The sequence below is a fragment of the Prochlorococcus sp. G5PB11 genome (assembly GCF_059772425.1).
In genome coordinates, this window is sequence record NZ_CM186287.1 from 1,283,976 (window position 1) to 1,399,318 (window position 115,343).

General features: G+C 35.1%; 109 protein-coding genes (2 of these 109 cut by a window edge). 60 read left to right on the forward strand and 49 right to left on the reverse strand.

What is annotated here, in order from left to right:
* Positions 1–1,626, forward strand: the 3' portion of a protein-coding gene (gene acnB, locus AC6EI0_RS07520; protein ID WP_498521964.1) for a bifunctional aconitate hydratase 2/2-methylisocitrate dehydratase. It extends 975 nt beyond the left edge of the window; only the last 1,626 of its 2,601 coding nucleotides appear in the window; its start codon lies off the left edge, out of view; the stop codon is at positions 1,624–1,626.
* 10 nt (positions 1,627–1,636) lie between these two features.
* Positions 1,637–2,995 (forward strand): ClC family H(+)/Cl(-) exchange transporter, encoded by a 1,359-nt coding sequence (locus tag AC6EI0_RS07525; RefSeq protein ID WP_498521965.1) that lies wholly within the window; start codon positions 1,637–1,639, stop codon positions 2,993–2,995.
* 6 nt (positions 2,996–3,001) lie between these two features.
* On the opposite strand, the gene AC6EI0_RS07530 is transcribed toward AC6EI0_RS07525, so the two are convergent.
* Positions 3,002–4,219 carry an O-antigen ligase family protein gene (locus AC6EI0_RS07530; RefSeq protein WP_498521966.1) on the reverse strand — a complete coding sequence of 406 codons (1,218 nt, stop codon included), beginning with the start codon at positions 4,217–4,219 and terminating at the stop codon, positions 3,002–3,004.
* 84 nt (positions 4,220–4,303) lie between these two features.
* A complete protein-coding gene (gene purU, locus AC6EI0_RS07535) occupies positions 4,304–5,158 on the reverse strand; it encodes a formyltetrahydrofolate deformylase (RefSeq protein WP_498521967.1) in 855 nt (284 codons plus the stop codon).
* Between the two features lie 74 nt (positions 5,159–5,232).
* Here purU and AC6EI0_RS07540 point away from each other — a divergent pair, with 74 nt between their 5' ends.
* The gene (locus tag AC6EI0_RS07540) at positions 5,233–6,345 is read left to right on the forward strand and encodes an NAD(P)/FAD-dependent oxidoreductase (protein ID WP_498521968.1); all 1,113 of its coding nucleotides are present in this window, start codon (positions 5,233–5,235) and stop codon (positions 6,343–6,345) included.
* 8 nt (positions 6,346–6,353) lie between these two features.
* Here AC6EI0_RS07540 and dnaK read toward each other — a convergent pair whose 3' ends face one another.
* On the reverse strand, positions 6,354–8,243 hold the full coding sequence (dnaK, locus tag AC6EI0_RS07545; RefSeq protein ID WP_498521969.1) for a molecular chaperone DnaK: 1,890 nt from the start codon (positions 8,241–8,243) through the stop codon (positions 6,354–6,356).
* A gap of 119 nt (positions 8,244–8,362) precedes the next feature.
* On the opposite strand from dnaK, the gene AC6EI0_RS07550 reads away from it, so the two are divergent.
* From AC6EI0_RS07550 to rpsF, 3 genes are all read left to right on the forward strand, one after another.
* Entirely contained in the window at positions 8,363–9,250 is an 888-nt protein-coding gene (locus tag AC6EI0_RS07550; protein WP_498521970.1) for a shikimate dehydrogenase, read from the forward strand.
* 22 nt (positions 9,251–9,272) lie between these two features.
* A complete protein-coding gene (locus AC6EI0_RS07555) occupies positions 9,273–9,731 on the forward strand; it encodes a Tic20 family protein (RefSeq protein WP_498521971.1) in 459 nt (152 codons plus the stop codon).
* 77 nt (positions 9,732–9,808) lie between these two features.
* On the forward strand, positions 9,809–10,243 hold the full coding sequence (rpsF, locus tag AC6EI0_RS07560; RefSeq protein WP_498521972.1) for a 30S ribosomal protein S6: 435 nt from the start codon (positions 9,809–9,811) through the stop codon (positions 10,241–10,243).
* Between the two features lie 35 nt (positions 10,244–10,278).
* On the opposite strand, the gene AC6EI0_RS07565 is transcribed toward rpsF, so the two are convergent.
* On the reverse strand, positions 10,279–11,481 hold the full coding sequence (locus AC6EI0_RS07565; protein ID WP_498521973.1) for an argininosuccinate synthase: 1,203 nt from the start codon (positions 11,479–11,481) through the stop codon (positions 10,279–10,281).
* 135 nt (positions 11,482–11,616) lie between these two features.
* On the reverse strand, positions 11,617–11,817 hold the full coding sequence (locus AC6EI0_RS07570) for a cytochrome B6 (RefSeq protein WP_498521974.1): 201 nt from the start codon (positions 11,815–11,817) through the stop codon (positions 11,617–11,619).
* 287 nt (positions 11,818–12,104) lie between these two features.
* On the opposite strand from AC6EI0_RS07570, the gene AC6EI0_RS07575 reads away from it, so the two are divergent.
* The 3 genes from AC6EI0_RS07575 to AC6EI0_RS07585 are packed head-to-tail and all read left to right on the forward strand — an operon-like array spanning position 12,105 to position 13,781.
* Entirely contained in the window at positions 12,105–12,380 is a 276-nt protein-coding gene (locus AC6EI0_RS07575) for a DUF3134 domain-containing protein (protein ID WP_498521975.1), read from the forward strand.
* Entirely contained in the window at positions 12,361–13,512 is a 1,152-nt protein-coding gene (gene mraY, locus AC6EI0_RS07580; RefSeq protein ID WP_498521976.1) for a phospho-N-acetylmuramoyl-pentapeptide-transferase, read from the forward strand. Before AC6EI0_RS07575 ends, mraY begins: the two co-directional genes overlap by 20 nt.
* A 17-nt stretch (positions 13,513–13,529) precedes the next feature.
* Positions 13,530–13,781 carry a hypothetical protein gene (locus AC6EI0_RS07585; RefSeq protein ID WP_498520081.1) on the forward strand — a complete coding sequence of 84 codons (252 nt, stop codon included), beginning with the start codon at positions 13,530–13,532 and terminating at the stop codon, positions 13,779–13,781.
* 47 nt (positions 13,782–13,828) lie between these two features.
* Here AC6EI0_RS07585 and AC6EI0_RS07590 read toward each other — a convergent pair whose 3' ends face one another.
* The 3 genes from AC6EI0_RS07590 to AC6EI0_RS07600 all read right to left on the reverse strand — a co-directional run bounded on the left by AC6EI0_RS07590 (position 13,829) and on the right by AC6EI0_RS07600 (position 20,830).
* Positions 13,829–15,955, reverse strand: a complete 2,127-nt coding sequence (locus AC6EI0_RS07590; protein ID WP_498521977.1) for an HAD family hydrolase — start codon at positions 15,953–15,955, stop codon at positions 13,829–13,831.
* 196 nt (positions 15,956–16,151) lie between these two features.
* Positions 16,152–19,100, reverse strand: coding sequence for an excinuclease ABC subunit UvrA (gene uvrA / locus AC6EI0_RS07595; RefSeq protein ID WP_498521978.1), 2,949 nt, complete (start codon positions 19,098–19,100; stop codon positions 16,152–16,154).
* Between the two features lie 44 nt (positions 19,101–19,144).
* A complete protein-coding gene (locus tag AC6EI0_RS07600; protein ID WP_498521979.1) occupies positions 19,145–20,830 on the reverse strand; it encodes a DNA repair protein RecN in 1,686 nt (561 codons plus the stop codon).
* Positions 20,831–20,905: 75 nt separating this feature from the next.
* On the opposite strand from AC6EI0_RS07600, the gene AC6EI0_RS07605 reads away from it, so the two are divergent.
* The 7 genes from AC6EI0_RS07605 to purF all read left to right on the forward strand — a co-directional run bounded on the left by AC6EI0_RS07605 (position 20,906) and on the right by purF (position 30,703).
* Positions 20,906–22,765 carry an ABC1 kinase family protein gene (locus tag AC6EI0_RS07605; protein WP_498521980.1) on the forward strand — a complete coding sequence of 620 codons (1,860 nt, stop codon included), beginning with the start codon at positions 20,906–20,908 and terminating at the stop codon, positions 22,763–22,765.
* Positions 22,766–23,329 (forward strand): alpha/beta hydrolase, encoded by a 564-nt coding sequence (locus AC6EI0_RS07610; protein WP_498521981.1) that lies wholly within the window; start codon positions 22,766–22,768, stop codon positions 23,327–23,329.
* Positions 23,330–23,355: 26 nt separating this feature from the next.
* Positions 23,356–24,462 carry a threonine synthase gene (thrC, locus tag AC6EI0_RS07615; RefSeq protein WP_498521982.1) on the forward strand — a complete coding sequence of 369 codons (1,107 nt, stop codon included), beginning with the start codon at positions 23,356–23,358 and terminating at the stop codon, positions 24,460–24,462.
* Positions 24,463–24,835: 373 nt separating this feature from the next.
* Entirely contained in the window at positions 24,836–25,996 is a 1,161-nt protein-coding gene (dnaN, locus tag AC6EI0_RS07620; protein WP_498521983.1) for a DNA polymerase III subunit beta, read from the forward strand.
* A gap of 2 nt (positions 25,997–25,998) precedes the next feature.
* Complete coding sequence (locus AC6EI0_RS07625) at positions 25,999–26,781, forward strand: PRC-barrel domain-containing protein (RefSeq protein WP_498521984.1); 783 nt, start codon at positions 25,999–26,001, stop codon at positions 26,779–26,781.
* Between the two features lie 3 nt (positions 26,782–26,784).
* A complete protein-coding gene (gene purL / locus AC6EI0_RS07630) occupies positions 26,785–29,202 on the forward strand; it encodes a phosphoribosylformylglycinamidine synthase subunit PurL (protein WP_498521985.1) in 2,418 nt (805 codons plus the stop codon).
* A 43-nt stretch (positions 29,203–29,245) separates the two neighbouring features.
* A complete protein-coding gene (purF, locus tag AC6EI0_RS07635) occupies positions 29,246–30,703 on the forward strand; it encodes an amidophosphoribosyltransferase (protein WP_498521986.1) in 1,458 nt (485 codons plus the stop codon).
* Here the strand turns inward: purF and AC6EI0_RS07640 are convergent.
* From AC6EI0_RS07640 to queG, 3 genes are all read right to left on the reverse strand, one after another.
* Entirely contained in the window at positions 30,700–33,183 is a 2,484-nt protein-coding gene (locus AC6EI0_RS07640; RefSeq protein ID WP_498521987.1) for a DNA gyrase/topoisomerase IV subunit A, read from the reverse strand. The two genes, purF and AC6EI0_RS07640, sit on opposite strands and share 4 nt — an antisense overlap.
* An 83-nt stretch (positions 33,184–33,266) precedes the next feature.
* Positions 33,267–34,136 carry a tetratricopeptide repeat protein gene (locus AC6EI0_RS07645; RefSeq protein ID WP_498521988.1) on the reverse strand — a complete coding sequence of 290 codons (870 nt, stop codon included), beginning with the start codon at positions 34,134–34,136 and terminating at the stop codon, positions 33,267–33,269.
* Between the two features lie 2 nt (positions 34,137–34,138).
* Complete coding sequence (queG, locus tag AC6EI0_RS07650; RefSeq protein WP_498521989.1) at positions 34,139–35,083, reverse strand: tRNA epoxyqueuosine(34) reductase QueG; 945 nt, start codon at positions 35,081–35,083, stop codon at positions 34,139–34,141.
* 187 nt (positions 35,084–35,270) lie between these two features.
* Here queG and AC6EI0_RS07655 point away from each other — a divergent pair, with 187 nt between their 5' ends.
* The 6 genes from AC6EI0_RS07655 (at position 35,271) to AC6EI0_RS07680 (ending at position 41,689) form a co-directional block, all read left to right on the forward strand.
* Positions 35,271–35,996, forward strand: coding sequence for a DUF502 domain-containing protein (locus AC6EI0_RS07655; protein WP_498521990.1), 726 nt, complete (start codon positions 35,271–35,273; stop codon positions 35,994–35,996).
* 19 nt (positions 35,997–36,015) lie between these two features.
* Positions 36,016–36,642 carry a transcription antitermination factor NusB gene (gene nusB / locus AC6EI0_RS07660; protein WP_498521991.1) on the forward strand — a complete coding sequence of 209 codons (627 nt, stop codon included), beginning with the start codon at positions 36,016–36,018 and terminating at the stop codon, positions 36,640–36,642.
* Complete coding sequence (ftsY, locus tag AC6EI0_RS07665) at positions 36,639–37,904, forward strand: signal recognition particle-docking protein FtsY (protein ID WP_498521992.1); 1,266 nt, start codon at positions 36,639–36,641, stop codon at positions 37,902–37,904. Before nusB ends, ftsY begins: the two co-directional genes overlap by 4 nt.
* A gap of 103 nt (positions 37,905–38,007) precedes the next feature.
* Positions 38,008–39,357, forward strand: coding sequence for a PP2C family protein-serine/threonine phosphatase (locus AC6EI0_RS07670; protein ID WP_498523521.1), 1,350 nt, complete (start codon positions 38,008–38,010; stop codon positions 39,355–39,357).
* A 54-nt stretch (positions 39,358–39,411) separates the two neighbouring features.
* Positions 39,412–40,803 (forward strand): argininosuccinate lyase, encoded by a 1,392-nt coding sequence (gene argH, locus AC6EI0_RS07675; protein ID WP_498521993.1) that lies wholly within the window; start codon positions 39,412–39,414, stop codon positions 40,801–40,803.
* Between the two features lie 127 nt (positions 40,804–40,930).
* A complete protein-coding gene (locus AC6EI0_RS07680) occupies positions 40,931–41,689 on the forward strand; it encodes an RNA recognition motif domain-containing protein (RefSeq protein ID WP_498523522.1) in 759 nt (252 codons plus the stop codon).
* A gap of 16 nt (positions 41,690–41,705) precedes the next feature.
* Here the strand turns inward: AC6EI0_RS07680 and dusA are convergent, their stop codons facing one another.
* On the reverse strand, positions 41,706–42,713 hold the full coding sequence (dusA, locus tag AC6EI0_RS07685) for a tRNA dihydrouridine(20/20a) synthase DusA (RefSeq protein WP_498521994.1): 1,008 nt from the start codon (positions 42,711–42,713) through the stop codon (positions 41,706–41,708).
* Between the two features lie 89 nt (positions 42,714–42,802).
* On the opposite strand from dusA, the gene msrB reads away from it, so the two are divergent.
* From msrB to rsgA, 5 genes are all read left to right on the forward strand, one after another.
* Positions 42,803–43,270, forward strand: coding sequence for a peptide-methionine (R)-S-oxide reductase MsrB (gene msrB, locus AC6EI0_RS07690; protein WP_498521995.1), 468 nt, complete (start codon positions 42,803–42,805; stop codon positions 43,268–43,270).
* Positions 43,271–43,363: 93 nt separating this feature from the next.
* Positions 43,364–44,143, forward strand: a complete 780-nt coding sequence (grpE, locus tag AC6EI0_RS07695) for a nucleotide exchange factor GrpE (RefSeq protein WP_498521996.1) — start codon at positions 43,364–43,366, stop codon at positions 44,141–44,143.
* A gap of 44 nt (positions 44,144–44,187) precedes the next feature.
* Positions 44,188–45,318, forward strand: a complete 1,131-nt coding sequence (dnaJ, locus tag AC6EI0_RS07700; RefSeq protein ID WP_498521997.1) for a molecular chaperone DnaJ — start codon at positions 44,188–44,190, stop codon at positions 45,316–45,318.
* A 2-nt stretch (positions 45,319–45,320) separates the two neighbouring features.
* The gene (locus AC6EI0_RS07705; RefSeq protein ID WP_498521998.1) at positions 45,321–45,566 is read left to right on the forward strand and encodes a sulfurtransferase TusA family protein; all 246 of its coding nucleotides are present in this window, start codon (positions 45,321–45,323) and stop codon (positions 45,564–45,566) included.
* Entirely contained in the window at positions 45,553–46,491 is a 939-nt protein-coding gene (gene rsgA / locus AC6EI0_RS07710) for a ribosome small subunit-dependent GTPase A (protein ID WP_498521999.1), read from the forward strand. The genes AC6EI0_RS07705 and rsgA overlap by 14 nt, the downstream gene beginning before the upstream one ends.
* Here the strand turns inward: rsgA and AC6EI0_RS07715 are convergent.
* From AC6EI0_RS07715 to murC, 3 genes are read right to left on the reverse strand one after another with little or no spacing between them, the layout of a single operon-like run.
* Positions 46,460–46,807, reverse strand: a complete 348-nt coding sequence (locus tag AC6EI0_RS07715; protein ID WP_498461772.1) for a YbaB/EbfC family nucleoid-associated protein — start codon at positions 46,805–46,807, stop codon at positions 46,460–46,462. The genes rsgA and AC6EI0_RS07715 overlap by 32 nt on opposite strands.
* A gap of 37 nt (positions 46,808–46,844) precedes the next feature.
* The gene (gene murB, locus AC6EI0_RS07720; protein ID WP_498522000.1) at positions 46,845–47,720 is read right to left on the reverse strand and encodes a UDP-N-acetylmuramate dehydrogenase; all 876 of its coding nucleotides are present in this window, start codon (positions 47,718–47,720) and stop codon (positions 46,845–46,847) included.
* 3 nt (positions 47,721–47,723) lie between these two features.
* Entirely contained in the window at positions 47,724–49,208 is a 1,485-nt protein-coding gene (gene murC, locus AC6EI0_RS07725) for a UDP-N-acetylmuramate--L-alanine ligase (RefSeq protein ID WP_498522001.1), read from the reverse strand.
* Positions 49,209–49,347: 139 nt separating this feature from the next.
* Here murC and gap point away from each other — a divergent pair, with 139 nt between their 5' ends.
* Positions 49,348–50,370, forward strand: a complete 1,023-nt coding sequence (gap, locus tag AC6EI0_RS07730) for a type I glyceraldehyde-3-phosphate dehydrogenase (protein ID WP_498522002.1) — start codon at positions 49,348–49,350, stop codon at positions 50,368–50,370.
* Positions 50,371–50,386: 16 nt separating this feature from the next.
* On the opposite strand, the gene thiL is transcribed toward gap, so the two are convergent.
* Together thiL and AC6EI0_RS07740 are read right to left on the reverse strand one after the other, a co-directional pair.
* Positions 50,387–51,370, reverse strand: a complete 984-nt coding sequence (gene thiL, locus AC6EI0_RS07735; RefSeq protein WP_498522003.1) for a thiamine-phosphate kinase — start codon at positions 51,368–51,370, stop codon at positions 50,387–50,389.
* Between the two features lie 12 nt (positions 51,371–51,382).
* Positions 51,383–52,459, reverse strand: a complete 1,077-nt coding sequence (locus tag AC6EI0_RS07740; RefSeq protein WP_498522004.1) for a peptidylprolyl isomerase — start codon at positions 52,457–52,459, stop codon at positions 51,383–51,385.
* Between the two features lie 63 nt (positions 52,460–52,522).
* Between AC6EI0_RS07740 and efp the strand changes: the two genes are divergently transcribed.
* Positions 52,523–53,086, forward strand: a complete 564-nt coding sequence (efp, locus tag AC6EI0_RS07745) for an elongation factor P (protein WP_036906095.1) — start codon at positions 52,523–52,525, stop codon at positions 53,084–53,086.
* The gene (accB, locus tag AC6EI0_RS07750; protein ID WP_498522005.1) at positions 53,083–53,580 is read left to right on the forward strand and encodes an acetyl-CoA carboxylase biotin carboxyl carrier protein; all 498 of its coding nucleotides are present in this window, start codon (positions 53,083–53,085) and stop codon (positions 53,578–53,580) included. The genes efp and accB overlap by 4 nt, the downstream gene beginning before the upstream one ends.
* A gap of 9 nt (positions 53,581–53,589) precedes the next feature.
* Here the strand turns inward: accB and pdxA are convergent, their stop codons facing one another.
* From pdxA to AC6EI0_RS07775, 5 genes are all read right to left on the reverse strand, one after another.
* A complete protein-coding gene (gene pdxA / locus AC6EI0_RS07755; RefSeq protein ID WP_498522006.1) occupies positions 53,590–54,615 on the reverse strand; it encodes a 4-hydroxythreonine-4-phosphate dehydrogenase PdxA in 1,026 nt (341 codons plus the stop codon).
* Positions 54,616–54,788: 173 nt separating this feature from the next.
* Positions 54,789–55,688 carry an SDR family oxidoreductase gene (locus AC6EI0_RS07760; protein ID WP_498522007.1) on the reverse strand — a complete coding sequence of 300 codons (900 nt, stop codon included), beginning with the start codon at positions 55,686–55,688 and terminating at the stop codon, positions 54,789–54,791.
* 260 nt (positions 55,689–55,948) lie between these two features.
* Positions 55,949–56,359 carry an HNH endonuclease gene (locus AC6EI0_RS07765; protein WP_498522008.1) on the reverse strand — a complete coding sequence of 137 codons (411 nt, stop codon included), beginning with the start codon at positions 56,357–56,359 and terminating at the stop codon, positions 55,949–55,951.
* Between the two features lie 146 nt (positions 56,360–56,505).
* Positions 56,506–56,928, reverse strand: coding sequence for a DUF6554 family protein (locus AC6EI0_RS07770; RefSeq protein ID WP_498522009.1), 423 nt, complete (start codon positions 56,926–56,928; stop codon positions 56,506–56,508).
* A gap of 218 nt (positions 56,929–57,146) precedes the next feature.
* Entirely contained in the window at positions 57,147–58,301 is a 1,155-nt protein-coding gene (locus tag AC6EI0_RS07775) for a pyridoxal-phosphate-dependent aminotransferase family protein (protein ID WP_498522010.1), read from the reverse strand.
* A 79-nt stretch (positions 58,302–58,380) separates the two neighbouring features.
* Between AC6EI0_RS07775 and cbiD the strand changes: the two genes are divergently transcribed.
* The 6 genes from cbiD (at position 58,381) to AC6EI0_RS07805 (ending at position 63,433) form a co-directional block, all read left to right on the forward strand.
* Positions 58,381–59,526, forward strand: coding sequence for a cobalt-precorrin-5B (C(1))-methyltransferase CbiD (cbiD, locus tag AC6EI0_RS07780; protein WP_498522011.1), 1,146 nt, complete (start codon positions 58,381–58,383; stop codon positions 59,524–59,526).
* Between the two features lie 76 nt (positions 59,527–59,602).
* Positions 59,603–61,189: a glutamine-hydrolyzing GMP synthase gene (gene guaA / locus AC6EI0_RS07785; RefSeq protein WP_498522012.1), complete on the forward strand. Its 1,587-nt coding sequence runs from the start codon at positions 59,603–59,605 to the stop codon at positions 61,187–61,189.
* A 278-nt stretch (positions 61,190–61,467) separates the two neighbouring features.
* Positions 61,468–61,653 carry a hypothetical protein gene (locus AC6EI0_RS07790; protein ID WP_498522013.1) on the forward strand — a complete coding sequence of 62 codons (186 nt, stop codon included), beginning with the start codon at positions 61,468–61,470 and terminating at the stop codon, positions 61,651–61,653.
* A gap of 21 nt (positions 61,654–61,674) precedes the next feature.
* Positions 61,675–62,379 (forward strand): endonuclease/exonuclease/phosphatase family protein, encoded by a 705-nt coding sequence (locus tag AC6EI0_RS07795; RefSeq protein WP_498522014.1) that lies wholly within the window; start codon positions 61,675–61,677, stop codon positions 62,377–62,379.
* A gap of 203 nt (positions 62,380–62,582) precedes the next feature.
* Positions 62,583–62,897 (forward strand): SRA domain-containing endonuclease, encoded by a 315-nt coding sequence (locus tag AC6EI0_RS07800; protein ID WP_498522015.1) that lies wholly within the window; start codon positions 62,583–62,585, stop codon positions 62,895–62,897.
* Positions 62,898–63,013: 116 nt separating this feature from the next.
* The gene (locus tag AC6EI0_RS07805) at positions 63,014–63,433 is read left to right on the forward strand and encodes an HNH endonuclease (protein WP_498522016.1); all 420 of its coding nucleotides are present in this window, start codon (positions 63,014–63,016) and stop codon (positions 63,431–63,433) included.
* Positions 63,434–63,776: 343 nt separating this feature from the next.
* Here AC6EI0_RS07805 and AC6EI0_RS07810 read toward each other — a convergent pair whose 3' ends face one another.
* Positions 63,777–64,094 (reverse strand): pyrimidine/purine nucleoside phosphorylase, encoded by a 318-nt coding sequence (locus tag AC6EI0_RS07810; RefSeq protein WP_498522017.1) that lies wholly within the window; start codon positions 64,092–64,094, stop codon positions 63,777–63,779.
* A 48-nt stretch (positions 64,095–64,142) separates the two neighbouring features.
* On the opposite strand from AC6EI0_RS07810, the gene AC6EI0_RS07815 reads away from it, so the two are divergent.
* Complete coding sequence (locus AC6EI0_RS07815; RefSeq protein ID WP_269609227.1) at positions 64,143–64,328, forward strand: hypothetical protein; 186 nt, start codon at positions 64,143–64,145, stop codon at positions 64,326–64,328.
* On the opposite strand, the gene AC6EI0_RS07820 is transcribed toward AC6EI0_RS07815, so the two are convergent.
* Positions 64,329–64,640 (reverse strand): DUF1651 domain-containing protein, encoded by a 312-nt coding sequence (locus tag AC6EI0_RS07820; RefSeq protein WP_498522018.1) that lies wholly within the window; start codon positions 64,638–64,640, stop codon positions 64,329–64,331.
* Positions 64,641–64,924: 284 nt separating this feature from the next.
* A complete protein-coding gene (locus tag AC6EI0_RS07825) occupies positions 64,925–65,245 on the reverse strand; it encodes a hypothetical protein (RefSeq protein ID WP_498522019.1) in 321 nt (106 codons plus the stop codon).
* A gap of 1,423 nt (positions 65,246–66,668) precedes the next feature.
* On the opposite strand from AC6EI0_RS07825, the gene AC6EI0_RS07830 reads away from it, so the two are divergent.
* Positions 66,669–66,860, forward strand: coding sequence for a hypothetical protein (locus AC6EI0_RS07830; RefSeq protein WP_498522020.1), 192 nt, complete (start codon positions 66,669–66,671; stop codon positions 66,858–66,860).
* 1,033 nt (positions 66,861–67,893) lie between these two features.
* Here the strand turns inward: AC6EI0_RS07830 and AC6EI0_RS07835 are convergent.
* Both AC6EI0_RS07835 and AC6EI0_RS07840 read right to left on the reverse strand, forming a co-directional pair.
* The gene (locus AC6EI0_RS07835; RefSeq protein ID WP_498522021.1) at positions 67,894–68,079 is read right to left on the reverse strand and encodes a hypothetical protein; all 186 of its coding nucleotides are present in this window, start codon (positions 68,077–68,079) and stop codon (positions 67,894–67,896) included.
* A gap of 1,180 nt (positions 68,080–69,259) precedes the next feature.
* A complete protein-coding gene (locus tag AC6EI0_RS07840) occupies positions 69,260–69,544 on the reverse strand; it encodes a tetratricopeptide repeat protein (RefSeq protein WP_498522022.1) in 285 nt (94 codons plus the stop codon).
* A gap of 469 nt (positions 69,545–70,013) precedes the next feature.
* On the opposite strand from AC6EI0_RS07840, the gene AC6EI0_RS07845 reads away from it, so the two are divergent.
* From AC6EI0_RS07845 to AC6EI0_RS07860, 4 genes are read left to right on the forward strand one after another with little or no spacing between them, the layout of a single operon-like run.
* On the forward strand, positions 70,014–70,742 hold the full coding sequence (locus AC6EI0_RS07845) for a hypothetical protein (RefSeq protein WP_498522023.1): 729 nt from the start codon (positions 70,014–70,016) through the stop codon (positions 70,740–70,742).
* 58 nt (positions 70,743–70,800) lie between these two features.
* Positions 70,801–71,592, forward strand: coding sequence for a potassium channel family protein (locus AC6EI0_RS07850; RefSeq protein ID WP_498522024.1), 792 nt, complete (start codon positions 70,801–70,803; stop codon positions 71,590–71,592).
* Positions 71,593–71,597: 5 nt separating this feature from the next.
* Positions 71,598–71,753, forward strand: coding sequence for a hypothetical protein (locus AC6EI0_RS07855; protein ID WP_498522025.1), 156 nt, complete (start codon positions 71,598–71,600; stop codon positions 71,751–71,753).
* A gap of 52 nt (positions 71,754–71,805) precedes the next feature.
* A complete protein-coding gene (locus tag AC6EI0_RS07860; RefSeq protein ID WP_498522026.1) occupies positions 71,806–72,177 on the forward strand; it encodes a hypothetical protein in 372 nt (123 codons plus the stop codon).
* A 309-nt stretch (positions 72,178–72,486) separates the two neighbouring features.
* Here the strand turns inward: AC6EI0_RS07860 and AC6EI0_RS07865 are convergent, their stop codons facing one another.
* Positions 72,487–72,726 carry a hypothetical protein gene (locus AC6EI0_RS07865; RefSeq protein WP_498522027.1) on the reverse strand — a complete coding sequence of 80 codons (240 nt, stop codon included), beginning with the start codon at positions 72,724–72,726 and terminating at the stop codon, positions 72,487–72,489.
* Positions 72,727–73,194: 468 nt separating this feature from the next.
* Positions 73,195–73,512, reverse strand: a complete 318-nt coding sequence (locus AC6EI0_RS07870; protein WP_498522028.1) for a hypothetical protein — start codon at positions 73,510–73,512, stop codon at positions 73,195–73,197.
* A 308-nt stretch (positions 73,513–73,820) separates the two neighbouring features.
* Between AC6EI0_RS07870 and AC6EI0_RS07875 the strand changes: the two genes are divergently transcribed.
* From AC6EI0_RS07875 to mrdA, 3 genes are read left to right on the forward strand one after another with little or no spacing between them, the layout of a single operon-like run.
* Positions 73,821–74,432, forward strand: coding sequence for a DUF8672 family protein (locus AC6EI0_RS07875; protein ID WP_498522029.1), 612 nt, complete (start codon positions 73,821–73,823; stop codon positions 74,430–74,432).
* Positions 74,433–74,448: 16 nt separating this feature from the next.
* The gene (locus AC6EI0_RS07880) at positions 74,449–74,826 is read left to right on the forward strand and encodes a hypothetical protein (RefSeq protein WP_498522030.1); all 378 of its coding nucleotides are present in this window, start codon (positions 74,449–74,451) and stop codon (positions 74,824–74,826) included.
* A 16-nt stretch (positions 74,827–74,842) separates the two neighbouring features.
* On the forward strand, positions 74,843–76,684 hold the full coding sequence (gene mrdA / locus AC6EI0_RS07885) for a penicillin-binding protein 2 (protein WP_498522031.1): 1,842 nt from the start codon (positions 74,843–74,845) through the stop codon (positions 76,682–76,684).
* On the opposite strand, the gene AC6EI0_RS07890 is transcribed toward mrdA, so the two are convergent.
* The 3 genes from AC6EI0_RS07890 to AC6EI0_RS07900 are packed head-to-tail and all read right to left on the reverse strand — an operon-like array spanning position 76,681 to position 80,888.
* Positions 76,681–77,205: an NAD(P)H-dependent oxidoreductase gene (locus AC6EI0_RS07890; RefSeq protein WP_498522032.1), complete on the reverse strand. Its 525-nt coding sequence runs from the start codon at positions 77,203–77,205 to the stop codon at positions 76,681–76,683. The two genes, mrdA and AC6EI0_RS07890, sit on opposite strands and share 4 nt — an antisense overlap.
* Before the next feature lie 54 nt (positions 77,206–77,259).
* Positions 77,260–79,110 (reverse strand): flavin reductase, encoded by a 1,851-nt coding sequence (locus AC6EI0_RS07895; RefSeq protein WP_498522033.1) that lies wholly within the window; start codon positions 79,108–79,110, stop codon positions 77,260–77,262.
* Positions 79,111–79,112: 2 nt separating this feature from the next.
* Positions 79,113–80,888 (reverse strand): flavin reductase, encoded by a 1,776-nt coding sequence (locus AC6EI0_RS07900; protein WP_498522034.1) that lies wholly within the window; start codon positions 80,886–80,888, stop codon positions 79,113–79,115.
* Between the two features lie 294 nt (positions 80,889–81,182).
* On the opposite strand from AC6EI0_RS07900, the gene alaS reads away from it, so the two are divergent.
* Positions 81,183–83,843, forward strand: coding sequence for an alanine--tRNA ligase (gene alaS, locus AC6EI0_RS07905; protein ID WP_498522035.1), 2,661 nt, complete (start codon positions 81,183–81,185; stop codon positions 83,841–83,843).
* Position 83,844: 1 nt separating this feature from the next.
* On the opposite strand, the gene speA is transcribed toward alaS, so the two are convergent.
* On the reverse strand, positions 83,845–85,788 hold the full coding sequence (gene speA, locus AC6EI0_RS07910) for a biosynthetic arginine decarboxylase (protein ID WP_498522036.1): 1,944 nt from the start codon (positions 85,786–85,788) through the stop codon (positions 83,845–83,847).
* Positions 85,789–85,930: 142 nt separating this feature from the next.
* On the opposite strand from speA, the gene ndk reads away from it, so the two are divergent.
* On the forward strand, positions 85,931–86,386 hold the full coding sequence (ndk, locus tag AC6EI0_RS07915; protein ID WP_498522037.1) for a nucleoside-diphosphate kinase: 456 nt from the start codon (positions 85,931–85,933) through the stop codon (positions 86,384–86,386).
* A gap of 38 nt (positions 86,387–86,424) precedes the next feature.
* On the opposite strand, the gene thiO is transcribed toward ndk, so the two are convergent.
* Complete coding sequence (gene thiO, locus AC6EI0_RS07920; RefSeq protein WP_498522038.1) at positions 86,425–87,528, reverse strand: glycine oxidase ThiO; 1,104 nt, start codon at positions 87,526–87,528, stop codon at positions 86,425–86,427.
* Between the two features lie 99 nt (positions 87,529–87,627).
* On the opposite strand from thiO, the gene gatB reads away from it, so the two are divergent.
* Positions 87,628–89,103 (forward strand): Asp-tRNA(Asn)/Glu-tRNA(Gln) amidotransferase subunit GatB, encoded by a 1,476-nt coding sequence (gene gatB, locus AC6EI0_RS07925; RefSeq protein ID WP_498522039.1) that lies wholly within the window; start codon positions 87,628–87,630, stop codon positions 89,101–89,103.
* On the opposite strand, the gene coaE is transcribed toward gatB, so the two are convergent.
* Entirely contained in the window at positions 89,100–89,744 is a 645-nt protein-coding gene (gene coaE / locus AC6EI0_RS07930) for a dephospho-CoA kinase (RefSeq protein WP_498522040.1), read from the reverse strand. The two genes, gatB and coaE, sit on opposite strands and share 4 nt — an antisense overlap.
* A gap of 15 nt (positions 89,745–89,759) precedes the next feature.
* Between coaE and argJ the strand changes: the two genes are divergently transcribed.
* Positions 89,760–91,022: a bifunctional glutamate N-acetyltransferase/amino-acid acetyltransferase ArgJ gene (gene argJ / locus AC6EI0_RS07935; RefSeq protein WP_498522041.1), complete on the forward strand. Its 1,263-nt coding sequence runs from the start codon at positions 89,760–89,762 to the stop codon at positions 91,020–91,022.
* A gap of 210 nt (positions 91,023–91,232) precedes the next feature.
* Here the strand turns inward: argJ and AC6EI0_RS07940 are convergent, their stop codons facing one another.
* The 3 genes from AC6EI0_RS07940 to AC6EI0_RS07950 form a co-directional block, all read right to left on the reverse strand.
* Positions 91,233–93,413, reverse strand: coding sequence for a DUF4214 domain-containing protein (locus tag AC6EI0_RS07940; RefSeq protein ID WP_498522042.1), 2,181 nt, complete (start codon positions 93,411–93,413; stop codon positions 91,233–91,235).
* Positions 93,414–93,468: 55 nt separating this feature from the next.
* Complete coding sequence (locus AC6EI0_RS07945; RefSeq protein WP_498522043.1) at positions 93,469–93,624, reverse strand: hypothetical protein; 156 nt, start codon at positions 93,622–93,624, stop codon at positions 93,469–93,471.
* A gap of 361 nt (positions 93,625–93,985) precedes the next feature.
* Positions 93,986–95,431, reverse strand: a complete 1,446-nt coding sequence (locus AC6EI0_RS07950) for a site-specific integrase (RefSeq protein ID WP_498522044.1) — start codon at positions 95,429–95,431, stop codon at positions 93,986–93,988.
* Positions 95,432–95,748: 317 nt separating this feature from the next.
* Here AC6EI0_RS07950 and AC6EI0_RS07955 point away from each other — a divergent pair, with 317 nt between their 5' ends.
* The 3 genes from AC6EI0_RS07955 to AC6EI0_RS07965 are packed head-to-tail and all read left to right on the forward strand — an operon-like array spanning position 95,749 to position 101,689.
* The gene (locus AC6EI0_RS07955) at positions 95,749–97,371 is read left to right on the forward strand and encodes a class I SAM-dependent DNA methyltransferase (protein ID WP_498522045.1); all 1,623 of its coding nucleotides are present in this window, start codon (positions 95,749–95,751) and stop codon (positions 97,369–97,371) included.
* An 11-nt stretch (positions 97,372–97,382) separates the two neighbouring features.
* Entirely contained in the window at positions 97,383–98,588 is a 1,206-nt protein-coding gene (locus tag AC6EI0_RS07960; protein WP_498522046.1) for a restriction endonuclease subunit S, read from the forward strand.
* Positions 98,588–101,689 carry a type I restriction endonuclease subunit R gene (locus AC6EI0_RS07965; protein ID WP_498522047.1) on the forward strand — a complete coding sequence of 1,034 codons (3,102 nt, stop codon included), beginning with the start codon at positions 98,588–98,590 and terminating at the stop codon, positions 101,687–101,689. Before AC6EI0_RS07960 ends, AC6EI0_RS07965 begins: the two co-directional genes overlap by 1 nt.
* Positions 101,690–102,101: 412 nt before the next feature.
* On the opposite strand, the gene AC6EI0_RS07970 is transcribed toward AC6EI0_RS07965, so the two are convergent.
* Positions 102,102–102,308, reverse strand: coding sequence for a hypothetical protein (locus AC6EI0_RS07970; protein ID WP_498461904.1), 207 nt, complete (start codon positions 102,306–102,308; stop codon positions 102,102–102,104).
* Positions 102,309–102,482: 174 nt separating this feature from the next.
* Between AC6EI0_RS07970 and AC6EI0_RS07975 the strand changes: the two genes are divergently transcribed.
* On the forward strand, positions 102,483–102,758 hold the full coding sequence (locus AC6EI0_RS07975) for a cupin domain-containing protein (RefSeq protein WP_498522048.1): 276 nt from the start codon (positions 102,483–102,485) through the stop codon (positions 102,756–102,758).
* Positions 102,759–102,875: 117 nt separating this feature from the next.
* Complete coding sequence (locus AC6EI0_RS07980) at positions 102,876–104,222, forward strand: ammonium transporter (protein ID WP_498522049.1); 1,347 nt, start codon at positions 102,876–102,878, stop codon at positions 104,220–104,222.
* A gap of 593 nt (positions 104,223–104,815) precedes the next feature.
* Here the strand turns inward: AC6EI0_RS07980 and ggt are convergent.
* From ggt to AC6EI0_RS08005, 5 genes are all read right to left on the reverse strand, one after another.
* On the reverse strand, positions 104,816–106,597 hold the full coding sequence (ggt, locus tag AC6EI0_RS07985; protein ID WP_498522050.1) for a gamma-glutamyltransferase: 1,782 nt from the start codon (positions 106,595–106,597) through the stop codon (positions 104,816–104,818).
* A gap of 363 nt (positions 106,598–106,960) precedes the next feature.
* Positions 106,961–107,485, reverse strand: a complete 525-nt coding sequence (locus AC6EI0_RS07990) for a hypothetical protein (protein ID WP_498522051.1) — start codon at positions 107,483–107,485, stop codon at positions 106,961–106,963.
* Between the two features lie 57 nt (positions 107,486–107,542).
* A complete protein-coding gene (locus tag AC6EI0_RS07995) occupies positions 107,543–107,752 on the reverse strand; it encodes a hypothetical protein (protein ID WP_498522052.1) in 210 nt (69 codons plus the stop codon).
* 3 nt (positions 107,753–107,755) lie between these two features.
* Complete coding sequence (locus tag AC6EI0_RS08000; protein WP_498522053.1) at positions 107,756–109,495, reverse strand: DUF4214 domain-containing protein; 1,740 nt, start codon at positions 109,493–109,495, stop codon at positions 107,756–107,758.
* A 215-nt stretch (positions 109,496–109,710) separates the two neighbouring features.
* Complete coding sequence (locus AC6EI0_RS08005) at positions 109,711–109,866, reverse strand: hypothetical protein (RefSeq protein ID WP_498522054.1); 156 nt, start codon at positions 109,864–109,866, stop codon at positions 109,711–109,713.
* 517 nt (positions 109,867–110,383) lie between these two features.
* Here AC6EI0_RS08005 and AC6EI0_RS08010 point away from each other — a divergent pair.
* A complete protein-coding gene (locus tag AC6EI0_RS08010; RefSeq protein WP_498522055.1) occupies positions 110,384–110,668 on the forward strand; it encodes a galactose oxidase in 285 nt (94 codons plus the stop codon).
* A gap of 29 nt (positions 110,669–110,697) precedes the next feature.
* Positions 110,698–110,934: a hypothetical protein gene (locus AC6EI0_RS08015; protein WP_498522056.1), complete on the forward strand. Its 237-nt coding sequence runs from the start codon at positions 110,698–110,700 to the stop codon at positions 110,932–110,934.
* 4 nt (positions 110,935–110,938) lie between these two features.
* On the opposite strand, the gene AC6EI0_RS08020 is transcribed toward AC6EI0_RS08015, so the two are convergent.
* Entirely contained in the window at positions 110,939–111,166 is a 228-nt protein-coding gene (locus AC6EI0_RS08020; RefSeq protein ID WP_498522057.1) for a hypothetical protein, read from the reverse strand.
* Positions 111,167–111,571: 405 nt separating this feature from the next.
* Between AC6EI0_RS08020 and AC6EI0_RS08025 the strand changes: the two genes are divergently transcribed.
* Positions 111,572–111,757, forward strand: coding sequence for a hypothetical protein (locus tag AC6EI0_RS08025; protein ID WP_498522058.1), 186 nt, complete (start codon positions 111,572–111,574; stop codon positions 111,755–111,757).
* Between the two features lie 509 nt (positions 111,758–112,266).
* A complete protein-coding gene (locus AC6EI0_RS08030) occupies positions 112,267–112,395 on the forward strand; it encodes a hypothetical protein (RefSeq protein WP_498461870.1) in 129 nt (42 codons plus the stop codon).
* A 244-nt stretch (positions 112,396–112,639) separates the two neighbouring features.
* Here AC6EI0_RS08030 and AC6EI0_RS08035 read toward each other — a convergent pair whose 3' ends face one another.
* The 4 genes from AC6EI0_RS08035 to AC6EI0_RS08050 all read right to left on the reverse strand — a co-directional run bounded on the left by AC6EI0_RS08035 (position 112,640) and on the right by AC6EI0_RS08050 (position 114,421).
* Positions 112,640–112,945, reverse strand: a complete 306-nt coding sequence (locus AC6EI0_RS08035; RefSeq protein ID WP_498522059.1) for a hypothetical protein — start codon at positions 112,943–112,945, stop codon at positions 112,640–112,642.
* A gap of 167 nt (positions 112,946–113,112) precedes the next feature.
* Positions 113,113–113,310 carry a hypothetical protein gene (locus AC6EI0_RS08040; protein WP_498522060.1) on the reverse strand — a complete coding sequence of 66 codons (198 nt, stop codon included), beginning with the start codon at positions 113,308–113,310 and terminating at the stop codon, positions 113,113–113,115.
* A 92-nt stretch (positions 113,311–113,402) separates the two neighbouring features.
* The gene (locus AC6EI0_RS08045; protein WP_498522061.1) at positions 113,403–113,726 is read right to left on the reverse strand and encodes a hypothetical protein; all 324 of its coding nucleotides are present in this window, start codon (positions 113,724–113,726) and stop codon (positions 113,403–113,405) included.
* A 419-nt stretch (positions 113,727–114,145) separates the two neighbouring features.
* Complete coding sequence (locus AC6EI0_RS08050) at positions 114,146–114,421, reverse strand: cupin domain-containing protein (RefSeq protein WP_498522062.1); 276 nt, start codon at positions 114,419–114,421, stop codon at positions 114,146–114,148.
* A gap of 322 nt (positions 114,422–114,743) precedes the next feature.
* On the opposite strand from AC6EI0_RS08050, the gene AC6EI0_RS08055 reads away from it, so the two are divergent.
* Positions 114,744–115,238 (forward strand): thermonuclease family protein, encoded by a 495-nt coding sequence (locus AC6EI0_RS08055; RefSeq protein WP_498522063.1) that lies wholly within the window; start codon positions 114,744–114,746, stop codon positions 115,236–115,238.
* Positions 115,239–115,241: 3 nt separating this feature from the next.
* A protein-coding gene (locus AC6EI0_RS08060) for a hypothetical protein (RefSeq protein WP_498522064.1) crosses the window boundary here: on the forward strand, positions 115,242–115,343 show its 5' portion. 84 nt of this gene lie beyond the right edge of the window; 102 of the gene's 186 nt are visible here — the first part of the coding sequence; its start codon is at positions 115,242–115,244; its stop codon lies beyond the right edge, outside the window.

Here is a 115,343-nt window from a genome sequence, read left to right on the forward strand (position 1 = left end):
TTAAAACCACAAACCATTACTGATGAAGTGAGAGCAGGTGGGCGTATTCCTTTAATGATTGGAAGAGCTCTAACAGACAAAGTTAGAGCAAAATTAAAACTTTCTCCCTCCAGTCTTTTTATTCGTCCTGGCCAGCCAGCTGCATCAAAGCATGGGTTTACACAAGCTCAAAAAATGGTTGGAAAAGCTTGCGGTTTAGATGGAGTACTCCCTGGTGCAAGTTGTGAACCAATAATGACAACAGTTGGTAGTCAAGACACCACTGGTCCAATGACTAGAGATGAAATGAAAGAATTAGCATGTTTAGGATTTTCTGCTGATTTAGTTATGCAGAGTTTCTGTCATACGGCTGCATATCCTAAACCCGTTGATATCAAAACTCAAAAAGAACTCCCTGATTTTTTTGCTGAGAGAGGAGGAATAGCATTAAAACCCGGTGATGGAATCATCCATAGTTGGCTAAATAGGATGCTTTTACCCGACACAGTTGGAACAGGCGGCGATAGTCATACTCGATTCCCATTGGGAATTTCATTTCCGGGAGGTTCTGGAGTCGTCGCATTTGCTGCAGCAATTGGTTCTATGCCCTTAGATATGCCGGAGTCAGTTCTTGTTCGTTTTAAAGGGTCTTTACAAACTGGCGTGACTTTAAGAGATGTAGTTAATGCCATTCCGTGGATGGCGATACAAGAAGGTCTTCTGACCGTGGAAAAAGCGAACAAAGTTAATGTGTTTAATGGAAAAATATTAGAAATTGAAGGTCTACCGAATCTAAAATTAGAACAAGCCTTTGAGTTAACGGATGCAAGTGCAGAAAGATCTTGTGCTGGATGTACTATTCAACTCTCTGAATCAACAATCAGTGAATATTTAAAAAGCAATATTGTTTTACTTAAAAATATGATTGCCAGAGGATATAAAGACGCAAGAACGATAAATAGAAGAATTAAAGACATGGAAGATTGGTTGAAAAAACCATATTTACTATCAGCCGACTCAAATGCTCAATACTCAGAAATCATCGATATAAACTTGAATGAACTCAAAGAACCTGTTTTAGCATGTCCTAATGATCCCGATAACGTCAAACTTTTAAGCGAAGTCGCAGGCACTCCCATTCAAGAAGTTTTTATTGGTTCGTGCATGACAAATATTGGGCATTATCGAGCTGCTGCAAAAATTCTTGAAGGTGAAGGAAAGATATCAGCTCGATTATGGGTATGTCCGCCAACAAGAATGGACGAAGAAATTCTAAAAAAAGAAGGATACTACGAGATATTTGAAAAAGCTGGAAGCAGAATGGAAATGCCTGGTTGTTCTCTATGTATGGGCAATCAAGCTCGTGTAGAAGATAATTCAACTGTTTTCTCAACAAGCACAAGGAATTTCAACAACAGATTAGGAAAAGGAGCTCAGGTGTTCCTAGGAAGTGCCGAACTGGCTGCAGTTTGCGCATTATTAGGCCATATCCCTAGCACAGATGAATATCTTGAGATAGCTTCCAAAAAAGTTTCTCCTTTAACTGACGAAATATATAGATACTTAAACTTTAATGAAATACCAAACTTTATCGAAGACGGTCGTGTAATAACAAAAGAAGAAGAAGCCTCCATTTTACAAACATAAATTGAGTTAAATGATCAAAAGTAAAAGTCAAAATCCAATACAAAAAAAATCAACTCAAAGTATCAAAAGACTTCTTCAGAAGAAATGGCTAAATGTAATTCTTGCTCTAATTCTTACAGGGTTGGGAGCGGCGTTAACTGGAATATTATTTAAAACTGGAATCCATGCGTTAGAAAATTATCGATCAAATCTTCTTGTATATTTACCTAGATGGATAGTTTTACCAATTTTAGGGGGATTAGGAGGATTAATCGCTGGATCAATCATTCAAAATTCTGCCCCTGCAGCTAAAGGAGCAGGAGTAAGTCACATCATTGCGTTTCTTCGCCATAAGCCAGTCCCTATGGGATTAAGAGTTGGTGTTGTAAAACTATTTACTGGAATAATTGCTATCGGCAGTGGATTCCCACTAGGACCAGAAGGCCCAGCAGTACAAATGGGAGGATCTGTCGCCTGGAAAATGGCCAAATGGCTAAAAGCCCCTATTTCATTTCGAAGAGTCATAGTTGCAGCGGGAGGAGGAGCTGGAATTGCTGCTATTTTTAGTGCACCTATTGGAGGCTTTATCTATGCAATTGAGGAACTTCTAAATTCAGCCAGACCAGTAGTTCTCTTACTAGTAGTAGTAACAACATTCTGGGCTGATAGTTGCGCTGATATTTTGCAAGCGATTGGACTAGATCAAAAAGCTGGTGGATTCATTAATAATTTAGGTTTTCAATTAGAAAGAGCTTATACACCAGTAATCAAATTTTTTCCGATAGATTTTTTATACCTAATATTTTTAGGAGTATTACTTGGATTCCTTGCAGAAATGTATTGCCAATACGTTTTAAAAATGCAACTACTAGGAAACAAATGGTTTAAAAATAAAGCTGTTCAAAGAATGAGCTTATCTGGATTTTTACTTGGCTCAATGTATTCAATACTTCCAGAAAGTTTTCATAATATCGAAGGATTACAAAAAATTATTGTTAATGAAAATAATAGTTTGATGCTTGCAATAAGCATATTTTTAGTTTTATTTTTTGCGTCTGGTTTAGCAGCTGCCTCTGGGGCGCCAGGTGGTTTGTTTTATCCAATGCTCACCCTAGGAGGATCTATAGGATTAGCAAGCGGAATAGGAGTAGAAACATTAACGGGTCATGTGCCAACAACTTTTATTTTTGCAGGAATGGGCGGATTCGTAGCTGGATGCTCAAGAACCCCGTTAACGGCAATGTTTTTAGCTTTCGCATTAACTAAAAATCTTTTAATACTCAAGCCATTGTTAATTACATGTATAGCTAGCTTTTTAACTGCCAGAATATTTAATGAACATTCAATTTATGAAAGACAGATTACAATTGAACAAGGAGAGTTGATATAGTACTTTTCAACTTCTCTTTAATAAAATATTAAAGTTTCTAGAATTATAGAACATACATCTAAGGCCTATCAATAAGATCCAACCTAAGATATTTATTCGGCTATCAAATAATGGGATATCTGTCGCATGAAAACAAATAAGAATTAAAGTAGAAGTCCACCAAGCTCGATCAACTATTATATTCTCTTTTGAATTTAATCTATTAAATATTCTATAAAAACCCGAAATTATTAATAAGCTAAAAACAAATATATTAATCAAAAAAGAGACTAAAATACCATGACTAATTGCTAATTCTAAAGGCAAGTTATGGGAATGGCCATGAAATAAACCTGTTCTCAGAGGATAAATAATTGAAAAAGCTGCTGCTCCCCAACCTAACCATGGCTTTTCAAAAATTAAATTAACGGCAACTTTCCATTGGCCAATACGTGTTGCTTCAAAAGTTCTAGTGTCTACAAACTGCATATCATTTAATCTCATCCAAATAGAATCAGGCACAATACTTCTTGCAAATTGTTGAATTCCAAAATCAAAAACAGGTAAAACCGCAATTATCACTGGAATAACACAAATGAGCATTAAAGGGATTAACCAACTCCATGATGCAGAACCAAAAACCAATGGCAGACCTAAAACGATTGCACCCCATGCATTTCGAGAATCAGTTAAAATCATTGATGAAACAAAAGCAACTAAAAGTAGACAGGGAATAACTCGATTTTTTCCACAAATGAAAGGATGCAAAACGGAAGCCAAGCACAATGGCCATACACCCGCTAACCATGCAGCATTGATATTTGCATAGTCAAACAATCCAGACAATCTTCCTAATGGCTCTCCTCCAGGAGATATATACCAAATTATTAAACCATCAAAAATCTGCCAAGGACCCTCCCATCCAAACCATAACTGACCAAAGCCAGTGATCAAAACAGGTAAACTTCCCCATACAAGACAAGAAGCGCATTTTATTCTTCTTTCAGGGGTCAACAAATATGGTTGCAAACCCCAAAAAAACCAAAAAAATGGCAACCAATTAAAAAGACCAAGCCAAGCTAGCCAACCGGTAGGAGAACGAAAACAACCAATTATCATCAAAAAAGTTACAAACACTAGCGGATAATTCCAATACTCCCTCCAATAGAAATCTCTTCTTTTTCTAGATTCATCAAAAAGAGCTACAAGCAAAAACACATAAGAAAGTAATGCACTAGAAGGCAAGCAAAAAACACCTAACTGAAAACAAATCCAGCCAATATTGTCTGAAAAATTATTTTTTTTAATTAAAGAAAACACCATTATTAATCATGTAAAAACAGCCGTTCTCCCTTTATAAACAATCACTTGTCGTCTTAAATGTAATCTTAAAGCTCTTGCTAATGCGACTCGCTCTAAATCTCGACCCTTTCTTATTAAATCTGTTACCTCATCGCGGTGACTCACATTAGATATAGTCTGTTCAATTATGGGACCAGCATCTAGATCCTCAGTAACATAATGAGCTGTTGCGCCAATTAATTTTACTCCTCTTTCCCAAGCCTGATGATATGGTTGAGCACCTTTAAAAGCAGGAAGAAAAGAATGGTGAATATTGATGAAATGTGGAAACTTCTCTAAGAATGAACTACTTAAAATCTGCATATATTTAGCCAAAACTCCTAAATCAATTTTATATTCATTTAGCAAATCTAAAATCTTACTTTCTGAATCTGCTTTATTATTTTTATCTACTTTTATAAGCTTAAAAGGAATTGAAAAACTTGCGCAAAGTTCTTCCAAATCCGAATGATTTGAGATAACCAAAGGAATATTCATACATAATTCACCTGCCTTAACTCTCCATAAAAGGTCAACCAAGCAGTGACTCTGCTTACTAACAAATATTGCAACATTGGGAAAATCTTCAGAGAAACTCAATACGGCTTTTCCATTCAACCTCTGCTCAAGCAAAATTACTTCAGAATTTATTTCATTTTTATCAAGCATAAATCCTTCTAAATCCCACTCTATACGACTTAGAAACAATTTTGCATCTGAATCTGTATGGTGATCAGCATGTCTAATATTCCCATTTTTACTTGCTATCCAAGTTGACAAATCACTTACAAGTCCAGGCTTATCAGGACAAATGAACTGCAAGATAACTGTTTTAATGCTCACTAAAGCGATATCCTTAAACTATTCTCTTTTTTAGACCACTCATTGAAAATTAACAAGCCAATTTCATAACATCTATGCAAACGAACCGCCAAAAAACAGACATAAAGCAAACCGAAATTTCAATTATTGGTTGTGGGATAGCAGGAATTACAACTGCGTTTTATCTAGGAAAAAAAGGTTATAAAGTAAATTTAATCGACCCGATTGTAAATTCAAAGATAAATAATTTAAATCCTAAAAATGGAACACAAGCTAGTTTAGGTGTTCTAATGGGAAATATCTACAAAAAATCAAAAGGAAGAGCTTTCTCACTACGCAATAAGAGTATGAAATTATGGAAAGAATGGCTTGCTGAAATAAACTATTCTGAATTGAATTTAATATTAGAAAAACCATTAATTAAATTAGCAAGTTCTGAAAAAGAATATCAATCAATGATTCAAGTAATGAAGATTAAAAAAGAATTTGAATTTGAACTTTTAGATAAAAATTCTTTAGATTTTTGGAATTCTACATTTGAGACAAAGTTAATAGGAGGAGTAATATCTAATGAAGATGGTCGATTAAATCCCATAGAATTAATAAAAGTATTAATGCATAGTCTTGATCAAATCAAAATAAATAAAATAGAAAATACTGTTGTTCAAATAAGTAAAAATAATAAATTAAATGAAAAAAGATGGAAGATTAATTTTGGAAATAATAAATATATTAATCAAGATTTTGTAGTACTTTGCTCAGCATTAAATACTCAAAAACTACTAGCACCATTAGGTTATAAAATATTTTTAGAGCCGATATTAGGACAAGTTGTTGAATTAGAATTAGAAGACAACGCTATTAATTGGAAAAATTGGCCTGGAATATTAAATTATCAATCTATAAACTTTATACACAATAAACCCAATCATCTAATCATGGGAGCAACTGTGGAGCGTGGCATCAGTCCAAGCCAACTTGAAAAACAAGTAATGTTAAAAATAAACAATACTGCTCCCAAATGGATCAGAAATGCAAAAGTCAGCAATGAATGGAGTGGAATAAGAGCTAGACCAACAAACGAACCGAGTCCATTAATAAAAGAATTAGAAGCTGGATTATTAATTAATACAGGACATTACAGAAACGGTATTTTGTTGGCTCCTGCATGCGCTGAATGGATTGGCCTTAAAATAGAGAACCAATAAATATTAATTTATTTTGTTTCGGTAAAGTCAGCATCAATAACATCATCTCCATCAGGCTTATTATCAGTGGTTGAATCAGCCGCTTGTGAAGCAGAGTTTGCTTGTTGATAGACAGAAGCTCCTAATGAATACAATTCCTGTTGAAGCTCCTCTACTAAAGACTTCATGAGTTCATAATCATCTTTTTCAACCGCTTCTTTTAGCTTGACTCGTTTCTCTTCAACTTTAGTTTTTGCTTCTTCATCAACTTTATCGCCAAGCTCACCTATTTGTTTTTCAGCTTGATAAACAAGTGTTTCAGCCTGATTTTTAATATCAATTTTTTCACGCTTTTCTTTATCCGCAGAAGCATTCATTTCAGCATCTTTAACCATTTTATCAACTTCACTATCCGATAAAGTTGAGGCACCAGTAATTGAGATACTTTGCTCTTTACCGCTACCTTTATCTTTAGCGGTGACGCTTAGGATTCCATTAGCGTCAATATCAAAAGTCACTTCGATTTGAGGAACACCTCTTGGAGCAGGAGGAATTCCGTCTAAACGAAAAGTTCCAAGACTTTTGTTATCGGAAGCCATCTCACGTTCTCCTTGTAATACGTGAATTTCTACATTCGTTTGACCATCAACTGCAGTTGAATATGTTTCGGCTTTTTTAGTGGGAACAGTGGTATTTCTTGAAATCATTTTTGTCATCACCCCACCTAAAGTTTCAACCCCAAGAGACAAAGGAGTCACATCAAGGAGCAAAATGTCTTTGACTTCACCAGCAAGAACTCCACCCTGAATAGCTGCTCCAACAGCTACGACTTCATCTGGATTAACTGTTTGGTTTGGGTCTTTAGTAGTGACTCTTTTTACCAACTCTTTCACTGCTGGCATTCGTGTAGAACCTCCAACCATGACAATCTCGTCTATTTCTCCGGTAGATAATTTTGCATCTTTCAGAGCTTGTTCGACTGGAACCCTACAGCGATCAATAAGATTTGCTGCTAACTCTTCAAACTTTCCTCTGGTAAGTGTCAAATCTAGATGTTTAGGACCTTCAGGTGTGGCTGTTATAAAAGGAAGATTAATTTCGCTTTGAGTAGCATTTGATAATTCTATTTTCGCTTTTTCAGCTGCCTCAGTTAGACGTTGAAGGGCTTGTTTATCTTGGCGTAGATCTATACCTTCATTACTTTTGAATGTTGAGGCTAAATGGTCAACAATTGCACGATCGAAATCATCTCCACCCAAATGAGTATCTCCAGAAGTAGAGAGAACTTCGAATACTCCATCACCAACTTCTAAAACAGATACATCGAAAGTTCCACCACCCAAATCAAAAACCAATATTCTTTCATTACTTTTTTTATCTAAACCATAAGCTAAAGCAGCGGCAGTTGGCTCATTGATAATTCTAAGAACCTCTAAGCCCGCAATTTTCCCTGCGTCTTTAGTTGCTTGTCTTTGTGAGTCATTAAAGTAGGCTGGAACAGTAATTACAGCTTGTGTTACTGTTTCACCCAAATATTTTCCTGCATCCTCAGAAAGTTTCCTCAAAACTTGAGCACTAACTTCTTCAGGAGAAAACTGTTTATCTAGTATCGGACACTTTAATTTGACGTTAGAACCTGATTTTTCAACTCCATAGCTTACTTCTTTGGATTCGTCGTTTACTTCATCGACCCTTCGTCCAACAAATCTCTTAGAAGAATAAAAAGTATTTTCTGGATTCATCACTGCTTGGCGCTTCGCAATTTGTCCAACCAATTGATCTTGATTTTTTGTATAGGCAACGACTGATGGAGTAGTTCTAAAACCCTCAGCATTTGCGATTACAGTGGGCTTACCACCCTCCATGACAGCAACACAACTATTTGTAGTACCAAGATCGATGCCGACAACCTTCCCCATTGGTGATTAACTCCTTTAATTTCTTTCTTTAAGTAACATCCTCGTCAGTTGGACCTGTTTGAGGCGAGGCGTGGTTCCCGAACAGTCTCTTATAAATTTCAAATCAACTTCTTAACGAAATGATTGCTATCACTGGAAAAACTAAACTAGTAGGACTTCTTGGACAGCCCGTAAATCACTCTCTTTCTCCGATTATGCACAATGCGGCATATGAAGAAATGGGACTTGATTGGTGTTATTTAGCAATTCCTTGCGATAAAAAAAATATTAACGATTTAACTACAGCTCTAAGATTTGTAGATTGCAAAGGATTAAATGTAACTATTCCTCACAAGCAAGAAGTTCTTAAATCTTGCAATAAATTAACTAAAATTGCAAATGATATACAAGCAGTTAATACACTAATACCGGAAAAAAATAATCAATGGATAGGTGCAAACACTGATGTAGAGGGATTCTTGATGCCATTAAAAAATCATAATTTAGTGGATAAAAATGTAGTTGTCATTGGTTGTGGAGGCAGCGCAAGAGCTGTAGTTATGGGGTTAAGTAGTTTAAATATTAAAAACGTAAAAATAATTGGTAGGAATGAAATTTCATTAGATATTTTTGTAAAAAACATGAAAAACTTATTATCAAAAAACCATATATCAATTGAAGCTATTAATAATAAAGACATAAACATTAGATCACATATTAAAGAAGCCGATTTAATTGTTAATACAACTCCAATTGGAATGAATAGCCTAAACACTGAACAAAACAATATTCCTCTTGGTAATAAAATATGGGAAAGCCTCTCTAACAAAACTATTCTGTACGATTTGATTTATACTCCAAGACCAACCAATTGGTTAGAACTTGGGCAGAAAAAAAATTGTTTTACAATTGATGGTCTCGATATGCTTGTCGAGCAAGGTGCCTTGTCAATAAAACTTTGGAGTGGTTTTAATAACGTGCCTACTCAAATAATGAAATCATCTGCAGAGAAACATTTAATCGTTTAATCTTGAAAAAATAAAATTTCTTATGCCTTCACCAGGAGCAAAAATATTAGGAGTTATTCTTTATATGATTCCTTGGGCTGATTCACTTACGTTTGGTAATCATTTATATATAAAGTATCCTTTTACTCAAATTACTCAAATACCTGCAATACCAATTATTCTAATAGAAAGGTCAATACCTTTTGGAAATTTATTATTATTTTTAGCTATCTATATTGGACTAATAAGAAATAGTAAAATATCCTATTTTTTACGTTTTAACGCACTGCAATCATTGTTAATTAATATTGGCATAATCATAGTTAGTTTTGTTTTCGAAATTCTTTTTAGTCCTTTTCTAGACTCATTAATTATAAGAACCTTCTCTAGTACTTTATTCATTAGTCTTTTTTCAATGATTTGTTATTGTGTTTGGTCTTGCACACAAGGGAAGGAACCTGATCTGCCCATAATCAGCGAAGCAACAAAAATGCAATTGTGAAAAGTTACCACCTGGGTATAAGATCATAACTCCGTCGCTCTTTATGAGCCTTAAAGTCCTAGTCGGAAATTTCTTCCATGTCTGAAAAACCCTATTACGAAACTATGTACATTCTTCGTCCGGACATCCCGGAAGAAGAAGTAGACAGTCACATAAAAAAATATAGTGAAATTCTTGAGAAATCAGGAACTGAAGTATTGGATAGTCAAATGAGAGGGAAAAGAAGACTTGCTTATCCAATTGCTAAACATAAAGAGGGAGTATATGTGCAATTAAGTCATCAAGGCAATGGTCAACAAGTTGCAACCCTAGAGAAAGCAATGAGGTTAAGTGAAGATGTTATTCGATACCTTACAGTTAAACAATTTGGTCCTTTGCCAACTCCAAAATCAACATCTAAAGAAGAAGATCAACCTGAAAAATCTGAAACAGAAAAAGAAGAAGTAAAGTCTAGTGAAGTGAAAGCTGAATCACCTGTAGAGGAGGATAAGAAAGAAGAATCGAAAGAATAAAGATAAGAGATAAATAAAATAAAGAATCTTACATTTTACTTGTTTATCCAAGACCAAATTCGACTAGGTAATCCCCATACATAAATAAATCCTTCAGCGGATTTGTGGTTGAATTTATCCTCACCTCCATAAGTAGACATATCTGAAACGTAAAGACTATTTTCTTGTGACTTTCGACCAATAACATCAGCATTACCCTTGAAAAGCCTCATCCTTACTATTCCATTGACATGCTTTTGAGAAAAATTAATAAATCCATCTAATGCCTCTTTTAGAGGACTAAACCAGAAACCTTTATAAACCAAGTCTGCCCATTGTCTTTCCAAATTGAATTTAGTATTTAACAAGTCAGCGGGTAAAGTTAAGCTTTCCATTTCTTGATGAGCTTTAATTAATAAAAGCAATCCTGGTGTTTCATAAATTTCTCGACTTTTAATTCCTACTACTCTGTCTTCAATAATATCCAAACGTCCAAAGCCATGTTTCCCTGCAAGGCTATTAGCTTTTTTTATAAGAGATACAGGATCCATCAATTCTCCATTAATTGCAACTGGATAACCATTCTCAAAAAGAATGTCAACTATCTCAGCTGTATTAGGTGAATCAGCAATTGAGGAGGTAATACCAAAGACTTCATCGGATGGCATCTCAAATGGATCTTCCAGTGGACCTGCTTCAATGCTTCTGCCCAAAAGATTCAGATCAATTGAGTAAGGATTTTTTTTACTAACAGGAGGGACTATTCCATATTTTTCTCCATAGGCAATCGTTTCTTCGCGGCTCATTCCCCATTCCCTCGCTGGTGTAAGCAATTGCAAATCAGGGGCTAAAGCTCCAATTGTTACATCAAAACGAACTTGATCATTACCCTTGCCCGTACACCCATGAGCGACTCCATCGGCATTTACTTCCCTTGCAATTTCAACAAGTTTTTTTGCAATTAAAGGTCTAGCTAATGCCGTTGAAAGTGGATATTTACCTTGATATAGAGCATTAGACCTAATTGCTGGAAAAGCAAAATCTTCAATAAAAGGCTTTACTAAGTTGCCGACTAATGACTGCGATGCTCCGGCTGAAATAGCTTTTTTTTTGATTACATCCAGCTCATCACCCTGGCCAAGATCTGCCGCGAAAGCAATCACATGCTCAACTCCATACTCCCTCTTCAAATAGGGAATACAAACACTAGTATCTACTCCTCCTGAATAGGCCAAAACTACTTTTTTAGCTATTCCCATATGGTTCTCTCCTATGAGGAAATTCAATTGTTGTTATTAAATATAGAGAACTATTGGACAATATTTCTTATTTAGATTTTCAATGCTGATTCAAATATTTTCAAGATGTAAAAAATCGCAAAAAAGAGACAAAATTTATTCCCAGGGCTGCTTAATAGATTTTCCTGATTGGCTTTCAGCAAAGAATCCTATGAGCCATACCGAAACAAAAGCAAAAGAAGTTAACCCAAAAAAAATAAGTACATAAACTAACCAAGCATTAATATCATGACCGAATATCAATAGATCTTGAACATCATCATTTGAAGTAAAAATAAAAACAAGAGATGCGAACATTAAAATCACTTGAAAATTTAAGTTAAGTTAACGAATCTATTGAAAAAGATCTCCTAGCCAAAAAATAAACTAAAAGAACAATAGAAGGACCAAAAAGCAAAAACCATACTAAAAGATGATTTATGGAAAAAGGTTGAGGATGAATAAAACCAGCCACACGAAGAGAAATACTTACTAAGAAAGCCATGACCCAAGTACAAATCATCAGCGTCAGCTTTGAAGTCAGCATAAAGATTAGAAAATTAATCCATAATGCATTATGTTAATTCATCGATCAAAATCCTGATATGAGCGATCTAAAAAAAATCAATTTATCTAGTTTAGACGGTATTAACCCCGCACTAACCCGCTATGCCAGGCAAGAGCGTGCTCCTGTTCTACCTCTGCGAGAAGAACCCGATTTATTATCATGGCTAGAAACTAGTGGGAGATTAGTTTCTGATGAAGATTCGAATGATCAAGAAATAAGTACAGTAGAAGAAGAAGAGCTTTCAGCTTTAATGGGAGAAAAAGAAGATTATAAAGCCGAAGAAGAACCAACAGATGAAGAGTGGGAAGATTAATTTACTAGCTTTAGTTTTGGAAAAATATAACAAACCTTTAAATAAAAAAAAAATATCATTTTTTAATAATGTTAATTCTCAAATATTTATTTTGTTTGGAATAATTACACTTGCATCTTTATTTTCTGATTTATATTTTGAAAATTATTCTTTAACTATTCCTTTTATAATTACAGCTCTCATATCATCATTTATTACTTATATAAGTATTCCTATCTTAAAAAAAATAAACATTCAGCAAATAATTAGAGAAGAAGGACCAAAGAAACATTATATAAAACAAGGAACTCCCACTATGGGGGGAGTTTTTTTTATTCCAATAGCAATCATAATAGCTAATATTTTATTTTTAAAAAGTCAAGATTACAGAATTATTTTGACTTTGAGCTTACTCATTATATCTTTTATGTTAATAGGCTTAATTGATGACTTAATAAGTTTGAAAAAAAAATTTAACACTGGTCTTACCTCAAATCAAAAATTGATTTTTCAATTTTTTATCAGTCTTATTTTTATTATTTTTTGCGAATCAAATAATTTTCTATCTAGTAATATTCAAATAGCAAATAGAATTATTAATATAGAAAATTTAATTTATCCTTTAGGAATATTTGTATTATTAGCAGAAAGCAATTCAACTAATTTGACTGATGGTTTAGATGGCTTACTAAGTGGATGTAGTGCATTAATTTTTACAGGTTTAGCAATAACTATTTTAGTAGAGAATCAAGCTTACGCTGAAACCCTTGCTCCTCTTTGCATAGTAATGGCTGGCAGTTCTATGGGTTTTCTTGTTCTTAATAAACATCCTGCAAAATTATTTATGGGTGACTCAGGGTCTTTAGCAATTGGAGCATCTCTTGGTGGCATTGCACTGATATCGAATAATCTTTGGTCTCTGTTAGTTATGGGAGGAGTACTTGCAGCAGAATCAATCTCAGTAATAACTCAAGTAGGTATTTTTAAAATTTCTAAGAAAATAAAAGGGAAAGGGCATAAATTATTTTTGATGACTCCAATACATCACCATTTTGAGCTCAAAGGTAACAAAGAAACTCATATTGTGAGTAGCTTCTGGTTTGTTACATTATTATTAATAATAATCAATCTAGTATTTTTCGCTAAATCTTAAATCTTCAAATTGTACTGATGACGTATTTTACTTGGAAAGAAGAAGGGTTAACAAAGGACTGTGAAACTCTAGATTCCATGGCTGCTCGGTTTGAAGAATCTGCAAGACTCATGAGAAAAATGTCAGCAGATGGCTTTAAAGTAGAAAAAAGAAACAAACGACAAATAATCACTCATATAGATTCAAAAATTTTTAATGATTGGGGCTTCGTTAGTGAAGAGCCACCATATCAACAACTTACATTAATCCTTGAAAAAGACATAAAATAAATCATTTATTTTTAAAAAATACTAAAAAGATTTAAAAATAGTAAAGGTTACTGACTTGTGAAAAATCGAAAATGTTTTAAACCATCTAAGACATCATCTTGATCATCAGAAAAGAAAACTCTTTGTTGGGTTCTCAATCCATCTAATGATGAATCATGATCAAAAGGAATAACATTAGTAGTCAATCCCCTTATTAACTCATCATCACCTTGTTGACTTGCTACAACAAGTACTTTGTCTAAAGATATGCCCCAACGTAAAGTCAAAAATCTTATTGCTTCCGCTCGTGATGCTCGTAAAGGAACAACGTCTAGGTACCAATGACATTTAAGGTGAGGAGTAGCGGCAAGTCCAGACTGCCTAAGTCTTTTTCGTACCAAAGGTAAAATTGCATGACTAGGTTCTTTTAATAAATAACTAACCTTAAAAGGACCTTGGAATTCAGTTAATTGAAGCTCTAGATACTCTTTTAAATCGAACAAAACCTTTTCTACGTCATTCCGATTCCAATCAACAGATATTAAATCTTGCCAAAAAATATCTGATTTTTTTGTATCAGCATAATAAATCTCAGTACCAGCTTGACATATCCAAACAGCAGGTATGGGTAGTTGTGTTTCTGCGTATCGATAACGGGCAGCTTTAATTGACCTACCGGTTAAAATTCCTAATTTGATATTTTTATTAAATGAATCATCTTTTAGTTTATTTCTCAATATTGATAAGCCTTTAGATTCCTCAAGATAATTATCTAAATCAAGAAATAATAGTTTATGACCAATAGGACTTGTTTCTTTAGTATTTACAAATGTCAAATAACGAGGTGCAAGAAATTTCAGACGCTTCTGCATCAATGCAATGTAATTACAAACATGTGCATCCCAACTAAAATGCCTGCTAACTCCTTCAATTCCATTGTTTCTCCAAGTGTTCCATAAAGATGGATTTGAACCAGCAGTTTCTAACCCATCTCGAAAGGCCTCTAAATCAGTTACATCTACGAGTAGACCATTATCACAACGAGACAAAATATCCCTCGGACCTCCATCATCAGTAGTCACCATTGGCAAGCCACACGCAGCAGCTTCCAACAATGTCAAGCCAAACGGCTCAGTTAAGGCAGGATTAACAAACAATCCTTTTCTATTTGCAGCCCAACGATATATTGAGGGAATTTGCTCTCTTTTATGTTGTTTTGGAAAAGCAACTTTTCCATATAAATTATACTTATCAACCAATTCAAAAACTTGCTGAAATACTTCTCTTTGCTGTTTATCTAGCTGTCGTGCATCTTCTCGACAACCTAAAATTAAAATAAGGTTATGTCTTTGCTGCAATATTGACGAACGGCCAAAAGTCTCAATCAACGCAGGAATATTTTTTCTCCTTACTGCCCTTGATATAGCTAAGAGAGGGGGAAGATTTAAATCTCTCAGAAAAGGTTTAAAAAGTTTATTTAATTCTTTTTCTTCTTTATCTAAAGCAGAATCTATTGAATGAAAACGATTCAGATCAACACCTGGTGGTATCACTACTATGTTTTTAGAGCTAAATCGCCCGTAGCGAGCGTACTGTTCTTCAGCTTCCTGTTTAGTACTTGTTATGAGTAAATTTGAATGAGCTAAAGCCAATTCCTCTGCATCAATTCTTTTACTAATTGAGTAAGTTTGCTCTATTTGATCGTGATCTATTCCAGCAACCAATAATCTTCTGAGTTTTTCACGGCCTAATGAATGGCCAGTAAAAACTAATGGCAAGCCTAATCTTCTGCTTACTAATGCTCCAACATAACCAGCGTCAGCATAATGAGCATGAATCCAATCAGGAAAGTTATTTTGTTTCCGTAATCTTTGAACTACTTGATCTGCTAAATCATCCAAATAAGGCCATAACAATTCTTTCCTGACGTAACGCTTAGGACCAAAAGGTAATCGAATAATTTCAGCACAACTTGATATCTTTTCTACGGGCTTTGAGTAATCAGAGGATACTTTCCTATCAACAATTAATCTGGTAATGAGTTCTACATTTTCAACTTCAGGTCTTGCCGCAAGTCCTTTTACTAACTCTAAAACATATAAAGTTTGCCCTCCAGTATCTGCGTCTCTGCCCAATTCAAGATCATTTGATCGGATTAGACCATGCAAATTTAAATGTAAAAGCCTTAAACCCAAATAAACCCTCATGTGAGTTGTTGGATAAATAATTGATTTTTTCCTCCTTAAACCTAAAGAAAGAATAATGATTTATTTAAATAAATATTAAAATTTCAAAGTGACTGCTATCACTTGATTTTTGAAAATATTTATAAATCAAAGTAACGAAATCAACTCTATACATTAAGGAATATGTACAAAGCCCACTAAATATTCAACCGTTGATTGGAGGATGTAATTTCAAAACCTTTTTTAAATAATTACCTGTATGACTATTTGAATCTTTTGCTACTTCTTCTGGCGTACCCATAACAATAATTTCTCCTCCGCGGTTACCTCCTTCTGGACCCATATCAATAATCCAATCTGAACATCTGATAACGTCTAAATTGTGCTCAATTACAATAATTGAGTTTCCTTTATCTACCAGTCGCTGGATGACATCCATTAATTTATGAACATCATAAAAACTTAGACCAGTTGTAGGTTCATCAATTAAATAAAGAGTTTTACCAGTGGCTCTTCTAGATAATTCAGTAGCAAGTTTTACCCTTTGAGCTTCTCCTCCGGATAATGTTGGAGCAGGTTGTCCGAGCTTAATATATCCAAGACCAACATCTAAAAGTGTTCTTAATCTATCCGCGGCTTGAGGTATTGCTGAAAAAACGTCAACTGCTTGCTCAACTGTCATTTCTAATACATCTGAAATAGAAAAATTTTTATATTTAACTTGTAATGTCTCTCGATTAAATCTAGCTCCTTTGCATACATCACATTGAACATAAACATCAGGAAGAAAATTCATCTCAATTACATTTACACCCTGACCCCGACAGGCTTCACATCTTCCACCTTTAACATTAAAACTAAATTGACCTGCTTGATATCCTCGAGCTTTTGCTTCAACAGAGGTAGCAAAAAGTTGACGTATAGGATCAAATGCGCCCGTATAGGTAGCCGTATTAGATCGCGGAGTCCTGCCAATTGGAGACTGGTCAATAACAATAACTTTGTCAATAGATTTAATACCTTTCAGCTCTTTTAATCCTTTTGGGAAAGGAACTTTTAACCCTAAAGAGTGATTTAAAGCAGGGTGAAGTAGTTCGTTTATCAAAGTACTTTTACCGCTTCCACTAACACCAGTAACAGCAACTAATCTACCTAATGGAAAATCTACTGAAACATTTTTTAGATTATTTTTATTACAATCAATTAATCGTAATTTTCTTTGAACTGAGTCTCTTCTACTAGCAGGGGTAGGTATAGATGAACGCCCACTAAGGTAAGCACCAGTCAATGATTCTTTTGCATTCAACAAGCTATCGATAGATCCTTCTGCAATAATTTTTCCTCCATGGACACCAGCACCAGGACCTATATCCACTAAATAATCAGCCGCTCTTATGGTGTCTTCATCGTGTTCAACGACAACCAAAGTATTACCTAGATCACGCAGTTTTTTTAATGTAGATAATAGTCGATCATTATCTCTTTGATGTAGTCCAATACTAGGTTCATCTAAAACATACAAAACTCCTGTTAAACCTGCACCTATTTGCGTGGCAAGTCTTATTCTTTGAGCTTCCCCCCCAGACAAAGTCATTGCAGGTCTATCTAGAGTTAAATAATCAAGTCCAACATCTAATAGGAATTGAAGACGTAATCGAATTTCTTTTAAAACTAATTCCCCAATTTTCTTTTGTTTATTAGAAAGCAATTGATTTGAATTTTTAGTTTTCTCAAAACCCATTAATTCCTCAACATTCTCAAGTGTGGTTGAAACACTTGATGAAGTGAGATCAGTAATTGCAAATGGACCTAGTTTTACAGCAAGAGCCTCAGGACGTAATCTCTTGCCATGACAGCTTGAACAAGGAACTAATTCAAGATATTTTTCTAACTTTTGGCGAACCGCTTCACCATTTGCATCCTGCAACTGTCTTTCTAAAATAGGTAAAATACCCTCAAAAGGTCTTTTAAATCCAGAATCTTGTTTATATCTACTATCCACCTTTATTAAAATTGGCTCTTTACTACCGTTTAACAAAATATTTTTTTGCTCTTCTTTTAAATCTTTCCAAGGAGTTTTTATTTCAAAGCCAAATGCCTCACCTACTGAAAATAATAATGAAAAATAATATGAATTATCTTTATCACTCCATGGTGCAACAGCGGCGTATACCGGTAATGATGGATCAGGTACAACTCTCTCACAAGTAAATTTTTTCAAATGACCAAGACCATGACAATCAGGACATGCTCCGTAAGGACTATTAAATGAGAATAATCTTGGAGATAGTTCTTCAATTACGGCCCCATGAACTGGACAAGCAAAATTTTCAGAAAATAATCTTTCTCTATCAATACCTTTCGGAAGTTCTTCATTCTTTTTCGGTACTGCTTCAACTATTGCTAAGCCGTCTCCCCTTTTCAAAGTAGTGCTTAATGAATCAGTTAATCTCTCTTCGATCCCTTCTCTCGCAATTAACCTATCAACCACTACCTCAATAGAATGAACTTGATTTTTATCTAATTCAATATTATCTGCCAATTCTCTAACTTCTTTGTTAATTCTTACTCGTACAAAACCCTCTGCAGCGAGTCCAGACAAAAGTTTTGAATGTGTTCCTTTTTTACCTCTAACAACTGGTGCAAGTAATTGATATCGAGTCCCTTCAGGAAGAGTCTTAATTTGATCAACCATCTCATCAATACTTTGAGGCTTAATTGGCCTGGAACACTCAGGACAATGGGGTTCTCCCGCTCTTCCGAATAGCAAACGAAAATAATCTTGTATTTCCGTGACCGTTCCAACTGTTGAGCGAGGATTATGACTAGTAGATTTTTGATCAATAGAAATTGCTGGAGATAAACCTTCAATTGAATCAACATCTGGTTTATCAACCTGACCTAAAAATTGTCTTGCATAAGCAGACAAACTCTCAACATATCGCCTTTGACCTTCAGCAAAAATCGTATCAAAGGCTAAAGAACTTTTACCACTTCCACTAACGCCTGTAAAAACGACCAATTTATTTCTTGGAATAGATAGATCAACATTTTTTAAATTATGTTGCCTGGCACCACGAATAGTTATGACTTCTTCATTAGAAGAACCAATATTTAATGTCTTTTGTTTTGAATTAGGTTTTGAACTTCCCATTAGGGAAAATTATTAATAGCTAATTGTATAAAAAAATATGCTCATCATGCAGCTTTGTGTTCCAGCAAGCTCGCCGCATAAGCATTAGCTCCTTCAATTTCGCCACCAGCCAATAGAGCCAATTCACTCTGCCTATCAGCGATTTCCTTTAAATCAATAACAGTTGATTTAGTCTTATCAGCGATAACAGTCTTTTTTAAAGAAAAATGATTATCAGCATATGCTGCAATTAATGGTTGATGAGTGACGCAAAAAACTTGCCGATACATTGATAAGTCAGAAAGCAAATTAGCTACGTAACTACTAACTGATCCACTAATACCCGAGTCAATTTCATCAAAAATCAAGAGTTTAGATTGATCGAAAGAAGAGAAAATCGCCTTTATTGCAAGAAGAATACGGGATTTCTCTCCCCCCGATGCTGTTTCAGCAAGAGGCGCTAAAGGAAGTCCTGGATTTGCTGAAAACATAAAGTTAATTTTATCGATCCCGTTAATTGTTGGCTCACAGTTTTCAAAAACTACTTTAAAACGAACATTAGGCATACCTAACTTTTTTAAAGTCACTATAAGTTTATCCTCAAGTTGCAAAGCAACGTTTTTTCTAATAGAGGATAATTCTTTATTCGAATTATCTCTAATAATTCTTTTTTTGTGTTCTAAAGAAGAAAGCTGATTTATGTTGATGGAATCATCATGTGAAGACAAGCGATTAATTAATTCATTTTTATAGCTAATAAGGTCTGGAATATTTCTATGATATTTCTTTTGATAGAATTTTAAAGTAGATAATCTAACTTGTAAATCATTTAAAAAAGTTGGATCAATGTCTAATGTTTTTTCATAATCATTAATCTGACAAATCAAATCATTTAGATTATTCGTAATGCTATAAAAGTTATCAAAAACAGATTCTAGAGAAGAATCTATCTGAGACAATATTTTTAATTCGTTAATACAAAAATTAGTATGATCTAAAACAGATGGATATTCATCTAAACTTTCATTTAAACGAATCAATAAAGCTTTAACTCCCTCTTTTAATCTTACAAGATTTGATAACCGATTCTGATCAGTTTCTAACTTTGTTTGCTCATGAGGGTCCTCTAATTTTAATTTATCTAAGTCTTGACAAATATACTCCATTTCCTCAAACTCTTTTTTTGAATCAGAGATTTTATCTCTTACTTCTTCTAGTCTTAAATTAGAATCATGCCATATTTTCCAATCATTCTTAACTTTAGTAATGGATTCTTGAATTGCTTTTAAACCTAAAGAATCAAGCAAACTTAATTGATGTAATGAATCATTCAAAATATAAGTATCACCCTGTAGTGTAAAATCAAAAAGCAGTGATCTCAGTTCTGATATTTGATCTTTATTAACTAATACGCCATTAATTCTAAATCTAGATTTATATTTATTATCTTTGAAACGCCATTCCCTAGTAACAATTAATTCTTCATCAATATCAATTTCTTGATTATTTAACCAATTTTTTGTATTTTTCAAAACAGAAAACACACCCTCGATTGATGAATAAACAGAACCTTTGGCTACCAATCGATTATCTGAAGTGATCTTTTTATGTGCCAATAAAGCATTTAACGTATCAAGAAATATTGATTTACCTGAACCCGTTTGCCCTGTAAATACAGTAAATCCTTTATTAAAATCGATCTCTAAATTCCCAAATAGAGCTATGTTATGAAAACGAAGGCTGTTTAGCATAAGTCAAAGCAATCAAAAAGACACAAACTAGGCGTAAAATGGATTAGAAAAGGTTTAAAACATTGCCATACAAAAATGGCTGAAGAATTAAGCGATTTTATTGAAGCCTCAGGTCTACTTGAGTATGACCCTGTTGCTATTGACTCAATCTACAAAAAAAATCCAATTCGTCTACTCCGAAGACTTTGGCAGACACTTTTACCAATCGGTTTATTTTTAATTGGTGTTGGTTGGGAAAAATTAATAGGTTCTTTAGAAAAAGAAGAGAGAAAAACATATAGAGCAAAAGAATTTACCCAGCTCCTTGTGGATTTGGGACCAGCATTCATAAAAGCTGGACAAGCACTGTCTACCAGGCCAGATATCGTCCCTCAAGTAGTTCTTGAAGAGTTAGCCCAGCTTCAAGACCAGTTACCCGGATTCGAGAGCAAGCTTGCCATGGCTTGTATTGAAGAAGATTTAAAAGAGAAAGTAAGCAACATTTTTATAAAAATTGATAAAGAGCCAATTTCTGCCGCATCCCTCGGTCAAGTCCACAGAGCAATACTGAAAAGTGGAGAAAAAGTTGCTGTTAAAATTCAAAGACCAGGATTAAGAGAACAAATAACATTAGATTTATATATAGTAAGAAATATAGCAGTTTGGTTTAAAAATAATATCGGAATTATTAGAAGCGATCTAGTTGCATTAATCGACGAACTAGGAAAAAGAATTTTCGAAGAAATGGATTATATAAACGAAGCTAATAATGCAGAAAAATTTAAGCAGTTGCACAGCGATAATAATAAAATTGCTGTTCCAAAAATCTACAGAAACGCAACAAGCAGAAGAGTACTAACAATGGAATGGATAGACGGGACTAAATTAACAAATATAGATGCAGTAAAAAAACTAGGAATTGATCCAAATGAAATGATAGAAATTGGCGTAAGTTGTAGTCTTCAACAACTAATTGAACATGGTTTTTTTCATGCAGATCCTCATCCAGGAAACATATTAGCTATGGAAGACGGGCGATTATGTTATCTAGATTTTGGGATGATGAGCGATATTACGCAACAGTCAAGAGTTGGATTAATTAGAGCAGTTGTTCATTTAGTTAACAAAAGATTTGATAAACTTTCTAATGACTTTGTACAGTTAGGATTTTTATCAGAAGAGGTCGATTTAAAACCTATTGCTCCTGCATTTGAAAGTGTTTTTACCAGCGCTCTAGAAATAGGAGTAAATAAAATGGATTTCAAAGCAGTGACAGATGATATGTCTGGTATTATGTATAAATTTCCTTTTAAATTACCACCTTATTATGCACTAATTATTAGATCTTTAATAACATTAGAGGGAATAGCACTTAGTGTTGACCCGAATTTTAAAATACTTGGAGCAGCATATCCTTATTTCGCAAGACGTCTAATGGAGGATGAAAATCCAGAACTAAGAAATAGTTTGAAAGAAATGCTATTTGATGAAAACAACCTAAAATTAGAAAGATTAGATGATCTTTTAAAAAGTGCTACCAAAGAAAAAAAGCTGAACAGTGAAAAAATTTTAGATCAAACTATTGATTTTTTATTTTCTAGTAAAGGTTTTATTCTGAGGAATGAATTAGTAAATATTTTTGCTACAAAAATCGACTCTATTGGATGGAAAACACTTATTAATCTGAATAATAAACTTCCATCAAAAATACGATCAAAAACCATAGCAAGCTCATCTAAAATTGACACTAAAGAAATTTTTAATCTATCATCTATCAATAAAATGTTTAATGCATCAAAAACAAAGCCAGGATTTAAAAGAAAATTATTATTTAAAAAATTGCCAAAAATTCTTATAACTAAAGATACTTACCAAATGGGTTACGGTTTAATGAAAAAAACTTCTGAAAAAGGATTAGTTAGATTAGTAAAAGTTGCAGCTGGTGTAAAACAATAAATGAATTTAAATTATAAAAATATTATACTTTTATTATTTTTATTTTTTATTCCAAGCGCAAAAAGCGCAGAGAATCTTTTTCTCTATAAAGGAAATTTTAGTAGAACAATAAAAATAGATGATTTAAATAATTTTACAAAAACAAAAAAGCCAAGTAAAAAATTAAAAAATCTAATGAAAATTACAAATCAAAAAAATAAAGATCTCCACAAATTTTTAACTCATGAAATAGAAGTTCCTATAGAATCAAGCAGTAGATTAATGAATAGTAAAATAGGTGAAGTATTTTTAAGCAGATTATCTAAAATTATTTACCCCAATAAGATATCAAATATAAAAACAAGTACAAAAGCCATAAGGTCTGGAATTATATTAAGTTCTTATAAAAATAATGAAAAAATTAATCTTATAGACTTTTTTAAAGAGTATCCAAATAAAAATATTGCTTTAGACCTCAATGCATTAAATAAAGCCTTCAAAAAAGTAGAATCATTAAAAGATTTAATTGATTTCTATTCAAATTCCCCTTTTCAAAAGCTAAAAGATGGAAGGTCTAGCATTTAGATTGTTTAAAAATACTTGTAAAGTAAGTGGCATTTTCTAAAAAGTTTAAGAAACTGTTTTTCTCTAGCCCTAAAAAAAACAATTGGAATGGGCTGATAAACGCTTACAAACCTTGGCTACCAGTAACAAATAAGACTCCCATAATATCTTTAAACGAAGGGGGAACACCTCTAATAGAAGTCAATTCAATAAGTAATCGAATTGGAAAAGGAGTAAAAGTATATGTGAAATATGACGGTCTCAATCCAACTGGATCATTCAAAGACAGAGGAATGACAATGGCTATTAGTAAGGCAAAAGAAAATGGCTGTGAAGCAGTAATTTGCGCAAGCACAGGTAACACCTCTGCCTCTGCAGCTGCCTATGCGAGCAAAGGAGGAATGAAATCTTTTGTGATTATTCCAGACGGATATGTTGCTCAAGGAAAATTAGCTCAAGCATTAGTATATGGAGCAGAGATATTAGCCATTAAAGGAAATTTTGATAAAGCGTTGGAGATTGTAAGGGAATTATCTGAAAAATATCCAATAACATTAGTAAATTCTGTAAATCCTTATAGATTGCAGGGACAAAAGACTGCAGCTTTTGAAATAATAGAAAATCTTGGAAATGCTCCTGATTGGTTGTGTATTCCGATGGGAAATGCAGGGAATATAAGTGCATACTGGATGGGATTTCAAGAGTTTTTTAATGCTAATAAATCGAGGAAGCTCCCTCGGATGATGGGGTTTCAAGCAAGTGGGTCTGCACCTTTAGTCGAAGGTAAAAGTATCAGCAATCCAGAAACAATTGCCACTGCAATAAGAATTGGGAATCCTGTTAATAAAGAAAAAGCATTAAAAGCAAAAGATTCAAGCAATGGTAGATTTTCTTCTGTTACTGATTCAGAAATAATCGAAGCTTATAAAATTCTTGGAAAAGAAGAAGGGATTTTCTGCGAACCAGCTAGTGCAGCTTCTGTAGCAGGTTTATTAAAAATTAAAAACGATGTTCCAATTAACTCAACTATTGTCTGTGTTTTAACAGGTAATGGATTGAAAGATCCTGATTGCGCCATTAAAAATAATGACGCACTTTTTCATACTGGTGTAGATGCGGAAATAAGTTCAATTACAAAAAAAATGGGTTTTTAAGGATATACAAATATCCAGTAAAGAAACTGTCTGTTGATTTTGTCTGATTTCACTTGTTTTGACTGTGGAAAAAAGAAAAAAAATTCCTTTAATACTTTTTTTTCTTTTCCACAATCATTTTTATAGGTGGATAAGTATGTTTTTATCCACTTTTAAAAAGTCTTTTCCACAGTCAAAAAATTAAAGACACCTGATGAAGTCAATGTTTTTTCAAAAAACCACAAAAACCACAAGACCTACTACTACTAATTCATTTTCATATCATGAATATAGAAATATACTAGAAGAAGAAATTTTTGTTTTTTTTAACGGTATTGCTTTTTTTAAATAGCTATGAAATTCTTATATCAACGGATTTTTTTGAAATAACGGAATGAAGCTAAGTTGTTCGCAATCAGATTTGAATACTGCTCTTCAGTTAGTTAGTAGAGCTATATCAAATCGACCGACACATCCAGTTTTAGCGAATGTTTTGTTAGCAGCTGACGAAGTCACAGGGAAGTTGCGCTTAACTGGCTTTGATTTAAGTTTAGGAATACAAACTTCAATATCCGCTCGTATAGATGAAAGTGGTGCTATTACTTTACCAGCTAAATTATTTGGAGAAATTGTTTCTAAATTATCAAATGATTCACCATTAGTTTTAACATCTGATGATGTTAGTCAACAAGTTGAATTAACGAGTAAAAGTGGTACATATCAAGTAAGAGGAATGCTTTCTGATGATTTTCCTGATTTACCTTTAGTAGAGAGTAGTACTTCATTAAAATTAAATCCTTTATTACTATCTAATGCAATTAAATCTACATTATTTGCAAGTAGTACAGATGACGCTAAACAATTACTTACTGGTGTTAATCTTACTTTTGATGGTTATGGTATTGAGTCTGCTGCCACAGATGGACATCGACTGGCTGTATTAAACCTAAAAAATATTTTATCTCAAACAAAAGATATAAATGATTTTTCAGAATTTGATAAATTTTCTATAACATTACCATCTAAATCTTTACGAGAAGTTGAAAAGTTTTTAAGTGCTTGTGATATTAGTCAACCTATTAATTTTTTTATTGACAAAGGACAAGTAGTTTTTATATCTCTTGATGAAATTATAACTATTAGAGCTTTAGAAGGTTCTTATCCAAATTATTCTCAATTACTACCTGATACTTTTTCTAATATATTAGAATTTGATAAAAAAGAATTTATTGCTTCATTAGAGAGAATAGCTGTTTTAGCTGACCAACATAATAATGTTATTAAAATATCTACTGATAGTTCTGCTAGAATAATTAAAATTAGTACTGACGCTCAAGATATAGGAACTGGTTTTGAGTCTCTGCCAGTTTCTTTTAAAGGTGAATCATTTCAAATTGCATTCAATGTAAGATATTTATTAGATGGTCTTAAAGTTATAGATTCAAATCTTATTAGGTTGAGTTGCAATGGACCTACAACCCCAGCTGTGTTTTCACCTATTAATAGTGAGGTTAACTTTATATATTTAGTTATGCCAATTCAAATACGAAATTAATTTTGGATAAAAAAAATCAGTTATTATTAAGTGATCTATTAAAAAATAATGTTCGCTGCGAAAATGGTATTAACCATGGACCAGTTGTTAATCCATGGATGCATCCTCCTGTTCATCGAATATTAGGATTTATTTCTCGTCCTTCTAATTTAAGACTTGAAAGAGAGGTTTGGAGGTTAGATCAAATAAAAGGATTAAACGAACAAGAAGTATTTGTAAAAGGACCTTGTTCTATTTCTGATAATCAAACTTTGGAACGTTTTCCTACTTTGGTAAATTCGAATGTTTTTAATAGAAACGGCCAAAGATTAGGTTTAATTGCAGATTTTCTTTTTGATCTTAAAAATGGAAAGATACAATACTATTTAGTAAGTAGAACAAATCCACTTATTCCAGGAACAAGTCGTTGGTTATTATCACTATCTAAAATTATTGATAAACAACCTGGTTCTATTTCATGTGATATAGATTCGTTCGAAGATCTACCTATACAAAAAGCTAGTTTTAAAGAAGAATTTCTCAGCAAAAGCAGAAAATGGAAAACTCAATTTCAAGATCTTACATACAATGCTTCTGATAAACTTGAGGGATGGATTGATGATCAAATTACCGAAAGTCCATTCGACTCTATAGAAGACACTTCTAAAATTGATAGTGGGGGCGACTCATACGATGATTGGATTGATGATTTAGATATAGATAGTTCAGAAGAATTTAATAGAATGAATCAGCGACCAAGAAAAAATGGTTTTGCCCATGAAAAAGATCTTGATCCTTGGATTTGATCTATGACATCCTTGTCAGACAATAATGATTTTCAACAGTTAATTAATTTACCAAATTTTTTTGTTGAATACGACGTTTTATCTTCTCTAAGCCAAGAGGGGTTAAAGCAATCTGATTATGTTGAAATTTGTAGAAGATTAAAGCGACCACCAAATAGAAACGAGTTAGGAATGTTTGGTGTTATGTGGTCTGAACATTGTTGTTATCGAAATTCTCGTCCTTTACTAAAAAATTTTCCAGTAACAGGGCCTAGAATACTTGTGGGTCCTGGAGAAAATGCAGGAGTTGTAGATATTGGTTGTAATCAAAAACTGGTATTTAAAATTGAAAGTCATAATCATCCATCTGCTGTAGAACCTTTTCAAGGTGCAGCAACAGGAGTAGGTGGTATTTTGAGAGATATTTTTACTATGGGAGCAAGACCAATAGCGATATTAAATGCTTTAAGATTTGGACCATTGGAAGATAAAAAAAATATCAGTTTATTAGAAGGTGTCGTAGCAGGTATCTCGCATTATGGGAATTGTGTAGGTGTTCCGACCGTAGGAGGTGAAGTTGGTTTTGATAGTAGTTATTCAGGTAATCCTTTAGTCAATGCAATGGCATTGGGTTTGATGGAAACAGATAAGATAGTTTGTTCAGGAGCTAGTGGAATTGATTTTCCAGTTCTTTATGTAGGAAATACAACGGGTAGAGATGGAATGGGAGGAGCAAGTTTTGCTAGTTCGGAACTCTCAAAAACTTCTATAGATGATCGACCTGCTGTACAAGTGGGTGACCCTTTTCTTGAAAAAGGATTGATTGAAGCATGTTTAGAGGCGTTTAAAACAGGATATGTAATTGCTGCTCAGGATATGGGGGCTGCAGGTCTTACTTGTAGTTGTTCTGAAATGGCTTCAAAAGGAGAGGTAGGAATCGAATTAGATCTTGATCTTGTTCCAGCGAGAGAAAAAGGAATGACTGCATATGAATTTTTGTTGTCAGAGTCACAAGAACGAATGTTATTTGTAGTTAAACCTGGTTCAGAAAAAGAGTTAAGACAATTATTTACGAGGTGGGGGTTATATGTTGAAGTTGTAGGAAAAGTTTTAAAAGAAAAAGTGGTGAGAGTATTACATAAAGGCGAAGTTGTAGCAAATCTACCAGCATCCGCACTTGCTGATGATACACCTATAGAAAAACATTTATTATTAAAATCTACTCCTGAATATTTAAATGATCATTGGAAATGGACTGAAGATTTACTACCTAATAATTTAGAAAATGGAACCATAAGTTTAAATAATAATGTATTTATTAGTTGGAATAATGTTTTATTAAATTTATTAAGTAGCCCTTCAATAGCATCAAAAAATTGGATATATAAGCAGTACGATTATCAAGTTCAATCCAATACAGTTGTTGCACCTGGAGAAGCCGATGCAGCTGTTATAAGAATACGTTCTCAAAAAGATTTTAAAACCAAATCAAATCATAATAGAGGTATAGCCTCTTCAGTTGATTGTAATGACAGATGGGTGTATTTAGATCCTGAACGTGGAAGCATGGCTGCTGTTGTAGAAGCTGCTAGGAATTTAAGTTGTGTAGGAGCTGAGCCAATAGCGATTACTAATAATTTAAATTTTTCTTCTCCGGAAAAACCAGTAGGTTTTTGGCAATTATCAATGTCTTGTAAAGGTATAAGTAATGCTTGTAAAGTAATGAAGACCCCCGTTACAGGGGGTAATGTGTCTTTGTATAATGATACAAAACTACCAAACGACACGGTTATACCAATACATCCCACACCCGTAATTGGTATGGTTGGATTAATAGAAGATCTAAATAAAGTTTGTAAAAAATCTTGGATTAAAGAAGGTGATCAAATATGGATGTTAGGATTACCTTTAGAAACTAATAGTAATCAAGATAATAGAATTTCATTATCTGCTTCATCTTTTTTAGAACATATACACGGTCTTAAAACAGGAAGACCACCTGAAATAGATTTAGATTTAGAGAAACAAGTTCAATTATTTCTAAGAAATATAATTAAAAAAGATATGATTAATTCTGCCCATGACTTAGGGGATGGAGGTTTAGTAGTAGCTTTAGCTGAATGTTGTATTTCTTCTGGACTTGGTGCCACTATTCAACTTCCTTCAAGTGAATCAAGATTAGATCGTTTGCTTTTTGCTGAAGGTGGAGGCAGAGTTTTAGTTAGTTGTTCATCTGAACAAACTTTAAAATTAAAAAATTATTATAAGAAGATATCCTTACAACGAGCTATAAATTTTTCAATAACATATTTAGGAACTGTAAATGATCAAAATAAATTATCAGTTTATCAAGCTAATAATTCGATTATAGATGTTGATATTCTTCATATAAAAGATACATATAAAAATGCTATTTTAAATAAAATCTCTTATGAATTATAATTTAAAAATTAAAATATCATCTATTTAACCAAGGAATATAATTATGTGTGGAATCGTAGGGGTTGTTTCTTCAGATCAATGTAATCAACAAATTTACGATAGTTTGTTATTGCTTCAGCATAGAGGTCAAGATTCCACAGGTATCGCAACGATGGATGGGAGTGTTTTTCATATTAATAAATCTAAAGGTCAAGTAAGAGAAGCTTATAGAACAAGAGATATGAGAAGCTTGATTGGAAAGGTTGGGTTAGGGCATGTTCGATATGCTACTAAAGGTGCTGCTCATCGAGAAGAGGAGGCGCAACCTTTTTATGTGAATGCTCCATATGGAATAATTCTTGTTCATAATGGCAATTTAACTAATACAAGGGAGTTAGAAAAAGAACTTTTTAAAGTTGACAGGAGGCATACAAATACTTCAAGTGATACTGAAATGTTATTAAATGTTTTGGCAACAGAACTGAATAGTTCAATAAAAGGAAAAGATATAAACCCAGATGATCTTTTTACCGCTGTACATAGGCTTCATGCAAGAGTAGAGGGATCATATGCTTCTATTGCTTTAATAGCAGGTTATGGTCTTTTAGCTTTTAGAGATCCTTTTGGGATTCGTCCCTTGGTAATTGGTAAAAGATTAAAAGAAAACAATAAACCCGAGTGGGTAATCGCTAGCGAATCATTAGTTATTGAAAATAATGATTATCAAATTGTTAGAGATGTTGAACCAGGAGAGGCGATTTTTATTACCTCTGAAGGTGAGTTTTTTTCTAAACAATGTTCAAATCATCCTCAATTATTTCCATGCTCATTTGAATATGTTTATTTAGCTAGACCTGACTCAATTATGAATGGTATTTCTGTATATGAGTCAAGGTTAAGGATGGGAGATCTATTAGCAGAAACAATAAAAAAACAAATTTCATGCGGCGATGTAGATGTAGTAATGCCGATACCTGATTCTTCTAGACCTGCTGCTATGCAAGTAGCAAGACAGTTAGGAATTGAATATAGAGAGGGTTTTTTTAAAAATCGTTATGTAGGGAGAACTTTTATCATGCCTGGTCAATCATTACGAAAACGTTCTGTTCGTCAGAAGTTAAATGCAATGAGTACTGAATTTAAAAATAAAAATGTTTTGATAGTCGATGATTCGGTAGTTAGAGGAACAACTTCTCAGCAAATTGTTCAAATGGCAAGAAGTGCAGGCGCTAACAAGGTAACTTTTACTTCTGCTGCTCCACCAATTAGATACCCACATGTTTATGGAATTAACATGCCAAGTAGGAATGAATTGATTGCATATAATAGAAATATAAATGAAATAGAAGAGAATTTACTTATTGATAAAATGATTTATCAAGAAGTTGAAGATCTTACTAAGGCTATAATAAATAATTCTAATATCAAAGAATTAGATTTATCTTGTTTTACAGGAAAATATGTTACTGGAACAGTTACCGATGAATATTTAAAGTGGGTCGAAAAAACTTCTCTATCTTAGTTTGTTTCAGGTATTATCATTGAAAAAGTAGATATTATAAATTCATTATCATTTAATTCTAGATTTAATCTTTTTTCTTTTTTATAGGAACTATTATCAATTTCATCTTTTTCTAATTTTTTATATCTATCTTTATTTGTTTTGATATAAACGTATTGATTATTTATAAAACAATTAATTATTCTATCATTTATTTTTTTATTATCTTTTAAATTGATAACCATAGTTCCTAACTCTCCTTTTTGAGATACTTTTATTTCTTTTGCTTTATGCTTAATGAAAGAACCTTGACTAGTTATTAAAACTAAGTCTTCAATTTGTTTTTCTGAAATATTTATAGCTTCAATGATATTTTCTCCTGGGAATAATTTCATTATACTGGTACCTTGAGCTAATTTCCCCATAAAGGGATAGTTCTTTTCCGTTATTTTTATTTTTATAATTCTGCCAATATTACTTATTATATATAAATAGCTATCTTCTTCACAAAGTAAACAAGATTTTAGTGTAATGTTGCTTTTTAACTTTACAACCGTAGTTGATCTATTAGATATTTCGGTAATCTCATCAATTGAAACTCTTTTAAATTTTCCATCACTACTTATTAATCCTAAACTTATATTTTTTTGTTCTGGTAACGGAATAAGATTAATTATTTCATCATTTTCTAATCCTGCTGGCAAAAAGTGTTCTAATGGACCAGGTTTTTGTCCTGCAAATTCCCATTTAAGAAGACCTATTTTACCTAGTCGACTTACAGCTAATATCTTTGGTTCATTAATAATAGGCCATATTAGTTTCGACGGTAGAATATCTTGTCTGTCTTGATTACTTTCTTTTAATTTTAATTTTTTAATTGTTATGGATGGGATTATTTTTATTTCATTATTTGATTGAATAATTATTTCAGAATCTATAGGTAATTGTTTTAGAGCATTTATTCTTTGAAGCTCTTTATTTGGTCTTTGATTCGCAAGCTTTTCTGCAATTAGTGCATCACCGCCTTCTATTAACTTTGTTTTTCTATCACTTCCAAACTTTTTTTTAAGTTCTTTAAGTTCTTTAATAAGTACTTTTAACAATTTTTCTCTATCATTGATAATTGATTCAAGATTCTCTCTTTTATTTTTTAAGTCTTCTATTTCTTTTTTTAATGAATTCTTTTCAAGACTTGTAATCTTTTTTAATGGCATACTTAAAATTCCATCAGCTTGTCTTTCATTTATCTTTAGGTTATTAATTAAATTATTTTTAGCTTCAACTGCATCTTTAGATTTTTCAATTAAATTTATTATTTCTCTAAGATTATTTATAGCTTGGATTAGTGCTTCAACGATTTCTTGTCTGTTTTTGATATTTCTTAAAAGATATTTACTTCTAAGTAAAATAGTATTTTCTCTAAATTCTAAGAAATTATCTAATAATTTTCTTAATGTTAGCTGTACTGGTTGACCATTAACTAATGCAAGTAAAATAGCTCCAAAATTACTTTGTAAAGAAGTTTTTTGATATAAAAAATCTAGAATTTTTTTAGGATCAGAATCTCTTTTTATTTCTACAAGAATTCTCATTCCATCTCTATCACTTTCATCTCTAATATCAGCTATTCCAGAAACTTTTCCATTATTTACTAGGTCAGCTAATTTTTCAATCCAAGAAGCTTTGTTTAGTTGATATGGAAGTTCAGTAATGACAATGCCACTTCTTTTGTGTTTTCCTTTTCCAGGATTAATTTCTTCAATATGAGCAATACCTCTCATGGTTATACTTCCTCTGCCTTTTGCGTAAGTTTCTTTGATCCCATTACTTATTAAGATTTCTCCGCCTGTCGGAAAGTCGGGTCCTGGGATCAGTTCTAATAATTTTTCTTCGCTCAAGGAAGGTTTTTTTATGATTGCTATTAGACCTTCTACCACTTCGTTTAAATTATGAGGAGGAATGCTAGTTGCCATTCCAACTGCAATTCCAGCACTTCCATTTAAAAGTAGGAATGGTAATTGAGCTGGTAAAACATCTGGTTCTTGTTGAGACCCATCAAAATTGGGAGAAAAATCAACAGTTTCTTGATCTATTTCACTTAAAATTGCATCATTAGATATTTGTGCTAGCCGAGTTTCTGTATATCTCATTGCAGCTGGTGGATCGTCATCAATGGATCCAAAGTTTCCGTGACCATCAAGTATTGGGTACCTTGAACTAAAAATTTGTACTTGTCTTACAAGAGCATCGTAAACGGCTTGATCACCATGGGGATGATATTTACCAAGAACGTCTCCAACTACACGAGCACATTTTCTATAAGGCCTATCAGGAGTCAGACCTAATTCGTGCATCGCAAAAAGTATTCTTCTTTGAACAGGCTTTAATCCGTCTCTAGCGTCTGGCAATGCTCTTCCAACGATTACGCTCATTGCGTATTCGAGATAAGAACGCTGCATTTCTTGATGCAACGATATTGATTTCAGGCGTTCCTTGGCCATCTCTGAGTTCGTAAGAGGCCTAAATTTCTTTATTTAGGCTACTAACTAATCTGTTAAAAACCAGTTTTTTGTTAAACATTAATTTATTGGGTTTTTTCTTTGGCTTCTTTAACTGCTTTTTTCATTTCTTCCATTTTAAATAAAAGTTGTGCTGATTTTTGTAATTTCTTACCCCATAATTGCTTTGCTTGATAGTCTTTTGAAACATATTGAGGATTAGATTTTAAAGCATTTTTTGCTAAGTTTAATGATTCGATAGAGCTATTATTTGAAGAAAATAATGCAATTGCTAAAGCTAGCATTGGCTCTGCATTATTACTAATTTTTAGTGCTGATTTAAATTTTAATATAGCTTCTTTTGAATTATTTAATTCATATAAGACAAGACCTTCATTGTTAATAGATTGCCAAAAATTTGAATTAATTCTTGAAGATATTTTAAAAGCAATTAAAGCTGATTTATAATTATTTAACATTATTTCTGCGTTACCTAGTTGAAAATAACCTCTCTCATTTTTTGTATTGATTGATAAGCCTTTTTTTATATTAAATTTGGCTTTTTCTGGATTTTTTAAATCCATATATATATATGCTTTTCTGAAATATATACTTTCTTCTTTTGGTTTTAACTTAAGTGCTTTATCTAATGATGATAGTGCTTGATACTCTCTACTTGCTCTAACTTGCGCTTCTGCAAGACTTGTCCAGAGTTCAATTTCTTTAGGATTTAATTTAACGGCAAGTTTTAAAAGTTTAATTGCTTCATTGTTTTGCCCAAACCGAATTAGTTGTACAGCTGTCTTACCTAATTGTATCGATTTAGATTCTAATTCTTTTTGATTTGGCTCGTTAATTCTAGGAATAAATGCATTCGATGATCTAGTTATAATAGAAGATTCAAATAGAACTAAAAAAATTAGAAAATGATAAATTTTTGGAAAGTAATTTTTCATTTTTATTGATTATTTGAGATTGAATTTATATTTCTACGCCACATCCATGGTTTAATTCGTTTTAATGCTGATTTTTTTAAAGCTTCTTTCCATTTTGAATCACTCCAAGATAATGCATCATTTTTGTTTATGTTCATAATCCATTCAGATGGTTGTAGATCTGGTTCAGAGGTATTTGGGATATTTTTCTGATTCCATGGGCATACTTCCTGACAAATATCACAACCTGCAATCCAATTTCCCATATTGCTAATTATATTTTCTGGTAATTCTTTTTCTCTGTTTTCCAAGGTGTGATATGCCAAGCACTTATTTGCATTAACAACAAAGGGTTCTTCAATCGCTTTGGTTGGGCATGCATCAATACATTTTTCACATTCGCCGCATATTGGTTGTGAAGGTTTGTCAGCTTCCAAAATTTCAGTAGATAAAAGATGACCTATAAACATCCATGAACCAATTTTAGAGTTAATTATATTGCTATGTTTTCCAATCCACCCAATTCCAGCTTCCTCAGCCCAAGCTTTGTCTAAAAAAGCATTCGTATCAACGCATATTTTCCATTTAGAGTCTGGTCTTTCTTTTTCTAAAAATAGAGCGATTTTTTTTAATTTTTTTTCAATAATTTTGTGATAATCGTTTCCCCATCCATATCTTGCAATGGATATGTCTTTAGGCGTTTTGTCTGTCTCTATATAGTAATTAAGTCCAACAGCAAGAATACTTTTTACCCCTTGAAGAATGTTTTCAACATTCTTTCTTCTTGGGTTTTTCATCCATTCCATTTTTGCTTGATGTCCAGCTTGTAGCCATCTTTCTAAGGCAGCCGTTCGAAGGTTTAATCTTGAAGATCCTGGAACTTTTGCAATCCCTACTGCATCAAAGCCTTCTTTAAAAGCCTCCTCTTTAATTTTTTTTGTTAGAGCAATCGATTTCTTCGTGTTCACAAGCAGCTTTTCCAGAATAATTTTTTTACCTTTACTGAAAAGGTTTTCTAGGCAAATGCCACTTTATATGGGCCTTCAAATGCTTTCTTTTAATGTTTTATTTCTATTAATAGCTTAAATTATTTAATTAATGCACTGAATTTGGTTAGATTGTATATATATACATTGTTCGGACTCTCTTTATTTGGTGCAGTCCTCCTCTCCAAAGGAAGACCTGACTCTTGGCTCAAGGCTTCAGCAGGATCTTAAAAATGACCTCATAGCTGGTCTGTTGGTGGTTATTCCTTTAGCTACCACTATTTGGCTGTCTACGATTGTCAGCCGTTTTGTTCTGGCAATATTGACCTCTATACCAAAACAATTAAATCCCTTTATTACTCTTAATCCTTTATTGCAAGATCTAATTAATCTTGCGTTGGGCTTAACTGTCCCACTTCTGGGTATTTTATTGATAGGCTTAATGGCCAGGAACTTTGTAGGGAGATGGTTGCTTGAGTTTGGGGAAGGGACGCTTTCTCGAATACCTCTTGCGGGATCAGTTTATAAAACTCTCAAACAATTGTTAGAAACTTTTCTTAGAGATAATTCAACAAGATTCCGCAGAGTTGTGTTAGTTGAATATCCTCGTGAAGGCTTATTTAGTGTTGGTTTTGTCACAGGAATTGTTGGACCATCTCTTCAAACTGAGCCAGATAAACCCTTATTAAGTGTTTTTATACCTACAGCTCCTAACCCTACAACTGGGTGGTACACCTTGGTTCCAGAAGGATCTGTTAAGGACTTAGATATATCTGTTGAAGATGCATTTAGAACAATTATTTCTGCTGGAATTGTAAATCCTGATGATAGGAACAATTCTACAAATACTTCTTTTTCCAGTTTGTTTTCTCAGTTAAGAGCTTCATCTTCTTAAAGTATTTTCAATTATACATATGCAATTAAAATCAATTTCTAGAGAATTAGCTCTTTTGCTTCTAGGACAAATAAACAAAAAAGATACTAAAAATCTCAATGTTGAAAGTCTACTGAGTCAAGCGATTGAATCTTTAACCCAACATTGGCGTGAGCAACTAGATTTATGTGCAGCAAAATTAGAAAAAGCTAATCAGGAATTATTAGATAGTGAATTTCAAGAAGATGCAGGTTTGTTGAAAAATTGTCGTAATCATTTAAAAATTTGCCTGATTGATTCTGAGAATATACTTAATTGTTTATCTGAAAGTATCGAATTACCAAGATTAATAGCACTAGTTGATCAAAAAGAAATACGTGAGCTAGCTCTTAAGCGAGTTTATAAAGTTATTGATAAGCAAGAAGAGATTGATAAGAATCTTGATAGCGTTATGGAAGGTTGGCGTTTAAAAAGATTACCTAGAATTGATAGAGATATTTTGAGATTGGCATTGGTGGATTTGATTGATTTTAATACTCCTACCGCTGTTACATGTAATGAGGCTGTAAATCTAGCTAATCGATATAGCGATGAACAAGGTCGCAGAATGATTAATGGAGTTTTAAGAAATCTTCAAAATTCTAATTTAATACTTACCACGAAATGAAAGACGATTTTTCTCAGGAAGTAACAGCCTCTTTTGATAATGATAAAAGTGAGGATTCTCAATCTGCTGTAGATGAGTCTTTAGATTGGGCAAAACAAGCTTATTTGCAACTTAAACAAAAACAAAAAGAGGAGAAAGAATTACTTCAAAAAGAAATTAGTGAAAAAGACAAACCTAAATTAGATATTTTAGCTGTAAATAATTCTCAAGATATTAATGATTTAAAAGAAGAAGATGAGCCTGAACTAGGCGATTTTGATGATACTTTTACTTGGTCAGCGGAAGTTTTAGCTGCACAAGGTAAAAAAATTAATCAATTTTCATTAGATGAAATTGATTGGCTTAGTAGGTTAAAACAAGGATTAGAAAAAACTCGTAAAGGTTTTGTTACAGATTTACTAGATAAATTAGGCGATGATCCACTGACGCCGGAAGTTCTTGATGATTTAGAAACTCTTTTACTTAGATCAGATGCGGGAGTTTCTGCTACTGATCAAATTTTAGATTCTTTAAGAAGGAAGTTAAATGAGGAAGTCGTTGAAGCTTCTGAAGGTTTGCGTTTTTTAAAAGAACAATTAGTTAATATTTTAGAAAAGCCAATAAAAGATAGTGGTGTTGATTTACTTTCTCCAAAAAAAGGTTTTTTGAATATTTGGATGTTAGTTGGTGTTAATGGTGTTGGTAAAACAACGACCCTTGGCAAATTAGCAAGTGTTGCAAAAAGAAGTGGTTTTTCTGCAATGATTGCTGCTGCAGATACTTTTAGAGCTGCAGCGGTTCAACAAGTAAAAGTATGGGGTAATAGAACAGGGGTTGAGGTAATTGCAAACGAATCTAAAAATGCTGATCCAGCATCGGTAGTGTTTGATGCTATTGGAGCATGTAAATCAAAGAATGTCGATTTATTATTGGTTGATACCGCAGGAAGATTACAAACTAAAAATAATTTAATGGAGGAATTAAAAAAAATTCGAAAAATTATTACCAAACTTGCTCCTACAGCAAATGTTGAATCTTTACTAGTTCTTGATTCTAGTCAAGGTCAAAATGGACTTAAGCAGGCTTTAGCGTTTGCTGAGTCAGCAGAATTAACTGGCGTAATACTTACAAAACTTGATGGATCTTCCAGAGGCGGAGTTGCGATGGCTGTTGCATCAGAAGCGAAACTTCCCGTCAGATTTATAGGCGCTGGAGAGAAGATTAGGGACTTAAGACCATTTAACAGCTTTGAATTTATTGAGGCACTTTTAACTGTTCGATGATTTCTAAAAATTTTTGGTACACGTTGCTAAATTTTAATTTCTTTGTTGCTGGAGAATAGTGAAAGAAAATTCTCCGATTTCAGAAAAAAAGTATTTTCATTCAATTAACTCTTTATCAAGTGATGCGTCTGAGTCGCTGACAGATTTAATTAATAGTCTTTCTCAAGAGCAAGTCTTTAATCAAGACTTATTGCTTTCATTAAGCTTCGCTCTGCGTAGTTTCACTAATTTACAGCGCTTTCTTGAACTTATTCCACTTTTTGTGACTCAATTAGTTGGTGTCAAATGGGCAATTTTAATTCCTTTTCAAGATAACGGCAGTCTTTGGTGCGAACAGTTGCAAATGTTTCCAACTGATGAAGATCCTGAACTGTTTAGAAAATTATTTCTTTTAGAAGAGGGAAAAAAACCGGGTTTTGGCATGGAGGAAAAGAATATTGCAATATTGGATCGTTTGGTTCAGAGATATTTTGATTCTTGTAATTTTATTGCTACATCAATAGTTTCTCGGGGCAGAAATAGAGGTCGATTGTACGTAATTGATAAAAAAGAGATTATTTTTGGCAGTAATGTTCATCGAAAACATATTCAAATAGTTGCTGATTTGACTGGAGTAGCGATAGAAAATGATGTCATATTTCAGGTAATTAGAAATCATGAAAAAGTCGATAGACAAATAAGTACTGGGGCTGAAATCCAATCACAACTATTACCCGATCAATGTCCAATAATTGATGGAGTTGAATTAGCTGCCTGTTGTAGGCCTGCCTTTCAAGTAGGTGGTGATTATTACGATTTTATGCCTACTCGTCCAGACTTGAATGCAACTGCAAAATCCAGTGGTCGATGGGCTTTTGTAATTGGTGATGTTATGGGTAAAGGCGTACCTGCCGGATTGTTGATGACTATGTTGCGAGGAATGCTTCGAGCAGAAGTTTTAACAGGATTACCTCCTGACTCTATTTTGCATGATTTAAATCAATTAGCTCTTGAAGATCTAACTCAATCACATAGGTTTGTAACTTTGTTTTATTCGGATTTTGATGCGCAATCGAGAAAACTGCGTTTTGCTAATGCAGCACATAATCCTCCATTGCTATGGAGTGCTAAGTCACAATCAATCAATCGATTAGATGCTCCTGGCCTATTGATAGGTCTTCAACCTGAAGCTGAATATGGATGTGGAGAGATTGTTCTTCAGCCTGGAGATGTTCTTCTTTATTACACCGATGGCGTTACTGATGCACCTGGTATCTCAGGTGAACGTTTTGACGAAAATCGTTTGATAACTTTTTTAGATAAATTTGCTAGAGAGGGATTAGGCGCTAAAAAAATACTGAATAAACTTTTTGAAAGATTAGATGCGTTTGTTGGTGTGAGCGATCATCATCTTGAAGATGATGCATCAATGGTGGTTTTAAAAGTCAATGAAGATCAACGGTTCCTGAATTAACTTGGTAAACCTCCTGACAATTGCTAAGACTCTTGCTTTATTTGTATTAGTAATTTGGAAAATGCATTGAGCAAAACTTGGAGCGATAGATTTGATAAAGGACTAAATCCTTTTATAGAAAAATTTAATGCTTCAATTGAGTTTGATATTCATTTATTAGAGGAAGATTTAGATGGATCAATTGCTCATGCACGCATGCTTGGAATTCAAGGGATAATTACTAAGGAGGAGGCTACTAAATTAGAAAATGGTCTTCAACAAATTAGAAAGGAGGCATCTAGTGGTTTGTTTCAACCTCTTATTTCGGATGAAGATGTACATTTTGCAGTAGAAAAAAAATTAATAGATTTGATAGGTCCACTAGGGAAAAAACTTCATACTGGTCGTAGTCGTAATGATCAAGTTGGAACAGATCTCAGATTATGGTTGAGAAAGCGTATTGATGAAATTGATATGGATTTGGAGCGTCTTCAGAAAGCGCTTTTTTTATTAGCAGAGCAAAATCTTCATACGCTTATTCCTGGCTATACGCATTTACAAAGAGCACAACCTTTGTCATTAGCGCATCACTTATTGGCATATGTTGAGATGGCACAAAGAGATAGAAATAGATTAATAGATGTAAGAAAACGAGTTAATATTTCTCCATTGGGAGCAGCTGCTTTGGCAGGTACTTCTATTGCTATAGATAGAAAGATTACTTCTTCGGAATTACAATTTCAAGATATTTATTCTAATAGTTTAGATGCTGTCAGTGATAGAGATTTTGTCGTAGAGTTTTTAGGAGCCTCATCGTTAATTATGGCTCATTTAAGTAGATTATCTGAGGAAGTTATTTTATGGGCGTCTGAAGAATTTGCATTTATTCAACTAACAGATCGATGTGCTACTGGTAGTAGTCTTATGCCCCAAAAAAAGAATCCTGACGTTCCAGAACTAGTTCGAGGTAAATCAGGGAGAGTCTTTGGACATTTACAAGCGATGCTTACGATGATCAAAGGGCTACCGTTAGCATATAATAAAGATTTTCAGGAGGATAAAGAAGCAATCTTTGATAGCGTAAAAACTGTTAAGAATTCGTTAGTTGCAACATCAATTTTATTCGAAGAAGGTTTAATTTTTAGAAAAGAAATACTTAATCGAGCTGTTTTATCGGATTTTTCCAATGCTACAGATGTTGCCGATTATTTAGTGGCTAAAGAGATACCATTTCGAGAGGCTTATCAATTAGTTGGGCGAATTGTAAAGACTTCCATAGAGCAAGGAGTTTTATTAAAAGATATTCCTTTGGAAACATGGAAAAAATTTCATAAATTTTTTGAAAAAGATATTTTTGAAAAGCTCTTACCTTCCAGTGTGGTTGAGTCACGTTTGAGTGATGGTGGGACTGGTTTTGAAAGAGTTCAAGAGCAGCTTGTTTTGTGGCGCGAAAAATTATTTAAGTAAAAAAATTGTTTTAAATCTATTTGAGGGCTTTCGGTATTAAAGTGGGCAATGATAACTCATTTTAGAGTTATTAATTTTGGCTATTCATAGCCTATTAGTTACATTTTATTTTCAGTCCAATTTTCAAGTGAGTATTTTTGTCGGCAACTTACCCTTCCGCGCTGAGCAGGAAGATGTCATTGAATTGTTTTCTCCTTTTGGGGAGGTGGCAAATTGTTCTTTACCTTTAGAACGAGATACAGGACGCAAAAGAGGTTTTGCTTTTGTTGAGATGGCTGATGAAGCAGTTGAAGCTTCAGCAATTGAATCTCTACAGGGTGCTGAGCTTATGGGCCGTCCTCTAAGAATCAACAAAGCTGAACCCAGAGGCAGTGCTCCCAGAAGAGGCGGCGGTGGCGGTTACGGCGGTGGCGGCCAAGGTGGCGGTTACGGCGGTGGCGGTTATGGCGGTGGCGGCCAAGGTGGCGGTTACGGCGGTGGCGGTTATGGCGGTGGCGGCCAAGGTGGCGGTTACGGCGGTGGCGGTTATGGCGGTGGCGGCCAAGGTGGCGGTTACGGCGGTGGCGGTTACGGCGGTGGCGGCCAAGGTGGCGGTTACGGCGGTGGCGGTTATGGCGGTGGCGGCCAAGGTGGCGGTTACGGCGGTGGCGGTTACGGCGGTGGCGGCCAAGGTGGCGGTTACGGCGGTGGCGGTTACGGCGGTGGCGGCCAAGATCAATCAGCTCAAGATAGACCTTCTGGAGCTCAAGGTTGGGAAGACCGTAGTCATGGAAATGCTTCTCAAGATGCTAATGGCTTTGATCAAGGTCGCAGTAGAAGAAGAAGAGGAGCTTCGCCTGAAGGGGGAGATGACACAACTGCAGATTATGGCGGCGCAGAATCTTAAAGATTTTGTTCCTTTTTTAATGCCCAGCATCTTCAAGTTGCTGGGCAATTTTTTTTAAAATAGAAACGTCAGCTTTATTATTTTGACATTTTTCGCTTAACTCTTGTCTCAATATTTTTGCATTTGGTATGTTTTCTATCAGGTTTAGGATGTGTTTAGCAATGTGCCAAAGACGTCCATCATTTTCTAAATGTTTTTGAGCAAAAGGAATAGTTTTTATTATTATTTTTGATCTAGAAAAATCTTCTTCTTGTTGTCCGAAAATCATCGAATCTATTTTTGTCCACATGAATGGACGTGAGTATGCTGCTCTCCCTATCATTGCTCCATCAAATACTTTGAGAGTTTTAATACAATCATCAATTGTATTTATTCCACCGTTAAGTTCGATAATTAATTCAGGCCTGCTTTTTTTTAATTTTTCAACTCTTTCATATTGAAGGGGTGGAATTGTTCGATTTTCTTTTGGATTTAATCCGTTTAGCCAAGCTTTTCTTGCATGAACAATAAATCTGTCTGCTCCTGCAATTGAGCAATTATCAACAAATTGCATAAGATATTCATCATTATCTAGGTTATCTATACCAAGTCTATGTTTCACTGTTATTGGGATATTGCATGATTTTTTCATTTTTTCTATGCAATTTGCGACTATTTTTGGTCTTCCCATTAGACAAGCCCCAAAGTTGCCAGATTTGACTTTTGGACTTGGGCATCCAATATTTAAATTAATTTCGTCATATCCCCAATCTTCTGCTATTTGAGCTGCCTCAGCTAAAAGTTTCGGATTGTCTCCTCCCAGTTGTATGGCTATTGGATGCTCAATTTCATCAAAATCTAATAATTTATTTCTATGATTGCTGTAATGGAGTGCTTGCGCGACAATCATTTCTGTGTAAAAAAGAGATTTTTTTGTGATTTGACGCATGAGAACACGAAAATGCCTATCTGTGCAATCCATCATTGGAGCAATACTTAATCTGTAATTAGCGAATTCATTTGTTTTGCAAGAGTTAGAAATCATTTTTTATGAATGAATTTTTTCAACCTTTAGGGAATATATTTTATTAATATTGGTTGAATTGAAAAATTTCTTTGAACCGTAGATTTTTAATGATTGGATTCTTGAATACTCTCTTCGGTTTAATTATCAAACCAAAAAGTACTTTTGCTTCTTCTAAACCTATGGATAGCTATAAAACTTTAACGGAAGCAGAATGGGAAGCTCGTTTACCCAAAGAAGCTTTTTACGTTTTACGCAAGGAAGGAACCGAGAGACCATTCTCAAGTCCTTTAAATGATGAGAAAAGGAAAGGAGTTTTTCTTTGCGCAGGATGTGGACTTGCTTTATTTTCTTCAAAAACAAAGTTTGACAGTGGAACAGGTTGGCCAAGTTTTTTCGATCACTTGCCGGATGCAATAGAGACAAAAACAGACTTCAAATTAATTGTTCCTAGAACTGAATATCACTGCCGACGATGTGGTGGGCATCAAGGGCATGTTTTTAATGATGGTCCAAGGCCAACTGGCAAGCGATATTGCAATAATGGTGTCGCTCTTGCGTTTGAAGTTGATTCGTAAATGATTTTCTTTTCCATTTAATAGGTGTGGGCTTCCGTAGCTTGTACAAAAAACCCTTTGGTATCAACATGGTTAATTAGCTGTTCAAATTATATGAATTCTGACGTGTCCTCTTCCGAACATGAATTATCTCAGGATGGTTTATCACAAGATGATTCCAACGAAAACTCTGCAAGTTCTAATACTAATCATGAATCAACCCAAGAAGTTGAGGTTTCTGATAATCCGGAAGTAAAGCCTGAATTGAATATTGATTCAGTAGAAGCAACACACGAACAATTTTCAAATAACTCTGATTCAAATATTAAAGTTCCAGATACTGAAGCAAGATTACAGCAATTAGAAAAAGAGCATGAAACTTTAAATAGCCAATATATGAGAATAGCTGCTGACTTTGATAACTTCCGAAAGCGTCAGACGCGTGATCAAGATGATCTAAAAATTCAACTTACATGCACTACGCTCAGTGAAATACTTCCTGTTGTTGATAATTTTGAAAGAGCAAGACAGCAATTAAACCCTGAGGGCGAAGAAGCGCAAGCATTGCATAGAAGTTACCAAGGACTTTATAAGCAATTAGTTGAAGTTCTTAAGCAACTAGGTGTTGCTCCTATGCGTGTCGTTGATCAGCCTTTTGATCCTTCTTTGCATGAGGCTGTCATGAGAGAGCCTAGTGATGAAAAGGCTGAGGATATTGTGATTGAAGAATTACAAAGGGGCTATCACTTGAATGGTCGTGTTTTAAGGCATGCTTTGGTCAAAGTTTCTATGGGACCAGGACCGAAAGCAGCTAATCAAGAGACTCCTGATAAGAGTGCTGATAATCAAGAACAAAGTCAATCCTCAGAAGACTTACCCAAAGATGAGAATTAACTACATGATTATCGAAATGGAATTGAATTTGTTTAAATGAACTAATGGCTGATTTTTACGATCTATTGGGTGTCAGCAGAGATGCTGATGCTGACACTTTAAAAAGAGCTTATAGACAGCAAGCTCGGAAATATCACCCTGATGTGAACAAAGAACCAGGTGCGGAGGATAAGTTCAAAGAAATAGGTAAAGCATATGAAGTTTTAAGTGATTCTCAAAAGCGAGCTCGTTACGACCAATTTGGAGAAGCTGGAATTGGTGGGGCTGCTGGTATGCCGGACATGGGAGATATGGGCGGCTTTGCAGATTTGTTTGAAACTTTTTTTAATGGCTTTGGTGGCCCTGGTTCTCCAGGAGGTTCTCGCCCTCAAAGACGTGGACCTCAACAGGGAGATGATTTACGTTACGACCTAACGATTGATTTTGATAAAGCTATTTTTGGACAAGAAAAAGAGATCACGGTTCCTCATTTAGAAACTTGCGATGTTTGTAGAGGGACTGGGGCTAAGAAAGGCATTGGTCCTGTTACTTGTTCTACATGTAGTGGTGCAGGTCAAGTAAGAAGAGCTACTCGTACACCTTTTGGAAGTTTTACCCAAGTCGCTGAATGTCCAACTTGTGGTAGCACTGGACAAGTGATTAAAGATCCTTGTAATACTTGTGGAGGGAAAGGGGTTAAACAAGTAAGAAAGAAATTAAAAATAAATATTCCTGCTGGAGTTGATAGCGGAACACGATTAAGAGTTTCAGGAGAGGGTAATGCTGGATTAAAGGGCGGTCCCTCTGGAGATCTATATGTCTTCTTAAAGGTTAGAAATCATCCTTCTTTAAAGAGAGATGGATTGACAATTTTATCTGAGGTTAATATTAGTTATCTTCAGGCAATTTTAGGTGATACTATTGAAATAGATACTGTTGATGGCTCGACTAAATTACAAATTCCAGCAGGAACTCAACCTAACTCTATTTTGAATTTAGAAAACAAAGGAGTGCCAAAACTAGGCAATCCTGTTGCTAGAGGTAATCACCAAGTAACAGTAAAGATAAAATTACCTACAAAATTATCAGATTCTGAAAGAAATTTATTAGAAGAGTTAGCTGGACATTACTCTGCACGGGGACCTCAACATCATTATCATAAAAGTGGCTTATTTAGTAAGTTGTTTGGAAAATAATAGTGGAAAAAAATAACGTTATTGATCATTATTTAGATTTGTGTGGCCTTACTTGTCCAGTTAATTTTGTTAAATGCTGTTTGGTGTTAGAAAACTTATCTTCTAATCAAATTTTAAAAGTAGACCTTGATGTAGGCGAATCTGAAACTAGCGTGATTGATGGTTTACAAGAGAAGGGTTATAAAGTAAAAATATTGAGTAAAGATTCTAAAAAAGTAACTTTAATAATATCGAGTGAAGAAAAATAAATCTAAGAATCTAAAAGGTATTGTTGTTGCACTTAAGGCAAATTTTTTAATCGTAGAAATTGACAATAAAGATTTTAAAGATGAGTTTTTTGATCAATTTTATAAAAAAATTAGACTTTTATGCACAAGAAGACGCAAATTAGATTATCAAGGTCTATTTATAGATGTAGGTGATATAGTTTTTGTGGAGTCTGTAGACTATAAAAATAAAAGAGCAGTAATTTCTGAAGTTGAGCAGAGAAAAAGCTTTTTAAAACGTCCCGCCGTGGCAAATGTTACATTAGTTTCTATTTGTATCTCAGTTGATGAGCCTTTATTTGATATGGAGCAAGCAAGCCGTTTTTTATTAACAGCTGAATGTGCAAATATAAAGCCTTTGGTGGTTTTAACAAAAATAGATTTAATTACAAAAAATGATTTGATGTTATGTATAAATCAATTAAAATCTTGGGGTTATGATTGTATACCAGTATCTATTCATACTTCTCAGGGTATTGATTCATTAATAGAACGATTTAGAAGAACAAAATTAACTGTACTTGCTGGGCCATCTGGAGTAGGAAAGACAAGTTTAATTAATCAATTCATCCCCACCGTTTCATTACCTACATCATCTGTGTCCAAAAAATTAAAAAGAGGTATCCATACGACAAGACATGTCGAACTTTTTGCTATTGGAAATGGATCACGTCTTGCTGATACTCCAGGGTTTAATCGTCCAGAAATTATATGCGAGCCATCTGACTTTGCTTATTTGTTTCCTGAGTTTCGAACTAAGTTAAGTAAGTCAAAATGCAAGTTCCGTAATTGTTTGCATAGAGATGAGCCTGGTTGTGTAATCAATAAAGATCTTGAAAGATATCCTTTTTATCGTGAGAATCTTGAGGAAATGATTAATCCTCATCTCCCATACCAGGCAGGTTAAGCTTGAATCCCCCGGTTAAATCTTCCATTCGCTCTTTCATTGTTGAAGTTGAAACTTCGTGAGCGGATTTCATAGCATCTAGTATTGCTTCTTCGACTATTGCTCTTTCCTCAGAAAGTAGAGATTGATCAATTTCTACGCGTAAAGGTTTTTGATTTCCTGACATCCATATTTTTGCCCGATTGTCATTATTTGTTCCTTCTATTTCCATAACTTCAAGTTCCTCTTGAAGTTTCTGAGCATTCTGCTGAATTTGTTGAGCTTTTTTGAAAGCTTCAGTGAGTTGTCCAAAATTTGGTAGTCCGAATCCAGCCATGAGAATTTCCTATTGTTATTGATTTTAGGGTTTAAATTTAAAAGCCACATTGTTTGACTTCTGTTTCTAACAAGATTCCATAAGAATTAAACACCCTTTTTTGAATGTATTTGATCAACTCTCTGACGTCACAAGAAGAAGCATTGTTTGCATTAATTATAAAATTTGAATGTATTTTGGATATTTCAGCTCCACCACAACGAAACCCTTTTAGACCAAGTTCTTCAATTAATTTTGCAGCTTTTAAAGGTTCTGGATTTCGAAAAACACTTCCGCATGTTTGGGATTTATAAGGTTGAGTTCGTAATCTATGATTTAGGTTTTCATTAGTAACTTGTCGAATTATTTCTGTTTGACCTGACACCAGCTTGAGTCGGGCAGATAAGACAATCAAGTTTTCATTTTGAAGCAGACTGTGTCGATATCCAAAATTGAGATCCGTTCCTTTGATCATTTTGTATTCTCCTTTCAAAGACAATGTTGTAATACTTTCGAGATAGTCTGATATGCAATGTTCTTGTGCTCCTGCATTCATAACTACTGCTCCACCAATTGTGCCTGGTATCCCTACAGCCCACTCAAGTCCATGAAGTCCATTTGCAGCAGCTTTTCTGGCCAACGTAGGAAGCATTTCACCGCCAAGGACATCGATAACTCCATTATTTTTATCAATATGTATGCCTTTGAAATTACGCATACATAAACTTAAACCTTTAATTCCTTTGTCATTAATTAGAAGATTTGATCCAGCACCCAAAATATTGCAGGGAATTTTTTTCTTATTTATCCAATTAATTAGATATTTAATTTCTTCCATATTTTTCGGTTGAGCAATCCATTCTGCAGGACCTCCTATTCGCCAAGTAGTAAAATTTGACAATGAAATATTTTTTTCTAATTGAATACAATTCATTTATCAAGCAGCTAAATTATTTTTTATTGACTTATTATTGATTAATTCTAAAAATAGACTTGCACATATCATATTAATATCTCCTGCACCCATAACTAAAATCAAATCGTTTTCTAGAGTATTTTCTTTGATTAGTTTTATCAGATCTTGATTATTATCTGGAGTATATATTTCTAGGTTTGGTTTTAATTTTCTTAACTCATTTCCAATAGTCTTATTATTTATTCCTTCGATTTGATCTTCTCCAGCAGAGTAGATAGGTGTTATTAAAACTAAATCGGATTTACTTAAACTTTTTGCAAATTTTTTCTCAAATTTTTTAGTTCTACTATACCTATGAGGTTGAAATATTGATACTATTCTTTCAGGTAGAATTTCGGAAAAATTATTTTTTGTATTTCTCATAGTAGAAGCAATTGATATTGCAGCATCAATTTCACTAGGGTGATGAGCATAATCTTCTACAATTAATCTGTTTTTCCATAAACCTCTATAGTCAAATCTTCTTGAAGGAAGTTGTAAATATTCAATTCCTTTTTTTATATCTTTAAAAAGAATTCCAGTTGCTCTACAAGCAGCAATTGCAGCTACTGCATTGCTTAAATTGTGCATGCCGGGAATAGGTACATTGATTTGATCGATAAATTTTTCTTTTTCATAATATTCTGCAATAATTTCACATCCATTAGATTCTTTTGGAATTAGTGCAAAATCTATATTTTTAGTTTCTTGAATTGAAAACCATTGAGAAGCTTTAATATTATTTTTGAGGTTTTGGCAGTCATAATTTGCAATTAAGTAATCAGAATTTTCTGCAAATTTTTTCATTGTTTTTATTACATCTTCTAGATCTTGATAATGATCAACATGTTCGAGCTCTACATTTGTGATAATTCCAATATTAGAATTAAAATTCACTAATGATCCATCTGATTCATCTGCTTCTGCTACTAATATTTCACTATTACTAACGTTGTAATTTTTATTATATAGAGGAACAATACCACCAATTACAGCAGTAGGATCTTTTTTTAGAATTGAAAGAATAGTTGTTATATAAGTACTTGTGGTTGTTTTACCGTGAGAACCTGAAATGACTATAGATTTTTTTTGATCGATTAAAAATTTTAGTATTTCTGAACGATGTTTTATTTGTAACTTATATTTTTTAGCTTTTTTTAATTCGAGATTTTCAGGACGGATTGCAGAGCTGATTACAACTAAAATATTTTTATTTTTTTTCTCAATAATTTTATCAATGTTTGATTCTTTTTGAGTGTTAAATATAATTACATGATTATTAGCTAATTCTTTCAAAATATGGCTATTTTTTATGTCAGACCCTGATATGGAATATCCATTTTTAGCCAGAATCATTGCTAGGGCAGACATGCCAATGCCTCCAATTCCAATGAAATGGATATGAGGAGGTAAGACTCGTAACTTCTTCAATTTCACTTTGGTGTCGAGTGAAAGATAACTCTTCATCTTTCAAAAGGCACATTTTTTAAAGAATTCCAGTGATTTTGTACTTTTTTATTTGCTTAAGGCATCATATTTTTTTCAAAATGCTCATCGTTCTGTATGATCAGCGGCCAGTAGCTTATGCGGTTTAACCGTTTTTGAAATGACTTTGCGTGTTGCGATTAATGGATTCGGAAGAATTGGACGCAATTTTATGCGTTGTTGGCTCAGTAGGGGTGCGAATACAAATATTGAGGTGGTTGGAATCAACGTTACTTCTGATCCAAAAACTTGTGCTCACCTACTTAAATACGACTCTATTCTCGGTGCAATAAATGATGCTGAAATCTCACATACCGACGATACATTTGAAATTAATGGTAAAACTATTAAATGTTATTCGGATAGAAACCCATTAAATCTTCCTTGGAAAGAGTGGGGTATTGATCTAGTTATTGAGTCAACAGGTGTATTTAATACAGATGTTGGAGCTAGTAAGCATTTACAGGTAGGAGCTAAGAAAGTCATTCTTACTGCTCCTGGAAAGGGTGACGGTGTTGGAACATATGTGGTTGGTGTCAATGCTGATCAATATTCTCATGGAGATTTTGATATTCTCAGCAATGCAAGTTGCACTACAAACTGTCTAGCTCCAATAGTGAAAGTTTTAGATCAAAAGTTAGGAATAAATAAAGGTTTAATGACCACAATTCACAGCTACACCGGAGATCAAAGAATATTGGATAATGCCCATCGTGACTTGCGCAGAGCAAGAGCTGCCGCAATGAATTTGGTTCCTACGTCAACAGGTGCAGCTAAAGCTGTAGCTCTTGTTTATCCAGAAATGAAAGGAAAGCTTACAGGTATTGCGATGCGTGTACCAACTCCGAATGTTTCTGCAGTTGATTTGGTTTTTGAATCAAGCCGTAAAACCAGTGCTGAAGAAGTAAATGGATTGTTGAAAACTGCCTCAGAGGGTGAAATGAAAGGAATAATTAAATATGGAGATTTGCCTTTGGTTTCCTCTGATTATGCGGGAACTAATGAATCAACTATTGTTGATGAAGCATTAACAATGTGTATAGATGACAATATGGTCAAAGTTTTAGCTTGGTATGACAACGAGTGGGGTTATAGCCAAAGGGTTGTTGACTTGGCTGAAATTGTTGCTCAAAAATGGAAATAAAACTTTAGCTCTATTGCTAAAAATGTTGAAATAGACTGTATTCCTCAATATTAATTGGTTCTAAATTATCCCAGGAAATATTTGGTTTACCTTCTTTTATAAACCCAATAATATGGGCAGAATCCAATTCTTTAGAATAAGCTTCTGCCCATTCTCTAGGAAGAGTAACTATCAATTCATAGTCTTCCCCCCCCTTTAGCATCCATTCATCCCAAAGTGAATCTTTTGGCCAATCAGGATCTCGAAGAATAGAACTTTTTGACAAAATTGCTTGGCAATTACTGCTTTGGCAAATTCCTCTTATTGATTCAATGAGTCCGTCGCTGCTATCGGTCCCAGCAGCTCTCCAACTCAATGATTTAGGTTTGCACTCTTTCAATGCTTTGAGCGCCTTGAAAGCCGGACAAGGGCGTTTGTGTGCGTTAATGGCTTTATTAGTAAGGTTTGAACTTATTGAGATTTCGCTTGGTAGTTGCTCTGATTTTAAAAGTGCTAAACCTAATCTACTCAATCCATGGAATCCAGTGTTGACAATATAATCTCCTGGCAAAGCATTTCCTCTATGCAATCTGGGAGGCTTCATTTCTCCAATTGCAGTAATTGAAATCATTTTTGTTTCTCCACAAGAGCAATCTCCACCAATTATTTCTCCTCCGAATTCTTGCATCGCTTCACGCATTCCTTCGTATAGGTGTTCTACCCATTGCCACCGTGTGTTTGCTGGCAAAACAAGTCCAACGCTAAAGGAAATTATGTTGTCTGAGCCACTGCAAATTAGATCAGAAATATTTGTGGTAATACATTTCCAGCCAATTTCTTTCGCATTAGATATTTCTTCAGAAAAATGAATTTTATCTACAAGTAAATCAGTATTAATCAATAAATTTTTATTAATTGCATTTATTTCTGCGACATCATCATCTATCTGAGCAGATCGCATAAATCTTTTTAAACGATTAAGTAATTCTATTTCACCTAAATCTTTAATTGTTGTTTTCACTTTGTTTAAAAATTAAGCTTTGAGTTTTAGATTTTCTGAACCATTTAATACTTGAATTGAGATAATTTTGTCATCTACTCCAAGTTTATTCAAGATTTCAGAACCTTCTATTACGTAGCCGAAAGCAGCGTTTCTTCCATCAATAAGATTTCTCCCAGCTGGATTTAATTCAGCTTCATATAAGAAAAAGAAAAACTGAGATGAACCATCATTTAAATCTGTATCAGAGTGCGCCCATCCAAGTGTTCCTAAAGTTGCAAATGGAAGAACTGGGGTTTCAGTGTAAAGGCCAACTTCTTCAAAAGTTTCCCCATAAAGTGTATCTTCGAGATTAGGAGTTCTTATTTCTAATGGAACTTTTCTCAACTCATTATTATCAGGGTCTATATATCCAATCGCTTCTCCTTTAGGATCTCCAGTTTGAAGAATAAAAAATTCTTCAGCTCTATTAATTGGTAAACCATCGTAAAAACCTTTCAAGGAAAGATCTATAAATGCACCAGCGGTTAGAGGAGCATTATATCCATCAATAATTGCGCTCATATTTCCTTTTGATGTTTTTATTTCTACATTTGCTCTACCTAAAAGTCTTGGTAGATTGTCATATTCACTAGGTATTTTATATGGAAATTCATCAGTGATTAAAAGAGATTCTAAATCATCAATTGTTTTTAAACTTTTACCTCGGACGTTAAGAAATGAGACTTTATTCTTTTCGTTTGTGATTTGTCCTAAGTCATCAAGTTCTTCTTTCAATTTTGAGAGCAGATTAACTGCTTTTTCTCTATTTTCCTCTGGTATTGAGTCAAGAATTTGATTTTTTCTATTGCTTACCAAGAATTGACTTCTCGAGGTGGCTTTGCTGATAGCTGACCATCTACTTCCTCGAAGATCGTCGCTGGTATCCTCCAGTTTGTTTTGTAATTCACGTAATTCTTTTTGGTCAATCGGTAAAGAATTTCTTAATATCGCATATGGATCTTTGAGTCGATTACCATTTGGAAGGCTTGCAGCAGCAGGTTCAATCCATGTAGAGCTCAAAGAAAATAGGATTGTTACCAGGGCAAGAATGCAAATCTTTTTTGCCATGTTAATTCTATGTTTTGCATGACTTTGGCACAGACTTATGATCGATTGGTATCTTTTGTGTGAATGATTTCAAGTAACGACTTTCGCACTGGCACTACGATCGAGTTAGACGGTGCGGTTTGGCGTGTAATCGAATTCTTACATGTCAAGCCTGGCAAGGGTTCTGCGTTTGTTAGGACTAAATTAAAAGCTGTTGTGAGCGGTAGTGTTGTTGAAAAGACTTTTAGAGCTGGTGAAATGGTTCCGCAAGCTCTTTTGGAAAAATCAAAGTTGCAACACACATACATGGATGGAGATGATTTTGTATTTATGGATATGACTTCTTATGAAGAAACACGCCTAACAGCTAAACAAATTGGTGAAAGTAGGAAATATCTAAAGGAGGGTATGGAGGTTAATGTAGTGTCTTGGAATGAAAAACCTCTTGAAGTTGAATTACCCAACTCAGTTGTTTTAGAAATAAAAGAAACTGATCCAGGGGTAAAAGGTGACACTGCTTCGGGAGGTACAAAGCCTGCAATCTTGGAAACAGGAGCCCAAGTTATGGTCCCATTATTTATTTCAATTGGTGAGAAAATTCGAGTAGATACTCGAAATGACAGTTATCTAGGCCGAGAAACACAATGACTATGAATCTTGATCACGAAGAGCTACATCGCTTGTTGGCAACTTTAGCTGAGAGCGATATTCAAGAGTTTCGACTTGAGGGACAAGACTTTTACTTGGAGGTAAAACGTAATTTAGGAACTTCCTCGGATTCTATTATTTCTCAAAAGAAACAGGTATTAGAAGAGAGTGATTCACCATCACCTCAACGTAAAATTGAGGCTTCTACAGTTCCAAGTACTCCTCCTCCTTCTGTCCCTGGCTCCCGCTCTGATTTGGTTGAGGTGACTGCTCCTATGGTTGGCACCTTTTATCGTGCACCAGGCCCAGAAGAACCCCCTTTTGTGGAAATTGGATCAAGAATTAGTGTTGGACAAGCTGTTTGTATTCTTGAGGCTATGAAATTAATGAATGAATTAGAGTCAGAGGTGAGTGGTGAAGTGATTGAAATTCTCGTTGAAAATGGAACACCAGTTGAGTTTGGTCAAGTTTTAATGAGATTAAAACCTGTATAAAAGTTTTACTTATCTAGAAAGAAGCCAGGCGTTATTAATTGCAGCAACCATACTTGCGTCTCTTGCCTTGAACTTACCTGCAATATCAAGAGCAGTTCCATGATCTGGAGATGTTCTCACAAAAGGTAGTCCAAGAGTTGTATTAACAGCTTCATCAAAAGCAATCAGCTTGACTGGTATGAGACCTTGATCATGATACAAAGCAAGAATTCCATCAGGCGCATTATTTTCATTTGAGGGGCGATTCCATGCATCTGCTGATGAAATCCAACAGCTATCTGGAGGTATAGGTCCAATAACTTTGATGCCGGGATTGTCTATTTTCCACTCATTCAAGGTAGGAATAATTAAGTTTTGTTCTTCTATTCCAATTTTTCCTTCTTCTCCTGCGTGAGGATTTAAGCCTGCTACATGGATTAATGGTTTTTTTGTGAACTGATGACAAAAATTCAACAATTCGTCTAATTTATATCTAATTAACTCTTTGGTTAAATTATTACTTATTTTATTAAGAGAAATATGTGTTGTAGCTAATAAAGTATTAAACCTCCAACCATTGTTTGGTGAGATTGCTGTAAAAAGCATGGATGTCTTCTTATTAGTTAATTTACCTAATAATTCAGTTTGACCTGCAAATTCATGCCCTGCTTTATGCCATGCGATTTTTGAGATAGGTGCTGTAACCAGAGCTTTAGCTTTACCCTCCAGAAGGATATTTGTCGCTTTGACAAGCCATTTAAAACTTGCTGAGCCAGTGTTTTCATCTACTTTTCCTGGAATAATTTCTTTTTCTAAAGGAATATCAATAATATCAAGTTCTTTAGGGTCACTAATATTATATATTCCCTGATTAATTAGCTGAATATATGTTTGATAAATATTTTTTTTACATCCTACAAGTAAAGGCTGTATATTTTTATTTAAGTATTTAGAGTCAAGCGCTTTTAGCGTTATTTCAGTTCCTATTCCTGCGGGATCACCCAACGAAATAATAATAGTATTTTCCTTTGTTTCTGGTGTTTGATTTCTTTTCATGTTGCGATGTGATTGTGATTTTTTATCTTACGTAAACGATTTAATAATGTAAGTCTTTTGATGAATCAAAGTATGTTTTTGATATTTGAAATAGTTTATTGACTCAGGTAATTCATCAAAATTAAGTGTTTTATCAAAAGAATAGAAATTAAAGATTATTATCACTTTAAAAACTATTCATTCATTTTTAATTTAGAGAAACAATTTTTTAGACCAGATTTGAAATCCGGATAAATCAGAGAATATCCTAGCTTTTTACACAAAAGCTTGTTATCAACTTTTCGATTTTCTTGCCAAAAAGATAGCGCCATTGGACTCATCTCTTTTTTTGCAATTTCAAAAGGAATTGCTGATGGAACAGATTTTTTGGCTATTTTTGCTGCGAAATTAATTACTTCTAGATTATTACTTGGTAAGTTATCAGCTACATTTATCACTAATGGATTCTTCCCTTGAGAATAGAGATTGATTAAAAATAATACAGATCCAGCAATATCATCGACATGAATTCTTGAAAAAACTTGACCGGGCTTATCTATCATTTTTGTTGTTCCCTTGAATAGACTGTCAAACGCAGACCTTCCAGGCCCATAAATACCTGGCAATCTAAGAATTTGAAGAGGAAGCTTGGTTTCTATCCATTGTTTTTCACATGCAAATCTACGAATACTTCTTTCCTGTTGAGGATTAGGAGAAGTATTTTCATCTACCCATCCTCCTTTAGTATCACCATATACTCCAGTAGTGGATAAATAGCCAACCCATTTTAAATTTTTTGAGTTTAGTAATTGAGTTTTGAGTTTAAGTAGAACTGGATCTTCACCATTCAATAAAGGAGGTATGCAACTCAATACATGTGTTGCTCCCTCGAGAATTTCATTTGATAATTGTTTTTCTGTATTGAATATGAAATCAGCTCCTTCACTTTCTTTGCTTCTTCTGCTGCACAAAACCTTTACCCCTAAACGTCTTGCTAAAACTGCAATTCTTTGTCCACTAAAGCCGCCTCCAAATATGATTAATTTTGAATTAGGCGGTAGAGGATCAAACCGCTTGACAATATCCTGATTCATTAGTACAAATGTATTATGTTGTTATTTAGCAATGATTGCTTCTTCTTTTAAGCCTAGTCTGAATTCCATAAATGGTGCTAGCAAATTAAGGAACCATAAAAGATTATCTAGGCAGAATAAAAGTCAAAGCTTGATAAAGCCTTTGCTTGCATCAATTTGCTCTCTTCTTTGTATAGCTTTTGTTCCTGAGAGGTCTTCTAATTTGGTTTCTGTATGTGAGAAATATAATTCTTCAGTCGCCTGTCAAGTTTGGTAGAACCTTAGGCTACTTGCCAAGAATAACCTTCATTTACAATGGATTTTGATTGCTCAATGTTTTCATCTCGTTTAGGTTGAGCCCATTGTAGAAGTCTCAAAGCTAGACGTATATCACCTTCTGTCCATGCTCTTATAGCCATTGAACGCCTTGGGTCGTAAAAACGTTGTTTTCGATACCATTCAAAAGCATTATTGTCTGTTTTGCTCCCGTTGCAAGATAAGCAGGCTGGTACGCAATTTTCAGTGATACTTAATCCACCTTTGCTTTGAGGTAAAACATGATCTATTGATTCTGAATTTTTTCCACAATATATACATCTGTTCCCAGTAAATTTATGTAATGATTTTCGCCATCTTCTATCACGTAGTTTTGGGCATAGATCTTCTAAGAAAACCGCATCCCTGTTGTGCATACGTATTAATTAATTAATTTAATTTTGCCTTGATAGAGCAATAAGTCAATGTATCAAAGATATCTAATTTTGATTTCACAAGATTTATTTTTTAATTGCGAATGATTTATTCCTTGCTTTTCGTCTTAATACAAAAAATAAACTAATCAGTAATTATATCGATCAATATATTTTCCTTTAGGATTTTTTTCTGTGGTGTTGATTGATGTAGTTGCTCCTTTTGCTGATTTTTTATCATTATTAATTCCCATGGAGCTAGATTCTCCTGTATATAGATCGCCTAAATAATTAATACAATCCTCATATTTGACACGATTTTGAACTACTTGTTCAACAATCAACGAGGCAGCTTGCTTGGGTGATGTTTTGAATAAACCTTGTTTTTTGCTTTTAATAAATTCATAGGCTGCTTCCCAGCTTGGTTCATGTGTGTTTCCCCCATTCCTCATAAAGCAATATATGTCTGCTCCGTTAGTTACTGCTCCATTAACTTTTAATCCTAAAGTAGTACTGCAGATTAAACAAATTATTGAAATTGGTAAGAAGTTTCGCTTTATCTCAATTGGCATGATTTTAAAAAGATTATCAATCTTAAATTATCTATTTTTCTTTCTTCTGTCGAGCTTTATTTCGTAATACCGTTTTCGCATTATTCATTAAATTTTTTGTTTTTTAAAATGAAACAAGATTTTATTTAAAGTTCCGTGAATTAAAGATTGTGCCTCTTATATCAATTATCTTTTAAACATGAGTATGATGACTATCTTTTTATATGATTATTTAAATATTATTCGTTATTTAGTACTGAAATTGTTTTAGCAATACCGTTACCAATTGGTACGTTTAATTTGCCTATTTTATCAAGAGTGCTTTCTAAAGCTGATATCACGCTAATAATGTCTCTATCATTGACAAATCCTAAGTGACCAATCCTAAAGATTTTCCCTTTCAAATGGTCTTGTCCACCAGCAAGGAGTATGTCGAAGTCATTTTTTATTACTTGCCTTATAGTTTCTGCATCTATATTTTTAGGCTTAACAGCTGTTATTGCTGGGCTTCCAAAACTTTCTTTTGTAAATAAGTTTAAACCCATGGCTTTTATTCCTTCTTGCGTTGCTTTTTGATGACGAGCGTGGCGGGTGAAGATATTATTTATGCCTTCTTTTTGCATCATTGTGAGTGATGCCTCCAAAGCAAAATATAAATTAATTGCAGGAGTAAATGGATTACTATTTTTATTTGCTGTTTTTAAATATTGTTTTAAATCTAAATAAAATTTAGGTAAATTTGATTGACTATTTGCTTCCCATGCTCTTTTGCTCATGGCAACAAAACTAAGACCCGGTGGAATCATATAACCTTTTTGAGAACCCGAAGCTATTACATCAATTCCCCATTCATCCATTGGAATATTACATGCACCAAGGCTTGTCACACAATCAGCAATAGTAATAGCTTTACCATGATTTTTTACCTCGTTATTAATGGATTTAAGATCATTAATTACTCCTGTTGAAGTTTCTGAGTGAGTTAAAATTACAGCCTTAATTTTTTTATTAGTGTCTTCTTCGAGAAGTCTTTTGAATTGATTTGGATCAAGAGGTTCTCCCCAATCAGCTTTTACAACTTTTACATCTAGATCATATGCTTTTGCAACCTTTACCCATCTTTCACCAAATTTTCCATTATCTCCACAGATGACTTGATCACCTTTGCTTAATGTATTAATTATTCCTGCCTCCATCGCAGCTGTACCACTTCCTGTAATTGTAAGAACGTCTGCTTTTGTTTGATGAAGCCATTTGAGTTGCTCAGTTGTTTTTTGAACAATTGTTTGAAAATCTCCACTTCTATGACCGATGGGGTGCTTACTCATAGAACTCAAAACACTTTCTGGTACCGGTGTTGGTCCAGGTATCATTAGATTGAGTTTGTCTTGCATTTACTTATTTAAATCTAGATTATTATTAGTCTAAAAAATTATTTATGGAATTTCTTTTATCGTCAGCTCTTCCAATAATTTGAATGAATTTACGCTTCCAGTTTGGGTAGTTGCGGCTGCAAAGTCTGCAACGAATGTTCTTATTGGCAATAAATTTAAAGAGACTGAGAGAATTGATTTACCAAATCAAGAAGAATCAATTTTGGTGCCTATTTGTTCTTCAGCTGTACTTGATAATGGTAAGAAATCTTTAGCAATTAGTCATTGTCAATCAGGGCTGCCTTTGGACATAACAAGAGGAGTTGAAATTTGGGCTTTTATTCAATTCAGTAAAGCAAGTTTTAAATCTGGGAAAAGAGTTGAGGATGGCTTCCCCGATTGGCTTGATTTTCATGCCGGTTTTGGAGTAGGTAAATTTCAATCATCTGGTCTTCCATGCATATCCAATTTTGCACGTGATTTACTGTGTATGAATCTTTACCCTCTTTTGCCCAAAGGTAATTCAATAAAAGTAGAAATCGTTTTACCTCAAGGTAAAGATCGTGCTTTGAAGACGAGTAATGAAGCATTTGGAGTAGTAGATGGGTTGTCCCTCATCGGTACACAGGCTGAGCCTCAAATCAGTTCATCTCCAGATCAATTGAAGCAATGCAAAGATATTTTGCATTACAAATGTTCTAAACCATCATTTGATGGATTTCTAGCTTTTGTGATTGGTGAAAATGGAATGGATCTAGCAATAAAATTTGGACTTCCAGCCAATCAAATTATCAAAACGGGTAATTGGGTAGGACCTCTTCTTGTTGCTGCTGCAGAAAATGGTGTAAAGAAACTTTTATTATTTGGATATCATGGAAAATTAGTAAAACTTTCTGGTGGTGTTTTTCATACCCATCATCATCTTGCTGATGCAAGAATTGAAATTCTCACTTCACTTGCGGTTAGAGAAGCTATTTCTTTTGATTTGATTAGGTTTCTAAGTCAATCAACGTCAGTGGAAAATGCGTTATTAACCCTTGAAGAAAACAGTCCAGAAGCGGTATCTTTGGTTTGGGGTAGGATGGCTAAAGAGATTGAAATTAAAAGTCGGGGCTATATAAATAGATATATGTCTTCATCGATGAGAGTAGGATGTGTTCTATTCGATCGTAAAAGACAAATTCGCTGGGCCGGTTTTGACGGTTTAAAACAAATAAATTCTTTAGGGTTAATGCTGAATAAATAGGCATGTATAGCCATATCCCTTTAATTTTTATTAGTCTATTTGATAAGAATGTTTTATAAGGATTTATTAGGTTGATATGGCTTCAAAGATTTCAGATGAGAAACGTAATCCAGCAATCGTAATTCTCGATTTTGGTTCTCAATATTCAGAATTAATTGCTCGAAGGATTAGAGAGACAGAGGTTTACTCATTAGTTATGAGTTACACAACATCTGCTGACCAATTGCGTTCTCTTCAGCCAAAAGGCATTATTTTAAGCGGTGGCCCTGGATCAGTTTATGAAGAAGATGCGCCATATTGTGACCAAGAGATTTTCAATTTAGGTATTCCTGTACTAGGGGTTTGTTATGGAATGCAATTAATGGTTCATCAGTTAGGAGGATCTGTAAAACCTGCTACTGGTAAAGCTGAATACGGAAAGGCACCTTTAGAAGTTGATGATTCAACAGCTTTATTAACTAATGTCATAAGTGGATCCACAATGTGGATGAGTCATGGGGATTCAGTTCAACAATTACCCCAGGGATTTGTCAGATTAGCTCATACTTCTAATACTTTAGAAGCAGCAATTGCTTGTCACGAAAAGAGCTTTTATGGAGTGCAATTCCATCCTGAAGTTGTTCATTCTACTCAGGGAATGGTTTTATTAAGAAACTTTGTGTACCATATTTGTTCGTGTGAGCCAGATTGGACGACAAATTTATTTATAGATGAAGCTGTTTCTCAAGTTCAACAACAGGTAGGTGATAAAAAAGTTTTATTGGCTCTATCGGGTGGTGTTGATTCATCAACTCTTGCATTTTTATTAAACAAAGCAATAGGACATCAATTGACGTGCATGTTTATTGATCAAGGTTTTATGAGAAAAGGTGAGCCAGAATTTTTAATGTCTTTATTTGATGAGAAGTTCAAAATTAATGTTGAATACATAAACGCCAGAGAAAGATTTATTTCAAAATTAAAAGGAGTAACTGATCCTGAGCAAAAGCGTAAAATTATAGGTACAGAATTTATTAGGGTTTTTGAAGAGGAGAGTCTTCGTTTGGGCCCTTTTGATTACTTGGCTCAAGGCACTCTTTATCCAGATGTAATAGAAAGTTCTGGAACAAATATTGATCCTAAAACTGGTGAACGAATAGCTGTTAAAATAAAAAGTCATCATAACGTAGGAGGCTTGCCAAAAGATTTACAATTTAAATTGGTAGAGCCTTTGAGACGTTTATTCAAAGATGAAGTTAGAAAAGTTGGTAAATCATTGGGATTGCCAAATGAAATTGTTCGAAGACATCCATTCCCTGGCCCAGGGTTGGCTATAAGAATTTTAGGAGAGGTTACTCATGAAAAATTAAATTGTCTAAGGGATGCAGATTTAATTGTGAGAGAGGAGATTAATAAAGCTGGTTTATACAATGAGATATGGCAAGCTTTTGCTGTTTTATTGCCTGTTTATTCAGTTGGAGTAATGGGAGATCAAAGAACTTATGCATGGCCCATTGTTGTGCGTTGTGTTTCCAGTGAAGATGGAATGACGGCTGATTGGTCTCGTATACCATATGATGTTTTAGAGAAAATTTCTAACCGTATAGTTAACGAAGTTGAAGGAGTTAATAGAGTTGTTTTGGATATAACAAGCAAGCCTCCAGGAACTATTGAGTGGGAATAACAATGACTACTTAATTGTAGTTATAGATTAAAAGTAGTAGTTCCACGTGAGCACAAAGTAAAAAATAGACAACCTAATTGCAAGGGTTGTGAAGACACGTGTTCCACGTAAGTTCCACGTAGCACGGTGTGAGCGTCTCCATGGAGAAATCGTAGAAAGAGGTTTTCTCTACACTTGCTTGCTAATTTTATTCCTATTTCCATCGATCTCAATTTATGGAATTAATCTATGATTTCTCTACTTATGGATAATATTATTGAGAGAAAGAGGACTCCTGCGTGAAACAACTTCCTCCTCACTTCATCATTGCTAACAAGAAAGAAGTTGTCTTTCATATCAAAGGAGGATTCCCAACGTCATCCGTAATCACAACTCTTATGAAAGAATTTCCAGAGAGTTATAAAGGCGTTGTTATCAGGTGCGAAGAAACTTTCTACAAGATGAGGGAGAGGGGAAATGAATAAAAAACTAAACAATTTTGGTTTTTGCAAAGTTCAATTAGAAATCTGATGAAATTATTGACTTGGAATTGTAATCTTAATTTTTCAAAAAAATTTGAAATTATAGAACCATTTAATAGCGATATCCTAATCATTCAAGAATGTGAAAGATTAAGTCCTAACTTTTTTCCTGAATATAATTTTTTTTGGACTGGAAGCAATGACAAGAAGGGTCTTGGAGTAATTGTTTCGAAATCTATTGAATCAAAAGTTAGTCATTTGCACAATCAGAAATTAATAAATTTTCTTCCTATTGAGACAGAGCGATTAAATATTTTAGGGGTTTGGGCATATAACCATAGAGCATCAAAATTTGGAAATGATGTAAGTGGGTATACGTCTGACGCATTATTCTTTTATCAAAATTGGTTAGCAGAATCAAAGATTTCAATTATGGGAGGTGATTTTAATAATTCTGTTGAATGGGACAAGGGAGAGAAAGAAAATAATTTTTCAAATATTCAGTCTTTATTGAGAAATTTAGATTTTAAAAGTATTTATCATCATGAAAGGGAAGAGGATTATGGAACTGAAAAACAACCCACATTTTTTCATACAAAAAATAAAAATAAGTCTTACCATATTGACTTTCTATTTTTGAAAGGACTAACAGTGAAATCTTTTGATATTGGTTCATATGAAGACTGGATAGGATTTAGTGATCACATGCCTTTAATATGTGAGATTTGAAATCACAGTTTTTCTGTATAGGTCGTAGAAAAGAAATATATTATCGACACTTTCGTTAACGCCAAATATTCCCCTTGATAAACGTTCCACGTGAGTTCCACGTGGTATAGTGGGTTCAAGAAACCCAGTCTATGACTGCGCTTTGAGACCCCATATATGGTAGGAACTATTGAGTGGGAATAAATGATATTTAAGATATAATAATGTCATCATTAGAGTTACAATTAGGTAGAGAATATAAAAGAGGAGAATTACATGATTTTTATGGTGGGCAAAGGCAAGAAGGGATTTCCATTCCTCAGAAATATCCTTATATTTTTGTAATTACTTCTAAGCGTGAAGAAGAGCATGGTTATGTTGATGGTTGGATTGAAAATAATAACTTTTTTCTATATACAGGTGAAGGGCAAATAGGTGATATGGAGTTTAAAGGAGGTAATAAAGCAATCAAATATCATAGACAAAATGATAAACAAATATTTTTATTTCAGGAAACGAAAAAACTTTTATTGCATTAAAAGCAGAACTTAATTTTATTGATTATAAGTATATTCAAGTTCCTGATACGGAAGGGAAGAATAGAAGAACAATTCAATTTAGACTTCAATCTCTAAACGCAGAACCAGTAAGGGAAGTGGAACCTATTTCAATTACTAAACCACATCTGAAACCTGATAAAACTGAAAGACGAGGTTTAGTAATTAGTAGAGTAGGGCAAGGATATTACAGGCAAGAACTTATTAAAAAATTCAATGGTAGATGTACTGTTACATCGATAGATAGAGAGGAGATTTTGATTGCAAGTCATATAGTTCCATGGCGACTATCAACTGATGAGGAAAGATTAGATGTAGATAATGGGATTTTACTCTCTCTTCTTTACGACGCACTTTTTGACAAGCATCTAATTAGTTTTAAAGATGATGGCGAAATTTTAATTGCTAATAGCATTAAAGATGACAACTTAAAAACTAATATTCGTCTAAATGCGAAGATTATAGTTACTGAAGGAATGAAGAAAAATCTTTCTCGTCATCGACTTTTGTTGAGATAAAAGAGGTTACACGTGAGAAAACTTTCCTTGAGATACCAGTCCACCACTTGATTATCTTTTTTCTGAATTATAGAGTGGGAATAGCTCAGGGTAGTAAAACGTAGTCAGTCACTCAAAAACCTACTTCCAGACGACTTCCACTTGTCACCGTCTCTACTGAGAAATCGTAGATAGTTTTTTCTCTATACTTGTTGTTTGAATATCTAGTATTTGTTGCTAAGAATTTATAAACGACTTCTCTATATATTTTTTTATACTCAGTATTTAAAAAGGTACAAAAAAACCTACTCGAAAGCAGGTCTGTTTGAAGATCAGTCGTAAGTGTTTACTTACTCTAATTTTTTTAATCATCAAAATAAGAGCATGTGTAGTTTACTAATTCTAAAACCTCTAAACAAAATGAAGAATTTTTGGGGACATTGAAATCCATACCCTCTGTTATTAATGTCCAATCTTTATCACCTGTAATTTTTATATTTAGTTTTCCAGAATGGATTTGCATGAGTTCTCTTGACGCAGTTTTAAATTCATATCCACCCTCCAACATCACTCCTAATGTTTTTTTTGAACCATCTTTTAAAAAGATGTTACGACTAATAACTTTACCTTCAAAATAAATATTTGCTAATTTATCAACATCTACATTTTGATAGTTATCCATTGAGAAATTCCTGAATCTAATTTTCTAATCACTAATCATAATCTATAGATGTTGAGTTTTATTTACGCACTTGTTATCCCAGTACTAATCTTGGGATTGCTTTATCTATTCATCATTGAAAATAATGGTCTTCCAGATTGGATGGAACGTGTCTCAAGAAATAGTGGTTCCGTTTGGACTTATGGAATTATTGCCATCGCCCTAGTTGGAATTCTAAGATATCTGATTCGATGACTAAGCAGCAGCATCAACACAAGCATTGAATTGATGTTCTACTAACTCCCAACCATTACTGATGAGTTCATTCCAAGTTTCATAAGAGGATTGATAGTCCAATTTTCTTGTGTTTTTAAGTCGTGTTGGGATACCTTCTTTCGTGCAAAACCAAAGTTGAGTGAAGACAGTCGGAAACGCTATTGCAGATTTCGGATCACGAATGAAAAGCAAACATAAGTCTCTTGCTGGGGCAACCAACCATCCTGATGGTGTTGGTAATGCTTCTCTTACAGGTTCATTCATGTGATTGATATCTAATAGTGGATTCATTTCTTGCAAACATTCTGATGAAGTCAGTAGTCAGAGGGATCACGAAGGAGAGAAAAAAAAGCACCTGCTCACTGGTGCTTTGGCTGCTTGTATGTGTGATGTATGCATTTTAATACAAATATACTACTTTTGTCTATGGGTGAATTAATGACTTTTATAAGAAAAGGGCACTACTTCATCAGCATCCTTGTGTTCTTTTTTCTGTTGCACAGACCTGATTTTTGTTGCGATACTTCTGCTTTTACTTTCTAATCAAACAGGAAGTGTCAGTAAATTATTCTTAATTAGCAATCAGCGTTAGCAATCCCCATACTAAGAACAGCACCTAAAGGAATAGACCATGCATAAGCATCTTTCTTGGAGATTGCAGCAGCAAGACCACCTCCAATTAATCCACCTTTAGTTGCATTACCTGAACTACAACTTTCCTCGCTTGGTTGATAACTACGAGAAACTAATATTTGCTCTTGATTTGCTCTGTTATGTTTGCGATAAGTATTAGGGAAATAATGAGCATGATTATGAGGGTGACGATATTTGCCGCCTGGTAGATTCCAACTTAATGATGACCAAGGTACTGCGACCTTGTCTAAACACGACTTCACATAACCCTTTGATCTTCTTTTCCAAGTAACATTTCCCTTTCTGTAGATTTCTTTAAAGCAAGTTCGTTGAGTTGTGTATTCCCTCTAGTGGTTATATTCATCTGCCATTGCTGCCATTGGAGAAATAAACATAGCAGTCAGAACTAATTGTCGGATTTTCATTTCTAACTTTTACCTCTAATCAAAACATAGGATTTCCTGATCCAATAACCAGCAATTCAGACACCTCTAAATGTGCTTTGAGGCTATGAAATCAAATTGTTCCTAATCAAAGATCGTCTTCACTATTTCCGAAAGGGTTGTATCTGATATCAAAAATCAAAACCACTGCTGTACTTAAAAGCAGTAACCCGAAAACAACTTGAGGAGGTGGAAATATCATTCTCACACTCTAGAAAAGGCACAAAAAAACCGCCCTGTTCTGTACTGGCGGGTTAGTGGCAGAGACCTGGTGCAAGTGTTTCCTTGTTTCCACTGCGGAGTGTCTCTTACTCCTCACAAATAAAAACATAAATGAACTTGTAAAAGAGGAAAGTATCTTGAGGCGGGTTTATCGATTGGCACAGGCACTAAAAAAGCATCCAATTGGATGCTCTTTCGGCACAGAACTATGTGTGAGGAGTTGTTCTGTAGTCCTATTCTTATACACCTGATACCAAGATGGCAATAACAAAAATAATCTCTTAAATATTGAAAAATATTGGCTTGGTGTATAAAAACAAAACATTTCACACCTCATCTGCGAATGCCAAATATTTGCTTAAAACAAGTTCTCCCTCAGTACCTTGTGTCAATGAAATGGCAGAGTGACAAGGGTCTTCAAGTGTCTGTTCCTGATATGTTCTCTTTGTTACTTTCTCGTCTTTCCATAGAGAGATCGTACATAGTTTATTTTCTCTATACTTTGCTGGTAGATAAGATGTAAAGAAAAAGTATTAAAAAACTATAAGATGCCCTAATAAATTATTTGTAAATCTTTGTTTTTTATTGACTATTTTAATGAGGCTATTTATATATTTTTATCTCATATGCTCGCTAAAATTATATAAATAGTTTCTTTTACATATTGATTAGATTGAAACTAAGAAGTATTACTTATATGAAGAAAAGCATTGCTGCTTAGATGTCAATGGCGCAACAGTTTGTGATATGAGCTGATGCTTTGTTTTAAAGATTTAGTTGTTCAGAATTTATTAACTACTTCTTTACGTATTCAAAACTTTGTGATCGCAAAAACGCGTTTCTCATGAAGAAGGGGGGCGAGATTTTTGTCACTCCCTTTAAGTTCATGAGCTACTTATCGAGCTAAACTTTTTTTCTGACTAACCAACCATTTACTTAATAAGAAGTGCTAGAACTCCTGATTTATTTATAATTCTTTTAGGATTCAAATTCAATCGTTAAAAGTACTTGATTAGGTCTTATGGCAAAAACTGAAAATGATCTTGATATTTACTATGCAGTTGGGAATGCTAATACTTCTAGGCAGGAAACTGAGATTGGGGGAATCATAAAAAAAAGAAATTCTATGGGATGGAAATTAGTTTCTACCAGCACCGCAGTGGTTGATATCACTAACCAATTTTCTAACTTGTATCTCTTTTGGGAGAAATAATATGAGTAAGAAAAAAGAGAAATTTAATGTGACGCAGGGTATGACTCTTTTGCTTCTTCAAAAACTTTCTTTACCTGCGAACACGGTCTTTTTAATCATTCTTTTTATTACTAACCCAGCAAATAAAATTGGTTATGAGGAGGAATAGGCATACAAAACTTTTTCGAAATCAAGTCTTTTTCCCCTTCACCTAACGAATTATTCACACCTTCAACTTAATTAAATACATGGGTTAAGAAAGGCACTCTGCTGCATCAGCTTCCTTGAGTGCCTCTCTTTACTTACAGAACAATTTTGTTGAGGAGTGTTCTGCTTTCCTTTTTCTAATTAATTCGAAAAGTGGAAGCATCAGAAATTATTCCTAATTAAAGATCGTTTTGCCTATTTCTAAGGAGGGTCATATCTTTTTGAAGATCAAAATTACTCCTGTGCTTAAAAGTAGAAGTCAAAAAAACCATATGGGGGTAGTAGATCATCCGATTACTCAGAATACATCGGTTTTAAGTCGATAAAAGGAGTGGTGTATAAAGAGAACAACACTCTTGAAATTAATCAGGGATTGCCTTGTTTCGATCATTATGGATACAAACCGCACGGAAGGATATTGATCGTCTTATTAAAAATTGGCCTTAAGACGGGTGTGAGATTTTGGTTACCCCCTTTAAGTTCAGCATCCACAGATATAACTGAACTTATCACTCTGATTTACGACCATCTACTTGATCGGAAGTGATATATTTTCTGATTTATCTCTAATAAATCTAGATCCGGTTAACGTGAAAATTAATTCTTGTTAACCAACGACCCATTAATCTTTGTGCTTTCTGAGGCTTAGTTAAACAAGATAGCCAATCATTGTTTTTTTCACCTCAATATTTCAATTGAAAGTAATAAGGAATTAGATGAGGAAGTGTTCCAAGTGAGATTAACAGTACAGAAAACCAAAGAAAGATTGATGAAAGAGTATTTGACCCATTAGATCTGAAACTACGGGTTGCTTGCATGATTAGACCTCCATTGAATTAAATGTTTTTTAGTAATTAATTGAGCAGTTGCCAAACTGCAGACATTCATTCTCGTAATCAACTTCATCAAAATCAGTTTCATAATTTGAAACTAGATCACACCAATCATTCCCTTGGATAGGAACTCCACATGATTTCGAAAATGTTTTCTTTACGTCTTCGATTGCATGTTTAAAAGGATTACCGCATGACATGGCTTGACCTCCTAATAGTGCTTTGATTTATATCTACTCCTATTGATTGAAAATTTCTATAGGAGAAAAATCCTAAAGCATTAATCTTTATTCTTCCAACAAGAAAGACCCCTTGCCTTAAGAGTGGCACTAGGGGTCTTCCTTTACTACAGAACTGTTTGTGCGAGGAGTTGTTCTGTTATTTCTTTTCTAATCAATTCCCAAAAGAGTCGACAACAGAAAAAACCCCTAATTAGCAATTCGAATCATCCACTTTTAAACCTATAACTGTAGCTAATGAGATGGTGTAACCCTACGCTTTTTTTTTTTTAGATATTGCATGCAGCAGCAAGACTGCCACCCAAAACGTCACCTTGATGATACGCAAGCACTGGACGAAGAATTAGGTTTGTAAATTAGAATTGTTGGTTGGCAAGACCGAGATCTGGCTTCTGGAATCATTCTAAGCAGGTATGGTTTGCTGGTGATGATGACCAACCTTATCCCATGGAATAGAAGAAATTTCTAACGCTTCGGAATGGGCTTCATATCTGTAAATTTCCCCTTAGTAAGTTCGTTTAGTGATATATCTCTTATGGTGAAATGTCAATTTGCTATTACTGCCATTCGAAAAAGAAGCATAGAACTAATGATCGGATTCTCATTCTTCACCTTTGACTTTAATAAAAACATAGGATTTTTCTGATTTAACAACAAGTAATTTTTACAGTATTAGAAGAACTACGAGTATAAAAAAGTAAGATATTCTTTATCCCTGTGAAAAATATAATTTTCTCTCTCAAAATCACTTTTATTTAAGGTTTACACGATTACTCTGTGATATAAATTTTTTTTTAAAATTTTTGCTCTTATTATGTTTTTATACTATATAAAGTAAAAACTTGTGTGTGAGACTATAATTGACTAATCAATTATAGTTATATTCTTAAACACATACCTTTATACCAAAAATTAAATGACAGAGTTATAGATATTTTCAAAAGCTACTTGTAGCTTTTAACTGTCTTTATGAAGAGATCATAGATAGATTATTTTTTCAAAAAATAAGAGTATTTGTATGCTTTGAGAATGATTATATTTTAATTTTACAAATCCAGAATTTATATTTTCTCTGCGGATGTTTGGATTCTTTTTTTCAAATTTTGAGTAGTTTTATAAGTATGTTTTAGTAGGCTATGTCTTAGTATTTTCTAATTTTAGTAATGATTTCAATAGCTTTGCGGTATAAGATTTCTGCTGCTTGTAATTTGCCAAGATTTTTTAATATCACTCCGTAGTTAGAAAAGATTCTTTGATCATTATAACCCTGTTCAATACAATTTTTATAACACTTTGATGCTTCTCGAGTATTACCTTGTAGATGAAATCTAATTGCTTGATTAATGATTTGTTCTTTAGTGGATTTGCTGCTTTTATTGATTATTTGTTTCTTTTTATAATTACTTTGCGCTTCTATATCTTTCATTTTAAACTTTCAAGATGATTCTTCTTTTTTTAATTATAGTATTTTTCTCAAATATATTAAAAAATATTGGTTAAATTATATTGAGAAGACTAATTTGATTTTTTATATCTAAGATTTACTCTTAAATCATAGCGTAGGGGGGACAAAGAACAATATCTAAATTTATGTCTAAAGCTATATGGCTACCAAGTCAAATATGTCTACTATTCATTTATACAATTTACTACGAGAATTCATGCAAAATGCTTTACTTTTAAATAGGGATTGTAGGTAATTTTCGCGGATCTAATTATTGCTAAAAGTTTTGACTATAAATATGTAGGCATAGACTGATCAATGATGTTTCTTGTTATCAGTTCTTTGAGTCGTTATGAAATTTGATGCAACTTTGTATTTCAATTAAAAAAAATAATTATGGCGAGGGTTTAAAAAAAGCGTCATCATTTCAATAATAGATAGCTATCATCTAATGTCATTTACAGTTACTTACAACGGAGATATTCAATATATTAAGGTTTTCTACTCAACTGAAAAAACGAGATCTGGAAAGTACTATGGCGAATTTTATAAACAAATGGATGCATTAGCGAGTGACCTGAAACGTCTCAAAGAGGAACTGTATGAGGATAGTGAAAAGGCAGCGAAAATTGCTAAAGATGCGGCAAATAAGGCACTTTCTGAGAGATTTGGTCCACTCCGATATCTTATTGATGATAGACACTGGGACGAGGACATGGTTATCAGTAAAATTCTTGATGACAGAAAAGAAGAAATGTTAGCACTAGCACAAAAGACTTTTAATAATGAAGTTCTTCTTGAAGAGGACGCGACTGAGGAATATTCTATCCACTTAGATGAAGGAGTAATAGAAGTTGATGGTAAGGGTGTAGAGACATCGGTAATGGATTTTTTTGATTCTGACGACTACCACGAATTAAATGAGGAAAAATTAGAAAAATTGGAAAAACTTGATTGGTTTATTATCTGGTCGAGGACAGAGGCCGGTGAGTTTCAGGCAGAGGGTGGACTACATGAGGGTAATTATTCATCAAAGGAATTGAATATGAAAAATTGCTTGCTTACCTATAGAGATTTGCCCCTTATTGTTCCTTCTAATGGTACGGACATCTTTAGTAATGAACTTGAAATTCATTTTATAGATGAGACCAGAGCATCTCTTTCAATAGGTGATGCTTAGCAAAATCAACAAGATTTGCTTAACTTAAAGGCATTCCTATTTAAGTCGGTAGGCAGCGATGAATGAATTACGTCTAAGAATCTATGAGCAGATAATAAATGATTCACCAGGAGTGAAAACTTCCTTGTTTAATAAAACCTGTGGAGTTACTATTTTTATTTCGATTTTTTTCGCAGTTATCACTACTGAAAATTCAATCGATTATAAATTTGGGGATCAGATAGACCTTGTGGATTGGTTTATTGGTGTTTTGTTTTGTGTTGAATACTGTTGTCGCTTATGGGTTGCACCACTTGAAAAGAAATATGGCAAAGGATGGAAAGGCGTTTTACGTTATGTGGTTTCACCAATGGCCATTATTGATGTTATTGCAATTGTCCCATCTTTTATTGGTGTTCGTGCAGAATTAAAAATTCTCAGGATTATTCGCCTCTTGAGAATATTAAAAATTGGAAGGAGTGAAAAATTTAAGCAAAGTATATATCACTTTAATTATGCAATTCGATCAAAGAGTCAAGAATTACAAATTTCGATTTTTTATACCGTTTTACTTTTGTTGATCAGCAGTACTTTTATGTATCTTGCTGAATCTTCTATTCAACCAAGCTTGCTAGGTTCAATTCCAAGATGTCTTTGGTGGTCAATCACAACTGTTAGTGCTGTTGGTTATGGAGATTCCATACCAGTAACGGTTGTTGGGAAAACGATTGCATCGATAACTTCTCTTATGGGTATTGCTGCAATTGCAATACCTACTGGAATACTTGCATCTGGATTCAGTGAATCAATAGGGGTACACGATAAAAATAAAAACGAATTGTCTGAAAATGAGTTTTCAAGTATTTCCTAATTAAATTGATATTCACGTCAAATACAGGAAAATTTTTTACTAAAGAAGGAGCAATAGATCTTATGGTCTCATTGAGTGCCACTGATGCAAATTCAGAAAAGAAATGGAGAGGTTTTTATAACTCGTTATCAATGGCTGAACTAGAAGCCGCGTGGTATTAGTATTGGAAAGATTGATTGAATCAGATAAAATCTTTTAATTGATTGGAAGATTATGGACGAAGCGTGGCTGCAAGAACTCAATAAAAGGAATCTTGTGGTTCAAGGAGAAAATTGCTCTCGATGGGACTTCGCAACTGTTATTCTCTCTTCTTCAGTTTTAGTAAAACTAAGTCAGGAAGAAAGAGCGAAATTTCATATGACTGAATTTAAACGAGCAACTAATGAAATTGAGCATTGGGCAAGAGTAGAAGAAATATGTGACTTTTTTGGTGTTGAAGATCCAGATTTGGCTGGAGATATATATGTAAGAAGGTTTAAGAATATGACTGTAGATGATGAGATTAAATGGCTAGAGTTAAGAGATATTAGTGAAGATATACCTGAAGGCTTTGGCGTGAAAGTTGATTGGGGTACATCAAAATAAATATAAAAAAATGGATATTGATTAAATGAAACTTTTTTAAATTAAAATAAAGCAGCCTATGTGTTTTGATAAAAACTAAATATATCTCAAAAAAAAGTTTCGTTGTCAGATCGATTATCTTAATTTTTTTCTTTTTTTTAGTTTTCTAAAAACGTAGATTTATAAAAACGAATTTGCATTTGCAAGAACTATTTGAAAAGAGCAAAACATGAACAATTACACCCGAATTAACCTATCTCCATTAGCTTCTTTCCACGCTGAATTATTATTATCGAACTCATTAAATTTCTTTAACTTTTTGATTGATCGCTACTTACCACCGTTACAGAGGCGAACTGCATCAGAAGAGCTTTTTCCATTCGCTTGAATCTCTTTGACACATTCGATGAAGACTTTTGATTCTTGTTTTACAGAGCATAAACTGAAAGCGATTGCAACAAGTGCAACAGCAGAAACTACATTAGAACCTAGTTGAACAATGCCATAGGCAAACATCGCTTTTCCTTTTCCACGACATTTTTGATTGCTTGTTTTATGTTCTTCAGCCATTTTTGAGAGATTATTTCTTTTAATCTAATTGATTTACTTATCAAAAAAGTTTACAAGCAGTAGAGGATACCGTTCTAATTACCTTTTTAAGTTTTGTTTTTTCACATTCAAAATAATTACAAAAAAACCGCCTCATTGTTAATAAGACGGTCTTTTTGGAGATCAGGCGCAAGTGTTTCCTTGTTTCCACTGCGGAGGATCTCTCTCCTCACTTTTTTACTATTACGTATTTTATGGGCACCTCAAGTGCTAACAGGTTAGTTTCCCAACTGTCACATGTGACACTTTGAAAGTTTGTGATTAAAAAAACACCCTTCTTAAAGGAAGTTGGGTGGTTTTTTTAACAGAACAGTTCTGAGGAGTTGTCTTTTCAAATCATTTTTACTGTTATTAGGAGTTTTTGTAACTACTTAAAAACAAAATGACTCAGAACATTAGGCGGAATTGATTTTTGATCTGCAAGATTGGCTAGTCTTCTGCATTTTCAAACTGTTTGGCTAATCTAAAACCTTTTCTAAGAATTAAATATATTCCATATAAACCAGCAATTAAAGGAAGAACTATTAGAGGGTTAGGACTGTAGTTGGAATAATCTTTTACACCATCAACATATTCGATACCCGAGCATTTTAAGTATAGAAAACTCGTAAAGATAATACCCCAGCCAATGATTGAGAGAATCCCTCCTTTTTTGTCACCTTCGTAAAATCTATCTAAACCCCATCCCCAACCAATAGCAAGGATCACTCCTCTTGTGACAGCATTTTTTTCTTGCTTACGTAGCATTTCTTTTGTTGGAATGTGTTCGGAATGAACATAACTGAATTATTGTTGTTTTGCATGCACTCATTCAAAAGATACTTATTCCTGTAAACATTTTGATATTGTTTGTATAGAAAATAAGTATGAAATAAAGTGAGGTAACATTTCCAGACAAGCAAAAAGTAGAGATTTATAGAGAAATCGATCAAATAAATCTATCTGTGCCCTATTGAGTTGGTTTGGATTTCTTATGGCTATGTTGACTTATCTTATTTTACAGGGGTGGTCGACTTCAAAAAAAAAAGATAAATTGGTTCAATAGCTTATTACTTTTGACAGTTGCACAACAGACTGATTTGCAGTTAAGCCGAAGGCTTCAGAAAGATAGTATAACCATCTCAGGAAAGGTTATTTTTATAAATCCTTTTCTATATTGGCGACGCTTTGACAACAATACTGATAGATGGTTAAGGGAGCCTGGCCAGCTAGGAGAAGAGCAAATCCATCTCAATAGAGCGCGTTTTTATCCTGAAGTAGATTGGACTTTTCTGAAAGACGAAGAACGGATGATTAAAGACGCTGCAGTTGAAATGTTTTTAAAAACGCTTGAATTAATTGGTACTTTTCATCCTCAGCTTACTGCGGGGCAATTGCTAGAAGTTGAAAGAAAAATGGCAGTTACTAAAAAAAAGTCTTTTGAACGTTGGGTAGAGAAATCTTTTAGAAAGAAAATTAATCAAGCTTCAAGAGAGCGTAATAGGTTTGCTAGAGAGCGTTTTGTAAGAGGTTGGCGAGAATGGTTAACTCTTGAAACTACTCATCAAGCTTTTCTTCCATTCGCGACAATAATTGTGATGTCAATCTTTGGTGGTTGGTCCATAGGTATTTCTAATAATAGTTGTACTCCTTACTTTCCAACGTCAGAAACAGGTATTCTTAAATAGCTTTTGTTAAGCCATTATGGCTAAAGATCAATTAAGGGATTTCCATTTATTTGCAATGGAATCTGTATTGCCTTTTGGCATGGGCATTGTTAATAATGCTAAAAATGGTGGATTTCAAAAAATAATGGATGTATTAAAATCGAAAGATCCATTTTTAGAATTCCAAGTTGATGGCAAAACTTCTGCAAAGACAGTAAGGGATAAGATTGATCAATTGATTCCTGGTTTAGGCTATCCAGTTGTTTCTGTTGATGTAACTGTTGAAGAGAATTCTTCTGATTATGAAAGCAATGATCAAGATTCTTTAGTTTCAACTTTAAATAGAATTGATAATGAATTAGATCTATTGAGGCATTATATTAGTAATGACTCAAAAAATTTAGATGATGAATAATTCTTGAATTATAATAATGAAGAAAAAAGAAAATTTATATCTCAGTTCTAAAAAGCATGTGGGTGCTTTTAATCAACCCTTGATTTTCTTTTTGTTTACTTGCTTAATTTTTTTCGTAACAGGTGCTCGTCTATTTTGGATCCAAATAATTAATGGCTCTTACTATAAAAAACTTTCAGAAGAAAATAGAATTAAGCTAATTTCTAACCCACCAATAAGAGGGAGGCTATTAGATCGTAATGGTGTAATTCTTGCCGATAATAAACTTTTTTATTCTTTATCTGTTCAACCTAGACTGTTAACTACTGTTGAATGGATTGATCTAAGGGATGCTTTATCTGATCTGTTGAATGTTTCTGCAAGTCAATTAGAGATTGCATTTAACAAAAGTAATTCCGAGACGCCTTATAAAAAAGTATTGTTGAGTGATTTATCCGTTGAGCAAGTTATCAGATTTAAAGAACAAGAGAGTAAATTGTATGGTGCTCAGATTGATATTGGTTTAGTTAGAAATTATCCTTATAAGTCTTTAGCCGCTCATGCTTTAGGTTATACACAATTGATAACTCAAGATGAGTTTTCGGAGCTTTCACAAAGAGGTTATAAATTTTCCGATCGAATTGGACGAAAAGGTATTGAAGCTGCTTTTGAACCTGAATTGAGAGGTAAATGGGGCGGAGAAATGCTTGAGGTTGATGCAATAGGTACGGTTCAACGGAGTCTAGGGTTAAAGCTTCCTAAAGCTGGCAAGGATATCAAATTGACTCTTGATCTAGAGCTTCAACGGACTGCCGAAAAAGTTTTGTCCGATAAAGTCGGAGGAGCAATAGTAGCGCTTGATCCACGTACCGGTGCAATTAGAGCAATTGCTAGTCAACCTACTTTTGATCTGAATTTTTTTTCTCAGCCTTTTACTAGTCAACAATATGACAACTTTTTTTTGTCATCGAACCGTCCTCTTTTGAGTAGAGCATTTAATGCATACGATCCAGGAAGTACATGGAAGCCCGTAACGGCTATTGCCGGCATGGAAAGTGGTAAATTCCCTTCTAGTCAAAAATTAAATACCGTTCCTTGTATTAAATATGGTAGTCATTGTTTTCCAGAATATAACAAGAGAGGTTTTGGGTGGATAGGATATGAGGATGCATTTAGAGTTTCGAGCAATACTTTTTTTTATCAAGTAGGTGTCGGGGTTGGACCCTCGGCTTTATATGATGCAGCGATTAAACTTGGCTTCGATAATTATACTGGCATAGAAACTCTAATTGATGAAAATAAGGGCTTAGTAGGGAATAAGGAATGGGCTGATAAAGGTCGTGGCTGGGGAAAGCCTGGAGAAACTCCCTGGATCGTAGAGGATATGGCTAGTGCATCCATTGGTCAATCGGTTGTTCTGGTTACTCCATTGCAATTAGCACGAGCATATGCGTCTTTTGCAAATGGTGGTTATTTGATTACTCCTCATTTGGTTGATGGCAATATTAATTGGAGATCAGAAAAATATTTCCAAAAAGTAGATATTCAAGATACAACTTTTGAGACAATCCGTCGTGGACTTCGAAAAGTAGTAACTAGTGGTACTGCTATTGGAATAAATATAGATCCCTCTATAATCCCTCCAGTCGCTGGTAAAACTGGAACAGCTGAAGATAGCAGTGGAGGTGAAGATCATGCATGGTTTGCTGGCTTTGCACCTTATGACTCTGGGAAAATAGTCATAGTTGCATTTGCTCAGAATACTCCTGGTGGTGGTTCAGTCCACGCTTTACCTATGGCAAAAAAAATGTTTCAGACATGGTATGAATTAAATTCTAATGAGCAATTGATTAGTGTTGGAGAAGAGTTAGAGAGTTAATTAGAATGATTTAGTTTTAGTAGTTGAGTTATAATTGCTTTAATTGATGTATCTTCAGCAATTTTTGACTTGTTCGTAGCTAACTGACGACCTAAAACCAAAGCTCCAAGATGGGTTAGCTGAATTCGCATCGAAAGCAATAACTCCATACACCCTCCTCCCGAAAAACTTGCAATTGCAATGGGACGTTCGTTAAATAAACTTCGAAAATCTTTTCCTTGCACAGAAAGCCAAGCTATTGCATTTGTAAGAATTGGAGGAATTGAACCATTATATTCTGGAGCACAAATGATCCAATGTGAATGGCTTTCCATTTGAGCATTGATCAAATGAAGATTATCTGGTGCTTTCTCTTTTGAATTGTGACGTGGATTAAATATTGGTAAATCATTTTGTGATTCTGTCAAATCAAGTAATTCGCATGAGTAATTTAGTTCCTTGCCTGCGAGTAAAAATCTTTTGGCTAATTTCAGATTTTCACCATTGCTTGCAGCTATAATAAGAAGCTTTTTATTAGACATTGTGAATTAGGAAGGAAGTATAAATAAATGGATCAAGTCGTTTTTGTAATGGATCTAGTAGTTCGCTCCGGTTTTTCGATGATGAACTGCTGTTACTCCATCTTTTTTAAGGACTTTTCCATGTTTAATCTCAGCATATATCAGCCAATGATCTCCACACTCCATTCGTTGACTAACTGTACCCTCCAGCCAAGCTAAAGCTTCGTTTAACAAAGGTTGATTGTTTGGACTTAATTTGATCTCAAGATTGTTAAATCTATTATCTCCAGGTTTGAATGATTGGAGAAATTGTTTAAGGAGGCTTTGATAATTGTTTTGCTCTAAGATATTCAAAGCAAAATTATCACCAGTATGAAGTAAGTTTTCTACAGCTCTTTCTTTGGCCACTGCAATCGTAATACCAGGGGGAGAAAAGCTTGCTTGACTTACCCAGCTTGCAACCATTGCTCCGCTAATTTGATTACCTTCATCTCCTTTTTGAGCAGTCAATATACATAGTGATCCTACGACTCTTCCAAGTGCATTAATTGTTGGATCACTTTTACTTGTATTTAATCCAACATTAGCCTTTCTTTGTTGACGTAATTTCGTATTAATTAATTGTTTACCAAATTGGATACCTGTTTCCTCAAGTTTTTTAATCATTAATGGATCAGGACTAAATTTGATTTTTATGGGTTCAAATCCAAATTTAAAGCCCCCATCTTTTAATTTTTTTTCAAGTAAATCAAGAGCCTCTCCACTCCACCCATAACTTCCAAATACTCCAGCCGGCTTGTCTCTGTCTCCCTCAGCTAAAAGCGTACCTAGTGCTGAAACAATAGGGGTGGGTGCATGTCCTCCTAAAGTTGGTGATCCAATTAGATATCCATCGGCTTTGCGAATTTCATTGATTAAACTATTTGAAGCGGTGAATTCACAATTAATAATCTTAACTTTGACTCCGGTTTTACTAATTCCTCTAGCGATGGCATCAGCAATAGCTGCAGTGTTTCCATATGCACTAGCAAATAATAAAGCAACTCTTAAGTTGTTGTATTTTTGGCTTTCTCCCCAACTTTGGTAGTTGTTTAATAAACTTCTCCAACTACCGCTGATTGCAGGTCCATGCCCAGGGGCTATCGTATCAATCTCAAAATCTTCGAATTTTTCGATAATACTATTAACTTGAGTAGACATAGGTGCCATTAAACAATCGAAATAATGTCTTCTTTCTTCTTCCGTACTAATACTGTTTAATTCAGCCCATTTTTCTTCATATAAATGCGCACCAAATAATTTGTCACTCATCAATAAACCAGTTTCCTTTTCAAAAACAATTAGTCCACCAGGCCAACGTGCTGTTGGCGCGGGAATGAGAGTAATCTCAAAGTTATTATCTAGTTTAAAAGTTTCCAGTTGTCTAATGATTTGTATATTTGGAAGGATTGCAACTCTCTCCGATGCTTCTTTTGGATTTGTATCTTTAGATGGTTTTCGTAAATTCCAAATTTCCCTGAATAATTTTGCTCCGGGATTAGAACAAATAACCGTTAAATTTTTATACTTCACATTCATTCGTTTTACAAACGCTACTTTATTGGGGTTGATATGACCCATAACTAACTTTATTTCAACTGAATCTCTGCTAATTATTGTCTCAAACTCTTCTAAGAATTCTTTTTCAAATGTTAAACCAGGAGGGTGAACAAGAATATATTCTTGTGATTTAGAATCTTCATTTTGATCAGATTTAAATAAAAAAGTATTTGTGCAACTACCTTTTTCAAGAGAATATTCAACTTCAAATCTAGTTCGTTTTGGATTTAGGCTTCTTAAACAAATTAAGTTCTGCTCAATAGGAATCTGGATCGTCTTTTTTATGAAAGTATTTAACTTTGGTGAAGAAATATTCTCTACTGCCATTGTTAATAATTACTACCAACTCTTCTATGATGAACAGCTGTTTTACTTTGAGTATTTGATAAATTACCTTTCTCAACTGATGAATAGATTATCCAATGGTCTGTTGTCTCCATTCTTTGAATAACTTTACATGAAAGGAAAGCTAACGCATCAGATAGAACCGGTCCTCCAGCCGCAAGATCATTCATTAATTCAACTCCTTCAAATCGATTAGCACCTGGTGGAAAACGTTTTAAAAAATGTCTGAAGAGGTGCAGATAATTATTTTCTTGAAGAATATTTAAAACAAAACGATTATTGACTTGTAATAATGACTCAATGGCTCTGTCTTTAGCTACTGCCACGGTGATTCCAGGGGGTTCAAAACTTGCTTGACTGACCCAGCTTGCAACCATCGCACCGTCTCGACTGTCCGCACCTGAATTCTCTTTAGCCGTAACAATGTAGAGCCCACCGCTTAAACAGCCAAGCGCTTTGTTTAATTCTCCATCAAGGCTTTTTGTAGCAGCTAAATTTTTCTTTCTAGTAAGAATTTGACCTAAATCTGTACCAGCTTCTTCAAATTGTTGATAAACAGTTTTATTTGGTTCGTCACGAACTCGAAGTGGTTTAAATGCTTCTTTTTGTCCAAGCTTTCTTAATTGGTTACTAATAAAGTCAATTGGCTCTTCATTTCCGCCATAAGAATCATAAGTTGCTACCCACTGCTTTTGTTTTAATGACGCAAGTAATGTCCCAATATTACTTTGCAATTCTGAATCAGATTTGATTGGCCATGTTGGTACAACAACTGCGCTTGCATCAGTAATTAGAGCACTTAATTCTTGAGTGTCTGAAGCAATAAGATCAACTAATTGAACTTGAGCATTTGCCTTGCCTATGCCATGAGCAATTGCTTGACTAAGCCGATCGCAAAAACCATATTGGCTCAGATAACAAACCACGGCATAGTTCTCTCCTTTACTTCTTTGCTTACTCCATTCTCTATAATTATTTAGCCATAACTGCGTATTAAAATTAAGGATTGGTCCATGTCCAACAGCAATAGTCTGCACGGTTGGCAATGCATCAATTTTTTTTAATGCTTGAACTACGCTGCGGGCATTAGGACCCATAAGGCAGTCGTAATAAAATCGGAAATCTTCATTTAATAGATTTGGATTTTCGTCGTATAATTTTTCTGAACAGTAATGCAAACCAAACGCGTCACAAGTATATAAAATTTGAGTACCGTGATCAAAAGAAAAAATAGTATCGGGCCAGTGTAGATTTGGCGCACTAATAAATTCAATTTTGTGCTCGACTCCACTGATTATATTAATTTCTAGATTTAGCTCCTCACCACTTTTGACTGCTCTTGACCTAAAAGGTTGATGGATTTGCGCTTCTAGAAATTTTATAGCTACTTTAGATGCGACGATTTCAATATTTGGGTTTAATTCAATTAAGTATTTAATTAGTCCAGAATGATCTGGCTCTGTGTGACTGACTATTAAATAATCAATTTCTGTTGGATTGATTTCTTGTTTAAGTTTTTCAAACCAAATATCCTTAAATTTTAAATGGCTTGTATCTACAAGTGCAGTTTTTTTGCCTCTTATTAAAAAACTATTGTAGGTAGTTCCATTTCTAAGGCCAAATTCAATATCAAACCTGCTCCGATCCCAATCCAACGATCTTAAAGCGTGTGTATCTTCAGCAATTTTTTCATATTGAAGTGATAGTCTAGGAGTAGCCTTTTTCTGATTTTCTAAAGCTGTCGATTCAGTAAAAATCATGTTCTTAAAGTTATTAATCAGAGAGAGCTAGAAAGCTGCAACAAATTAGATTGCTGAGTGAAAATACCTAGATCATTTTTTACCATAATAGGATATTGAGGTTTGTACGTGTGATACTGCTTCCCGTAAATATTATTTGTTTGCAATAGGTGTGGATCTCGACGGATTTTTTTGAATATTTTCTCTTTCGAAGTCTCATGGGTTTCCATTTTGTTATTGTTTAAGGGCAAGTTGAGCCAATCTGACCATTTTTGTGATTGTTTTCAAAAACCTTTGTAGAAATAATTTTTAGTTATGAAAAAAAATTCTTCCACCTTAATGAATCCTCCATCTCTCTCAGGAGATGAAATAAGAGAAGCTTTTATAAACTTTTTTACCAAACATAATCATAAGAAACTTGCAAGTTCTTCTTTAATTCCAGATGATCCGACTGTTTTATTGACAATTGCGGGGATGTTACCTTTTAAGCCTATATTCTTAGGATTGAAAGAATCTCCTACTCCTAGAGCAACATCCAGTCAAAAATGTATTAGAACAAATGATATTGAAAATGTAGGGAGAACAGCTAGGCATCATACTTTTTTTGAGATGCTCGGTAATTTTTCTTTTGGTGATTACTTTAAAAAAGAGGCAATTCAATGGGCGTGGGAATTAACTACTGACGTTTTTCGACTCAATCCAAAGAATATAGTCATTAGCGTTTTTGAAGAAGACTTAGAAGCAGAGCAAATATGGAAAGAAGTTGAAGGGGTTGATGCAAAGAGAATCATCAGAATGGGTGCTTCGGATAATTTTTGGTCATCTGGAGCTACAGGACCTTGTGGTCCATGTTCAGAACTGTATTTTGATTTTAAACCCGAATTAGGAAGTGATGGTATAGATCTTGAAGACGATAGTCGATTTATAGAATTTTATAATTTGGTTTTTATGCAATACAACCGAGACTTAAAGGGCACTCTTGAACCATTGGCGAATTGTCATATTGATACAGGAATGGGCTTAGAAAGAATGGCTCAAATTTTGCAAAAAAAATCTAATAACTATGAAACGGATCTTATTTTTCCTCTCATTGAGTCAGCGGCTTTATTAGCTAAAATTAATTATGAAACTACAATTAAAAAAAATCAAACATCATTAAAAATTATTGGAGATCATTGCAGAGCTGTCACTCATTTAATTTGTGATGGTGTAACTGCCAGTAATCTTGGGCGAGGCTATATTCTTCGTCGTCTCATACGTCGTATGATTCGACATGGTCGACTCATAGGGATTAATCAGTCGTTTTTACCTCAGCTAGCTGAAGTTGCAATTGAGCTGATGAAAAATGCTTATCCTCAATTACTGGAGAAAAAGAAAATTATTCTTAATGAGTTAAAAATAGAAGAATCTCGTTTCCTTGAAACTCTTGAACGGGGAGAAAAACTTTTAGCAGAGATTACAGCTCATGAATGTGATCTTATCTCTGGTTCTCAGGCATTTGAGCTTTATGACACTTATGGTTTTCCTTTAGAATTAACAGAAGAGATCGCGAATGAAAAAGGCATTTCTGTTGATATTAATGGCTTTGAAGTGGAAATGGAGAAGCAACGCAAACGTGCAAAAGCAGCTTCTGTCAGTATTGATTTAACTGAAGAAGGTTCAATTGAAAGAGAAATTGCTTTGTTTGATGAAACAATATTTGATGGCTATGAAAAGTTACAAACCACTTCTATCGTGATAGGCATTTTTAAAAATAATGAATTAATCAAACAAGCTTTTGAGGGTGATTTAGTTAAGATTATTGTAAATAGAACGCCTTTTTATGCTGAGTCAGGTGGACAAATTGGAGATAATGGCTTAATAACATCTCAAGATCTAGAGGTGTCTATAGAAAACGTTAGAAAAAAGAAGAATATTTTTATTCATTCTGGAAGGATTAAAACAGGAGTTCTAACAGTTAATTCATCTGTTCAGATGAATGTGACTCCATCTTTTCGTCAACGAACTACATCAAATCATACAGCTACACATCTATTACAATCAGCTTTAAAGTTATCGATTGACTCAAGTGTAAGTCAAAGAGGTTCGTTAGTTTCAAATGATCGATTGAGATTTGATTTTAATGCTCCAAAACCTCTAACAAACAAAGAACTTAATGATATGGAAGTACTGATAAATCAATGGATTAATGAAGATCATCCAATTCAAATTAAAACAATGCCAATTAAGGAGGCTATGGCTGCTGGTGCCTTGGCAATGTTTGGTGAGAAATATGGTGATGTGGTACGTGTCGTGGATGTTCCAGGTGTTTCTATGGAGTTATGTGGAGGAACCCATGTAACTCGCACGTCACAACTAGGTACGTTTAAAATTATTAATGAGACAGGTATTGCTTCAGGTATTAGACGAATAGAGGCTATGGCTGGTCCATCAGTTTTAGATTATTTTAACGAACGTGATTTGGTAGTTAAGGAGTTAAGTAAATCATTCAAGGTGCAATCATATGAAATTGTTGAGAGAGTTTCATCTCTTCAACTGGAATTGAAAGATAAAACAAAAGAACTTATCAAACTTAAGAATGAACTCGCATTAGTGAAGGCATTGAGTTTGGCTAGTTATGCAAAATGTGTTGGTAAGAGTAAATTATTAATCAGACGTTTAGATGGGGTCGACGGATCTGGATTGCAATCTGCGGCTTCAAGTTTGATAGATCATTTAGGCAAGTACTCTGCTGTTGTTTTTGGAGGTATTCCAAATCAGGAGATCGATAATAAATTAGTGTTTGTTGCTGCATTTTCTACTGATTTAGTTTTAGATGGTTTTCATGCAGGCAAATTTATCAGTGGGGTTGCAAAAATGTGTGGTGGTGGTGGCGGTGGTCGTCCAAATCTCGCTCAAGCTGGCGGTAGTCAACCTCAATCGTTGGATCTAGCTTTAGAAAAAGCTAATGAGGATTTGACTCAACAATTGTCTTAATTTAGCTCTGTAGGTAAGTACTTTGACGGAGACTTACCTCCACATGCTCTATTAATTTTTGTGCATCCTGGATTTTGAGATGTCCGCCTTGAATAGCTGATTCGCTTGATTTTCGTAATCGCTCTAATAATATTTCTGGATCATGTTCCAAATATTCAAGAACATTTGATTTTGAATTTCCACGAATGACATGCTCAACTTTGTATGTTCCTTTTTCTGTGAATCTTATATGGACTGCATTCGTACTCCCAAATAAATTATGTAGATTTCCCATTACTTCTTGATAGGCGCCACCTAAGAAAAGACCAATTAAATATTTTTCGTCTTGATTAAATTCATGAAGAGGTAGCAAATTTTTAATTTTTCCATTGTCAATAAATTGATCAAGCTTTCCATCTGAATCGCATGTTAAATCTGCAAAGTGACCAAGTTTGTTCGGTTCTTTGTTAAGCCGATGGATTGGCATAATTGGAAAAACTTGATCAATGGCCCAAGTATCTGGAGCGGATCTAAATACGGAAAGATTTGCGTAATATGTTATGGCTAAACTTTCACTTAATTTTTTTAGTTCTGTAGGTAGAAGTATATTTTTTGGTAACTGATTAACAATTGTTTTTGCACAGGCCCATGTCAACTGTTCAGCTTTTGCACGTTCAACTAAATCTATATAACCGAGACGAAAAGCCGCTAGTGCATCTGCTTTAAATTTAAGAGAATCATTCCATGCTTCTTGTAGTTTGGCTAAATCTTCTTCTTGCTTAAGTTTTAGAGACTGTATATGGATTAATGTCTCACGTAAATTTCTGACAGAGAGACATTCTTTTTCGTCTTTTTTAGGAATGTCAGAAGGTAACGAATTTTTGCCTAAAATATTGAAGATTAAGATTGAAAAGTGACTAGCAATTGCTCTTCCACTTTCCGTAATCAAAGTAGGTAGTGGTATCTTTTTTGATTCACAACACTCTTTAATTGTTGCTACTACATCATTTGCGTAATTTTGAAGTGAGTAGTTAGTAGATGCTATAGAGGCTGTTTGACTTCCATCGTAATCAATACCTAAACCACCTCCAACATCTAAGTATCCCATAGGTGCCCCAAGATTAATTAATTCTGCATAAATTTGTCCTGCCTCTTGTAAGGCATCTTTTAAAACACCTATATCGTTAATTTGACTCCCTAGATGAAAATGTAAAAGCTTTAATTCATTGAGAAGTTTTGCTTCTTTTAACCTTTTGATTGCTTTCAATATTTCTGGAATTGAAAGTCCAAATTTCGACTTGTCACCAATCGAGCTACTCCATCTTCCACAGCTTTGACTAGATAACTTTGCTCTAATTCCTATGAGTGGAGATGCTCCGAGTAAATGACTGGATTTGATTATAAGATCAACATCATTTGCTTGTTCTATAACTACTATCGGTTGACGTCCAAGCTGACGTGCTAAAATAGCTGTTTCAATATAACGTTGATCTTTATAGCCATTACATATTAGTAAAGCTTTAGGATCCTCTAGTATTGATAAAGCAATTAGTAACTCTGGTTTGCTTCCAGCTTCTAAGCCAAAATTCCATTCGGAACCACAGGTGATTAATTCTTCAACTACGTGACGCTGTTGATTACATTTGATTGGAAATACACCTTGGTATTTTCCTTGATATTGATAGTTATTTATTGCTTTTTCAAAAGCTTTATGTAAGTTTTTTAAGCAGTCTTCGAGAATATCGTCAAATCTTATTAACAGAGGAAATTTTAGTTTTCGACTTTCGAGTTCATCTAATAGTTCCATCAAATCATGAGATTTGTTTTTGGAACCGTTAGGACAAATACCAATATTCCCGTTTTCATTGATTGTGAAATAACCCTTTCCCCAGCGATCAATTCCATAGAGGTCTGAGCTGTTTTGGATAGTCCATGACAGAGATTGATTAGTATTTTTCACAGCCATTTATGCGATAACAAAGTTGCCAAGTTTTGATCATTCACGATTAATACAATTAAATCTAAGAACAGTTTTATTAAGTGTCATGTTTTACTTGCCAAGAGGGTAGTTTTAGGAAGACTATGGCTTCATATTATTGAGTACCGCAATGACTTTGGAAAGAACTTTTGTTGCTATCAAGCCAGATGGTGTACAAAGAGGTTTAATAGGTGAGATTCTTGGTCGTTTTGAAACCAAAGGATTCAAATTAGTAGGCCTAAAGCAACTCACACCAAGCAAAGAACTTGCAGAAAAACACTACGGTGTACACAAAGATCGTCCTTTCTTTTCAGATTTAGTAGATTTCATAACAAGTGGTCCTGTTGTTGCAATGGTTTGGGAGGGTGAAGGAGTTATAGCAAGTGCGAGAAAATTGATTGGAGCAACAAAGCCTCTTGAGGCTGAACCTGGAACTATTAGAGGGGATTTAGCTGTGAATATAGGTCGTAATGTCATTCATGGCTCTGATGGTTCTGATACGGCCGTATTTGAAATTGATCTATGGTTCCAGAAAAATGAACTTGTTGATTGGACTCCATCAGATCAATTATGGAGAGTGGAATAAATTATTGGTTAACTTCACAATCTTTTGGTAAGTGGTTTTTAAAATCTGTCCCATCTGAATTGGGACAAAAAACTACTTTCCTCATTAGTTAAAGAGCTCGAGCAAATAGATTTTCCAAGTAATTCTGCAGTTATCGCCGCCAACAAAACTCCATTACGATGATGACCAGTAGCAAGCCAGAGGCCATTAATTGATGACATTCCCAGTAAAGGGCCTTCGTCTGGTGTGCACGGACGAAAACCCCACCATCTCTCCATATGAGGTAGTTGATTAAGTTCAGGAATAAGAGATTGAATTCCTTTTTGTAGCTCGCGTTGTCCTTTTGGAGTAAGTCCTTTTTGGAAGCCTGCCTCACGCTCACTGGTTGCCCCTACGATTATTAGGCCGTCATCTCTTGGAACTAAGTAAATGCCAGGTCCAAAAATAATCCTCTTTAGAATCTGTTTTGGTCCTTGAATAGATAACATCTGGCCTTTAATAGGAAAAATAGGGAGTGTTTTAAATATTTTTTTGCTCCAGGCTCCGCAGCAGAGAACTGCCTCTTCGCTTTTTAAATGATTGATATTTCCATTAATGTCTTTAATTTTGACTCCATGAAAAGTGTTTGAATCTTTCATGATTTCAATTACTTCAACTCCCTCTTGAAAGTGAACACCTAATTCAACACAAGCTTTTTCAAGTGCTCTCATTAAAAGTCTGCGATTATCGATTTGACCGTCCTGTCTAAAAAGTAAACCTAATTTCCATTTTTTTGAGAGTCCTGGAATTTCTTCAAGGAGCTCATTTCTGTTTAGCTTTTCACCAAATTTATATGTTGGGTAGGATTCACAGTCTTTTAGGTTTTCAAATGGGACAACAATCCCACAAGTTTTGAGTCCACACGACATTTTGCTATTTGACTCAATGCTTTCTATCCATTTCGGGTGTCTTTGAAGACTAGTTTGACCAAGACTTAAAAGCTCACCTTGAAGTCCCTCAGCGTGAGGGGCCAGCATTCCAGCAGCTACAAAGCCTGCTGCTTCACTTCTGCTTCTACTTAAAATTTCTACGCGTTTGCCTTTTTGAGCAAGTTCATGGGCTATTGCAAGACCCATTAATCCTCCTCCCAGAATTAACAATGGTTTTTCGTTTACTTCACCCATTACTTGGATTTGGAAAATGTTATTTTCAATGTTTTAGATTACGTTAGCTTCCATGACTGAGCTTTTCTTTCATAAGATTCATATATCTAGGTCAAATTAATGTCAGAATCCAATGTTTCTTGGGAAGTTGTAATCGGATTAGAGACGCATGTGCAGTTGGGAACTAAGAGCAAAATATTTACTAGTGCATCAACCAATTTTGGTGATGATCCAAATACTCATATTGACCCAGTGGTATGTGGCTTACCAGGCACTTTGCCAGTCCTCAATAAAAAGGTTCTGGAATATGCAGTAAAAGCAGCGATGGCTTTGAATTTAAATATTGCCTCACACAGTAAATTTGATAGAAAGCAATATTTTTATCCAGACTTACCAAAAAATTATCAAATATCTCAATTTGATGAACCTATTGCAGAAGATGGGTGGATAGAGGTTGAAGTAGCCGAAAAAGGCAAAGAAACTTATGTCAAAAAAATAGGTATTGAAAGATTACATATGGAGGAGGATGCTGGAAAACTTGTTCACGTAGGTAGTGATCAGTTGTCAGGCTCCACCCATTCATTGGTGGATTACAACAGAGCAGGTGTAGCACTAGCTGAAATAGTTAGTAAACCTGATTTAAGAACAGGTAGAGAGGCTGCGGAGTATGCAGCTGAAATTAGAAGAATTATGCGTTATCTAGGAGTATCTGATGGGAATATGCAGGAGGGTTCTTTGCGATGTGATGTGAATATTTCAGTTCGACCAACTGTTAATGATCCATTTGGTACAAAAGTAGAAATCAAAAATATGAATTCATTTTCAGCTATTCAAAAAGCTTGTGAATATGAAATTAAGCGGCAAATTAAAGCTTATGAATCTGGAGAAGAAGTAAAACAAGAAACGAGATTATGGGATGAAAGTAAGCAACTGACTAAAAGCATGAGATCAAAAGAAGGTAGTAGCGATTATCGTTATTTTCCTGATCCTGATTTAGGTCCGATTGAAGTAAGTTATGCATTAAAAGAAAAATGGCGCTCTGAATTACCAGAATTGCCAGCTGCAAAAAGGAATAGATATGCAGCAGATCTTGGCCTTTCTATTTATGATGCACGAGTTTTGACTGACGAATCTTCAATGGCTAAATATTTTGAAAAAGTTGTTAATGAAGGTGGAGCACCAAAATCTTCAGCAAATTGGATAACTGGAGATCTAGCAGCATTTGTTAAATCTAATAAATCATCATTTGATCAATTATCGTTTAAGCCAAATGAATTAGCAGAAATGTTGCAAATGATTGATGCAGGAGAAATAAGTGGAAAAATTGCTAAAGAAATTTTGCCTGAACTATTACTTAAAGGTGGTTCTCCAAAGCAATTAGTCCAAGAACGTGGTTTAGGTATGATTGGTGATCCGAAAGTTATTGAGGAAATTATTGATAAATTGATCCTTAATCATCCCAAAGAGGTTGAATCTTTTAGAGCTGGGAAGAAGAAATTGCTAGGGTTTTTTGTAGGTCAATTAATGAAGGAAACAAAAGGGAAAGCAGATCCAAAACTCGCTAATCAAATATTAAATAAAAAATTACAGGCCTAAAAATTATATAATTCTTTTAACTGCTTTTTCCATGTATCATCATTATTAGAATTTGTAATTATATAATCTGCGAATTGTTTTTTAAAAGAGTTGTCCCATAACGCATCAATTCTTTGATTTGCTTCGTCAAAACTTAATTTATCTCTTGACTGAAGTCTTTCTAATTGAATAGTTCTAGGGCAATCTACATAACAAATTTCACTACATAAGTTTGTATAATTTTTTTCAAATAGAAGAGGAATAATCAAAATAACTACTGAATTTGATTTCAATTTTTCTAAGTCTTCTTCAATTCTTCTGTTAACAAATGGATGTATTATTTCTTCTAGCCATTTTTTTTCAGCATCATTTTGAAAAACTATTTTTGCTAATGCTTTTCGATTAATAATTTGATCATCTTTACTCGAATTTTGAATTATTTTATTTCCATATCTCAACAAAACTTTTTTGAATATTTGACTTTCAGCTCTTAATGCTTCATGAGCATATATGTCAGCGTCTAAAATAGGCCATTGCTTTGTTTGAAATAGAAAATCTCCAATGATTGTTTTTCCACTGGCGATACCTCCAGTGATTCCAATTCTTCTTTGCTTGCCTTTCCATCTAAGACAAAGTTTATTTGTTTGTTTTTGGTCAATCATTAATATTGATAGTAAGTGAAAAATGCTCTTCTGAATTTGAGTCTTTTGACATCTTCTGTATGGTCTCCAATATCTGGTGGTATTACTACCCCTGATGGTTTTTTGGCAGCTGGCATATCCGCAGGATTGAAGCCTTCTGGGAAGAAAGATCTTGCTTTGCTGTATGCACCTGATGGTGCTTGTTGTAGTGGGACATTTACTCAATCAGTGACTCGTGCTTATTGCGTGGATCTGTGTATTGATCGCATTAACGCATCTGAGGGAAAAATACGTGCTGTAGTTATCAATTCTGGACACGCAAATGCTTGCACAGGTAGTAGAGGTAAAATTGATAGTGAGATTATTACAAATGAGCTTGCTCAACGCCTGGGATTATCTAATGAAGAAGTTTTGATATGTTCTACGGGTGTAATTGGTGAGCCAATACCAGTAGAAAGAGTTAAAAGGCACTTGGATCACCTTGTAAGCAGTTTAAATAAGGAGGCATACCTGGATGCGGCGAATGCAATTTTGACAACCGATCTTGAAGTCAAGCAAATTGCGTATCAAGCAGTGTTGGGAGGAAGAAGAATATCTATTGGTGGAATGGCTAAAGGCTCTGGTATGATTCATCCTTCAATGGCAACAATGTTGAGCTATATTACTTGTGACGTAGGCGTAAATCATATTCTATGGTCGGATATGATAAAGCGAGTTGCAGAATCATCTTTTAATTCCATTACAGTTGATGGAGATACGAGTACAAATGACACTTTTTTAGCTTTTTCTTCTGGCCCAGAATTAGATTCAAAATATTTAGCAATACTTGAAGAGGGACTACATTTAACAGCCCAACATCTAGCCAAGGCAATAGCTAGAGATGGAGAAGGTTCTAATTGTTTGCTGGAGATAAAGGTTGAGGGTGCTCAAAGTGACTTAGACGCTCGTGTTATGGCTCGCGCAATTGCTTCATCTTCTTTAGTTAAAACTGCTATTCATGGTTCCGATCCTAATTGGGGAAGAATTATTGCTGCACTTGGTCGTGCAGGTATCTTTTTTAATATTAGTGAGGTCCAATTATGGATTGGACCTTATGAACTTTTTTCTAATGGAATACCTCTTGATTTTGATAGACAAATAGTTAGCAATTTTATGAAAGCAAGATTAAAAGGGAAATATTTGATTGATGATCTTATAAGTATTAGACTAAGGGTAGGAATAGGAAAAGGTTCTGGTACTGCTTGGGGGTGCGATTTGTCTGATCAATATGTACGTATTAATGCCGATTATACAACGTAAGCTGAGATCTATTGGTATAAAAGAGATTTAGGGCTGTCAGATTTGGTTGCTCACGCTTTGCTCACATATAATCCGCACATAGTTGTATTGATACAAAGTGATAGATTTCATTCCTCATAGCATAGCTAAAGAGCAGCGGCGTACGGGGGTAAGTGAGTGGTGGTTGTATGAATAATGCGAGTGAAGAAATTTGTGGTGGATATTTTGTGGTTAACCAAAACCAGTCATCTCAGTAAAGAGCGCTTTATTCTCTGCTGACTCAGCAAACCCTAGAAGCGCTTCATAGCGTGTTTCAAGTCCACTGCTAAGGTTACCTACCCAGTAGTTAAGTCCTTCGGTATCAGCGTCTCTACCAAGCACATTCTTATAGAGATTATTGACGTACGTCTCATCACTTACGTTGCTTCCATATTTTTCAGTGAATTCTGCAGAACCTAAGAATGATTGAGCTACAACTCGTCTAGTATTTTTCCCAGAACTAAATTGATCAATCCAGTACTTCAATCCATCAGCGTCAGGGAAGCGCGCAAATGCAGCGTTATAAAGACGGAACATTTCGCCTGAGTCAGTGTTTAAACCTGTGACTTGATCAAAGGTTCCTTTAATATCGGTAATAGCACTGATACCAGTTGTTTTGTCTGCGAATAGTAGCTTTGGTATCCCTGTGATGTCGTCATAACCAGAATCAGTTTTGATTTGATAGACACCATTGCCTTTGTTGTAGAACTTGTAGTCCCTAAAATTTCCGCTAAAGGATTTAGAAACGTCTACCTTTGATTCCTCTACCGTTTGATCGGTGAACTGAATGTATTCAATGTTCTTAAGTGTATCCGTTCCTTCATTTGCACCTATTCTTTGATCGGTAATTCTTAGAGAATTAGTTTCTCTGCTAAAAGAATAATTTGAAAATTTACCCGAATAAGCTGCAGTATCTGAACCTTCTCCACTATCAAGAACATCATTACCATCCTTTCCTTCTAAAATATCATTACCATTAAATCCATAAATATAATCATTATCAGAAGTTCCTTGAAGAAAATCATTTGATTGTGTACCTCTAACTTCCTTACCATTTATCTCAATATTTCTAAAGGATTTAATGAAAATATCTGAACGTCCACTATTGATTTCACCATCTAAATTACCAGTAGTACTGCCTGCAATAAGTATAGATCCATCATTTTTATTAGTAATACCATAAGCATACTCATTTCCTGAAGTACCAATTAACTTAGTCCATTTGTTATTTCCATCAGTGTCAAATTGACTGATAAATATATCCGGCGTTCTTGCTCCATATTCTGTTATTGCACCTACGCTATTATTAATTTCCTTATCTGTATTTCCATATGTAGTGCCTTTTACATATAAGAATCCATCACTACCTATTGAAATACTTTCAGCATAATCATCGCTTGTAGTACCAATAAAGCGTAACCATTTTTTATTTCCATCTGAGTCAAGTTTACTAATAAAAGCATTTTTCGAACCATTCCCTTGTTGATCATATATATCACCAGTGATGTAACCAACGATATACAAATTTCCATTGTTATCAGTGCAAATATCTTCTGCTCGATCATCACCTATAGAACCAATTAAACGTGTAAATATCTTATTTCCATTAGAGTCAAATTTAGTTATACAAATGTCTTTCTTCCCTTTATTACTAGTATCATAGACATATCCAGTATCATCTTTAAACGTTGCTAAACTCCCTTGGATATGATTTCCTTCTGTATCTCCAGCAATATATAAATATCCATCATTTCCTGCAGTAATGCTACTAGAACTTTCAGCACTTTCCTTTTCATATGATGCAATTAGACGTGTCCATTTCTTATTTCCTGCAATATCAAATTTAGTTACAAAAATATCTGTACTACCTCTGTTGATTTGACCATCTAAATCCTCCCTAGTGCCTCCAGTAATATATATATAGCCATCATTATCTATTGCAACATCATTGGCACTTTCACTTGCTAGTCTAGATTCTGATCCAATAAGTCGAGTCCAGTTTCTATTACCATTTGAATCGAACTTAGTAATAAAAGCATCTCCACTACCATTATTGATTTGATCATCTAAATTGCCACCAGTAGAACCAGTTATATATATAAATCCATGATTATCTATAGCCATACCATAAGCATTGTCTGCATTTCTATAACCACCAGAAGAAGTTATGAATTTGCTCCATATTTGATTTCCGTTTGAGTCAAATTTTCTTAAAAAGGCATCATTACTATTAATTAAATCTTCAAAAGTTCCCTCTGAGTAACCTGTTATATAAACAAATTCATTATTACCATCTATTGCTATATCTGTAGCTTGCTCGGTCTTTGATGAACCAATTAACTTAGTCCATATGTTGTCAAAAACATTGGTCATCTTTGAGATTTAATTTTTTACAGAACTGGGAAACTAGAAATACAATTCTTCTAGATTATATATCTCGACTAGATCTTTTATTCTCACTATCTTGATGGATGGATAATCCCATATCAAATGCTCTGACTTCCATTAGTTGCTTCTCTACCCAATCAAGAGTGTTGTGACTTGATTTCTTTGGGGTAGCAGGTTGTTGTTTCTTCTCTTTCATTAGTAGTTGTTAGGTAAGTATCAATAGGGATGATCCAGATCGTCATTCAGGGACGATAGAGATCATCATGATTGAAGAGTTAATAGTTAGTGGGGAGAGATAAAAGAAAGTACTCACAGGATGTCCATTAAGGGGACATCAGTAGAGGTAATTGTTGTCTTAGTTGTCTTTCCTCCTCCCTTATACGGGGCGGGTTAAAAATCTATCTTTCCCCCTTAAAGGGGTGGGATCGAAATATCTGTTGGTATGACAGGGGTATTGATGGGAGCGCTTTTATCTCCTCCCTTATACGGGACGGATCGCTCAGAACGTAGTCAGAGTAATGGATCTGAGGATTCAGTAATTGATGAGAGTGAAGCGCTCAAACAGATCCGATCCAGCGTAAATTTTCTTCTGCAGGACGAATGTTCCTACCTTTACCAAGGATCTCAGTCGACTCATCTGCTCTGTAATGGAAGTAGTGGTTCTGAATGTATTTCATACTCGTATCGGTATTAGCAGCGATCACAGGGACAGGTACACCTGCTTTAAGACGCATGGTGATATAGCTATGCCTGAAGCTATACCACGTAATACTCTTACCTGAATGAACGTCAACTTTCCTGAGGTTGTTGCTGTCATCTTTACCCCAGACTCCCAAGTCAGATTCCACTAAAACTTCAGCAAGACTATCTTTCCAGATGCGCTCGCTAAACGGTTGTGAGGTTTGTTGATTACAGAAAAGGAAGTCATCTGCTTTCTTGTGCTTAGATACCTTTCTCATCCCTTCTAGGTACCGTGCAATCGGTGCTGAGATTCTGTAGTAGCGTCCAGTTTTACTGTTCTCTGGTGGAACGTCGATCACTACCCATACCTTCCTTTCTTCTTTAGAGATACTGGTGTTTTCTGAGATGTGTTTCCATTTCATCTTGCGGAGCGCACCGGGTCTAATCCCTGTGTCCATAGAGATTCTCATTGCGTAGTAAATCAGGTTGCGATGAATGATCTGACGCTTACCTCGCTCTGATGTATGTCCAAAGATCGGTTGGGTTTTCCATGTACCATCGCTATCTTTTTCCATCGAGTTGTCTTCTCCAACTAATCGCGTTCTCCCTTTGATCCAGTAGTTGCGCGCACCACGCTCGAGTTGTTCCCATTCTTTGTTGGAGAGATCATCACGACGATGGGATTGATCTTTTGGGAGTTTGACTTTTGGTATGAGAGGTAAAGAATCTTCTGCAACGTATCCATTCGCTACCGCGACTTCTTTAAAAGCGCGCTTAAGCATCGATAGCTCTTGCATGATGGTTGTTTGTACAGGAGCGCTTTTACCCATGTAGAGCGCTTGCTCTTTCCTCCATACCTCATAACCATTGAAGGCATTGCGTCTGAAGGAATGTACTTGCTTCTTATCGTTGTTGAGATAGCGACGTAACCAGTTGATTTGATGAGAGATCAAACGAAAGCGATTCTGTGTAATTCCTTGATGAGGAATGGAACTGATCTTTCTTTTTTCTTGTGCAATGAACTGATCGCACATCTCCCCAAAGGTGATTGAGCGTATTGCTTCTCCCCGATCTGCTTTGCCTTTTAACTCGACGTATTTGGATATCCCAAGCATCCAAGCATCGTTTTGTCCTTTGATGGTTTGAGTGGGTTTCTTTCCATTACCATCTTTGAGAACAATCCTATGTCTCGTCTTTACCTCACGATCGTAGAAGTATAAGCACCATGTTCCATCCCTCTGCGCATCCCTGAAGACGTATGCGTTGGGATCGGCGGGAATATCTTTGCGATCGAGAATTCTTGTTGGTGTAGATAGACTCATTTGCTCACGCTTTGCTCACAGTGATATCGCAGGGAGCGAGATCTCACCATTCTAAACCATTTGCTCACAGCTTGCTCACGCAAGTGTAATATGAAAGATCTATTGCTATGACTGGAATCTATATATTATGTGCGCACTAATGCCGATTACACAACATAACTCTAAAATATAGTCATATCAATTGTTTTGAGTTCCTATCACTTTTAGGCACGCTTTTGGCACGTTGCATTTGAACCTATTTGTGATTTTTGATTGTTTATTTGTTACTCAAATCAGACTATGAGAATAATCTTCTTATTTCGAATCATAATAAGTTATTGATTTACTTACTCAAGAACGTTTTGGCAGTCAAAGGTAATAAAAAGAAAGAAGCACCTGCTAAAGATTTCACGGCAGTACTTTGGGCGAGTGCAGATAAACTACGTGCTCAGATGGATGCTGCTGAGTATAAGCATCTTGTTTTGGGATTGATTTTTCTCAAATATATTTCTGACACTTTTGTTGAACAGCAGCAAAAAGTTTTGAAAATTGTGAGTGATCCAGACTCGGATTATTACCTTGGTGATAACTCTTCAGACCACCAAGAGGCATTAGAAGATCGCGATTACTACACTCAAGAAAATGTTTTCTGGGTCCCTTCTGAAGCACGTTGGGAATCTATCAGAAATCAGGCAAAGCAACCAGATATTGGGCAACTTATCGATAAAGCATTGGTTGCGATTGAGAACGAAAATATAATTTTGCGATCTAAGTTAGATAAACGATTTGGTGCTGCTCAATTGGAACCAGGTCGAATGGGTGAATTGGTAGATCTGATTTCCACTATTGGGTTTGCTGAAGATAGACATTCCGGAGACGTATTGGGCGAGGTTTATGAATATTTCTTAGGTCAATTTGCCAGCGCTGAAGGCAAAAAGGGTGGGCAGTTTTATACACCTGCTCATGTCGTGAAAACTTTAGTTGCTGTCTTAGCACCAGATGGAGGTCGTGTTTATGACCCATGTTGTGGTTCAGGTGGAATGTTTGTTCAAAGTGAAAGATTTGTTGAGGCACATGGTGGAAGAAGAGATCAAATTTCCATCTTTGGACAAGAGAGCAATCCCACTACGTGGCGTTTGGCAACAATGAACCTAGCGATCCGTGGATTTGCTGCAAATCTTGGCGAAGGACCTGCTGATACCTTTGCTCGTGATCAACATCCTGATCAGAAATTTGATTACATACTTGCGAATCCTCCATTCAATATTTCTGATTGGGGCGGTGAAAAATACGAGAGTAATCCTCGTTGGGTTTATGGAAGACCACCCGTAGGAAATGCCAACTATGCATGGTTGCAACACATGCTTTGGAAACTTCGACCAGGTGGTCAAGCAGGTGTTGTACTTGCAAATGGATCAATGAGTTCCAACACCTCTGGTGAAGGAAAGATTCGTGAAGCGATGGTACGAGGTGATGTCGTTGAAGTAATGGTTGCTTTACCTGGACAGTTGTTCGTAAATACTCCGATTCCTGTTTGCTTATGGTTTTTGAGTAATGATAAAACTCAAAGAGGAAGAGATCGAAGAGGTGAAACTTTGTTCATCGATGGTCGGCAACTGGGCGTGATGGTCTCCAGAAAAGAAAAAGTTCTTACTGATGAAGATATCTTCAAAATTGCTGATACTGTTCATTCTTGGCGAAATGAAAAAGATTATCAGGATGTTGCTGGTTTCTGCTATAACGCAAATTTGGATGAGATTGAAAAAAATAGTTTTGTCCTGACTCCTGGGCGTTATGTAGGAGCACCAGAAGAAGAAGATGCTGGTGAACCTTTTGATGACAAGATGAAAAGACTTATTTCTTTATTCAAAGAACAGCAAATAGAGGGCGCGAAATTAGATCAGCAGATTGCTCAGAATTTGAAGAGGATTGGTTATCCTCTTTTTTCTGAAGAAATTTGATATAAAAAATTATGTTTTTTGGGGATTCTGCTTATCAAGTAAATGAAACTATTGACCCTAGGGAATTATCACCTGAATCTGCCTATATTGGATTAGAACATATTGAACAAGAAACCCTCCAACTTGCTGAGATAGGAACCGCTTCTAAAGTAACTAGTAACAAAAGAATCTTCAAAAAAGGAGATATCCTATTTGGCAAACTTAGACCTTATTTTAGAAAAGTTATAATTACAGATTTTGATGGGATCTGCTCAACAGATATTTGGGTGATACGTCCACAAAAAAGTATCGATAACAAATTTTTATATTATTGGTGTGCTGATTGGAAATTCATAAATTTTGTAAATTCAGCAAGTGAAGGAACAAGAATGCCAAGAGCGAAGTGGGAAGTTGCAATAAATCATGAAATTCCTAATCATACTTACGAGAACCAAAAGGTAATCGGAAATATACTTAGTTCATTAGATGAAAAAATCAAAATAAATAAAAAAACAAATGAAACTCTTGAAGGAATAGCAAAGGCACTTTTCAAATCTTGGTTTATTGATTTCGATCCAGTAAGAGCAAAAGTAGAGGGTCGTTCAACTGGATTACCTGATGAGATAAGCGAGTTATTTCCAGATTCATTTGAAGATATAGATTCAGGTGAGATTCCAATTGGTTGGGAAGTAGCAAAACTGGGAGATGTTGTTTCTATACAATATGGCAAGAATTTTCCAACAAAGAATCTTTTAGAAAGTGGATTCCCTGTTTTTGGAGGGAATGGAATTATTGGTTATCACTCAAGTTTTTTATATCAAGATGAAATGACTCTTATGTCATGTAGGGGAGCAGCATCTGGAGACATAGTGCGATCTCTGCCAGAGAGTTTTGTCACAAATAACTCACTGATAATGAATCATATTCTTGGGAACTTTCCATCTCAGCGTTACGTACAATATTTCCTTGAGAGCAAAGATCGAAGTATTTTTGTAACCGGTTCTGCTCAACCACAAGTAACTATTGATTCCATATATGATTTTGCATTTTTAGTACCGAATCTTTCTTTAGTAAAACTATTTCAGCATGAGATAACGCCAATAACTAAAAGATCATTATTGCTTGATGAACAAAATCAAACTTTAGCGACTCTCCGTAACATACTTATTCCAAAACTTATCTCAGGTGAACTAAGAGTTCCTGATGCTGAAAAAATGCTTGAGGAGGTTGGTATCTGATGGCATTTATCAACGAAGAATATTTAGAGGATATGTCTATTGAGTGGTTCAAAGAGATTGAATATTACTTCGTTCATGGTCCAGATCTTGCTCCAGATGGGAAATCACCAGAACGTGAAGACTACCGCCAAGTCATACTCATAGAACGTCTTCGTACGGCACTCAAAAAACTAAATCCAGAAGTTCCACCAGCAACGATTGAGTCAGCAGTTCTTCAACTCACAAATCCAAATATCCCTGGACTGCCTTCTTCTAACAGGCAGTTTCATCAATGGATGACGACTGGTCTACCAATCTCATATATGAACGGAGATCAAGAGGTTGGTATTCGCCTCAAGATTATTGATTTTGAAGATCCTGCTTCAAATGATTGGTTAGTAGTCAATCAACTGAAAGTAAAAGGTCCTAAGAGAACACGGATTCCAGATGTAGTCGTATATATCAATGGTTTACCCATAGCGGTGATTGAACTCAAAAATCCTACTGATGAGAAAGCAGATATATGGGCAGCATTCAACCAACTTCAAACTTATAAGGACAATATTCCAGATCTATTTACTTCAAATGTACTTTTAGTAATTAGCGATGGTACTTATGCAAAAGTTGGTTCTCTGTCTGCTTCTCAAGAACGTTTTCAACAATGGAGAGTTATTGAACAGGAGCAAGATCTAGATCCGTTAGGAAAATTTCGAGAGTTAGAAACTCTTGTCCGTGGACTATTTGATAAACAGCGCTTACTTGATTTCATCAGATCTTTTTGTCTTTTTGAGGACGATGGAGAGATCATCAAAAAGATTGCTGCTTATCACCAATTCCATGCAGTAAAAACAGCAGTTGAAAGAGTTGTAGAAGCAAGCAAACCCGATGGCGATCGGAAAGGTGGAGTTGTTTGGCATACACAAGGTGCAGGAAAGAGTATCGAGATGGCATGTTTAGCAGGAAAGTTGCTTACTGATCCACGTTTACAAAATCCAACATTGGTAATGGTTACTGACCGTCAGGATTTAGACGGACAGTTGTTTGGAGTCTTTGCGGGAGCGAAAGAACTTTTAGGTGAATCTCCAAAACAAGCAGAGTCGAGACAGGATCTAAGAGAACTCCTTGATAACAGACCTAGTGGTGGAATTATCTTCACGACTATCCAGAAATTTGCTACTGAAGCAGATGAGGAAAAGTTTCCAACTTTGACTGACCGAAAAAATGTTGTAGTGATATGTGATGAGGCACATAGAACTCAATATGGATTCAAGGGACGTATTGATTCAAAAACAGGAGCAATCAAATATGGATTAGCAAAGGCACTAAGAGACGCTTTGCCACAAGCAACATTTCTTGCTTTTACAGGCACACCTATCTCACAGGATGATCGAGACACTCAAGCAGTTTTTGGACATTACGTCTCTATCTACGACATTCAACAAGCAGTAGAAGATGGTGCAACAGTTCCGATCTACTACGAATCACGATTAGCAAAGTTGAAACTCAAAGATAGTGCTTTGCCATTAGTAGATGAAAAGGTTGATGAGATTTTTGAAGATGAGGATGATATCCCCTCTAATGAAAAAGCAAAAGGTAGATGGGCAGCATTAGAGGCACTTGTAGGTGCTGAACCTCGTCTCAAGGAAGTTGCATCAGATCTAATTGCTCACTACGAACAACGATCTAAAACTCAACCAGGAAAGGCATTGGTTGTAGGAATGAGTCGTGATATTTGTGCTCGCCTTTACAACACAATTATTTCTCAACGTCCTGATTGGCATGACCCTGATCATATGAAGGGAGCAATCAAAGTTGTCATGACAGCATCAGCATCTGAGTCAAAACTTCTTCAACCTCATCACACAAGTAAGCAACAAAAAAAGGATTTAGAAAATCGTTTCAAAGATCCTGCTGATCCTCTAAAGATTGTTCTTGTCCGTGACATGTGGTTGACGGGTTTTGATGCTCCTTGCTTGGCAACCATGTATGTAGACAAACCGATGAAGGGTGCAAATCTTGCTCAAGCAATTGCACGAGTCAACAGGGTCTTTAGAGACAAACCAGGTGGTCTTATTGTTGATTACATCGGCATTGCCCCTCAACTAAAAGAGGCACTCGCAACGTATACAGCAGCAAAAGGTAAAGGTCGACTAACTCTTGATACCAGTGAGGCAGTACGTATTCTCAAAGAGCAAATACAGATTGCCAAAGATATTCTTCATCCAGTGGATTGGAGTTCATTTGAAGAGAAAGGAAAAGCACTAGAACTTATCGCTAATTGTTTAGATCACATCCTTGGAACTGCAGATGGTAAGCAAAGATTCTGTGACACAGTCCTAAAGATTACGAAGGCATTTGCATTGTGTGGAGCAACAGATGAAGCAATGACTCTCTCTAAAGAGGTGGTATTTCTTCAAGCAATTCGAGCACCTCTAATCAAAGGAGATGGACAGACAAATCCGCCAGGTCAAGGGGTTGATTATCAATTACAGCAACTTCTTTCAGAATCTTTAGTTGCCGAGGGTGTCACTGATGTCTTCAAAGTCGCTGGTCTCAAGAATCCAGATATCAGCATCATGTCTGATGCTTTCTTGTTAGAGGTCAGCAAAATTCCCCAAAAGAACTTGGCAGTTGAATTACTTCAACGTCTCATAAAGGATGAACTCAAAAGTAAGTTCAAAACCAACGTAGTGAAACAAAAACGTTTTAGTGAAATGCTGACTGCCTCATTGAATAAATATTCAAATCGAGCAATTGAAGCAGCACAGGTAATAGAAGAATTGATAGCAATGGCGAAGAAGTTCAGAGAGGATCTTGAGCGTGGTATTGCCTTGGGACTTGATTCTTCTGAACAATCTTTTTATGACGCCTTAGCAGATAATCCATCTGCTCAAGAATTGATGAAAGAAGAGATATTAGTAAAAATGGCAAGAGAACTTGCTGAATTATTGAGGAGAGATGCAACTATTGATTGGCAATATAAAGAGAATGTTCAAGCAAAACTCAGACTCAAAATAAAGACTCTGCTAAAGCGTTATAAGTATCCTCCTGATCAACAAGCAATTGCAGTTGACTTAGTACTACAACAAGCGGAGACGTTAGGAGAAGAACTGACTAATTGATATTTCTAACGTCTAATAGTTCTTCCCTCGTTATTACTTTTTAGTCGTTTATATGAGGTGTCTTTGGCACGGTTTAGTGGAAGACGTTACCTCCCTGACTAGGGTTTGAAGAGTTAGGCACGCTTTTGGCACGCATAGCATCCGCACTATAAATTCAGTTATTGCAATCGTTTCTAGAGAATATCAATCGTAGGTTTAGATCAATGCCGATTATACAACTTAGCTCAAAACTACAGTTATTGCAGTGCTTTTGAAGAGGTTAGATTAAAGGGGTAACACTAAGGTAACAGTACTAAAAGACATATCCTTTGTTCCTGTGTACTGACTTGCTATGGGGTATGAGGGGTAAATAGGATCCTGGCTTATACGTTAATAGTGAAGAGAAATTTATTTTATTTTTTATATTTTTCCCTCAGATCTTCACTTCATCTAGTTCTGGAAAAAGCATGTTGATATAAGCCATTATTATCACAACCAAAGGAGGCATATTTGTTTTATCTTCTTTTGTGAGTCGCTTAATCTCTGACAGGAAACCCTTAGCTTCTTGTTCGTTAATTTTGTATTCTGGATTCTTTTCTACTTCTTCAACGAGGGCTTGGATTTGATTAGCTGAATCCATTAACTAATGTATTGTTCTATGCCAATAAAACGAATGAGTTATGGGACAACAAGGATAGATTAAAAAAACTTATCATTTCTTATGTTTCGTTGCTAAGGCTTCAAAAATTTGAGTAGTTATTAGACAACTGTTTCGATTAGCAGCTAAAAAAGAAGTCCACTATGTTTTTATCTCTTGTCTATATCAATTACCTCTCCTTGTCCTGAGAGTACCGTTGAGGATCTAGGAATTAAAACCTGGCCAATCTGGGCTTGTGAAGCAAGCTCTTTTGATTGGACTTATGACGACAAAGAGACTTGTTTATTGCTTGAGGGTGAAGTCACAGTTACTCCTGATGGAGGAGAACCTGTGAAATTTGGTGCAGGGGACTTAGTCGTTTTCCCAGCTGGGATGGACTGTAGATGGGATGTTCATAAGGCGGTCCGCAAGCATTATCAATTTGGTGGTTAAAAGTGATCGATCTCAAAAAGTATCGGTTTATACACATATGCTAAAAATGTTCATAGTGAACTTTTCTTGCTTCAACTAAGTAGCAATTATGTATCACAGTGTACATTTTTTATTTTGTTGCGAACTCGTATTGGAAGGTTTGGAATAGCGCTACTTGCTGTTCCTGCCATTCAGCTCATAAGTGCTGCATTTTTTCCTGCACATGCAACTGAATCTAATTTCTCAGCTGCAGACAATACTTTGATTTTGACATCATCGGCGTTGGTTTTGTTGATGACACCAGGCTTAGCTTTTTTTTATGGAGGCTTTACTCAAGCTAAAAATGTGCTCAACACAATGGCAATGAGCTTTGTCATGATGGGAATAGCTACTCTTGTGTGGACATCAGTAGGTTTTAGTCTAGCCTTCTCGGATGGAGGAGCCTCTAATGCTTTTATAGGTAATCCATTAACGTATGCATTTTTTGAAAATCTTCCAAGCAATTGGGAGGGGCTTCAGATACCAGGACTGAGTTTTGCACTTTTTCAAGGTATGTTCGCCATAATTACTCCGGCTTTGATTTCAGGAGCATTAGTAGAAAGAATTAGTTTTCGTTTTTGGTGTTTATTCACGCCTATATGGATTTTATTTGTTTATGCACCTCTTGCTCACATGGTTTGGGGCGGTGGTTTGCTTGGCAAAGATTTAGATTTTGCTGGAGGAACGGTTGTTCACATCAGTTCAGGAGTATCGGCTTTAGTACTTGCAGGATTAATAGGTTCGCGTAGTAATTGGCCTAAAGGTATCAAGCCTCCCCACGACATTACTCAGATTCTTATAGGAACAGGTTTATTGTGGTTTGGCTGGTTTGGATTTAATGGGGGAAGCCAACTAAGTGTTGGCGGTGCAGAACTTCCTTTTACTACAACTCATGTTTCAGCAGCAGCTGGATTGGTAGCTTGGGCGTTGATTGAAACATTTAGAGATGGGAAAGCAACTGCGGTAGGTATGGCTACTGGAGCTGTTGCGGGCTTGGTAGGTATTACGCCAGCAGCTGGCTTCGTAAGTCCAGCTAGTGGAATGTTGATTGGTGCTATTACATCTTCTTTATGCTACATCTCAGTTAAGGTTAAAATTAAATTATCTTTTGACGACTCATTAGATACCTTCGCTGTTCACGGTGTAGGTGGAACTGTGGGGGCGATACTTACGGGATTTTTTGCAAAAGCAGAATTAATTTCATCTCATCCTGCTGGATTAGTTCTTGCAGAGCAAGGTCGTATTGGATTGGTTTTAGGACAATTTCAAGCAGTTTTAATTGCATATGGAATTGCCGCATTTGGAACTTTGATAATCGCTCTTTTATTAAAATCACTTGGTTTTAATTATAGAGTTGAAAAAGCCGAAGAAGATTCTGGCTTAGATATTTCTGAGCATGGTGAAGAGGCTTATGTGGAGAGAACTGGTTCTCCTAATGCCATATAGATTTCAAAATCCCGGATTTTCTCATTCCATGATTTGACTGAAATCTTGTTTCTGTTGATCACTAAAAACCGCCTTGTTTATAACTGGGCGGTTTTTTGTTGCCTAATTTATATGATTTCTGGGAGCAAAAAAGTAAAGAATTCAACGATGGATGGTAGTAAGAAGTTCTTCAATGGTTATCCCAACCCAGTCATTTCAGTAAAGAGAGTTTTGTTTTCTGCAGATTCAGCAAAACCTAATGGGAGACGGTTGGCGCCGCCTTATACGTCCTGTGTTTTACCTTCTTAAGTTGTCTTTTCACTTTGGAGAGGTTTATGTATCCGCCGTTCTAATTGCGTCTAACTAACAGGGTTGAAATTATAGGTATAACCTGAGTTGCCTTATGTCTCAGTTCCAAGGATTCAACCAACCAAATCACGAGCTACTTCTTTCGATATTCGCAGTGACCCATTTCTTTATTCTCGATGCCAATCGAGTTCGAGATAGTGTAAATGCTTCTTTCTCTATAATAATGGCAAGTTATGTTTTGCTAGTGATTGTCAGGATTTTAAGCCTATAGGAAATCACTGGAGTTCCTTCATCCTTCTTTTGACCTAGGGTTTTTTCTTCCCTTGTAGACTTAAAGCTTTTCCTTCTCTTCTTGGATCAGCCGCGCCATGCCAACTTCCCTGATGCCATTTGATAACAGCTAACCCACTGCTAAACGCACTGTATTTAAGTTGATGACCTTGATTAGAAAGTAATTGATAGATATTGTTATCCTCTGATGACCAGTCTCCACTCTTTTCAAGCACTGTGTAATTTGGTTGAACAGATAGCAATTTTTGATTAACGACTTCTTGTGGTGTGAGCTTAAAATCTAGTGTTCCAATTAATGCATTTGCTATGTAATGGGGGATAAGCCAGCCACCAGGTGAACCAAGTGCTAATACTGGACGATTGTCTTTAAATACGATAACTGGAGCCATTGAACTCAATGGACGTTTATTGGGTCTGATTCGATTAGCTATTGGTTTACCTTTGACGTTTGATACAAATGAGAAGTCAGTTAGTTGATTATTCAAGATCATGCCTCCAGATAAATTCCTTGTCCCGAAGACAGTTTCTACTGAACTTGTATATGAAGCGACATTCCCATATTTATCAACTACTACTAAATGAGTTGTACCTCCGCCTGCTGTTCGAGGTTGACTAGCTAGATCTAAAAGTTCACTACCTTTTGGCTTGCCTGGCAAAGGGCGAAATGTTGTCTTGTTACTTTTTATAGTGCGGGCTCTTTTTTCAATATAGTTGTCATCTAATAAACCCTTGATAGGAACAGGAAAATCAATAGGATCTCCGATCCAGTGAGAGCGATCAGCATCTGCAAATCTTAAGGATTCGGCTAGAAGATGCCAATGTTTGATCGAGCTTTCGGAAACATTGTTTTTTGATAGAAATTCATAGGTGCCAAGAGTTTGCAATAGTGCAATTCCACCACCACTTGGAGGAGGGAAAGCACAAACGTTCCATGATTTATATTTTCTACATAGGGGCTTACGCTTGATGACTGTGTAATTAGCTAAATCTTCATTCGTTATTGACTTGATTTCATTTTTCCCATTGCTGATAAGTTTTAGATCATCTATAAGTTCGTTCGCTATATTTCCACGATAAAACTCATTAACACCTCCTTTGGAAATACGACTCAGTGTTGATGCTAATTTTTGGTTGCGAAATGGAATCTTTTTATTTGGGAGAGAGCCATTAGGGAGATATAAGGATTTAAAAGATTCACTATGGTTTATTCCTAATCTCTTTGCCAATGAGATGGATCTTAGAAAGCGAGGACTTGGGATGAATCCTTTCTTTGCAAGCTCAATACTTTTTTGAAAATTATCCTTCCAAGGTAAACGCCCAAATTGTCGGTGTCCCTTCCAAAGTAATGCTGTTGTACCTGGGACTCCAATTGCAGATGGGCTTTTTGTTGCCTTTAGCCATGGCACAGCTTTTCCATCAGTTTCAATCCACATATCTTCTTTAACTTGAGCTGAGGCAGTTTCTCGACCATCAAGTGCAGTTAGTGAACTTGTCGATTCATCCCAATACATAAGAAAGGAACCACCTCCTAAACCAGAACTTTGTGGTTCAACAACTGCAAGCACTGTTTGAGCCGCCACCACAGCATCCATTGCAGTTCCACCTTTCTTCAAAGTTTCAAGAGCTGCATCACTTGCTAATGGATTGGCAGTGACCACGACAGATTGACCACTAGCAGTTGATACTTTGATCTTTGTCTCATCAATACTTTCAGGGGCTGCGGGATTAACTTCCGCAATGATTGGTATGGGAAGAGTTAAAAGAAGAATGAATCCGAATTGTTTTAAAACTTGCACTCTAGGCAGACCTATGAACATCACAGTAAGGAATGAAAAGATTGGTATTTCGGTATGGCTTGAATATCTCCATAGGTTAAGTACTGATCAGTTTATTTTCTTATACGCCTGTTGATAATCCTTCTTGCAGTAGTCGAGAACATGTTCAAGGTACTTGTCGGTATCTTCTTCGCACTTAGCTCTTTCGAGAATGTAGTAAATGATCTCGTCTAATATTTCAGGTCTACTATTCATTGATTGTGAAAAGGTTTAACCAATCAATATCTTATCCATTGGCTTCTTCGGCTGCTCTTTTTTCGCATTCTTCTTTTTGTGCTTGAGTCATAGGGACGTAGTTGGCAGCAAACTGCCAAACACCTTTGTCTATAAGTTCAGTAGTTTTTCTATGGTCTTTTTGCCTCCGTATTGCTTGAAGTGAGGGTTTGAACCTTTGGTGTTCAACTCTTTGATTAGAGCTGCTACAGGCGACCCTGGGGCTACCTCGATGTAGTAATTGATTCTCAGTTCATCTTCTATTCTTCTACCAATAAAGCTTGCTGCTTCAGCTGTTCTGGGTAAGTCGTATTTACAAACCCCAAAGCTATCGAGGATTGATTTCAGACAGATAACTGAGAGTACATATCCTTCAGGATCAAGCAATGAGATTGCATCCTGCATTAATGGATATGCCACAACAATGTTCGTAGTTGTTGCTCTTCCCCAAGCTGTCTTACTGGTTGTGTGGAGAAGTTCTTTCGCGAAGTCGGGAACGAAGATACTTAGGAAATGTCTGCCAAATGCTGTGCTGCTGAAATAACCTTTCTGCTTTGCCTTAAGAACTTGTTTTCTAATTTCTTCTGTTGCTTCTCGACTTGAATTTATTTCGTGTAGTAATTGTTTTTCTGACATTATTTACTTTTTAAGTTTGGATATTTTTAAAACAAAAGCGAAAGTCTCAAAGCAAGATTATTGATCTAATGACTGTTGCTTTTTCTTCTTCTTCAACTGCTCTTCTAAAAGCTTTTGTTCTTTCTCTCGCTTGGGTGTCAAAGGTATCTCGCTATCGCCTAGATCTAATTCGAAGACTCCTCCTGCACCAAAGTAATTGGTGTCTGATTGTGATGGGCTAGGGAGGAGGAATGTTGTGGTTAGAGCTAGTAGTAAAAGTTTTTTCATTGGTTAAGCAAACCCAGTCATTTCAGTGAAGAGAGCTTTGTTTTCAGCTGATTCAGCAAACCCTAATAGAACTTCATATCTAGTTTCTGCTCCGCTATTTAACTGTCCTAACCAATAGTTTAAGCCTCCTGTATCAGCATCTCTCCCTAGGACATTTTTATAGAGAGTATTCACATAGGTGGAATCAGAAACGTTATCTCCATATCGCTCAGCAAATTCAGCTGAACCAAGAAATGATGATGCTACGACTCTGATGGAGTTTGCTCCAGAACTAAACTGATCAATCCAATACTCCAATCCATCAGCATCAGGTAATCGCTTAAATGATGCGTTATATAAACGGAACATACGTCCTGAGTCTGTATTTAAACCCGTGACTTGATCAAACGTACCTTTGATATCAATGATGGCGCTAACGTCTCTAAAGGAACTTGTTGTCGCTTCCCCTGTAAAGGTTAATAAGGGAAGTCCTGTGATGTCGTCATACCCAGAATCAGTTTTGATTTGATAGACACCATTACCTTTGCTGTAGAACTTGTAATCACTAAACTCACCGCTATAGGTTTTAACGATATCTACTTTGGATTCCTCTACGGTTTGATCAGTGAATTGAATGTATTCAATATTAGAAAGAGTATCTGTCCCATCATTAGTACCTTTTCTTAGATCGGCAATGGTTAATGAATTGACTTCTCTTGTAAAGGAATAATCAGAAAACTTGCCAGAATAAACAAAAGTGTCGTTCCCTCCTTCACCATTAATTGTATCGGAGCCTTCTGAGGCGAAGAAAGTTTCATTACTAATACTACCAGTAAGCTCATCGTTTGAATTGCTCCCAGTGTTTGCGATATATCCAGAAAGCCCTTGATTGTTTTCTTTGAAAATTTTTTCCAGTTCAATGCTTGAAGGCTTACTAATTACTTTTTTAATATAGTTTTCATACAAGCTATGTCCTAAAGGATTTCCTTCCTTAATCTTATCGGGAGTTAAGTAATTATCTGACCATTCTGGATCAAGACTGCCTGTATATTTTTCAATATATCCCCATTCTGCAAAGGTTAAAGCGTATTGATATTCAACCATTACTGTTTTCCAATATTTGAAACTACCCACTCCCATATGGTTGTAGCTTGAAGCATCAAAGACCCCACTGTTAATAGCTTCTTTTGCTGCTTCATAAAGCAAGCCAGACAATATTGGCTCCTCTTTCGAGACATCCCCACCGTACTCAGGGCTTCTATCTTCAATAAATAGAAATTGTGCTGGAAAAGCTCCTGGCAAGGCAAATCTAACTAGTGTATGGAGTAAATGTTCAAGTACTTCTGTTATTTGAGTATTAGCTGTTTTCTCTGAATCACCAGAAAGGTTGAATTGCCATATGAAATCGGTAAGACTATGCTTGTCATTTGTTAAGTCCCATCCTGAATAATTATCTCCGTTTAAGCTAGGAGTGTAAGAATCCATTTCCTCAACTCCTATTCTTTGTAAGGTATTGATTGTTTTTAAATGCTTAATAGCTTTAATTTGAGAGTCTGAATTAATCGATGTGTCTTCTGGGTTGAGTAATAATTTTGTTGTTTGAGCTATCTTTCTTATAAATTCATCTTCAACAGCAACGTTGCCTCCTGTTGCTTTCAAGCCAGCTATTTTGAGTCCATATACTTCTATGTATCTATTAAAAGGCTCTATTTCTAAACTAGTTTCAATTTGATAGCTTTTATAGACAGCGTCTAAAGTTCCCATTCCCCAAGTAAAACTGTACTTTATCTAAAAAAATTATATTTAAGTGAGGAGTAGTTTCAACCTGTGTCAATAATGATCTAACTTTTTGCTATGTTCCCCGTTGTTTCCCCCTTTAATATCTGAACCAATTTGTTCCCAACTTCCCATCGCTCAACTTTTTAATGAGAGTTTTACTGTCAGTTGGTTGAGCAAATTGAGAACACAATTAATATTCGTTATATATCTAGACTAGATCTTCTATCCTTGCTATTTCGTTTGATTGCTAAACCCATATCAAAAGCTACGACATCTTTTAGTTGTCTCTCTACCCAATCAAGAGTGTTGTGAGTTGATTTATTTGAGGTAGTAGTTTGTTTCTTCTTCTCTGCCATTAGTAGTTGTTAGGTAAGTATCAATAAGGATGATCAAGATCGTTATTCATTGACGATAGAGATCATTATGATTGAAGAGTGAATAGTTAGTTGGGAAAGATAAAAGAAAGTACTCACAAGATGTCCATTAAGGGGACATCAGTAGAGCTAATTGTTGTCTTAGTTGTGTTTGAGTAATTGTTAATCTTCATCTTCAGAAGGCTACTGTTCTTTGGTCAATGTCATTGTTCAATCATTCAAAACAGCCAACTTCTAGCTTTCCCCCTAATGCCTGAGTCGGGATCTAATGATTTATAGAACTCGTCAAAGGTCGCCACTTTTTATTTTTTGGATCCTTTGTTCTTGTTTCTGTTTTGCAGGTTCTCATCAGTTTGTCTTTTCAGAGGCAATGAAAGACTCACACACTTGATCAACTAGACAAAAGTAGTATATTTGTATTAGTTTAATCCCCGTCACAAACGCAAAAGGAGGATCCAGTGAGCAGGATTCTTTTTTTGCCTTCTACATGAGGAGGACTATGGCATGGTCAAGGAAAGCAAGATTCGTATCACCTGTCGAGGTTCTGGAGAACCCTGAAGAGTGGGACTACTTCACTGACTTGGAACTTATGAAGTCCAGAGGTAGTTCGATTTGTATGACATGCGAACACTTCACGTACACGTGCGATAAATCATGCGTAACTCTTCTAATTTGTCCTCTTCATCAGCGTCTTATTCCTCAAGGTGAGCATCTAACTAAGCGTTGTAGAAACTGGCAAAGAAAGAGAGTTCTTGATGTTGGTCTGTGTCCAGAAGTTGCCTAACAACCCACAAAATTATTTTTTAAAAACTAATGAACTTAACTACTAATGCTGATCGAGTAATTATGTTTTGCATCCTCGCCTCAATGGCAATCTTTGATGCTTTCTCAACTCTTCTCTCAATACTCAAGAAAGGAATTTTCATAGATCAGAGATCAATCCTGATGCAAAAGACAAATAGAGAATTAAAGGCAATGCTCGTCGGTGTCGAAAAAATATCCAAATTAAATAAGAAACAATTAGTGGATTTGATATTGGTTGCGTCTTAGTAAGTCAGTCTCCTTTATCGTGAATATCTCCTGAATAAGATTGAGTTCCTATCTCTGGTGGTGGATTGTTTCCGAAGTCATCAACTAAAGCATCTGCCTCACTTGTAAAAAGTTTAGTGAACCATTGCTTAGTTGCAATAATTGCTGTCCAGATCTTGTCTCTTTTTCTGCTCATAGATATGCCTCCAAAGTAGTAAGGGGGCGAGATTTTGGTTGCCCCCTTTGAGTCCATCACTCCAGACCTAAGAAAGTGCGTTGACTCCTGGGAATGTTTTATCACTACTGAATGTAAATTGCTATGGGTAAGAACACCAAAGTATTTATACATTTGGGTTCTCTCGATAGATATTTTTTATTAGTGGGATTAGACATAAATGAAGAGTCATCGCACTTTCGAAGATATTAAATAAGGGGAAATGTGCATTGACTCTAAGGAGGTATCTCACACCTCCTGATGTGAACAGAGTCACCTTTCGTGCGGTCTCTGCATTGGTCGGAACAACCCAAACCCCTGATTAGTTTCAGGGGTTTTTCTCTAAGAGGACAATGAGAGTTAATACTTTAGGGTTTTTGTCCTGTAGATTTTTTGAATTAGGAGGAGTAGATATAAATCAAGGCACTATTAGGAGGTCAAACCATGTCATGCGGTAATCCTTTTAAACATGCAATCGAAGACGTAAAGGAAACATTCTCGAAATCATGTGGCGTTCCTATCCAAGGTAATGATTGGTGCGATCTGTTTTCGAATTATGAAACTGATTTTGATGAGGTCGAATACGAGAATGAATGTTTGCAGTTTGGCAACTGCTCAATGGACTACTAAAAAACATTGAACTAACAGGAGATCTAATTATGCAAGCAACACGTAGTTTCCGATCTAATGGGTCGAATACTCTTTCATCGATCTTTCTATGGTTTTCAGTCTTTTTGATTTCTATGGGAACACTTCCTCATCTCATTCCTTATTACTTTCAGTTGAAATATTGAGGTAAAAACAATGATTCTTGATCTTCTCAAACTCATTCTTAGAAAGCACAAAGATTATTGGGTTGTTGGTTAAACAGGAGTTTTTTCTCATGTTCACCTGATCTAAATTTGTTAGAATTGAATTAGGAGTCACAGCACCTTCTGTGGGTGAAAGTTAAATAAAGGATGGAAATTTAGTTCAGTCAGTTGAGTGCTTGACTCAAAGGGGGCGACCAAAATCTCGCCCCCTTCTTTATGACTTTTTTTCTTTGAATTTGTAAAAAGCGAACTTGCCAATAATGAGCTCTTCGCGCTAACTAGATATGGAATGTCTATCCGTTATCTGCCATGAGATTTGCCGTCATAATGGTTAATTCAAAAGGAAAGACACACGAAGAAACCATCATTGCCAACAATAAACAAGAGGCAATGTGGCAGGCACAGGATTGCAATCCATTCTCAAAAATTATTGAAGCCAATTGGGTTTACAAGTAAGAGAATTCCTTAAAGGAAATCTTCTTCGCATTTTGAATAGAAGTTGTCATAGCTTCCTTCTAATTAAAAATTCGATGACAAAAGATTACCAATATCTCCTTTTGCCAGTCCAGTTATATAGCAACCAAATTACAAACCCAACCATAAACAATGGCATAAAGCTATCAATAAATACATAGGCTGTATAGACAATTATGGGGAATAGAATGACGCGTTTGATATTTAATCGTCTTTGATATCTCATTTATTCTGAATCATTGTAATAGACGGAAAAGACGCACATTACAGCGAGAAGAACAAAGGTATTCAAGACAAATGTTTGAAATGGAAAAAATGAATATTCCTCCTCAATCAATTGATTACACGTAATAAATTTTGGCTGTCCAATTTCCGAATTCGAATCTATAAAAAGATCTGATCCACCAATATAAGCAGAACAAATTTGATTCATTTGCTCGATACGTTGTCGTGCTCCAAAGGTAGTCGTTACCCCAGCGATACAAGCTGAAACAAGCAGATAAATGAAAGTTTGCTTGTTGACAAATCTCATACAAAAATCATGACTCTTTGTCTAAGGACTCATTACCCCATACCCATACCCCCCCTCAAGATTTGTTATTGATCATGAGAAGAACAATACTTCTTATAGCACTGTTACTTTAGTGTCTTCAAAACCATTGCTAATATTAGATTTTAATGCTAATAGTCTAATCTGCATTAGTTAGCATGCACTCGCTCCCAAATCAAACTTAGAAGTAAACCCATCACAATCAAAGGGAAAAGGGCTTTGATAATTCCTACAGCAATGAGAACACCTAAACCAATAGCTCCATAAACAGCCCATCTTGGGATTGAGCGAACAGCATTCGAACCAGCATTACTAGATGGAGGAATTACTTCAGGATCAATCGACATTGATTTTCTTAGATCATTAATTTAAAGGTAATGCTTCCTTAATAATTTGAGTAAAGAGTTTTACAAATTTGGAAGAACAAGAAAACAAATCACTAGAAATTAGGAACGGCATCAACTGCTTTTTTTACTGTCTCTTTCACTCCTTCAACAGCTCTCCTTGCTTTATCTTTCAACATCTCTGAAGCAGATGGAGAGAGTGCCTTGATCTCTTTTTTAATTGCACACTCGCGTTCTGCGAACCATTGATTTTGGCGCTCATAAGCTTCATCTAACCTCTTTCTTTGATCAAGAATTGCATCAAGTTCTAGCTGATACTCTTGGAGTTCTAACGTCTCCATCTCGCTATCAGATATGACATATACAGGACTCTGAAACACGTAACGAGGTGAGAATAAATATTCGAATGTTGAATACATAGTAATAATGCAAACGACTCTTTAACTATGAGACAAGTTCCCAAAATAAGAGTGTAGTAAGCCGCAATAAATCATTCGGTATCTACACCGAATTTCGGTTTATACCAATCAACCTACAAGCAATAACCGTAAAAATTCAGTCCTTATCGCTAAAAAAACAAAAGTTCCTAAGCACGAGAAAAAAGCGGAGATACACTTATCACATGAATTCTTCTTTTTTGATAGTTCTATTCTGATTCAATTTCTATAGCTATAACTAAATTCTCTGCTTATCTACAAACCTTGTAAACGTTTAAAGGATCCCAGAAACAATAAGCATCTGCCTAATAACCACGCCAACAACACAGAAAAGTATTAATCGACTTAAGACATAAAAGGGAAGATTATTCATCTAACTTCTAAACACATCAATCAATCAATCAATCACCAAAACGATAATGTTTACGGACTGCTTTATGAACATCCCATCGACAGTCCATACCAGCAGGAAAAACGACTAAGTCACCTGCGCCAAACTTCACAGGTTCTCCCCCCTCAGGAGTAACGGTGACTTCACCCTCAAGTAATAAACAAGTCTCTTTGTCGTCATAAGTCCAATCAAAAGAGCTTGCTTCACAAGTCCAGATTGGCCAGTTTTTAATTCCTAGTTCATCAATGCTGCTCTCAGAACAAGGTGAGGTGACTGATATTGACAAAAGATAAACAGATAGTGGACTTCTTTTTAGCTACTAATAGAAACAGTTGTCTAATAGCTACTCAAATTTTGACAAAAATGTTTGAAAACGTATTACGTATAGAGCGAGGATCGAGAGTCCTCCCATACCCCCTTCAAATAGAAAGATGATACGTCTTATAATACTGTTACCTTAGGCGTTCCACTCCCAACAGTTGCTGCCAACACCGATACGAGCATGAAATATATCCAAGAGCATTACTTCCACTACAGAGCTGATGAATCTACTGAGATTCTTGGTAAAGGTCGAAAGATTTAGCCAGCAGAGGAAAGTTTGAGATGGATTGGGTCAAATTAGTTTCACAATAACAATTCCAAAGAACAAGCTGAACTCCGAACAACGATTTATTAGGAATCTCCTTATTGGATTTTTCGCAGCATTATTTATTGTCTTTGTATTAGCGATGATTGCGCTCTTCCGGACACTGACTACTTATCCAAGTGCTTCTAATCTGCCAACAGTCACCATACAAAATTGCTACGACGGAGATACTTGCACAACTACACAAGGAGAAAAGATCAGACTTGCGTGTATTGATACTCCTGAATTAAGAGGCAAGAAGGCTGATCCAATACCTGCAAAAGCAGCAAGAGATTATCTAAATGATTTAGTTGCTGGTTCAACAGTCACAATCAGGCGGATTACTGAAGATCGATATGGAAGAACATTCGCTGAATTATCGAAAGGTCCTATGAATATTCAAGAAGACTTAGTTAAAAAAGGCATGGCGAGTATCTATGAAAGGTATTCAAGTCAGTGTGAGTGGAGCAAAAGATAAAAAATGACTCTCTTCCTTGCTGTCTTAATCCCAATAGCAATCTTGGGATTTCTCTATCTCTTCATCATTGAGAACAATGGTCTTCCAGATTGGATGGCAAGAGCA

Coding starts and splice junctions, on each gene's coding strand:
- AC6EI0_RS07525 (WP_498521965.1), top strand. CDS start 1,637: ATGATCAAAAGTAAAAGTCAAAATCCAATACAAAAAAAATCAACTCAA.
- AC6EI0_RS07540 (WP_498521968.1), top strand. CDS start 5,233: ATGCAAACGAACCGCCAAAAAACAGACATAAAGCAAACCGAAATTTCA.
- dnaK (WP_498521969.1), bottom strand. CDS start 8,243: ATGGGGAAGGTTGTCGGCATCGATCTTGGTACTACAAATAGTTGTGTT.
- AC6EI0_RS07550 (WP_498521970.1), top strand. CDS start 8,363: ATGATTGCTATCACTGGAAAAACTAAACTAGTAGGACTTCTTGGACAG.
- AC6EI0_RS07555 (WP_498521971.1), top strand. CDS start 9,273: ATGCCTTCACCAGGAGCAAAAATATTAGGAGTTATTCTTTATATGATT.
- rpsF (WP_498521972.1), top strand. CDS start 9,809: ATGTCTGAAAAACCCTATTACGAAACTATGTACATTCTTCGTCCGGAC.
- AC6EI0_RS07565 (WP_498521973.1), bottom strand. CDS start 11,481: ATGGGAATAGCTAAAAAAGTAGTTTTGGCCTATTCAGGAGGAGTAGAT.
- AC6EI0_RS07570 (WP_498521974.1), bottom strand. CDS start 11,817: ATGTTCGCATCTCTTGTTTTTATTTTTACTTCAAATGATGATGTTCAA.
- AC6EI0_RS07575 (WP_498521975.1), top strand. CDS start 12,105: ATGAGCGATCTAAAAAAAATCAATTTATCTAGTTTAGACGGTATTAAC.
- mraY (WP_498521976.1), top strand. CDS start 12,361: ATGAAGAGTGGGAAGATTAATTTACTAGCTTTAGTTTTGGAAAAATAT.
- AC6EI0_RS07585 (WP_498520081.1), top strand. CDS start 13,530: ATGACGTATTTTACTTGGAAAGAAGAAGGGTTAACAAAGGACTGTGAA.
- uvrA (WP_498521978.1), bottom strand. CDS start 19,100: ATGGGAAGTTCAAAACCTAATTCAAAACAAAAGACATTAAATATTGGT.
- AC6EI0_RS07600 (WP_498521979.1), bottom strand. CDS start 20,830: ATGCTAAACAGCCTTCGTTTTCATAACATAGCTCTATTTGGGAATTTA.
- AC6EI0_RS07605 (WP_498521980.1), top strand. CDS start 20,906: ATGGCTGAAGAATTAAGCGATTTTATTGAAGCCTCAGGTCTACTTGAG.
- AC6EI0_RS07610 (WP_498521981.1), top strand. CDS start 22,766: ATGAATTTAAATTATAAAAATATTATACTTTTATTATTTTTATTTTTT.
- dnaN (WP_498521983.1), top strand. CDS start 24,836: ATGAAGCTAAGTTGTTCGCAATCAGATTTGAATACTGCTCTTCAGTTA.
- purL (WP_498521985.1), top strand. CDS start 26,785: ATGACATCCTTGTCAGACAATAATGATTTTCAACAGTTAATTAATTTA.
- purF (WP_498521986.1), top strand. CDS start 29,246: ATGTGTGGAATCGTAGGGGTTGTTTCTTCAGATCAATGTAATCAACAA.
- AC6EI0_RS07640 (WP_498521987.1), bottom strand. CDS start 33,183: ATGGCCAAGGAACGCCTGAAATCAATATCGTTGCATCAAGAAATGCAG.
- AC6EI0_RS07645 (WP_498521988.1), bottom strand. CDS start 34,136: ATGAAAAATTACTTTCCAAAAATTTATCATTTTCTAATTTTTTTAGTT.
- nusB (WP_498521991.1), top strand. CDS start 36,016: ATGCAATTAAAATCAATTTCTAGAGAATTAGCTCTTTTGCTTCTAGGA.
- ftsY (WP_498521992.1), top strand. CDS start 36,639: ATGAAAGACGATTTTTCTCAGGAAGTAACAGCCTCTTTTGATAATGAT.
- dusA (WP_498521994.1), bottom strand. CDS start 42,713: ATGATTTCTAACTCTTGCAAAACAAATGAATTCGCTAATTACAGATTA.
- msrB (WP_498521995.1), top strand. CDS start 42,803: ATGATTGGATTCTTGAATACTCTCTTCGGTTTAATTATCAAACCAAAA.
- grpE (WP_498521996.1), top strand. CDS start 43,364: ATGAATTCTGACGTGTCCTCTTCCGAACATGAATTATCTCAGGATGGT.
- dnaJ (WP_498521997.1), top strand. CDS start 44,188: ATGGCTGATTTTTACGATCTATTGGGTGTCAGCAGAGATGCTGATGCT.
- AC6EI0_RS07715 (WP_498461772.1), bottom strand. CDS start 46,807: ATGGCTGGATTCGGACTACCAAATTTTGGACAACTCACTGAAGCTTTC.
- murB (WP_498522000.1), bottom strand. CDS start 47,720: ATGAATTGTATTCAATTAGAAAAAAATATTTCATTGTCAAATTTTACT.
- murC (WP_498522001.1), bottom strand. CDS start 49,208: ATGAAGAGTTATCTTTCACTCGACACCAAAGTGAAATTGAAGAAGTTA.
- gap (WP_498522002.1), top strand. CDS start 49,348: ATGACTTTGCGTGTTGCGATTAATGGATTCGGAAGAATTGGACGCAAT.
- AC6EI0_RS07740 (WP_498522004.1), bottom strand. CDS start 52,459: ATGGCAAAAAAGATTTGCATTCTTGCCCTGGTAACAATCCTATTTTCT.
- efp (WP_036906095.1), top strand. CDS start 52,523: ATGATTTCAAGTAACGACTTTCGCACTGGCACTACGATCGAGTTAGAC.
- accB (WP_498522005.1), top strand. CDS start 53,083: ATGACTATGAATCTTGATCACGAAGAGCTACATCGCTTGTTGGCAACT.
- pdxA (WP_498522006.1), bottom strand. CDS start 54,615: ATGAAAAGAAATCAAACACCAGAAACAAAGGAAAATACTATTATTATT.
- AC6EI0_RS07760 (WP_498522007.1), bottom strand. CDS start 55,688: ATGAATCAGGATATTGTCAAGCGGTTTGATCCTCTACCGCCTAATTCA.
- AC6EI0_RS07765 (WP_498522008.1), bottom strand. CDS start 56,359: ATGCACAACAGGGATGCGGTTTTCTTAGAAGATCTATGCCCAAAACTA.
- AC6EI0_RS07770 (WP_498522009.1), bottom strand. CDS start 56,928: ATGCCAATTGAGATAAAGCGAAACTTCTTACCAATTTCAATAATTTGT.
- AC6EI0_RS07775 (WP_498522010.1), bottom strand. CDS start 58,301: ATGCAAGACAAACTCAATCTAATGATACCTGGACCAACACCGGTACCA.
- guaA (WP_498522012.1), top strand. CDS start 59,603: ATGGCTTCAAAGATTTCAGATGAGAAACGTAATCCAGCAATCGTAATT.
- AC6EI0_RS07800 (WP_498522015.1), top strand. CDS start 62,583: ATGTCATCATTAGAGTTACAATTAGGTAGAGAATATAAAAGAGGAGAA.
- AC6EI0_RS07810 (WP_498522017.1), bottom strand. CDS start 64,094: ATGGATAACTATCAAAATGTAGATGTTGATAAATTAGCAAATATTTAT.
- AC6EI0_RS07815 (WP_269609227.1), top strand. CDS start 64,143: ATGTTGAGTTTTATTTACGCACTTGTTATCCCAGTACTAATCTTGGGA.
- AC6EI0_RS07820 (WP_498522018.1), bottom strand. CDS start 64,640: ATGAATCCACTATTAGATATCAATCACATGAATGAACCTGTAAGAGAA.
- AC6EI0_RS07830 (WP_498522020.1), top strand. CDS start 66,669: ATGGCAAAAACTGAAAATGATCTTGATATTTACTATGCAGTTGGGAAT.
- AC6EI0_RS07835 (WP_498522021.1), bottom strand. CDS start 68,079: ATGTCATGCGGTAATCCTTTTAAACATGCAATCGAAGACGTAAAGAAA.
- AC6EI0_RS07840 (WP_498522022.1), bottom strand. CDS start 69,544: ATGAAAGATATAGAAGCGCAAAGTAATTATAAAAAGAAACAAATAATC.
- AC6EI0_RS07845 (WP_498522023.1), top strand. CDS start 70,014: ATGTCATTTACAGTTACTTACAACGGAGATATTCAATATATTAAGGTT.
- AC6EI0_RS07850 (WP_498522024.1), top strand. CDS start 70,801: ATGAATGAATTACGTCTAAGAATCTATGAGCAGATAATAAATGATTCA.
- AC6EI0_RS07860 (WP_498522026.1), top strand. CDS start 71,806: ATGGACGAAGCGTGGCTGCAAGAACTCAATAAAAGGAATCTTGTGGTT.
- AC6EI0_RS07865 (WP_498522027.1), bottom strand. CDS start 72,726: ATGGCTGAAGAACATAAAACAAGCAATCAAAAATGTCGTGGAAAAGGA.
- AC6EI0_RS07870 (WP_498522028.1), bottom strand. CDS start 73,512: ATGCTACGTAAGCAAGAAAAAAATGCTGTCACAAGAGGAGTGATCCTT.
- AC6EI0_RS07880 (WP_498522030.1), top strand. CDS start 74,449: ATGGCTAAAGATCAATTAAGGGATTTCCATTTATTTGCAATGGAATCT.
- mrdA (WP_498522031.1), top strand. CDS start 74,843: ATGAAGAAAAAAGAAAATTTATATCTCAGTTCTAAAAAGCATGTGGGT.
- AC6EI0_RS07890 (WP_498522032.1), bottom strand. CDS start 77,205: ATGTCTAATAAAAAGCTTCTTATTATAGCTGCAAGCAATGGTGAAAAT.
- AC6EI0_RS07895 (WP_498522033.1), bottom strand. CDS start 79,110: ATGGCAGTAGAGAATATTTCTTCACCAAAGTTAAATACTTTCATAAAA.
- AC6EI0_RS07900 (WP_498522034.1), bottom strand. CDS start 80,888: ATGATTTTTACTGAATCGACAGCTTTAGAAAATCAGAAAAAGGCTACT.
- alaS (WP_498522035.1), top strand. CDS start 81,183: ATGAAAAAAAATTCTTCCACCTTAATGAATCCTCCATCTCTCTCAGGA.
- speA (WP_498522036.1), bottom strand. CDS start 85,788: ATGGCTGTGAAAAATACTAATCAATCTCTGTCATGGACTATCCAAAAC.
- ndk (WP_498522037.1), top strand. CDS start 85,931: ATGACTTTGGAAAGAACTTTTGTTGCTATCAAGCCAGATGGTGTACAA.
- thiO (WP_498522038.1), bottom strand. CDS start 87,528: ATGGGTGAAGTAAACGAAAAACCATTGTTAATTCTGGGAGGAGGATTA.
- gatB (WP_498522039.1), top strand. CDS start 87,628: ATGTCAGAATCCAATGTTTCTTGGGAAGTTGTAATCGGATTAGAGACG.
- coaE (WP_498522040.1), bottom strand. CDS start 89,744: ATGATTGACCAAAAACAAACAAATAAACTTTGTCTTAGATGGAAAGGC.
- AC6EI0_RS07940 (WP_498522042.1), bottom strand. CDS start 93,413: ATGACCAATGTTTTTGACAACATATGGACTAAGTTAATTGGTTCATCA.
- AC6EI0_RS07945 (WP_498522043.1), bottom strand. CDS start 93,624: ATGAAAGAGAAGAAACAACAACCTGCTACCCCAAAGAAATCAAGTCAC.
- AC6EI0_RS07950 (WP_498522044.1), bottom strand. CDS start 95,431: ATGAGTCTATCTACACCAACAAGAATTCTCGATCGCAAAGATATTCCC.
- AC6EI0_RS07960 (WP_498522046.1), top strand. CDS start 97,383: ATGTTTTTTGGGGATTCTGCTTATCAAGTAAATGAAACTATTGACCCT.
- AC6EI0_RS07965 (WP_498522047.1), top strand. CDS start 98,588: ATGGCATTTATCAACGAAGAATATTTAGAGGATATGTCTATTGAGTGG.
- AC6EI0_RS07970 (WP_498461904.1), bottom strand. CDS start 102,308: ATGGATTCAGCTAATCAAATCCAAGCCCTCGTTGAAGAAGTAGAAAAG.
- AC6EI0_RS07990 (WP_498522051.1), bottom strand. CDS start 107,485: ATGTCAGAAAAACAATTACTACACGAAATAAATTCAAGTCGAGAAGCA.
- AC6EI0_RS07995 (WP_498522052.1), bottom strand. CDS start 107,752: ATGAAAAAACTTTTACTACTAGCTCTAACCACAACATTCCTCCTCCCT.
- AC6EI0_RS08000 (WP_498522053.1), bottom strand. CDS start 109,495: ATGGGAACTTTAGACGCTGTCTATAAAAGCTATCAAATTGAAACTAGT.
- AC6EI0_RS08005 (WP_498522054.1), bottom strand. CDS start 109,866: ATGGCAGAGAAGAAGAAACAAACTACTACCTCAAATAAATCAACTCAC.
- AC6EI0_RS08010 (WP_498522055.1), top strand. CDS start 110,384: ATGGCATGGTCAAGGAAAGCAAGATTCGTATCACCTGTCGAGGTTCTG.
- AC6EI0_RS08015 (WP_498522056.1), top strand. CDS start 110,698: ATGAACTTAACTACTAATGCTGATCGAGTAATTATGTTTTGCATCCTC.
- AC6EI0_RS08020 (WP_498522057.1), bottom strand. CDS start 111,166: ATGGACTCAAAGGGGGCAACCAAAATCTCGCCCCCTTACTACTTTGGA.
- AC6EI0_RS08025 (WP_498522058.1), top strand. CDS start 111,572: ATGTCATGCGGTAATCCTTTTAAACATGCAATCGAAGACGTAAAGGAA.
- AC6EI0_RS08030 (WP_498461870.1), top strand. CDS start 112,267: ATGGTTAATTCAAAAGGAAAGACACACGAAGAAACCATCATTGCCAAC.
- AC6EI0_RS08035 (WP_498522059.1), bottom strand. CDS start 112,945: ATGAGATTTGTCAACAAGCAAACTTTCATTTATCTGCTTGTTTCAGCT.
- AC6EI0_RS08040 (WP_498522060.1), bottom strand. CDS start 113,310: ATGTCGATTGATCCTGAAGTAATTCCTCCATCTAGTAATGCTGGTTCG.
- AC6EI0_RS08045 (WP_498522061.1), bottom strand. CDS start 113,726: ATGTATTCAACATTCGAATATTTATTCTCACCTCGTTACGTGTTTCAG.